The sequence below is a fragment of the Kallipyga massiliensis ph2 genome (genome assembly GCF_000311985.1).
GTDB classification, from domain to species: domain Bacteria; phylum Bacillota; class Clostridia; order Tissierellales; family Peptoniphilaceae; genus Kallipyga; species Kallipyga massiliensis.
Genome location: NZ_HE978586.1, coordinates 22,913 through 138,255 on the forward strand (window position 1 = coordinate 22,913; position 115,343 = coordinate 138,255).

Annotated in this window: 103 protein-coding genes, 10 pseudogenes, 1 riboswitch and 1 other annotated feature (1 of these 115 cut by a window edge); of the genes and pseudogenes, 27 read left to right on the plus strand and 86 right to left on the minus strand. The window is 47.3% G+C overall.

Annotated features, from left to right (window positions below; translation table 11 throughout):
• Positions 1 to 86: 86 nt before the first annotated feature.
• Genes HGKM_RS08340 through HGKM_RS06775 form a run of 7 tightly spaced genes read right to left on the minus strand, consistent with a single transcriptional unit; the run spans position 87 to position 8,138 of the window.
• Complete coding sequence (locus tag HGKM_RS08340; protein WP_019134575.1) at positions 87 to 950, minus strand: metallophosphoesterase; 864 nt, start codon at positions 948 to 950, stop codon at positions 87 to 89.
• A 47-nt stretch (positions 951 to 997) separates the two neighbouring features.
• Entirely contained in the window at positions 998 to 2,380 is a 1,383-nt protein-coding gene (locus HGKM_RS08345) for an ABC transporter permease (protein ID WP_019134576.1), read from the minus strand.
• Complete coding sequence (locus tag HGKM_RS06755; protein ID WP_019134577.1) at positions 2,370 to 4,001, minus strand: COG1361 family protein; 1,632 nt, start codon at positions 3,999 to 4,001, stop codon at positions 2,370 to 2,372. The genes HGKM_RS08345 and HGKM_RS06755 overlap by 11 nt, the downstream gene beginning before the upstream one ends.
• A complete protein-coding gene (locus HGKM_RS06760; protein WP_019134578.1) occupies positions 3,994 to 4,746 on the minus strand; it encodes an ABC transporter ATP-binding protein in 753 nt (250 codons plus the stop codon). Before HGKM_RS06760 ends, HGKM_RS06755 begins: the two co-directional genes overlap by 8 nt.
• Positions 4,725 to 5,030, minus strand: a complete 306-nt coding sequence (locus tag HGKM_RS08350; RefSeq protein ID WP_019134579.1) for a chorismate mutase — start codon at positions 5,028 to 5,030, stop codon at positions 4,725 to 4,727. Before HGKM_RS08350 ends, HGKM_RS06760 begins: the two co-directional genes overlap by 22 nt.
• A gap of 15 nt (positions 5,031 to 5,045) precedes the next feature.
• Positions 5,046 to 6,731, minus strand: coding sequence for a nucleoside kinase (locus HGKM_RS06770; protein WP_019134580.1), 1,686 nt, complete (start codon positions 6,729 to 6,731; stop codon positions 5,046 to 5,048).
• Between the two features lie 57 nt (positions 6,732 to 6,788).
• Positions 6,789 to 8,138, minus strand: a complete 1,350-nt coding sequence (locus tag HGKM_RS06775) for an MATE family efflux transporter (RefSeq protein ID WP_019134581.1) — start codon at positions 8,136 to 8,138, stop codon at positions 6,789 to 6,791.
• A gap of 97 nt (positions 8,139 to 8,235) precedes the next feature.
• Between HGKM_RS06775 and HGKM_RS08355 the strand changes: the two genes are divergently transcribed.
• The gene (locus tag HGKM_RS08355) at positions 8,236 to 8,886 is read left to right on the plus strand and encodes a TIGR01906 family membrane protein (protein ID WP_019134582.1); all 651 of its coding nucleotides are present in this window, start codon (positions 8,236 to 8,238) and stop codon (positions 8,884 to 8,886) included.
• Between the two features lie 53 nt (positions 8,887 to 8,939).
• Here HGKM_RS08355 and HGKM_RS08360 read toward each other — a convergent pair whose 3' ends face one another.
• The 4 genes from HGKM_RS08360 to HGKM_RS06800 form a co-directional block, all read right to left on the minus strand.
• The gene (locus HGKM_RS08360; protein WP_019134583.1) at positions 8,940 to 9,572 is read right to left on the minus strand and encodes a helix-turn-helix domain-containing protein; all 633 of its coding nucleotides are present in this window, start codon (positions 9,570 to 9,572) and stop codon (positions 8,940 to 8,942) included.
• Positions 9,573 to 9,822: 250 nt separating this feature from the next.
• Positions 9,823 to 10,323: a ferritin gene (locus tag HGKM_RS06790; RefSeq protein ID WP_019134584.1), complete on the minus strand. Its 501-nt coding sequence runs from the start codon at positions 10,321 to 10,323 to the stop codon at positions 9,823 to 9,825.
• A 30-nt stretch (positions 10,324 to 10,353) separates the two neighbouring features.
• The gene (locus tag HGKM_RS06795; RefSeq protein WP_019134585.1) at positions 10,354 to 11,241 is read right to left on the minus strand and encodes a fructose bisphosphate aldolase; all 888 of its coding nucleotides are present in this window, start codon (positions 11,239 to 11,241) and stop codon (positions 10,354 to 10,356) included.
• 162 nt (positions 11,242 to 11,403) lie between these two features.
• The gene (locus tag HGKM_RS06800) at positions 11,404 to 12,471 is read right to left on the minus strand and encodes a hypothetical protein (RefSeq protein ID WP_019134586.1); all 1,068 of its coding nucleotides are present in this window, start codon (positions 12,469 to 12,471) and stop codon (positions 11,404 to 11,406) included.
• 253 nt (positions 12,472 to 12,724) lie between these two features.
• Here HGKM_RS06800 and HGKM_RS06805 point away from each other — a divergent pair, with 253 nt between their 5' ends.
• Positions 12,725 to 13,228: a DUF4342 domain-containing protein gene (locus HGKM_RS06805; protein ID WP_019134587.1), complete on the plus strand. Its 504-nt coding sequence runs from the start codon at positions 12,725 to 12,727 to the stop codon at positions 13,226 to 13,228.
• Positions 13,229 to 13,427: 199 nt separating this feature from the next.
• Here HGKM_RS06805 and HGKM_RS06810 read toward each other — a convergent pair whose 3' ends face one another.
• From HGKM_RS06810 to HGKM_RS06825, 4 genes are all read right to left on the minus strand, one after another.
• The gene (locus HGKM_RS06810; protein ID WP_034579857.1) at positions 13,428 to 14,333 is read right to left on the minus strand and encodes a PPK2 family polyphosphate kinase; all 906 of its coding nucleotides are present in this window, start codon (positions 14,331 to 14,333) and stop codon (positions 13,428 to 13,430) included.
• Between the two features lie 121 nt (positions 14,334 to 14,454).
• Positions 14,455 to 15,636 (minus strand): ABC transporter permease, encoded by a 1,182-nt coding sequence (locus tag HGKM_RS06815; RefSeq protein WP_019134589.1) that lies wholly within the window; start codon positions 15,634 to 15,636, stop codon positions 14,455 to 14,457.
• A complete protein-coding gene (locus HGKM_RS06820; RefSeq protein WP_019134590.1) occupies positions 15,623 to 16,786 on the minus strand; it encodes an ABC transporter permease in 1,164 nt (387 codons plus the stop codon). The genes HGKM_RS06815 and HGKM_RS06820 overlap by 14 nt, the downstream gene beginning before the upstream one ends.
• On the minus strand, positions 16,779 to 17,753 hold the full coding sequence (locus tag HGKM_RS06825; protein WP_019134591.1) for an ABC transporter ATP-binding protein: 975 nt from the start codon (positions 17,751 to 17,753) through the stop codon (positions 16,779 to 16,781). The genes HGKM_RS06820 and HGKM_RS06825 overlap by 8 nt, the downstream gene beginning before the upstream one ends.
• A 166-nt stretch (positions 17,754 to 17,919) precedes the next feature.
• On the opposite strand from HGKM_RS06825, the gene HGKM_RS08365 reads away from it, so the two are divergent.
• Together HGKM_RS08365 and HGKM_RS06835 are read left to right on the plus strand one after the other, a co-directional pair.
• Positions 17,920 to 19,014, plus strand: coding sequence for a sensor histidine kinase (locus tag HGKM_RS08365; protein ID WP_019134592.1), 1,095 nt, complete (start codon positions 17,920 to 17,922; stop codon positions 19,012 to 19,014).
• Entirely contained in the window at positions 19,011 to 19,658 is a 648-nt protein-coding gene (locus tag HGKM_RS06835) for a response regulator (protein ID WP_019134593.1), read from the plus strand. Before HGKM_RS08365 ends, HGKM_RS06835 begins: the two co-directional genes overlap by 4 nt.
• 49 nt (positions 19,659 to 19,707) lie before the next feature.
• Here HGKM_RS06835 and HGKM_RS06840 read toward each other — a convergent pair whose 3' ends face one another.
• From HGKM_RS06840 to ribD, 7 genes are all read right to left on the minus strand, one after another.
• Positions 19,708 to 19,956, minus strand: coding sequence for a GlsB/YeaQ/YmgE family stress response membrane protein (locus HGKM_RS06840; RefSeq protein WP_019134594.1), 249 nt, complete (start codon positions 19,954 to 19,956; stop codon positions 19,708 to 19,710).
• Between the two features lie 188 nt (positions 19,957 to 20,144).
• A complete protein-coding gene (locus HGKM_RS06845; protein WP_019134595.1) occupies positions 20,145 to 21,386 on the minus strand; it encodes a YkvI family membrane protein in 1,242 nt (413 codons plus the stop codon).
• 27 nt (positions 21,387 to 21,413) lie between these two features.
• Positions 21,414 to 22,487, minus strand: coding sequence for a tRNA 2-thiouridine(34) synthase MnmA (gene mnmA / locus HGKM_RS06850; protein ID WP_034579859.1), 1,074 nt, complete (start codon positions 22,485 to 22,487; stop codon positions 21,414 to 21,416).
• Between the two features lie 49 nt (positions 22,488 to 22,536).
• A complete protein-coding gene (ribH, locus tag HGKM_RS06855; protein WP_019134597.1) occupies positions 22,537 to 23,004 on the minus strand; it encodes a 6,7-dimethyl-8-ribityllumazine synthase in 468 nt (155 codons plus the stop codon).
• 92 nt (positions 23,005 to 23,096) lie between these two features.
• Positions 23,097 to 24,332 (minus strand): bifunctional 3,4-dihydroxy-2-butanone-4-phosphate synthase/GTP cyclohydrolase II, encoded by a 1,236-nt coding sequence (locus tag HGKM_RS06860; protein ID WP_051010911.1) that lies wholly within the window; start codon positions 24,330 to 24,332, stop codon positions 23,097 to 23,099.
• 85 nt (positions 24,333 to 24,417) lie between these two features.
• The gene (locus HGKM_RS06865; RefSeq protein WP_019134599.1) at positions 24,418 to 25,074 is read right to left on the minus strand and encodes a riboflavin synthase; all 657 of its coding nucleotides are present in this window, start codon (positions 25,072 to 25,074) and stop codon (positions 24,418 to 24,420) included.
• The gene (gene ribD / locus HGKM_RS06870; protein ID WP_034579942.1) at positions 25,059 to 26,153 is read right to left on the minus strand and encodes a bifunctional diaminohydroxyphosphoribosylaminopyrimidine deaminase/5-amino-6-(5-phosphoribosylamino)uracil reductase RibD; all 1,095 of its coding nucleotides are present in this window, start codon (positions 26,151 to 26,153) and stop codon (positions 25,059 to 25,061) included. Before ribD ends, HGKM_RS06865 begins: the two co-directional genes overlap by 16 nt.
• Before the next feature lie 161 nt (positions 26,154 to 26,314).
• Positions 26,315 to 26,428: riboswitch (FMN riboswitch) on the minus strand.
• A 583-nt stretch (positions 26,429 to 27,011) separates the two neighbouring features.
• Here ribD and HGKM_RS06875 point away from each other — a divergent pair.
• Complete coding sequence (locus HGKM_RS06875) at positions 27,012 to 27,593, plus strand: PepSY domain-containing protein (protein ID WP_154645942.1); 582 nt, start codon at positions 27,012 to 27,014, stop codon at positions 27,591 to 27,593.
• 87 nt (positions 27,594 to 27,680) lie between these two features.
• On the opposite strand, the gene mcrC is transcribed toward HGKM_RS06875, so the two are convergent.
• From mcrC to HGKM_RS06915, 8 genes and pseudogenes are all read right to left on the minus strand, one after another.
• Complete coding sequence (mcrC, locus tag HGKM_RS06880; RefSeq protein ID WP_019134602.1) at positions 27,681 to 28,742, minus strand: 5-methylcytosine-specific restriction endonuclease system specificity protein McrC; 1,062 nt, start codon at positions 28,740 to 28,742, stop codon at positions 27,681 to 27,683.
• Positions 28,735 to 29,589 (minus strand): annotated as a pseudogene (locus HGKM_RS06885) (AAA family ATPase); the annotation flags it as partial. The gene mcrC and the pseudogene HGKM_RS06885, both read right to left, overlap by 8 nt.
• Before the next feature lie 497 nt (positions 29,590 to 30,086).
• Positions 30,087 to 31,535 (minus strand): ABC transporter ATP-binding protein, encoded by a 1,449-nt coding sequence (locus tag HGKM_RS06890; RefSeq protein ID WP_019134604.1) that lies wholly within the window; start codon positions 31,533 to 31,535, stop codon positions 30,087 to 30,089.
• Positions 31,523 to 32,221, minus strand: a complete 699-nt coding sequence (locus HGKM_RS06895; protein WP_019134605.1) for an energy-coupling factor transporter transmembrane component T family protein — start codon at positions 32,219 to 32,221, stop codon at positions 31,523 to 31,525. The genes HGKM_RS06890 and HGKM_RS06895 overlap by 13 nt, the downstream gene beginning before the upstream one ends.
• The gene (locus HGKM_RS06900; protein WP_019134606.1) at positions 32,221 to 32,802 is read right to left on the minus strand and encodes an MptD family putative ECF transporter S component; all 582 of its coding nucleotides are present in this window, start codon (positions 32,800 to 32,802) and stop codon (positions 32,221 to 32,223) included. The genes HGKM_RS06895 and HGKM_RS06900 overlap by 1 nt, the downstream gene beginning before the upstream one ends.
• 21 nt (positions 32,803 to 32,823) lie before the next feature.
• A complete protein-coding gene (locus tag HGKM_RS06905) occupies positions 32,824 to 34,554 on the minus strand; it encodes an ABC transporter ATP-binding protein (protein ID WP_019134607.1) in 1,731 nt (576 codons plus the stop codon).
• Position 34,555: 1 nt separating this feature from the next.
• Entirely contained in the window at positions 34,556 to 36,301 is a 1,746-nt protein-coding gene (locus tag HGKM_RS06910; protein WP_019134608.1) for an ABC transporter ATP-binding protein, read from the minus strand.
• Between the two features lie 73 nt (positions 36,302 to 36,374).
• A complete protein-coding gene (locus tag HGKM_RS06915) occupies positions 36,375 to 37,013 on the minus strand; it encodes a TetR/AcrR family transcriptional regulator (protein WP_019134609.1) in 639 nt (212 codons plus the stop codon).
• Between the two features lie 331 nt (positions 37,014 to 37,344).
• On the opposite strand from HGKM_RS06915, the gene HGKM_RS09095 reads away from it, so the two are divergent.
• The 7 genes from HGKM_RS09095 to HGKM_RS06955 all read left to right on the plus strand — a co-directional run bounded on the left by HGKM_RS09095 (position 37,345) and on the right by HGKM_RS06955 (position 45,071).
• Complete coding sequence (locus tag HGKM_RS09095) at positions 37,345 to 37,584, plus strand: hypothetical protein (RefSeq protein ID WP_019134611.1); 240 nt, start codon at positions 37,345 to 37,347, stop codon at positions 37,582 to 37,584.
• 82 nt (positions 37,585 to 37,666) lie between these two features.
• Positions 37,667 to 38,257 carry an MptD family putative ECF transporter S component gene (locus tag HGKM_RS06930; RefSeq protein ID WP_019134612.1) on the plus strand — a complete coding sequence of 197 codons (591 nt, stop codon included), beginning with the start codon at positions 37,667 to 37,669 and terminating at the stop codon, positions 38,255 to 38,257.
• 6 nt (positions 38,258 to 38,263) lie between these two features.
• Positions 38,264 to 38,992 (plus strand): energy-coupling factor transporter transmembrane component T, encoded by a 729-nt coding sequence (locus HGKM_RS06935; RefSeq protein WP_019134613.1) that lies wholly within the window; start codon positions 38,264 to 38,266, stop codon positions 38,990 to 38,992.
• Entirely contained in the window at positions 38,989 to 40,458 is a 1,470-nt protein-coding gene (locus tag HGKM_RS06940; protein WP_019134614.1) for an ABC transporter ATP-binding protein, read from the plus strand. The genes HGKM_RS06935 and HGKM_RS06940 overlap by 4 nt, the downstream gene beginning before the upstream one ends.
• Positions 40,455 to 41,417, plus strand: coding sequence for a helix-turn-helix domain-containing protein (locus HGKM_RS06945; protein ID WP_019134615.1), 963 nt, complete (start codon positions 40,455 to 40,457; stop codon positions 41,415 to 41,417). Before HGKM_RS06940 ends, HGKM_RS06945 begins: the two co-directional genes overlap by 4 nt.
• Before the next feature lie 117 nt (positions 41,418 to 41,534).
• Entirely contained in the window at positions 41,535 to 43,322 is a 1,788-nt protein-coding gene (locus HGKM_RS06950) for an ABC transporter ATP-binding protein (protein WP_019134616.1), read from the plus strand.
• On the plus strand, positions 43,323 to 45,071 hold the full coding sequence (locus HGKM_RS06955) for an ABC transporter ATP-binding protein (protein WP_019134617.1): 1,749 nt from the start codon (positions 43,323 to 43,325) through the stop codon (positions 45,069 to 45,071).
• Positions 45,072 to 45,269: 198 nt separating this feature from the next.
• On the opposite strand, the pseudogene HGKM_RS06960 reads toward HGKM_RS06955, so the two are convergent.
• The 4 genes and pseudogenes from HGKM_RS06960 to HGKM_RS06975 form a co-directional block, all read right to left on the minus strand.
• Positions 45,270 to 45,956 (minus strand): annotated as a pseudogene (locus HGKM_RS06960) (type I restriction-modification system subunit M); the annotation flags it as partial.
• A gap of 789 nt (positions 45,957 to 46,745) precedes the next feature.
• On the minus strand, positions 46,746 to 47,648 hold the full coding sequence (locus HGKM_RS06965) for a 3'-5' exonuclease (protein WP_019134619.1): 903 nt from the start codon (positions 47,646 to 47,648) through the stop codon (positions 46,746 to 46,748).
• A gap of 401 nt (positions 47,649 to 48,049) precedes the next feature.
• Positions 48,050 to 48,430 carry an acetamidase/formamidase family protein gene (locus HGKM_RS06970; RefSeq protein WP_019134620.1) on the minus strand — a complete coding sequence of 127 codons (381 nt, stop codon included), beginning with the start codon at positions 48,428 to 48,430 and terminating at the stop codon, positions 48,050 to 48,052.
• A 26-nt stretch (positions 48,431 to 48,456) separates the two neighbouring features.
• Positions 48,457 to 48,774 (minus strand): hypothetical protein, encoded by a 318-nt coding sequence (locus HGKM_RS06975; protein ID WP_034579948.1) that lies wholly within the window; start codon positions 48,772 to 48,774, stop codon positions 48,457 to 48,459.
• A gap of 184 nt (positions 48,775 to 48,958) precedes the next feature.
• Between HGKM_RS06975 and HGKM_RS06980 the strand changes: the two genes are divergently transcribed.
• Entirely contained in the window at positions 48,959 to 49,870 is a 912-nt protein-coding gene (locus HGKM_RS06980) for a Fic family protein (protein WP_019134622.1), read from the plus strand.
• Here HGKM_RS06980 and HGKM_RS06985 read toward each other — a convergent pair.
• The 9 genes from HGKM_RS06985 to HGKM_RS07025 all read right to left on the minus strand — a co-directional run bounded on the left by HGKM_RS06985 (position 49,867) and on the right by HGKM_RS07025 (position 60,548).
• Positions 49,867 to 50,832, minus strand: coding sequence for a hypothetical protein (locus HGKM_RS06985; RefSeq protein WP_019134623.1), 966 nt, complete (start codon positions 50,830 to 50,832; stop codon positions 49,867 to 49,869). The genes HGKM_RS06980 and HGKM_RS06985 overlap by 4 nt on opposite strands.
• Positions 50,833 to 50,908: 76 nt before the next feature.
• Entirely contained in the window at positions 50,909 to 52,273 is a 1,365-nt protein-coding gene (locus HGKM_RS06990; protein ID WP_019134624.1) for an alanine/glycine:cation symporter family protein, read from the minus strand.
• 59 nt (positions 52,274 to 52,332) lie between these two features.
• On the minus strand, positions 52,333 to 52,641 hold the full coding sequence (locus HGKM_RS06995) for a DUF4298 domain-containing protein (protein ID WP_019134625.1): 309 nt from the start codon (positions 52,639 to 52,641) through the stop codon (positions 52,333 to 52,335).
• An 87-nt stretch (positions 52,642 to 52,728) separates the two neighbouring features.
• Complete coding sequence (locus tag HGKM_RS07000; protein WP_019134626.1) at positions 52,729 to 54,378, minus strand: hypothetical protein; 1,650 nt, start codon at positions 54,376 to 54,378, stop codon at positions 52,729 to 52,731.
• Positions 54,365 to 55,093, minus strand: coding sequence for an ABC transporter ATP-binding protein (locus tag HGKM_RS07005; protein ID WP_019134627.1), 729 nt, complete (start codon positions 55,091 to 55,093; stop codon positions 54,365 to 54,367). Before HGKM_RS07005 ends, HGKM_RS07000 begins: the two co-directional genes overlap by 14 nt.
• 8 nt (positions 55,094 to 55,101) lie before the next feature.
• Entirely contained in the window at positions 55,102 to 56,937 is a 1,836-nt protein-coding gene (glmS, locus tag HGKM_RS07010) for a glutamine--fructose-6-phosphate transaminase (isomerizing) (protein ID WP_019134628.1), read from the minus strand.
• A 15-nt stretch (positions 56,938 to 56,952) separates the two neighbouring features.
• Positions 56,953 to 57,432, minus strand: a complete 480-nt coding sequence (locus HGKM_RS07015; protein WP_019134629.1) for a YcxB family protein — start codon at positions 57,430 to 57,432, stop codon at positions 56,953 to 56,955.
• On the minus strand, positions 57,432 to 57,932 hold the full coding sequence (locus HGKM_RS07020; protein ID WP_019134630.1) for a nitroreductase family protein: 501 nt from the start codon (positions 57,930 to 57,932) through the stop codon (positions 57,432 to 57,434). Before HGKM_RS07020 ends, HGKM_RS07015 begins: the two co-directional genes overlap by 1 nt.
• Positions 57,933 to 58,607: 675 nt before the next feature.
• The gene (locus tag HGKM_RS07025) at positions 58,608 to 60,548 is read right to left on the minus strand and encodes a heavy metal translocating P-type ATPase (RefSeq protein WP_019134631.1); all 1,941 of its coding nucleotides are present in this window, start codon (positions 60,546 to 60,548) and stop codon (positions 58,608 to 58,610) included.
• Positions 60,549 to 60,802: 254 nt separating this feature from the next.
• Here HGKM_RS07025 and HGKM_RS07030 point away from each other — a divergent pair, with 254 nt between their 5' ends.
• The 6 genes from HGKM_RS07030 (at position 60,803) to HGKM_RS07055 (ending at position 67,446) form a co-directional block, all read left to right on the plus strand.
• Positions 60,803 to 61,465 (plus strand): YitT family protein, encoded by a 663-nt coding sequence (locus HGKM_RS07030; protein WP_019134632.1) that lies wholly within the window; start codon positions 60,803 to 60,805, stop codon positions 61,463 to 61,465.
• A 157-nt stretch (positions 61,466 to 61,622) separates the two neighbouring features.
• Entirely contained in the window at positions 61,623 to 62,837 is a 1,215-nt protein-coding gene (locus tag HGKM_RS07035) for a hypothetical protein (protein ID WP_154645943.1), read from the plus strand.
• Between the two features lie 24 nt (positions 62,838 to 62,861).
• A complete protein-coding gene (locus HGKM_RS07040; protein ID WP_019134634.1) occupies positions 62,862 to 64,037 on the plus strand; it encodes a M20 metallopeptidase family protein in 1,176 nt (391 codons plus the stop codon).
• Positions 64,038 to 64,175: 138 nt separating this feature from the next.
• Positions 64,176 to 66,158 (plus strand): dipeptidase, encoded by a 1,983-nt coding sequence (locus tag HGKM_RS07045; RefSeq protein ID WP_019134635.1) that lies wholly within the window; start codon positions 64,176 to 64,178, stop codon positions 66,156 to 66,158.
• A 289-nt stretch (positions 66,159 to 66,447) separates the two neighbouring features.
• Positions 66,448 to 66,996, plus strand: a complete 549-nt coding sequence (locus tag HGKM_RS07050; protein ID WP_019134636.1) for a DUF3793 family protein — start codon at positions 66,448 to 66,450, stop codon at positions 66,994 to 66,996.
• 15 nt (positions 66,997 to 67,011) lie between these two features.
• Entirely contained in the window at positions 67,012 to 67,446 is a 435-nt protein-coding gene (locus HGKM_RS07055) for a flavodoxin (RefSeq protein WP_019134637.1), read from the plus strand.
• An 87-nt stretch (positions 67,447 to 67,533) separates the two neighbouring features.
• Here HGKM_RS07055 and HGKM_RS07060 read toward each other — a convergent pair whose 3' ends face one another.
• Positions 67,534 to 68,646, minus strand: coding sequence for an alanyl-tRNA editing protein (locus HGKM_RS07060; protein ID WP_019134638.1), 1,113 nt, complete (start codon positions 68,644 to 68,646; stop codon positions 67,534 to 67,536).
• A gap of 12 nt (positions 68,647 to 68,658) precedes the next feature.
• Positions 68,659 to 69,393, minus strand: a complete 735-nt coding sequence (locus tag HGKM_RS07065) for a hypothetical protein (protein ID WP_154645944.1) — start codon at positions 69,391 to 69,393, stop codon at positions 68,659 to 68,661.
• Between the two features lie 296 nt (positions 69,394 to 69,689).
• Here HGKM_RS07065 and HGKM_RS07070 point away from each other — a divergent pair, with 296 nt between their 5' ends.
• A complete protein-coding gene (locus HGKM_RS07070; protein WP_019134641.1) occupies positions 69,690 to 70,613 on the plus strand; it encodes a putative ABC transporter permease in 924 nt (307 codons plus the stop codon).
• Between the two features lie 92 nt (positions 70,614 to 70,705).
• On the opposite strand, the gene HGKM_RS07075 is transcribed toward HGKM_RS07070, so the two are convergent.
• The 22 genes and pseudogenes from HGKM_RS07075 to HGKM_RS07170 form a co-directional block, all read right to left on the minus strand.
• Positions 70,706 to 71,536: a glycosyltransferase family 8 protein gene (locus HGKM_RS07075; RefSeq protein WP_019134642.1), complete on the minus strand. Its 831-nt coding sequence runs from the start codon at positions 71,534 to 71,536 to the stop codon at positions 70,706 to 70,708.
• A 2-nt stretch (positions 71,537 to 71,538) separates the two neighbouring features.
• Positions 71,539 to 72,237 carry a TVP38/TMEM64 family protein gene (locus HGKM_RS07080; RefSeq protein WP_019134643.1) on the minus strand — a complete coding sequence of 233 codons (699 nt, stop codon included), beginning with the start codon at positions 72,235 to 72,237 and terminating at the stop codon, positions 71,539 to 71,541.
• On the minus strand, positions 72,228 to 73,355 hold the full coding sequence (gene metK, locus HGKM_RS07085; protein WP_019134644.1) for a methionine adenosyltransferase: 1,128 nt from the start codon (positions 73,353 to 73,355) through the stop codon (positions 72,228 to 72,230). Before metK ends, HGKM_RS07080 begins: the two co-directional genes overlap by 10 nt.
• A 20-nt stretch (positions 73,356 to 73,375) precedes the next feature.
• Positions 73,376 to 74,752: a radical SAM/SPASM domain-containing protein gene (locus HGKM_RS07090; RefSeq protein WP_034579869.1), complete on the minus strand. Its 1,377-nt coding sequence runs from the start codon at positions 74,750 to 74,752 to the stop codon at positions 73,376 to 73,378.
• Positions 74,740 to 75,297, minus strand: a complete 558-nt coding sequence (locus HGKM_RS07095; protein WP_019134646.1) for an HdeD family acid-resistance protein — start codon at positions 75,295 to 75,297, stop codon at positions 74,740 to 74,742. The genes HGKM_RS07090 and HGKM_RS07095 overlap by 13 nt, the downstream gene beginning before the upstream one ends.
• 18 nt (positions 75,298 to 75,315) lie before the next feature.
• The gene (locus HGKM_RS07100; protein WP_019134647.1) at positions 75,316 to 76,194 is read right to left on the minus strand and encodes a patatin-like phospholipase family protein; all 879 of its coding nucleotides are present in this window, start codon (positions 76,192 to 76,194) and stop codon (positions 75,316 to 75,318) included.
• A gap of 130 nt (positions 76,195 to 76,324) precedes the next feature.
• Positions 76,325 to 76,915: a TetR/AcrR family transcriptional regulator gene (locus HGKM_RS07105; protein WP_154645945.1), complete on the minus strand. Its 591-nt coding sequence runs from the start codon at positions 76,913 to 76,915 to the stop codon at positions 76,325 to 76,327.
• Between the two features lie 45 nt (positions 76,916 to 76,960).
• On the minus strand, positions 76,961 to 77,311 hold the full coding sequence (locus HGKM_RS07110) for a hypothetical protein (protein ID WP_154645946.1): 351 nt from the start codon (positions 77,309 to 77,311) through the stop codon (positions 76,961 to 76,963).
• Positions 77,312 to 77,349: 38 nt separating this feature from the next.
• Positions 77,350 to 78,087 carry a carbon-nitrogen hydrolase family protein gene (locus HGKM_RS07115; RefSeq protein ID WP_019134650.1) on the minus strand — a complete coding sequence of 246 codons (738 nt, stop codon included), beginning with the start codon at positions 78,085 to 78,087 and terminating at the stop codon, positions 77,350 to 77,352.
• 130 nt (positions 78,088 to 78,217) lie between these two features.
• Complete coding sequence (locus tag HGKM_RS07120; protein ID WP_019134651.1) at positions 78,218 to 78,598, minus strand: hypothetical protein; 381 nt, start codon at positions 78,596 to 78,598, stop codon at positions 78,218 to 78,220.
• Between the two features lie 10 nt (positions 78,599 to 78,608).
• Positions 78,609 to 78,848 (minus strand): hypothetical protein, encoded by a 240-nt coding sequence (locus HGKM_RS07125; RefSeq protein WP_019134652.1) that lies wholly within the window; start codon positions 78,846 to 78,848, stop codon positions 78,609 to 78,611.
• Between the two features lie 68 nt (positions 78,849 to 78,916).
• A pseudogene (locus HGKM_RS07130) lies at positions 78,917 to 80,024 on the minus strand (threonine synthase).
• Positions 80,025 to 80,183: 159 nt separating this feature from the next.
• Positions 80,184 to 80,393: pseudogene (locus HGKM_RS08625) on the minus strand (DUF4143 domain-containing protein); the annotation flags it as partial.
• Between the two features lie 154 nt (positions 80,394 to 80,547).
• Positions 80,548 to 81,093: a hypothetical protein gene (locus HGKM_RS08370; RefSeq protein ID WP_154645947.1), complete on the minus strand. Its 546-nt coding sequence runs from the start codon at positions 81,091 to 81,093 to the stop codon at positions 80,548 to 80,550.
• A gap of 51 nt (positions 81,094 to 81,144) precedes the next feature.
• Positions 81,145 to 82,266 (minus strand): AAA family ATPase, encoded by a 1,122-nt coding sequence (locus HGKM_RS07140; protein ID WP_019134655.1) that lies wholly within the window; start codon positions 82,264 to 82,266, stop codon positions 81,145 to 81,147.
• Positions 82,259 to 83,098: a DUF6414 family protein gene (locus tag HGKM_RS07145; protein ID WP_019134656.1), complete on the minus strand. Its 840-nt coding sequence runs from the start codon at positions 83,096 to 83,098 to the stop codon at positions 82,259 to 82,261. The genes HGKM_RS07140 and HGKM_RS07145 overlap by 8 nt, the downstream gene beginning before the upstream one ends.
• A gap of 10 nt (positions 83,099 to 83,108) precedes the next feature.
• Positions 83,109 to 85,720 (minus strand): annotated as a pseudogene (locus tag HGKM_RS07150) (DEAD/DEAH box helicase family protein).
• Between the two features lie 11 nt (positions 85,721 to 85,731).
• Positions 85,732 to 87,705: a DNA methyltransferase gene (locus tag HGKM_RS07155; RefSeq protein ID WP_019134657.1), complete on the minus strand. Its 1,974-nt coding sequence runs from the start codon at positions 87,703 to 87,705 to the stop codon at positions 85,732 to 85,734.
• Positions 87,705 to 87,911 carry a helix-turn-helix domain-containing protein gene (locus HGKM_RS07160; RefSeq protein WP_019134658.1) on the minus strand — a complete coding sequence of 69 codons (207 nt, stop codon included), beginning with the start codon at positions 87,909 to 87,911 and terminating at the stop codon, positions 87,705 to 87,707. The genes HGKM_RS07155 and HGKM_RS07160 overlap by 1 nt, the downstream gene beginning before the upstream one ends.
• 42 nt (positions 87,912 to 87,953) lie before the next feature.
• Complete coding sequence (locus HGKM_RS09100) at positions 87,954 to 88,517, minus strand: HEPN domain-containing protein (RefSeq protein ID WP_425357653.1); 564 nt, start codon at positions 88,515 to 88,517, stop codon at positions 87,954 to 87,956.
• Positions 88,518 to 88,607: 90 nt separating this feature from the next.
• Positions 88,608 to 89,395: pseudogene (locus HGKM_RS09105) on the minus strand (ApeA N-terminal domain 1-containing protein); the annotation flags it as partial.
• Between the two features lie 51 nt (positions 89,396 to 89,446).
• The gene (locus HGKM_RS07170) at positions 89,447 to 89,809 is read right to left on the minus strand and encodes a DUF4275 family protein (RefSeq protein ID WP_280986170.1); all 363 of its coding nucleotides are present in this window, start codon (positions 89,807 to 89,809) and stop codon (positions 89,447 to 89,449) included.
• Positions 89,810 to 90,215: 406 nt separating this feature from the next.
• Between HGKM_RS07170 and HGKM_RS08770 the strand changes: the two are divergent.
• Positions 90,216 to 90,764 (plus strand): annotated as a pseudogene (locus HGKM_RS08770) (hypothetical protein).
• Positions 90,765 to 90,802: 38 nt separating this feature from the next.
• On the opposite strand, the gene HGKM_RS07180 reads toward HGKM_RS08770, so the two are convergent.
• The 6 genes and pseudogenes from HGKM_RS07180 to HGKM_RS07195 form a co-directional block, all read right to left on the minus strand.
• Positions 90,803 to 91,669, minus strand: coding sequence for a nucleotidyl transferase AbiEii/AbiGii toxin family protein (locus HGKM_RS07180; protein ID WP_019134663.1), 867 nt, complete (start codon positions 91,667 to 91,669; stop codon positions 90,803 to 90,805).
• Positions 91,666 to 92,265, minus strand: a complete 600-nt coding sequence (locus HGKM_RS07185; RefSeq protein ID WP_019134664.1) for a type IV toxin-antitoxin system AbiEi family antitoxin domain-containing protein — start codon at positions 92,263 to 92,265, stop codon at positions 91,666 to 91,668. Before HGKM_RS07185 ends, HGKM_RS07180 begins: the two co-directional genes overlap by 4 nt.
• Positions 92,266 to 92,336: 71 nt before the next feature.
• A pseudogene (locus HGKM_RS09110) lies at positions 92,337 to 92,624 on the minus strand (IS481 family transposase); the annotation flags it as partial.
• Positions 92,625 to 92,807: 183 nt separating this feature from the next.
• Positions 92,808 to 92,993 (minus strand): hypothetical protein, encoded by a 186-nt coding sequence (locus HGKM_RS08775; RefSeq protein WP_154645948.1) that lies wholly within the window; start codon positions 92,991 to 92,993, stop codon positions 92,808 to 92,810.
• A gap of 375 nt (positions 92,994 to 93,368) precedes the next feature.
• On the minus strand, positions 93,369 to 95,036 hold the full coding sequence (locus tag HGKM_RS07190) for an ATP-binding protein (RefSeq protein ID WP_019134665.1): 1,668 nt from the start codon (positions 95,034 to 95,036) through the stop codon (positions 93,369 to 93,371).
• A 9-nt stretch (positions 95,037 to 95,045) separates the two neighbouring features.
• Positions 95,046 to 96,080, minus strand: coding sequence for a DNA cytosine methyltransferase (locus HGKM_RS07195; RefSeq protein ID WP_019134666.1), 1,035 nt, complete (start codon positions 96,078 to 96,080; stop codon positions 95,046 to 95,048).
• Positions 96,081 to 96,246: 166 nt separating this feature from the next.
• Here HGKM_RS07195 and HGKM_RS07200 point away from each other — a divergent pair, with 166 nt between their 5' ends.
• Both HGKM_RS07200 and HGKM_RS07205 read left to right on the plus strand, forming a co-directional pair.
• The gene (locus HGKM_RS07200; RefSeq protein WP_019134667.1) at positions 96,247 to 96,525 is read left to right on the plus strand and encodes a helix-turn-helix domain-containing protein; all 279 of its coding nucleotides are present in this window, start codon (positions 96,247 to 96,249) and stop codon (positions 96,523 to 96,525) included.
• 17 nt (positions 96,526 to 96,542) lie between these two features.
• Entirely contained in the window at positions 96,543 to 97,409 is an 867-nt protein-coding gene (locus HGKM_RS07205; protein WP_019134668.1) for a DUF6414 family protein, read from the plus strand.
• A gap of 395 nt (positions 97,410 to 97,804) precedes the next feature.
• Here HGKM_RS07205 and guaA read toward each other — a convergent pair whose 3' ends face one another.
• From guaA to HGKM_RS07230, 5 genes and pseudogenes are all read right to left on the minus strand, one after another.
• The gene (gene guaA, locus HGKM_RS07210) at positions 97,805 to 99,337 is read right to left on the minus strand and encodes a glutamine-hydrolyzing GMP synthase (protein ID WP_280986182.1); all 1,533 of its coding nucleotides are present in this window, start codon (positions 99,335 to 99,337) and stop codon (positions 97,805 to 97,807) included.
• Between the two features lie 155 nt (positions 99,338 to 99,492).
• Positions 99,493 to 100,347: a MetQ/NlpA family ABC transporter substrate-binding protein gene (locus HGKM_RS07215; RefSeq protein ID WP_019134670.1), complete on the minus strand. Its 855-nt coding sequence runs from the start codon at positions 100,345 to 100,347 to the stop codon at positions 99,493 to 99,495.
• Positions 100,348 to 100,369: 22 nt separating this feature from the next.
• Positions 100,370 to 101,017: a methionine ABC transporter permease gene (locus HGKM_RS07220; RefSeq protein WP_019134671.1), complete on the minus strand. Its 648-nt coding sequence runs from the start codon at positions 101,015 to 101,017 to the stop codon at positions 100,370 to 100,372.
• Positions 101,018 to 101,021: 4 nt separating this feature from the next.
• Positions 101,022 to 101,777 (minus strand): annotated as a pseudogene (locus HGKM_RS07225) (methionine ABC transporter ATP-binding protein); the annotation flags it as partial.
• Positions 101,778 to 101,831: 54 nt separating this feature from the next.
• Positions 101,832 to 102,063: a binding site (T-box leader), on the minus strand.
• Positions 102,064 to 102,186: 123 nt separating this feature from the next.
• Positions 102,187 to 102,582, minus strand: a complete 396-nt coding sequence (locus tag HGKM_RS07230) for a metal-dependent transcriptional regulator (protein ID WP_019134674.1) — start codon at positions 102,580 to 102,582, stop codon at positions 102,187 to 102,189.
• 293 nt (positions 102,583 to 102,875) lie between these two features.
• On the opposite strand from HGKM_RS07230, the gene HGKM_RS07235 reads away from it, so the two are divergent.
• On the plus strand, positions 102,876 to 103,310 hold the full coding sequence (locus HGKM_RS07235) for an Hsp20/alpha crystallin family protein (protein WP_019134675.1): 435 nt from the start codon (positions 102,876 to 102,878) through the stop codon (positions 103,308 to 103,310).
• A gap of 146 nt (positions 103,311 to 103,456) precedes the next feature.
• Here the strand turns inward: HGKM_RS07235 and HGKM_RS07240 are convergent, their stop codons facing one another.
• The 5 genes from HGKM_RS07240 to HGKM_RS09170 form a co-directional block, all read right to left on the minus strand.
• Entirely contained in the window at positions 103,457 to 103,735 is a 279-nt protein-coding gene (locus HGKM_RS07240; RefSeq protein ID WP_019134676.1) for an HU family DNA-binding protein, read from the minus strand.
• Between the two features lie 127 nt (positions 103,736 to 103,862).
• Complete coding sequence (locus tag HGKM_RS07245; protein WP_019134677.1) at positions 103,863 to 104,792, minus strand: SurA N-terminal domain-containing protein; 930 nt, start codon at positions 104,790 to 104,792, stop codon at positions 103,863 to 103,865.
• A gap of 99 nt (positions 104,793 to 104,891) precedes the next feature.
• Positions 104,892 to 105,095: a cold-shock protein gene (locus HGKM_RS07250; protein ID WP_019134678.1), complete on the minus strand. Its 204-nt coding sequence runs from the start codon at positions 105,093 to 105,095 to the stop codon at positions 104,892 to 104,894.
• Between the two features lie 135 nt (positions 105,096 to 105,230).
• Positions 105,231 to 107,891, minus strand: a complete 2,661-nt coding sequence (locus tag HGKM_RS07255) for a valine--tRNA ligase (RefSeq protein ID WP_019134679.1) — start codon at positions 107,889 to 107,891, stop codon at positions 105,231 to 105,233.
• Positions 107,892 to 107,911: 20 nt separating this feature from the next.
• Positions 107,912 to 108,034 carry a hypothetical protein gene (locus HGKM_RS09170; RefSeq protein ID WP_280986171.1) on the minus strand — a complete coding sequence of 41 codons (123 nt, stop codon included), beginning with the start codon at positions 108,032 to 108,034 and terminating at the stop codon, positions 107,912 to 107,914.
• Positions 108,035 to 108,219: 185 nt separating this feature from the next.
• On the opposite strand from HGKM_RS09170, the pseudogene HGKM_RS08635 reads away from it, so the two are divergent.
• From HGKM_RS08635 to ppdK, 3 genes and pseudogenes are all read left to right on the plus strand, one after another.
• Positions 108,220 to 109,059 (plus strand): annotated as a pseudogene (locus HGKM_RS08635) (transposase family protein).
• Between the two features lie 196 nt (positions 109,060 to 109,255).
• Positions 109,256 to 110,074 carry a kinase/pyrophosphorylase gene (locus tag HGKM_RS07265; protein ID WP_019134682.1) on the plus strand — a complete coding sequence of 273 codons (819 nt, stop codon included), beginning with the start codon at positions 109,256 to 109,258 and terminating at the stop codon, positions 110,072 to 110,074.
• 136 nt (positions 110,075 to 110,210) lie between these two features.
• Positions 110,211 to 112,838 carry a pyruvate, phosphate dikinase gene (ppdK, locus tag HGKM_RS07270; protein WP_019134683.1) on the plus strand — a complete coding sequence of 876 codons (2,628 nt, stop codon included), beginning with the start codon at positions 110,211 to 110,213 and terminating at the stop codon, positions 112,836 to 112,838.
• A 57-nt stretch (positions 112,839 to 112,895) separates the two neighbouring features.
• On the opposite strand, the gene HGKM_RS07275 is transcribed toward ppdK, so the two are convergent.
• The 3 genes from HGKM_RS07275 to trpS all read right to left on the minus strand — a co-directional run.
• Positions 112,896 to 113,975 carry a hypothetical protein gene (locus HGKM_RS07275; protein ID WP_019134684.1) on the minus strand — a complete coding sequence of 360 codons (1,080 nt, stop codon included), beginning with the start codon at positions 113,973 to 113,975 and terminating at the stop codon, positions 112,896 to 112,898.
• Positions 113,976 to 114,063: 88 nt separating this feature from the next.
• Positions 114,064 to 115,110 carry a Fic family protein gene (locus HGKM_RS07280; protein WP_019134685.1) on the minus strand — a complete coding sequence of 349 codons (1,047 nt, stop codon included), beginning with the start codon at positions 115,108 to 115,110 and terminating at the stop codon, positions 114,064 to 114,066.
• Positions 115,111 to 115,306: 196 nt separating this feature from the next.
• A protein-coding gene (gene trpS, locus HGKM_RS07285; RefSeq protein ID WP_019134686.1) for a tryptophan--tRNA ligase crosses the window boundary here: on the minus strand, positions 115,307 to 115,343 show its 3' end. It continues 992 nt past the right edge of the window; the window shows 37 of its 1,029 coding nt (coding positions 993–1,029); its start codon lies off the right edge, out of view; its stop codon occupies positions 115,307 to 115,309.

Sequence of the window (115,343 nt, forward strand, 5' to 3'; positions counted from 1 at the left end):
AATTTCTAAAAACCCTTGAAGAAACAAGGGAGCAATAAAAAACCGACCTCACAAAAGAGGCCGGCCTGGTTCAACTCCGAATAACATCACCTTGATGATTCGCTAACGAATTCAATATAGACCACTTCCGTAGGATTCCCCAAGCGGGGGATCCCACCCGCCGTATTGGCCAGTCCCCGGCTGACGACCAGGGCGCCATGGGGGCCATGGTGGACCCCCTCCGTGTAGCGGGGGAAAAAGCCCTGGCCGGGAGCGAAGAGACCCCGCATCCGCCCTTTCCAGGGGAAGCGAAACTGGCCCCCATGGGCATGGCCGGACAGGGTGAGGTCGATGGGGCGGTCGGCAAGCTCCTCCGCCCAATATTCAGGATGGTGGGAGAGGAGAATTTTTGGGCCCTCCTCCTTTTCAAAAGCCTCCAGCCAGGAGAGGTCCGGCCGGGGCTCATCTTCCGGCCGGATCAGAAATCGTTTGAAAAAATAAAATCTGCCATACATGGCGGATTTTTCCTTCTCTTCTACGGCCTCCCGATCCGACCGGAAGGCCAGGGTTCGACCGGAAGTCAGTCCACCGATGACCAGGCCTCCGGTCCGAACATAGGCATTGTCCAGAACCCGGACGCCTTGGTCCTCCAACTTTTCCAGATCTTTCGCCTCCAGGTAGCGGTCATGGTTTCCCAATGAGCAGAAGGAGGGGGCGATGGCTGAAGCCCGGGATAAAAAAGGGAGGACAGAATGATCCAGCTGTCTTTGAACATCCGACCGGGTTAGTCGGCGACCAAGAAGGAAGTCCCCCGCCATGAGGATGAGGTCGGGGGTTTGGTCCCGGAGGGAGGCCAAGGCCGGAGCCGGGTCGACTAAGTGGAAGTCGGCCAAGAGGGCAAGACGGAGACTTTCCTTCCCTGTAAATTTTTCCAGTTGGGGCAGGGAAATTCGGTAAAAAGTTTGGTCCATGCCTCCTCCTTTCCTGATCTTGATGATGGGGAGAATGAAATTAATCCTTATTCGGTCCGAATGGCTTCAATGGCCGAAATGTTGGTGGCCCGGCGGGCAGGAAGGTAGCCGGCAAGGAGGCCAACGATGCCGGAAAAGAAAACGGCCATGAAGGGGAGCCAGACCGGGATATAGGAGATGCCCAGGAATTGACCGCTGTCCAGGTCCAAATTCGCCCCCTGGGAAAGGGCAAAGTTGATAAATAGGTGGTTGGCCATACGGGAGACCAGGAGGGTGATCAGAATGCCGACAATTCCGCCGATGATTCCGATGAGGGCGGCTTCAAGGAGGAAGAGCTTACGGACGTCCCCCACTTGGGCGCCAATGACCTTCATGACCCCGATTTCCTTGGTTCGCTCCTGGATGGACATGAGCATGGTGTTGGTGATGCCGATGGCCGCAACAAAGAGGGCGACCCCGCCGATGGCCCCCAGGACAACCTGGAGAACCAGCATCCCCTGTTGGGCCTGGTCCAGCCCCTCCTTCATGGAAAAGGCCGTGAGATTATACCTGGCCTTCAGGTCCTCCGTCAAAGACTCCACATCATCCATGCTCTTTGCGATGACGGTGGCCTCGGAGTAATTGTCCCCGGAAGGCCCCTCTCCTCCGCTCAAGCCACTTAATCCGGCAATCTTCTCCAAAGGAGAGCCGGATGAAGAGGACTTGTCCCACTTCTTCTGGACGGTCTCCGCCAGCTCAAGATCGACGTAAATGGAGGGGATGCCTGCACTTGACCCCAACTTTGAGGAAGAATCCAGGCGGCCTCCATAGGAGACGGTCACTTTTTCGGACCCGCCCCCTGTAAATTCATCCAAGGGGTTTTCATTCATGGACGTCGGAATAGAGAAGCGAGCCCTCTCCCAGGGAAAGTCCTTAAGCTCCGCTCCGGAAATGGACCTCTGACTGATCTTGCTGATATCCATGGCCCGGATATTGGAATCGATGACGAAGGCATTCTTTTTCAGGGAAGAGAGGGGCCGACCATTGTCCAGTTTGACCCCCTGCCTGCCCAGGGCCTGGAAGTCCACGCCGTAAAGACCGCCGAGGATCTCCACCCCCTTCTTATTGGTCTTCAAACGGCTGGACAGGGCGATTTTTCCTAGAACCACGTCCACACGAGGGTCCTTGTTGATGGCGTCCAGGACCTTTTTGTTGATCTTCCCCCTGCCTTGCCTGCCGGATGAATCCCTGGAAGGATAGAGGGTGATGGAATTGAAGGAGACCATTTCATTCAGAAAGTTCTCCTGGGAAATCTGAATCCCATAGCCAAAGGAAAGCATGAGGATAATGGAAAAGATCCCGATGACCACGGAGAAAATCGTGAGGAAGGCCCGGGACTTCCTCCGAAGGAGGTTTCTCCAGGCCATGGTCATCAAGTCCCTAGTCTTCATCGATCTTCAGCTCCTCGGCCGAGGCCTTCTTTCCCTTTGACCGGCGACGGATGAGGAGAACGGCCAGGCCCACAAGGGCAAGAAGGATGACCAAGCCAATCGCAGAAAATCCGCCAGTATGAGGCTCTTCTTCCTTGGGGGTGATAATTTCCCCGGTAGCCGCATCCACGCTCTCCCCTTCTTTCAGGCGTTCAACCTCATTTTCAAAGGGGACCTTTTCCTCATGCACTTGGCCCGCTGAATCCTCGTAGGTCAGGACAATTTGGCCGGAAAGACGGTCGGCCTCCTCCGGGATGATTTCCATAGAATAATGGTCGCTCTGTCCGGAGGGGAAGTTCCCCACAAAATACCGAGTGCTTTCCTTGCTGGTAAAGCCACTGCCTTCCAAATTAACCATGAAATTCGTCAGGTTATCCTTGCCCGTGTTGTAAAAATCCAGGTCCACCGTCATCGGTTGACCGGAATAAGCTTGCCCAAGAACGGGATCGCCCAAAAGGATTTCCGCCTTTTGCACAACGGGGATGCCGACGACTTCCTGGGCCGTATATTGGTTGCCCTCCATATCCTCATATTCAAAAGCCAGGTTGACGGAATAGGTTTGTGCCGGGGCTGTCGGTATGGCTTTTAGAGTAATGGACTGAGAAGAGTGCTTGCCTGCCGCCATCTTTTCAATATAGAAGGTGTTGGAGGAATTGACCGGGATAAAGATGGACCCGGCCTGGGGACTGGCTCCGCCGGCAGAACTGCCCAACATATCGGAGAGTGCCCCGGATGTGGGACCGGCCCCCTCCGCATTCATGGTGATTTTGATATTCCGGATGGCCTTGGATTGGTTGGTGTTGAAAAAATCCAGGTTCAGGGTAAAGTCCTCTCCTGCCCTTGGCATTTCCGGATCAATTTCATAATTGGAAATAATGAGCTTGGGCTTATTCTTTTCCGTCATGGATCCTCCATTCATCCCCCCCATAGAAGGAAGGTCATTGATGTTGAGGCCCGGCATAGCCGCTTGTCCGCCTATCTGGGACAAGTCGCCTTTTGACCATCCATTGGATGCAAGTAGACCCTCCAGATCACTCATACTTCCCCTCTTCTTTAATGAACTCTGACCTGTGGCAAGCATTCCCTGAAGAGTCTTTATCAGTTCATCTGTGGAGGGAGCTTGTTCCTTCGGGTTGCCTTCGTTTTCTTCGCCTTTTTTCTCTCCTGGTTCATCTTTTTCCTGAGGCTTAGCTATTTTCTCAAAACAAGATTTTATCAATGCGGAAAGCTGATCTTTATCCAAAGTGACAGAGTTTTTGCAAAGGAAAGTCAGGGGAATAAGGCTGACCTCCCCTGCCTCCAGCTTCTCTCCAAAAGGAACCAGGCTCTTGATGACCCGGGAAACTTCCTTCTCTGGGTCGATAAAAGTCTTCCCATCGGTCGGCACTAAACCGACTTGATCCCAGGCCTGAAAATCTAAACCCTCCAAAATCAAACCGGTCTGTCCGGTATTTTTGACCTGGAAAATAGCCAGGTATTCTTGACCTTTGTCGAGAGTGTCTTGAATCTCCCGGAGATTTCCGGCCTGATCTCGGCAGAAGAATAATATCTTTACAACTTGGATGGGCGTTTTCTCATTCATGGCTGTCCTCCTTGTGACCGGGTTCTTCCTTATTGTACTCATCAGGACTGTGCCGGTGAACCACTTTTTCAATCTTCCCGTCCCTCATGTGGAGGGTTCGGTCGGCAAAAACCGTCATTTCTTCATCGTGGGTGACCATGACCATGGTCTGGTGATTTTCCTCCATCATGGTCTTCATCAGACCCATGACTTCAAAGGAGGTCTTTGTGTCCAAATTTCCTGTCGGCTCATCGGCAAAGACCAGGACCGGCTTGCCCACAAAAGCGCGAGCGATGGCCACCCGCTGTTGCTGACCGCCGGAGAGTTCCTTGGGCCGGTGGTGGAGACGTTCGCCCAAGCCCACACGAATCAAAATTTCTTCCGCAGCCTCTTCCCTGGTTTTTTTATCCACTCCCTTTAGAATTAAACCCAGACTGACATTCTCCAGAGCGGTCAGGGTGGGAATGAGGTTGTAGGACTGGAAGACAAAACCGACATTCAGGCTCCGAAAAAGGGTGATTTCCTCCTCGTCCAGCTTTTCCAGGTGTATTCCTCCGATGATGATCTCTCCCTTATTGGGACGTTCCAACCCGGCCAGGGCGTTGAGGAGGGTGGACTTACCGGAACCCGATGGACCCAATAAACAGACCATCTCTCCTTTACCAATATCCAGGTCCACGCCGTCGAGGGCATGAACCTCTTCTTTTCCCATGGTGAAACTTTTATGCAGGTCCTTGACCTGGATCAGGCTTTCTTTTCGGTCCATGCGCCCTCCTGTATTTCCTCCTGGCAAGACCGGGACAGGGCCAAGACTTCCTGAAAAAAAGCCCGGTAAGCCTCCCGGTCCTCCTCCGGAACTTCCTTCTCATTGTCGGCTAGAAGAGCCTCTTCCCGGTGGCGGTCACGGACAGGGAGGCCCCGGTCCTTTTTATAGCGGCCGATGGTCCGGGAAACTTCCATCCGGCGGCGGAAGAGATGGGCCATGGCCCGGTCGATCTCTTCGATCTCCTTCCGACCGGCTTCCAGGACATTTTCCTTCTTTTCTTTCATGGTCTCCCCCTTCCATCAGACAATTTTCGACCCGCCAATAAATTCCCGGAGGATGGAGGTGTTGACCACATCGGAAATATCCTCCATGGGGAGGAAGTACTTGAGGAGGGCCAGGACGCGGCCGGCCTCCAAATAGGCCGGATCCTCGGGCGGGATGGCCCTGAGGTCCTCCTCGATGATGAATTTCAGGGCAGCAATCTCATAAATGAAGGAGGAGTTGAAGAGAATATCCGCTTCCTCCTGGTAGGGGAAGATGTTTCGCTTCTCCCCGGCCCGAACAGAAGGCCAATCCATAATGGTATCCCGGACGGACCTCCCTCGGGAGGCCTTATCCCGGGCCATCCGCCGCATGAGGCGGAGGTCGGTGGTGTGGATCCGGTTATGGTCATCCAGGTTGATCTGGGTGGTGACGGAGAGGTAGATTCGGAACTTCAACCGGTCGTCCAGGTTTTTCAAGAGGAGGGGGTTGAGGCCGTGGATCCCTTCGATGATGATGGGATCCCCTTCGCTGAGGGAGAGGGTCTCCTCCAGGGTGATGGACTTTCCGGAGAGAAAATCGAAAATCACCTTGGGAACCGACTGGCCATGGAGTAGGCGGTCCATGTCTTTTTCAAACCGGTCCAAATCAATGGCATAAATGGATTCAAAGTCGGGTTGTCCATCAGCATCCAAGGGGGTCTTGTCCCGGTCAACATAGTAATCGTCCATGGAGATTTTGAGGGGGCGGAGGCCCAGGACCCGGAGGTCGTTCATGAGCTTATAGGCGAATGAGGTTTTTCCGGAGGAGGAAGGGGCGGCAATAAGGATGATCCGCTTGTTCTGCCGAATAATCTCCTGGCCGATCTCCATAATCTTGTGTTGCTGGAGGCCCTCAGTCATCCGGACCACTTCTCCGATTTTTCCCTGGTCAAGGAGTTGGTTAAGGTCGTAGACGTCTTCGATCTTCTGGAGCTCGGACCAACGCTCGGCCTCCCGGTAGGTCTCGGACAGCTTGTATTGGGGGGTGAAATTTCGATGGACTCCCCTTTGGTCCCTTTCCGGCCCAAGGAGGACCAGGCCATGTTCAAAGAGTTCCAGACGGAAGGTGGAGATATAGCCCGTAGAAGGGGCCATATAGCCGTAGAAGGAGTCATAGTAGTCCCCCAGGCGGTAGATGGCGACATGGTCGGCATTCAGGTAGTGGAGGAGGTCAGCCTTGTCCTGACGGCCGATTTCCTTGAAAAATTCAATAGCCTCCGGAACCGAGTAGAGCTGGCGTTCGATGGCCATGTCGGCCTCGACAATCCTGGCCATCTCCTCCTGGATCCGGTCCCGGGTATGGGAGTCCAGGTCCATCCGACGACTCCCCTGGCGGATGGTGCAGTAGGCTCCTCCGGAGATGGAGTGCTCCACCACCGCCCGAGCCTTGGGAAAGGTCCGGTTGATGGCCAGGATGAAGATGAAGGAGAGGGACCTCATATAAACCCGGTGTCCGTCCGTATCTGCCGTATCCAGAAGGGTGAAGGCCTCCAGGTCCGGGTCGACCGCTTCAGAGAGCTCATGGAGGACTTGGCCGGTTTTGGCCAGGATGACCTGGCCGTCAAATTCATGGGCAAGGTCCCGGGCATAGTCGGCGTAGGAGGCATGGGGTCTCCGAGGGACCTCCAGGGTCGAGGTTCGGGAGGGGGTCTTTAGGCAAAGGGTCAAGCTGTTCTTGTCCATAGGTCGTCCTTTCGTTGTCGGGCAAGTTGTGGAAGGAAGGATCTGATGAAATGGAAACTAAATTTTAAGGTAAATCCATTTTCCCTGGCGGAAGCGGAAGAAGGAAAAGAGAAAGCGGCAGGTCTGGTCGATGAGGATGGCCCACCAGATCCCGTCCAGGCCCAGGTGGAAGATCCTAACCAGGAGGATGGTCATGAGGGTCCGGACCAGGGTCACGGAAACCAGGGAGGCCACCAGGGTGAATTTGACATCCCCGGCCGACCGGAGGATCCCGTTGTAGATGAGCTGCTGGATCTGAAAGAAGACGATGGCAATGACATAGAGGGAGATGTGGACCCCTACCTCGGCGATGGCGTCATCGGCGAATTGGAAGTGATAGAAGGCTGGTCCCAGGGCCAGGATGGCCAGGGCGAGGAAGACCGCCAGTCCATAGCCCATATCCCGACAGGCCTTGCCAAAAATGATGGCTTCCTTTTCCTTGCCGGCCCCCATGGACTTCCCGGCCAGGGTCATGGCGGCAGTCTGCATGCCCAAGCCCAGGGAGAAACCCATGCTGAGAAGGTTCATGTTGACCTGGTGGACGGCAAAAGCCTCGGTCCCCAGGCCTGCTGCCATGAGGGCAGTGGCCAGGAAGCCCACTCGCATGAGGAGGTTTTCCGCCATGATCGGGCCGCCCAGGAAAGAGAGAGACCGGAAGGCCTCCCACTTGGGCCGGATCTTCCGGCGGAGGCAGTAGCCCAGGTGGATGTAGGAGTCCCTGTGGGTGACGGAGAGGGTGGCCATGAGGAAGGAGACAGCCTGGCCGATGATGGTGGCCAGGGCAGCCCCCATGACCCCCAATCGGGGGAAACCCAAGTGGCCATAGATCAAAAGGTAATTAAAGATGATGTTAACCAGGGAGGAGACCAGGTTGGTGGTAAAGGCGATCCGGGTGTTGCCCGACCCCCTCTGGGCCGCATTGATCACTGTGGTGAAATTGACGAAGAAGGAGCCTCCGGCGTAGATGTGGAAGTAGGTCACGGCCATATCGTGGGTCTCCCGGTTGGACCCCGCCATTTCCAGGATCCGGTCGGCAAAGCCTAGGGTGATCAGGGTGATGGCCAGGGAGATACCGGCACAAAGGACTAGGGCGGAGAGGAAGTTGGTGTTGGCCTCCCTCCTATGGCCCTCCCCCATCCTCCGGGCGACCAGGGCCGATAGGGCGGTAGCGACCGCGATCAGGGGGGTCAGGAGGATGAAATAGGGCTGGTTGGTCAGCCCCGTCGCCGCCACAGCGGCCGGGCCCAGGCCGGCCACCATCATGGTATCAATCAGGCCGGCCAGGTTGATGAAGAAGGATTCCAGAACCGCCGGCCAGGCCATGGTGTAGACCTGCTTATAAAATTTTTTTTCTTGCAAAAACTTCATTCCTCGTCCTTTCTTTTTCCTTCATTATCATACCACCTTTCCCCTTCCTTGGGGTCCTGGTACAATAAAGCAGGTGAACTGAAAAAAAGGAGTCACAATGAAAAAAACATCTTTTTCCAAACAGGCTCTCCTGACCCTAGCCTTGACCTGGGGCCTATTTGCCTTTGCTTTGATCTTGTCCATGGCCCAGACCTGGACCTACCCTCTTTTTTCCGACCAAAAAATCAATTCCCATGCCCTGACCGAAACTACCATCCAGAAGAACTACGAGGGCCTCATCCGCTACTGTCTGGACCCCGGCCATAATAGGCTGACCTTCCGGGGCCTGACCCAATCCCGGCCTGCCCTCACCCACTTTGCCGAGGTCAAGGTCATCTTCCAGGTCATCCTTTGGACCGGCCTGGCCTGCCTCCTCCTCTCTCTAATTATTGGAATCCGGGCCTACAAAAAAAGAGACCTCCGCTTCCTTCCCTGGACCTTCCGCCTCTCTCTGAGCCTTCCCTTCCTCTTGAGCCTCCCCCTGGTCTTTTTCTTTGACCGGGCTTTTGTCCTCTTCCATCAGCTGGCCTTTTCCAACAACTATTGGATCTTTGACCCCGCCACCGACCCCATCATCAACTATCTGCCGGAGACCTTCTTTCAGAACATGGTCTTCCTGATTGTAGGGATCTGGGTCTTCCTTCTCCTCATTCTCCGCTTTGGGATTCAGCCCTATTTGCGGAAAAAACTGGAAAGAAATTATTCATAAAAACTGTTTTTAGAATAATAAAATGCCCCCGACAACCGTCGGGGGCATGATTTTTAATTCTTTTTACCGCTGCCTTTCTCCACCAGTGCGGAAAGTCCGGCTGCTATAATGAAATAGAGAAAGAGGATTATCCCTTCTAAAACAAAGGTATTGATGGGCCGGGGATAGAAATTGATCAGATTCATCACCAGAAGCCGGACCGGGAAATAGCTGCCTAACCAGGCGGATATTTTATAGAAGCGCTTCCGAAACAAGATCAGTCGCTCATTATTCTCATGGACTCTTTTTCCCCAACCATATTCAAACCCTCCGATGATTGCAATAAATGGGATGAGGCTGATTAGGCTTAACCCGGCACTTTGCAGAATCATGATCGACGTAAATTGAAGAATCAAACTCATGATTTCTAATGCAATGAAAAGGACCATCATCTGATGAACCCGGTCACTTTCTTTGTCCTGAAGGATCGGCAAGTCATCATCACTTTGATAATCGTCATTGAGGAGATAATCACTAGTAACGTGAAATAACTTGCTTAGTTGAAGGATATTGCCGGCATCAGGCATGGCTGTTCCGACTTCCCACCGAGATATAGCCTGTCTCGATACCTTCATTTTTTCAGCCAGTTCTTCTTGTGACATTCCATGAGACTTTCTCAGTCTCACGATCTTATCCGATAATTTCATAGGAAATCCTCCTTTTTCGTTTTTATTCTAGTGAGGATTCCTTTCGAACACCAGCACCTAGACTTTACAATTCCGCAACATGTCTTTCCATTGGGTCCTTTAGCCGATTATAGCAGAGAATGACATCACTCTTTCAATTCATGAAGCATTAATTGATCACAATAAGTGACTTCCCCAATAAAAAGAGCGGGTATCCCTTTTACCGGATCCCCGCTTTTTCTATGACTAATTCTTTCTGCAGAATCTCTACCTAGCTTCTCTTTCCGAGAATGCCGTCCACCTTAAAGAGGGCAGCCTTATCATCGCCGGCCATCTTGAAGAGGTCGATGATCCCGCGGAAGTGGTCTTCTTCCTCATTCTGCTCATCCACATACTTTCTCAGGAAATTCTCCACCCGGTAATTCTTTTCTTCAATGGCCATCTGGAGCATTTCAAGGATGGAGGCGGTGATTTCCTTCTCATGGGCCAGGCCGGCTTCCCAAACAGCCAGCGGAGAATCATACTGGGCCTTGACTTTTTCCATGGGGAAAAGCTCAACGTGTTCATCCAGTTCCTGGACCACATCAATGAAGTCTTCCGCATGATGAATTTCTTCGTGGGTCTGGAGGGTCATCCAATGGGTGGCTCCGGGAAGGCCCAGGTCCTTCAGGTAAATCCGCATCCCGTTGTAGATATAGGCGGACTGGAGTTCCATCTGAATCTGCTTATTGAAAGCAGCAAGCAACTGATCTGACATTTTAAGTTCTAACATTTGTATTCCTTTCTAAGAAATCCCTACATCCTACTGAATAGAGGCCTGATAAATATTCTCGATCGCCTCATCCAATTTTGCATCAAATTCGTCATCACTCTGCTGAGCGGACAGGTCGTTTAAGAGGGCACGAGAGAAAGAAGCAATCATGCCGGAGTTCTTGGACAGCAATTCATTGGCTTCATCAATCGGATAGCCACCGGAAAGAGCAACCACCCGGACAACCTGGGGATGCTTGGCCAATTCATCATAGAAGCCCTCTTTGGTCGGCAGGGAGAACTTGAACATAATCTGGTATTTTTCAGGCAGGGCCTCCAGGTTCTTCTGGATCTCCTCCAGCATCATCTCTTCGGCTTCCGCCTTATCGGGGATGGTGATGGTCACTTCAGGCTCAAGAATGGGAACCAGGCCGCCATCAAAAATCTTCTTCCCCACTTCAAACTGTTGGCGAATGATTTCAGCAATCCCTTCCCGATTGGCCGCACCAATGACGGAACGCATCTTGGTTCCAAAAACCTTGTGTTCATTGGCTTCTTTGATCTCCTCATCCAGGCTCTTAATCGGCTTCATAAGCTGGCAGCCATTTTTTTCGGCTTCCATTCCCTCATCCACCTTCAAGAAGGGGACAATGCCTTTTTCTTCCCAAAGATATTCCGCAGCATACTTGCCTTCAATTTTGGAATTCATGGTCTTGCGGAAAAGGATGGCCCCTAAAATACGTTCATTGGTAAAGACCTTGCTGGTGATAATCCGTGACCGCATCTCATGGATCAGGTTGAACATTTCCTCTTCAGAGGAATACTGGTCTTCATTAATTCCGTAGTGTTTTAAGGCTTTCGGTGTGGATCCGCCGGATTGGTCCAAAGCGGCAATAAAGCCCTTCCCATTTTTCATCTGGTCCAACATTTTTTCATTCATCAGTCGTTCTCCTCTCCGATCAATATGAGTAATTCAGTGCCCTCATCAAATTCTTTTTTATTATACCCAAGGCGGCCCAGGCCTACCAATTAGATTGATAAACAAAGAAACCCGCCCCGAATGGATTCGTCGGGACGGATTTCATCATGTCTCAATTAACTATTAAGAGAGAACTCGTTCAGATCCTCGAGTTGTTTTCACACCGACCACAGAACCGAAAACCGAGACGACCAGGGCAAGAAGAAGACCAATGAATGCCCAAACAGCAGCAGATGAAGCGGCATTGGTGGCCTCATTGGTGGTTTCTGCCACCTCCTGACTGGCTTGTTCGACCTTGGCAGGAACTTCATCAAGCGCCTTCTGAAGATCGCCAAGGCGTGCTTCAGCCTGGCCCTGTGCATCTTTCAGATCCTTCTCGATCTTGTCAACCTGAGATTCTACTTCTTCCTGAGACATTTCCGTATTGGCCGCCACAGCTTTCGTCAAGTCTTCACGGTCAACGGAAGTGGTAATGGTCTCAATCCGCTTCTGAATGGATGTAGAAAGATCTTTCAAGGCGGGCTTGAGTTGGTCCGGATCCTTCTTTACCGTATCAATAGCGGCTTGGACTTCTTCCTTCACTTCATCCATCTGCCCCTGGAGATAACCCGGCTGAAGTTCTTTCACGTCGGTGTCCTTGAGGAACTTTTCCGCATTCCCCTGAACCTTATCCGTATCTACGGAAAGGTCAAGGTCAAGTTCACCAAGTGCCTTATTTGCCGCTTCTCCACCCAGCTCAACAGCACTTCCTACACCGGAAGCTACGCCACCGGCAACATCACCGGCAACGCCGAGAGCGGAGCCGACCACACGACCGGCCATACCTAAAGCACTGGCAGCACCGGTAATAATGAGGACCAGGCTAATAACGACCGCAAGAGCCCAGGTCAGAAAGCCGTGGATTCCACCGGCATAACGACTGGCAAGGCCCGAGATAAAACCACCAACAAACATGGAAATCACTAAGGAGAGGACAAAGAAAATCATTGTTCCGGTCCCCACACCTTCCATGGGATTTGCTGAAGTCGGATCGAACATTCCCAGGCCGAAAGCCGTTGTTAAAAGATTAAGCAATAAAAAGCTGGCAAAAAAAGCAATGGTTCCCGCAAATACTGAACCCCAAGAAAGATTCTTCCCGGCTTCATCCGCCATGAAATGGCGCTGCCAAAAATTTTGATTTTGTTGAGTCATAATTCCTCCAAACGTAATTTAATTATTTACTGATCCTTACATTAGGTGAAAGGACAGCGTGCAACAAAAATAAGGAAATAAGTTTCCTCATTCGATAGATTTATCTATACCCAAGTAAATTGCTCTCTATTCAGAAAAACATGGTTAATACAAAAAAATATGATCAACTGGTAAAGATGATTGAGGCGATGGGGTAAGAATGAATGCGGTAATATGCCCGCTAATGAAGGAATGGAAAAGAAAGGAAGGCAAAATGATTACTTTAGATCAAGTTGAACGACTGATGGAAGAAACAGGTGCCGGATACGAACTCTCTGCCTGGGCTCTAAAAGAAGCCGGCGGTGACATGAGCCTGGCGAAAGAATATGTGGAAAAGGCCAGAAAGATCCCTGTCCCCAACAAAGAACAAGAGAGGAACGAAAAAAGAAGCGAGGGGGAGAAAGAAGACAAAATCACCCTTGATGCCATCATTTCTACGATTCGTGATGCTTTCCATACCTTAAATGCAACCAACCTCATCGTTCGCAAGGGAGAAAAAGAAATCCTCAATATTGCCTCCAGTTTAGGTGCCATTGGAGCCATCGTCCTCCCCCAGCTGGCCTTATTGGGTATCGGCGCGGCCATTCTGACTGACTACGAAATCATCGTTCGGCTCAAAGACGGCCGGGAAGTAAACATCAACCGGAAGGTGAAAGATGAGGCCCACAATATCAAGCGGTCCTGGGATTACTATATCGACATCCACAAGGAAGATTGAACCTGATCAATCAGCAAATCACAAAAATAGCAGGGCCAAAAATTGCCCTGCTATTTTTTAGAATAATAAAATTGTCAGGGTTGGAAACCCTGATATTTTAGCGAATGAAAAGTTTATCAGGGTCGGAAGCCCTGCTTATTTAGCAAAACGACAGAGTGTCAGGGGCGAAAGACCTCTCGGCTCTTCCACCCAGCCAACCCTATTCCCGATACTTATCCAGGTCATCCTCGGTCAGTCCCAGGTCGTCCATGAGGCTTTCCTTGGCACCAGCGAGAAGAGCTTCCTCTTCCTTGGCCAGTTTGGGATAGGTCATATCCAGCTTTTGGAAGAATTCCTTGAGGATTTCCGAGACGACGTAGCGGGTGTACCACTTCCGGTCGGCCGGGATGATGAACCAGGGAGCCCCATCGGTTGACGTCTCTTCCATGAGCTCCTCATAAATCTTTTGGTATTCCTTCCAGTACTTCCTCTCCCGGATGTCCGAAGAGGAGAACTTCCAGTTTTTGTTGGGCTGGACCACCCGCTCCAGGAGGCGCTCGGCCTGCTCATCCTTGGAGACGTGGAGGAAGAACTTCAAGATATGGAAGCCGTTTTCTTCGAGATATTCTTCCCAGTTCCGGATCTGCTTGTAGCGACGGGACCAGATTTTTTTATCCACCAGGTCTTCCGGAAGTTGGGACCCCTCCAAAAGGTTGTGGACCCGGGTGACCAGGACATCCTCATAGTGGGACCGGTTAAAAACCGCTACCTCCCCCCGCCGGGGCAGGGCCTGGTTGCACCGCCAGAGGTAGTCGTGGTCCTGCTCATCGGCTGTGGGCTCATCGAAGGGGATAACCTTGAGTCCCTGGGGATTGATATAGGTCAAGACCTTTTTAATTAATCCATCTTTCCCCGCGGCATCCATGGCCTGGATGACGATGATGAGGCCATGCTGGTTGTCGGCATACATGACTTCCTGGGCCTCCCGGAAAGCCTCCCCGTTGGCCGGAAGAAGATGGTCATAGACTTCTTCTTTTGTCAGATCTCCTTTATAGGAGGTGTCCCATTTTTTCAGGTCGACCTTGTCGCCCTCTTTCACGCGAAATTGATCCCACATTGTAGACATAAGACCTTCCTTTCCGATTGCAGAAAAGGACCCCTCCTTCCGGGATGGGGTCCCCTTTTTTGACGTCCACTCTTTTTCTCAGTATACCAAATTGAAAGGTCTTTGGAAATCCATTTCTTCCCTATTTTTGGGGGCGGAGGCGGTAGCGGCGGAGGATCAGGGTGAGGACAAAATAAGCCGCCATCATGAGGACCATGACCAGGATCGATCGCTCAAAGGAAGCAACCTGGTCCGGGCCGAAGCGGGTAGACTGGACCGAATCAGAAATGGCTTCAATGTTCCAATAGGTTGGAAAAATGGAGGACATGGCGTGGAGCCTGGTATCCACAAAGGACCGGTCGATGAAGACTCCGGAAGCGAAGGCAACCAGGAGGGTGAAGATGGTCTGAAAGAACTTGAAGGACCTCTTTTGGAAGAGGAGGTAGATACAGAAGAGGGAGAGGCTGGTGGCGGACAGCATATGGACAAAGGAGGATAGGAGGGCCCAGCGAATCTGGGGACGTCCATAGAGGTCGACGGATCCCTCGATTACGGTCAGGGAAACCAGGAGGATTAGCCAGAGAATCGACATGAGGAGGAAAGAAGCCAGGAGGAGCTCGCCTAAGGTCCGGACTTCCGAATATCCCGACATTTGTATCCTTCTTCGGACCGTGTCCTTTTCAATCTCCATGATGGCAATGCCCAAAAAGGACAGGGCCATGGACAGGATCCCATAGTCCATGAAGCCCAGGGGGCCCATAAAGGCCACCGCCTTGGCATCGTTGCGACCCTCTTCGTCAAGGATCTTGCCCAGGGGTTTGGAATCGGCAATTTTCAAGGTCTGACGGATGGCATAGTCTTCCCCATCGGCATCCAGAGGGTCCTTTTGAGTGGCTTGAAACACCCTAATTAAAGAAAGGTATTGTTCCGCCTGGGCCTGGACCAGGACCTGGTTTTTCTCATAAAGGTTGCCCACCACTTCAAGGGAAGGCTGGTCCCCTTTGTAGAAGCGGTCTGAAAATCCCTTGGGGATGATGAGGCCCAGGTCAAATTCATAGTTATAAGCCCCGTCGACCATCTCCTGACGGGTCAGGGTCTTATCGATGACGGTGTCCTTCATCCGGTAAAGGTCGACCAGTCCTTTGGAAAGCGGGGTTTGGTCCTGGTCGTCAATGACAATTTTCGCCTGGGTATATTCCACCACCTTGTCCTGCTTGGTCACCTTGGTGGTCAAAAATACCAGGGAAAGGAAGAGGACAAAATAGAGGAAAAAGACCCCTTTATTGCGGGAGACGATTTTGAAAAAGAGCTTAAAGATTTTCATATTTTTTCCTCCTCACAAAGACCAGGGTTAAGAGAAAGAGGACCAGGCAGACCAGGGAAAGGCGGCTGATGGTGGCCAGATAGCGGTCGGTCGGCCCTTCCAACTTGAGAATATAGAGCCCTCGGGAGACGATGCCGATGGGGTTGACCGACTGGATCACGGAGAGAATGGGATTTTTTTGCACGATAGGGATGATCCCCTCCCCCATCATGCCGGAGAGAAAGCCGAAGAAAAGGGGGAGGCCGATGCCCAGGGCGTTGCTCAGCTTCTGATTTTTCCCCAGAAGACTTCCGGCTACCGTCCCAAAGAGGATGGCGGCCGCCGTTCCCAGCCATAGGAGGATGAGGTTTTCGATATGGTGGCCTCCATAATCAAGACCCAAAAATTGCGAGTAATAATAAGCGACGGTGGTGATGATCATTTGAAAAAAGATCAAGGGAACCAGGTCCGTGAGAAAAAGGATCCATTTGGACTTAGGACCGGCCAAGCGGCGGAGGGCCAGCTGGGTCTGGTTGGCCTCAACCTGGGAAGCTACCTGCAATCCCACATGGATGGGGAAAAAGGAGAGATAGGCCAGGGCGGCGAAGAAGTATTGGTAGAAGGCTTCCACTCCCTTTTGTTGGGAAATGACCTTAACCCCTTGGAATGCCTGATCCTCTTTCATCCCTTGGGCCATGGACCTATCCGGCATGGCCAAGTGACCATCCCGAATGCCTTCAGATATAGCTTCTTCCAAAGCGGGGATGGCGTTCATCTGTTGGACCACCTCCCTAACCACGGTTGCGGGATAGGGATTGGAGTAACCCAGGAGAAAGTCCCACTTCCGCATTCCCTTTTCTTCCACGGGGTAGACCAGGGCCTTAATCTCATCCTCCCGCAAGGCATCCTTTAGGACCTTTAAGTCCTTATCTGTTTTCTTAACCTCAACAAAGTCAATGCTTTCAAAGACGTCGGCGACTTTTTGGTCCGCCTCTTCCTGGACCACGATGCCCAGTTCAATGGTGGGAAAACGGGTGGAATCCTTACTGGCCAGGTTGCCCAAGGCAAAATAAAAGATGGTGAAGTAGGCCAGGGGGAAGATGATTGACCAGATAATATAGTCCTTACTTCGCAGGAAAGTTTTCACACTGTAGGACATCATTCTAAGCATGGTTACGAAGCTCCTTTCCGGTGATTTCCAGGAAGACATCGTTGAGGGAAGGACGGCGGGAAGTGACGGAAAGCGGGTTGATCCCTTCCTCCTCCATCCGGTGGATCAGGCTCATGAGCCGGTCGGATCCGGCCTTCATCTTTAGGCTGAGTTTGCCTTCATGGAAAGATGACGTGAGGACCTCGGGATCCTGGCTAACCTCATCAACAAAGCCTTGGGGCAAATCGAAAGAGACGACTTCGATGGTCTCCCCGATCGAGGACATGGCTAAAACGTCATCGATGGTTCCCTGGGCAATGACCTGGCCGTGGTCCAGTATGGCCAGGCGATCGCAGAGGAATTCCACCTCCTCCATGTAGTGGGTGGTATAGACCACGGTCACCCCCCGGCGGTTGAGCTCCTTAATCCCTTCCAGGATCTGGTTTCTGGACTGAGGGTCAACGGCCACGGTCGGCTCATCCAAAAAGATGAGCTTGGGCTGGTGGGCGATCCCGCAGGCCAGGTTGAGCCGACGCTTGAGCCCGCCGGAAAGCTGGGCCGGACGGAATTTCCGGAAATCCTCCAGGTGGACAAAGGCGATGGCGGCATCCACCAATTCCCGCCTCTTCTTGGCATCGGAAATATAGAGGCCACAGAAAAGGTCGATGTTTTCAAAAACCGTCAGCTCCTCATAGAGGGCGATCTCCTGGGGGACCAGGCCGATGTCCTTTTTGATCGCTAAGGCATCCGGATGCATGGGCTGGCCAAAAATCCGGATCTTCCCGTGGTCGTAGGAGAGAAGCGACAAGACGGAATGGATGAGGGTGGACTTGCCGGACCCGTTGGGTCCCAGGAGTCCAAAGATCTCCCCCTCTTGGATGGTTAAAGACAGGTGGTTGATGGCCACCAGCTCCTTGTAGCGTTTGACCAAATCCTCAATTTCAATGGCCTTAGTTGATTCTTCGGGATGGTTAACGGCTTCCTTCATCCTTGCCCCCTTTATGCTCATAATTTGTTGACGGTGGATTCATGGTCATTATATCGAGGCTCCACACCCCCTGCCCAGTTCAAAAGGTCACAAAAGGGTGTGACAAATGTCAGGTCTTTTCGTAAAATACTGGTGTAGGGTCTTGAGAAGAAAGAGAGAAGAAGCCATGAAGAAAAGCTTATTTGCCTGGTTAATCGTTATGTTTTTATCCCTTAGCTCTTCTTTTCTCCTCTCTTCCACACCCCCTTCCATGGCCTTTCTTTATGGTCTGACCCTGGCCTCCGGCCTCCTTTTTTATGCCGGTCAATGGCTTTCTCTCCCCTCCCCGGCCCCCCACCTGGCCTATCTTGCCCTTCTTGGCCTGGCCGTCCCCTTTCCTTCCTGCCTGGCCCTCCTCCCCTCCCTCCCCTTCCTGGTCCCCCTAGGAAAACTTCCCCTGATCTTCTTTGCCCTGGGCTTCTTCTTCCACCTGGCCCACCCCCTTGCCTACCTCTATTGGTTCCTCCTCACCCTCACCGCCCACTATCTTCACCGGGAGGCCGTGGAAAGTCAGGAAAGGAAGGATCGGCTCCTGGCCATGGTGGATGACTACGAAGGCCGGATCCGCCGACTCCAGACTGCCTACCTGGAAAGCCAAACCCGGTCCCTGGTCAACAAGCGTAATGCCGTCCTTGAGGAGCGGAACCGGATCGCCCGAGAAATCCATGATTCGGTGGGGCACCAGCTTACCGGGACCATCCTCCAATTGGCGGCTCTGGAGGCAACAATGGATGACCCCTCCTCCCTCGCCGGAGTCCGCAAGCAGGTGGAAGGGGCCCTGGACCAGGTCCGGCGGTCGGTCCATGCCATGCGGGACCAATCTCTCTCCATCGAAAGCCAACTCCAGAAACTGGCGGAAAACTACACCTTCTGTCCCGTCCACCTGGATATAAAAATCCAGGACCAGCCCGGCCCCTCCCTCCACTATTTCATCCTTCTTTCGGCCAGCGAAGCCCTTCAAAACACGGCCAAGCACTCCCGGGCCAGTCGATTTGACCTGAATCTCAAGCAATACAACGACCAATACCTCCTCCTTCTCTGGGATAACGGAAGGCGGGAGGGTGAAAAAGAAAAAGAGCCCGGCAATTCCGGTATGGGCCTTTTGTCCATGAAGGAAGGGGTTCTTTCTCTTGGTGGCAGCATGAAAATCAACCAGGAGAACGGCTTCCACATCTTCATCCAGGTCCCCCGGGAAGAGTCCCCGGGAAAGGAGATCCTATGATTCGTATTGTGATTGTTGATGACGACCCCATCGTCTGCCAAAGCCTATCCCTCATTGCAGAATCCCAATCAAAGAAGGAAGGTCTCCCTATCCGGGTTGTGGCCCAGGGAAGGGACGGGAAGGAGGCAATCGGCCTCTATGAGGCCCACCGACCGGACCTCCTCCTCATGGACATCCGGATGAAGGATATGGACGGGCTGGAAGCCTGCCGGCTCATCCGAGAAAAAGACCCCGAGGCCAAGGTCCTCTTCCTGACCACCTTCCTGGATGATGATTACATCATCCAAGCCCTCCGCTTGGGTGCCAGGGGCTACCTGGTTAAGTCGGATGTCCGGGGCCTCCTTCCTGCCATTTATGCGATTCAAGAGGGCTCCCGGGTTTTCGGGGATGCCATTGCCGAAAAAATCCCCGACCTGATCAACCATGTTCCTAACCGCCTTGAGCAAAGGCCTTTTTTTCACGACCTGACTGAAAAAGAGTGGGAATTGGTGGAAATGGTTGCCCAGGGAAAAAATAACAAAGAAATGGCTCAAGCCCTTTTTCTTTCGGAGGGAACCATAAGAAATTACCTCTCCATTATCTTGGAGAAATTAGACCTTCGTGACCGAACCCAGTTGGCTGTTGCTTATTATAAAGAACAATAAAAAAAGCCGGCAACCCAAAGAGGGATGCCGGCTTTTCTACCGGTTCGATTTACTTGCGGATGGCCTTGTAGATGAAAAGGCAAACACAAGAACCGACGAGGGCAACGAGGAAGGACCAGATGGAGAATCCCTGAACTCCGGTCTTACCGATAGCAGACATAATCCAACCACCGACTACACCACCGAGGATACCGACGAGAATGTTGGCCATCCCGCCCATTTCAGCATCCATGCCCATAATCTTTGAGCCGATCCAACCGGCTAAAGCACCAATAATAATCCAAGATAAAAGTCCCATACTTACCTCCAAATCTTTTTTCACCCTTGAGGAAAAATCCTCAAATTCCAAATCGATTCAACAATCAATAAATAATAACCCTTACAAAAGTTCCTTCTCTTTTGTAAGCTTTATTATTATACCCAAGCAATTCACTCTTAATAGATTTTTTTCAAAATGCCCGGGTAAAAAAAAAGAGGACCGGGAGATTATTCCTCCCGGTCCTCTTCTTTTTCTTCTTCAACCAAATCCCGGACTGTCTCTCGGACTTCCCGGTCATCCAGGTTGGATTTTCGGATAAGAAAGTTGAGAATTCGATATTCTCGACGGTTTAAGGATTGGTTGTCATCGAAGTGCTTTTTACTCAGGTCCATGATGAGGGACCGTCGTCCCGTCTCCACCCGGATGGTCCCCCGATGGGACATCCAGGCCCAAACCACTACGCCGATGAGGAGCAGGCCGATATAGCCCAGCATGGGATACATGTAGGCGATGAGGGTCTTGAAGCCCACAAAGGAGAGGGCAAAGCCGACAAGGACCAGGCCGATCAGGACCAGGGAAAACCTCCGGGGCCGGTCACCGGAGAAACGGCGGGCAAGGGCGTAGTAGAGGCCCATGGCGGTGTTGAAGATCATGGCATAGATGACCAGGGACATCAGAAAGCCCAGGATGGGTGAGATTTCTTCCACCAGTTTCAACATGGGGATATCGGATCCCATGACCTGATCCAGGCGTACATACAAAACCATGGCAATGACAATCCCGATCAGGCCGACAATCAGACCACCAACCAGACCTCCCCGGCCGGCTTCCTTGAGATGGAAGGCATTTCCGCCCAGGACAATGGCCATAGAAGCTCCGGTAATGAAGCACATGGAAAAGTAGTTGATGACCGAAACCCAGATGTTGGGCAGGGTGGTGGGTAGGCTCCTGGCCAGGGCCTCATTGGCAAAAAAATCCCCTTCTAAATGGAGGAAAGTATGGATGGCCGCCAGGCCGATAAAGCCGATAACGAGGATGGTGAAAGAGCCGATGATGGCTTGGACCTTGTCGAAGTCCAGGTGGCCCACCAGGATGACCAGGCCCGCACATAGGGCCGAGCCCAGCCAAACCGGTAGGCCGAATTGCTGGTTGAGATTGGCTCCTGCCCCGGCAATCATGACGAAGCCGATGACAAAGCAGGTGAGGACCAGGGCCAGGTCAAGGAAGCGGTTGATCCAGGGATGGGTGATCTCCTGGAGAACCTCATCGTGCTCCGAAGCCTGAAAGTAGGACCCCAGCTGGAGGATCATGGCTCCGAGAAAGGTGTGCAAGAAGCCGACCACGATGATGCCGACGAGGCCGGCCTTTCCGAAGGCCGTAAAATATTGGAGGAGTTCCTGGCCGGAAGCCAGGCCCGCTCCGGTTAAAACGCCCACATAGGCGAAAGCAATAGATAAACTCCTAGTCATGAAAACTCCTGACGTTCGAGGGACAATTTACTGAATGATGGTTCCCCCACCGAGGACGTAGTCCCCGTCATAAAAGACGGCGGCCTGGCCGGGGGTGACGGCCCGCTGGGGCCGGTCAAAATCCAGGGTCACGGCTCCGTCTTCCAGGGGGATAACCCGGCAGGCCTCCTCCTGCTGGCGGTAGCGGAGTTTGGCCTTGCAGGTGAAGGGAATTGAGGGGGCCTTTCCGCTGATCCAGTGGACCCCTTCCACCAGAACCCGGCTGGAAAAGAGGTCCTCCCGGTGACCCAGGATGACCCGGTTGTTCAGGGGGTCAATGGAGAGGACATAGAGGGGTTTGGCCGAAGCGATGCCTAGACCCCGCCTTTGGCCGATGGTGTAGTGGATGATCCCCTTGTGGCGGCCCAGGACCTCTCCTTCCTTGGTCACGAAATCCCCTTCGGGATAGGTCCGTCCGGTCCGCTCTTCGATGACCCGGGCGTAATCCCCATCGGGGACGAAGCAGATATCCATGGAATCCGGCTTATCCGCATTGATAAAGCCGGCTCGATCGGCGATGACCCGGGTTTGGCTTTTGGACATCCCGCCCAAGGGAAAGAGGGTGTGGGCCAGCTGGTCCTGGGTCAGGTTATAAAGGACGTAGGACTGGTCCTTAGAGGGATCCGCTGCCTTCTTAAGGAAGAAGGCCCCTTCCCTTTCCTCCACCTGGGCATAGTGGCCCGTGACCAGGTAGTAGAGGCCCAGGTCCCGGGCCTTTTGGTGGAGGCGGTCGAACTTCATGAACTTGTTGCATCGGACACAGGGGTTGGGGGTCCGACCCGCCTCATAGGCTTCGATAAAGGGGTCAATGATCTTTTCTTCAAAATCATCCATGAAGTTAAAGACATGATAAGGGATGCCCAGCTTGTCGGCGATGGCCTCCGCATCCTCAATATCCTTAGGCGAGGAGCAGAGATGGACCTTGGAAAAGGTCAGCTCCCCCTGGTTGTGGAGGCGCATGGTCCCCCCCACGCAGTCATAGCCTTGTTCTTTCATTAAATAGGCCGCGACCGAGGAGTCCACCCCCCCGGACATGGCGATCAGTGCTGATTGTTGATTCATGACATTCTCTTTTCCAACAGAAGCGGGCTTGGTCTGGGTGGAAATCTTTTTATCCTTCCAGGTTACCCAGGAGGGAGACCATCTCCATGGCGGACATGGCAGCGTCGTAGCCCTTGTTCCCGGCCTTGGTCCCGGCTCTTTCAATAGCTTGCTCAATGTTCTCTGTGGTCACGACACCAAAAGCGACAGGGATCTCCGTTTGGAGTCCCACCTGGGCCACACCCTTGGCGACTTCGTTGCAGACGTAGTCATAGTGGGAGGTGGCTCCCCGGATCACGGCGCCCAGACAGATGACCGCATCATACTTACCCGATTTAGCCATCTTCTTGGCAGCCAGAGGAATTTCAAAAGCTCCGGGCACCCAGGCCATATCAATATCTTCTTCGTTCACGTCATGGCGTTGGAGGGCATCAACTGCCCCCGACAGTAGCTTGGAGGTGATAAATTCATTAAAACGGGCAACCACAATACCAAACTTTTTTCCTTTGACAACATAGGATCCTTCATACACTCTCATCTTTTTTCTCCTTGGCCCTCGGCCGGTTCATGATCTGACTCCATGGATCCCGGCCTGTCCGGCCGGAGTCCTATTCTCTCCCATTACTATCTTTATAAGTCCAGGATATGTCCCATCCTGTCTCTTTTTGTCTCCAAATAGAACTTATCCGTCTCATTGGCATGGATTTGGATGGGGACCCGCTCCTCAATTTCCAGGCCATATTCCTCCAGCTGGTAGACCTTGTCGGGGTTGTTGGTCATGAGGCGGAGGGTCTTGCAACCCAGGTCATGAAGGATCTGGGCCCCGATGTAGTACTCACGGGCATCGGCCGGGAAGCCCAGGGCCAGGTTGGCATCGTAGGTGTCCATCCCTTCATCCTGGAGGGCATAGGCCTTGAGCTTGTTGAGCAGGCCGATCCCCCGCCCTTCCTGGCGCATGTAAAGGACAACCCCCCGACCTTCCTTGCTGACCATTTCCATGGCGTGGGCCAGCTGGTCCCCGCAGTCGCACCGCATGGACCCGAAAGCATCCCCGGTCAGGCATTCGGAGTGGACCCGGCAGAGGACATCCTTGCCGTCCCCGATCTCCCCCTTGACCAGGGCCACGTGGTGTTCCCCGTTCAGGAGGTTCCGGTAGCCCAGGGCCCGGAAGTCCCCGTGCTTGGTAGGGAGGGTGGCGTCGGCGATGCATTCAACAAAGGATTCATTCCGCTTCCGGTATTCCTGGATCTCCTTGATGGAAATGACCGTCAAGCCATGATCCTCAGCGAAATCCACCAACTCCCGGGTCCGCATCATGGTCCCGTCTTCCCGCATGATTTCGCAGCAAAGACCCACTTCCTTGAGACCGGCCATCCGGAGGAGGTCAACCGTGGCTTCGGTGTGGCCATCCCGCTCCATGACTCCGTGAGGCTTGGAGAGGAGGGGGAACATATGGCCCGGCCGACGGAAGTCCTGGGGCTTGGACTCGGGATCGGCTACCTTCCTGGCCGTATAGGCCCGCTCTTCCGCCGAGATCCCGGTCGTCGTATCCACATGGTCAATGGAAACGGTGAAAGCCGTCTCATGGTTATCCGTGTTATCGGTGACCATCTGGGGAAGGAGGAGGCGGTTGACGTATTCCTTGGACATGGGCATACAGATCAGACCCTTGGCATAGGAAGCCATGAAGTTCATATTCTCCGTGGTGCAGGATTCTGCTGCGCAGACCAAATCTCCCTCATTCTCCCGGTCGGGATCATCGATGACCAGGATGATCTTTCCTTCCCGCAAATCCTTCAAGGCCTCATCCACCTTGGTCAGGCTCTTCTTCACATCTTTAATCGGCTCCTCATCGAAGCGGTTCATATCAACATCGACATGGTGATCAACCATTTCATTCCCTCTCTTTCACTCTTCTTTCAGCCTTGGTCCGGGGACCGGCCGCCTTTTCCTAAAATCCGTTCCGCAAAAGGAATTCCCGGGTCAGGTTTGATCCCCCCTCCCCGCCTCCTTCTCCTGCGGCTTTTGATAAAAATTTTTCCACATACTTGGCTACCATATCGCACTCCAGGTTGACCGGGTCCCCCTTCTTCTTGTATTGGAGGTTGGTTTCCTTGAGGCTGTGGGGGATCAGGGAGACCTGGAAGCGGTCCGCCCCTACCGTGGCCACCGTCAAGGATACCCCGTCAATGGCGATCGATCCCTTTTCTACAATATAGCGGAGGATGTCCGGCCCGGTTCCGATGGTGACCCAAAGGGCATTGTCGTCTTCCTCCAAGGCCATAATTTCCCCCGTCCCGTCGATGTGTCCGGAGACCATGTGGCCTCCAAAGCGTCCATTGGCTACCATGGCCCGCTCCAAGTTAACCGGAGATCCCACCTTGAGGCTTTGGAAGGCCGTTCGGTTGAGGGTCTCATGCATGACATCGGCCCGGAATGAACTGGATGAAAAGCCGGTAACGGTCAGGCAGATCCCGTTGGTAGCAATGGAATCCCCCACCTGAACGTCCTCCAGGACCTTCTTGGCCGCGATCTCCAGCTCCGCCGAGGCCCGGCCCCGGCGGATGGCCTTGATCCGGCCGATTTCTTCGATTATTCCGGTGAACATGACAACCTGCTTTCTATAACCAGGTCCGGTCCCATTTGTTGGACCTCATGGAATTCCAGGGGAAGGGCTTGGGCGATTTTCTCCAGGCCCAATCCCCCGACCGGGGTCTTGGCCTCCCTCCCTCCCAGGAGCTTGGGAGCAACAATGGTGTAGACCTTTTGGACAAGGGCGGGTTTATCCAGGAAGGAGGCGTGGACCTCCGACCCTCCTTCCACCAGGAGGGAGTCGATTCCCTCTTTTCCTAACCGGTCCAGGAGGTCCCCCAGAGGGATCCGGCCTTCCTCTTCGGGGAAAGCCAGGACCCGGACCCCTGCCTTTTCCAAAGCTTCCTTCTTGTCCGGAGGAGCTCCTTCCAGGCAGGCCAGGATGGTGGGAACCTCTTTGGCCGTCTTGATCAATTGGGATTCCATGGAGATCCGGAGGTCCGAATCCAGGATGACCCGTACCGGGCTCCTCCCCCCTTCCAGGCGGCAGGTCAGAAGGGGATCATCGACCAGGACCGTCCCAATGCCTACCAAAATCCCCCGGTAACGGTGGCGGAGGCCATGAACCCAGCGGTTGGCCTCTATGGAGGAAATCCCCCGGGAGTCCCCCGTCCGGCTGGCAATCTTCCCGTCCAGGGTCATGGCGTATTTCAGGGCGACGTAGGGACGCCCGGATTGGATGTAGTGGAAGAAGATCTCGTTGAGGCCGTCACACTCTTCCTTGAGGAAGCCCCGATGGACCTCCACCCCCGCCTCTTCCAGGATCCGGAAGCCCTTGCCGGCCACCTTGGGGTTGGGGTCATCCGACCCGCAGACCAGGCGAGCGATCCCGGCTTCCATGAGGGCTTCCGTGCAAGGGGGCTGGCTTCCCGTATGGCAGCAGGGCTCCAGGGTGACGTAGATGGTCGCCCCCCGGGGGTCCTCCCCCCTCTCCCGGCAGTCCTTGAGGGCCTCCCTTTCCGCATGGAGGTCCCTATGGCGGTGGTGGTAGCCCTCGCCAATCACCCGGCCCTCCTTGACCAGGACGGCCCCCACCAGGGGGTTGGGCGAGACCCAGCCCACTCCCTTTTGGGCCAATTCGATGGCCCGCTTCATATACTTTTCTTCCAAGGGTCCTCCTTTCAATAAAAAACGCCCGAGAATCCTCTCGGGCGTCATCGTTGCTTTTTGCATGGCGACTTTTGCATGGCGAGGCTTATGCCTCTCATGGGGCCCCATAAAAAAACGGAATCCGAAGATTCCAGAGCAGGGGGCATCCCCATCTTCTTCCATCCAGACTGTACTGTCGGCTTCGGAATTTCACCGAATCGGCCTCTCGGCTCGCGGGCTCTACCGCCGGTGGGGACTTCCACCCCGCCCTGAAGAATATTGGATTTGTATCATGTATAGTCTAGTCTTTTCCTCAGAGATTGTCAATGTTTGTTGGGATGGTGGTCGTCGTGTTGGTTGGGCATATTTGGACCAACCAACACGATGTTTTGCGGGAGATTTATGGGAAGAATAGTGGTGGTTGGGCGTTTTTGGACAAATCAACACTATGTTTTGGGGGTGATTTGGGGGGAAGAATAGTGGTGGTTGGCCGTTTCTGAGCAAATCAACACTATGTTTTTGGAGAGATATGGGAGAAGAATAGTGGTGGTTGGCCGTTTTTGGGCAAATCAACACTATCTTTTGTGGAAGATTTGGGAGAAGAATAGTGGTGGTTGGCCGTTTTTTGACCAATCAACACTATGTTTTTGAGGGAAGAATAGTGTTGATTGGCCATTTTTAGGCATATCAACACTATTGCCTATAAAAAGATCTAGTGGTGGTTTGTCCATTTTGGGGGAACCAACACGAACAACAAGACAAAATAATCGTATTGACTCATAAAATCGTATAATCCATAATCGTGTACTAATATCTAAACTTGGGTAGGTATAGCAAGAATCATAAATAAGAAAGGATGATTGAATGAAGAAATTAATTGTATTGTTCGCCCTGGCCCTAGGATTGGTAGGCTGCCAGAAGCCAGCTGATACTCCCAACCCAGCGGAGGCGAGTACCCAGGCAGAAAGTCAGACAGAAAGCCAGATGGAAAGCCAGGCAGAAAGCCAGACAGACGATGATATGATCAGCTTAGCTGATGCCGTAAAGGTATTTACAGACAAGTACCCCGGCGCAAGCATCGAGGATATCAGCTTTGAAAAGGAAATGAAAAGCGCCCAATATAAAATTGAAGGCTTTGATGAGACCCATGAGTATGATTTAAGCATTTCCGCTAAGGATGGATCGATTGTCAAGGAAGAGGACGAAAAAGACCGCACTTCAGAAAATAAGGCGATCGATTTATCTTTACTATCAAAAGTTGACGAGCTCATTGAAAATGCCATTCAAGACGCAGGCCAAGAGTATTCCTTGGATTCCTATTCGGTTGATTTTGAGGAAAGCGGATCCTACAATCAACTGGATATCGAGGTGAAAACCAAGGACGGTAAAGACATCGAATATGAATACAATTTGGAAACCAGTGAATTGGTAAAAAAAGATAGCTAGCAATCTTCCCCCAGAAATGGGGGACGTTTTTTTTGCAAATATTGAAATACGGATTCAATAATAGATCCCTTATTTCAACTTATTAACTTAACTTGAAATAAGGAAGTCCTCCACGATTTGATCCAATTGTCCGGCAATCTCCCGAAAATCCACATTCAGGTCCAGGGTTTTGGCTCCGATCCGGTTGCCACCGATGTCAAAAAGGCAGTCCGGTGTGAGGGCCTCATTTGTCTTGGCATAGAGAATGAGGCCCGCCACATTCCCGGTCCTCTCCTTGTCCTGGTTCTTTACATAGGTATAAATTTGATAGAGATTGGTTGAATGAAGGCTCCGCTTATCGTACCGGATCTGCATGGTCTTACTGTAGTATTTGGCATCAATAATGAGGATTTTCTCCCCCATCCGGAGGAAGACGTCTGTCTGCATACGAGGCAAGAAGCGGACCATGGAGGGTTCCTCTTCGCCGGATAGGTCCCACTTGACTTGTCCCGCTTTGACCTCGGTCAAGTAGGCATGGTGGCAGTGGTAGTATTCCAGGATAAAGCGCTCATAGAGTTGGGCCATATGGTCATCGGAGAAGGTCATGAGGCGGTAGTCCCCCTTGTCCGTGGTCTGAACCATCCCGTCCAGGACAAAGTAGCAAATATTGATGAGGAGCTCATAGCTTCCATTGTTCCGAAGGTATTGGAGCCTTGACCAGGCGATTTCCGACGGGTCCACCAAATCAACCCGGTCAAAGAAAACGAGGATTTTCATGAGTGCCCGCTTCCTCTCTACATCAACCCCCTCATCCCGGACCAGGTAATGGAGGGTGGTCTTCAGGATCCGGTTGTAGAGGTTGTTTTCCGACAGTTCATCAAATTCGCAGGCCAGGTCCTGCTTCCGCTGGATCCTATTCCGGATGGTTCCGGCGACATCCAGCTTCCCTCGCATGACCGTAAGGTCCTCCTCCTTGCCGGTGTACTCCAGGTAGAGCCCCTGCTTGACCTGCCTTCCCAGACCCTTGGCAAGGATGGCGGCAAAGAGGTCCTGGGCATGGTCAAAAGGCTCGGAGGCCAGGCTATCATAGTTGGAATTCCTAAGGACCTGGAAGGCATAGGACAGCATATAGTAAATATTCTTGATGAAGATGGTCTTATCCTTAGTCATCAAAGACCCCACGCAAGTTCATTTCCCACCGCTCCCGCTTGGCCGGCTCATCAAACCAGTATTCGCTGAGCATGGGGATCAGGTCAAAATCCACAAGCGACCGGATCCACTCCTCATCAGCGCCCACTTCTTCCCGTCCACAGAAGTAGCTGTGACCAATCCGGAAGCCGGGCCCCAGGGACCGGTCTTCCGCAATCTCTTCATTCAAGATTTTGACCTGGTTAATCAGCCGATCAAAGGTCCTGTTTGCCAATGCCCTCTGATACTTGGTGAAGCCCTCGGAATCAAATCCCGGTCCCAGGTCAAAGAAGCTGAACCGCCGGCGGAGGGCATAGTCGATCATGGCCAGGCTCCGGTCGGCCGTATTCATCATGCCGATGAGATAGAGGTTGTCCGGGACGGAAAAAGGCGAGCCGCTATAAGCCAGGGTGATTGCCTTCCCCCTGTAGTCCCTTTCGATGAGCATGAGTAGTTCGCCAAAAATCTTACTCATGTTCCCCCGGTTGATTTCATCAATAATGAAAAAATATTCCTGATCCGGGTGACTGGCCGCCATCTGACAGAAGCGGTAGAAGATCCCATCGGTCAGCTTGAAGCCCGCCCCATCCGGCCGGTAACCCATGACAAAGTCCTCATAGGAATAATTCTGGTGGAACTGGACCATCTCGATCCGGGACTCATCCACCTGGCCCATCATGGCATAGGCCAGCTTTTTGGCCGTGAAGGTCTTCCCCACCCCCGGTGGCCCCTGGAGGATCACATTCATTTTATTTCGAACCAGGGCTTCCAGAGAATCATAGCGGTCCGCTGTCATATAGACCTCATCCAGGAAATCTTCTTTTGTATATACCTTCCCACTGAAAACCTTCTCATTGAGAACTGTCTCTTGAAGGGAATTCTCTTCCCGGTAGAAATTGGCCAGATAATAGCCGAAATCAATTGTCGCTGTCCTCATGGCCGGATCCGGATAGCAAGAGGGAGTTAAAGCTTGGCGGATCATAGCTTTCAGGTCCTCATCCGCAGACAGGGCTTGGCAGATCTCATCATACATCTCAAAAGTCTGGCATTCCAACGACAAACACAAGCAGGCCATCTGGCAATGCAACAGGCACGGCAAGAAAAACTCTCCCTGCAAAAACGGAATGCATCTTACTGATGAAGAGCTAAAAGCTGCCGTCCTTTATGCGACCAACAAGCTCATAGAGAATAAAGATGAGATTCTTAATAGCTTTCAAGAGATTGGAACAGAGCTTCTGTGCTCTTGTAGATCACATCACGGTATTCAGCAAAGAAGATATCCGCATAACCTTCAGAAACGGCAGCGAGATTTGCGCTTAGCCGCCGTTATTTCATCATCTGCTCAAAATAAGAAATGAGCTTATGATATTCTGCCGTCTGTAAATCAAGTTTCTCATATCCATCTTGTTTGATCAGAAGGACCGTCCGGCAGACTTTCAGTAATAGTTCGATGTCATGCGTAATAATAAGTGTCGGGCGACCTTTGGCAAGTTCAAAGATAAGCTCGGCGATTTTATCCATGTGCATGTAATCCAAACCGCTGGTCGGCTCATCCAAAATAAGAATTTGCTTTTCACTCAAAAAAGCATTGGCGAGAGCCAGCCTTTGCTTTTGCCCGCCGGATAAGTTTTGCGGATGCTCGCTGCGTTTATTCCAAAGATCAATATGCTTAATGATCCAAGAGACCTCTGCCAAATAAGCATCGCTTATTTTTTTGCCGTTCGCGAGCGCCTCGTTTTCTACGGTATCAAAAAACAGCTGGTAGTCTACATCCTGCATCATGTAGTAGGCATTTTTCAGTCGTTCTCGCTGAGTTTTTCCCCATGAAATATTTTGCTTCTTGCCGGCAAGTCCGCAGAGAACACGACCTAAACTGCTTTTTCCGATACCATTTGTGCCGACAATCCCCATGATTTCATCGGAATGTAAGTCAAAGGATAAATTCGAGATGAGTTCTTTTTTGCCTACAGAGACATGAACATCCTTCGCAGAAAAAACACGCTCACCTGTCTTTGTCGTGTTGTGCGGAACAAGTGCGGAAAAATCTATCGTTCGAAGTCCCAAGTCTTTGCAATCGGATGATTTCAGTTCGCCCGCATCAAATTCTTTGATAAAAGTTCCGTCTTTCATGACATAGAGCTTATCGTAGAGATCCTCCAAAAAATATAGTCGGTGTTCGGCGATGATGATGGTTCTACCCGATGCTTTGAGCAATTTCAGGATGCCTTGCAAATCTCGGATACCTTCTTGATCAAGGGAAGCTGAAGGCTCATCAAAGAAAATAATCTTTGTGTCATAAACTAAGGTAGAGGCAATAGCTACCCGCTGTTTTTCTCCGCCGGAAAGTTCATTCAAATTTTTATCCATTAAGTGAGCAATGCTCATGTACTCAAAAGCTTTCTTCACCCGTTTTCTCAGTTCCGCCTGCGGCATGCCGAGGTTCTCTCCGACAAGGGCGACCTCATCTTCTGCCTTGCGGGTAAAGAATTGATCGGATGGATTTTGAAATACGTTGCCGATGACCTTAGCCAAGGTACCCGTCTTAAAATCATGCAGATTTTGATCCAATAATGTGACTTTGCCATCCAGTGTGCCTTCATACTGATCCGGTATGAGTCCGTTCATCACTCTGGTAAGCGTTGTTTTTCCGCAGCCGGAATTACCGGTGAGTACGACCAGTTTTCCCGGTGCGATCGCAAAATGAATAGCATGCAAAGATGACTTTTCTGCTCCTTGATAGGTGAAGCGCTCAATATTGACTTTCATGATGTCCATAGTGCAACTCCCAAAAGCGCCACGCCGGCAAACAGGCTGATGCCATCTGCGAATTTAAAGCGCATATCATAATAACTGGTTTTTTCTCCTTCATACTCGATACCTTTGGCAATAATTGAAGAGACAAGCGTTTCGCTGACATGCAGACACTTATATACCAAAGGAACAAAGTACAGCTCAAAAGTGCGGACGGGATGCAAAAGGGAAGCATGAAAGCCGCGGATTTTCATACCGTTTCGAATCTCATGCAAGCGCAGGCCAATTTCATCCATAAAACGCAAAGCTGCAATCATGGCTACACTAACGGTGTTGGGCATATGAAGCTTGCGAAAACAGGCTAAGATTTTCGATGGGCTGGTAAGAATCAATACAATGCCAATATTAAAGATCGGTATGAAGCGGGTAATGAGTGCAAAAAGTCCTATAAAAATGCCTGTGACATATCCCAAATCAGCGAAGGCCAAAAAATACATCATGCCATAGGAAACAGAAAAAACAATAATCTGTCTAAGGAAGAGACCTGTCGAGGCATTTAAAGCAATCAACAACGTCAGAACAAGCACAGCCCAATAGACCGTTTGATTGCCAAAAAAGACTTGGAAGGACACCAGAATCGTAAGCGCGAAGAGCGTATACGGATGCAGCTGTCCTTCCTCCTTTTTCTTTAGAGCTGATTTCTTTATCATCAGCTAAGCCTGCTTTGTTTACTATTCTTTTCAAAAAACTTGTTATTGATGAAAAGCCCGAAGCGGCCGGCGATAAGCTCCAAAACAATGTTTACCAAAACGCAAATCACTATTACATTTCCGGTATAGCTGGCCACCATCATTTGCGCTTGCTCTAAACTCATGCTGCTGACAAAGCGTGCAATGTTTTCGGCACCCAACAACACAACAAATAGAATCGGATGCATGGCGTAAATAAACATTGATGCGCTGAAAGCCATGGCAATACGGTTTTTATTGCTGTAATCACCTACAATCAGTTCAGCTATGATACCGGCAACAACACAAATCGGTGTTGCAATCCAATAGCCCATTGCAATGTATAAGAGACCGATAATCAGCCAAAAGAGAAACGATGCACCTCGTTTTTGCACCTTGCGTGCCATGATGACATAGACCGGTGCAACAAAGAAAGCACCAAATCCTGCGGATACATAAAGTGAAACCACGCCTAAAAGTCCCGTCAGCATACCGATGCCCATAGCCAGAACAAAGCCAATGACTCCAAGCACTGCAATTTGTACCACATTTTTAAGTTTCATAAAATCCTCCTTAAATGTTTTTTATATCTTCCAAGACTCAGCCGTTTTCCGAGCCTGAAGGAACCTGGAATAAATACCGTCTTTGGCGGCAAGTTCGTTATGTGTGCCACTCGCCACTACTTTGCCTTCATCAATCACTAAAATTTGATCGGCGTTTTCAACTGTTTTCAAGCGATGAGCAATCATAATGATGGTTTTATCTTTCATTAAGCTGTTCATAGCCTGCTGAAGCTTATCTTCGTTTTCCGGATCGACATTGGCTGTTGCTTCATCGAATATGATGATGGGCGCATCTTTGAGGATGGCTCTTGCAATAGAGATACGCTGTTTTTCACCACCAGAAAGAGATGCACCGCCTTCTCCGATTACCGTTTTATAGCCTTCCGGCAAACTCATGATAAAATCATGGCAAGCTGCTTTTTGAGCAGCTTGAACGACTTCTTCATGCGTGGCATTCATGTTTCCAAATTTGATATTGTTTTCAATGGTGTCTTGGAACAAATAGACGCTTTGGAACACCATAGAGATCTGATCCATCAAAGAAGTCAACGTATAGTCCCGAATATCATGTCCTCCAATTTTGATGCTTCCTGCATTGACATCCCAGAAACGGGCAATTAAATTACAAACCGTTGTTTTCCCGGATCCAGAAGGGCCTACGATGGCCGTGGTTGTTTTTGCCGGAACGGTAAAGCTTACATCATGCAAAATTTCTTTGCTTCCATACGAAAAGTCAATATTTGCTACCTTTATGGAGGCTTTTTTCGGACGGATGTCTTCACCATGAATATCCATAACCGGCATCTGTTTTAGGTTTTCTACCTGATCAATAGAACTGGATACCACACGCAAAACAGCCATAGATGAACCGGCGGAATCAATCTGGGCAAAAATCATAAAGGAAATGATAACGGACATCAGAGCATTTTCCGGAATCATAGCTCCTTGCACGTAAAGGTAAATAGCTACAACGATAATCAAAATGCTAAAGAGCTTAAGCACAAAATCCTGGGCCATATTGTAAGGCGTAAACATTTTTTCAATAGCAAGGTTGGTCTTCTTGTTACGACGAATTGCCGCATGAACCTTTTTATCACCTTTCCCTGTCAGATTAAAGGATTTAATAATGGACATTCCCTTAATCTGTTCAAGGACGGCTTCCACCAGTTCTGCTTGCGCTTCTTGGCGTTTCGGTGCAAGATGCGCCGTCTTTTTCTCCATCGCCGAGGTAACCCACAAATAAATCAGTGTACCGACAATAACGATGAGACCGATACGCCAATCCCAGATCAAGGTTATTAAAGTAAACACAAAAGCATTGAGAAAGCCTCCCATGATATTGATCAGCACAACCGGAGCTGTGTTTTCTACATCACCGAGAACCGTAGTAAGCGTTCCTACAATATTGCCGGTGTTTGCTTCATCAAAATAACCCATAGGCACGGTCTTCATTTTGTTTGCGACCGCAAGTCTCTGCCGAGCCACCATGAAGTAGCCGGCATGTGTTTGCTCGAGCTGAGCAAAGTAGTTGGTAAGAGCACGTCCGAAGATGCTGATAAGGAGAAAAAGGAGTGCCAAAAGAGCAGGGTTTATGCCGATATCTTTTCCCAGCATCCCTACGATGACAAAGTAAACAGCACCAATTTGAAACATATAGAAAATAGCAAAAAGAAAGGAAACGGCGATGGACTTTCTAATATTGCCCTGTTCCTCTCCGGCAAAATGTCCTATTTTTTTCAGTGCGTTCAACATGTTATTTACCTCCTTTCGCGCCTACATGAGCAAGCCACATACTTTGATAGAGCTTTGACTCTTCAAGCAGCTCTTGATGTGTGCCATGATTTTCGATTTTTCCTTCTTCTATGACGAAGATTTGATCGGCTCCCGTGATGGTGGAAAGTCTATGAGCGATTGCGATAACGGTCTTCCCCGCAACAAGTTGTCCCAGTGCTTGCTGCATCAGCACTTCATTCTCGGGATCAATGTATGCTGTTGCTTCGTCGAAAATGACAATCGGGGCATCTTTAAGCATGGCGCGCGCAATAGAAATCCGCTGACGCTCACCTCCAGAAAGATGAGTGCCTCCTTCTCCTGCAATCGTGTCATAACCGTTTTCCAGATTCTCAATAAAGTCATGACAGCCCGAAAGCTTCGCAATGTGCTCCACGTCTTCATCCGTAGCACTCAAGCAACCCATGCGAATGTTGTTGCGAATGCTTTCGTTAAAGAGAAAATTATCCTGAGATACAAAGGAAACGCTGTTATAGAGTTGTTCTAAGGGAACCTTTTTCGCATTGATGCCACCGATAGCGATGCTTCCTTTTTCCACATCCCAATAGCCGGCTATCAGTTTTGCTAAGGTCGATTTGCCGCCGCCGGATGGACCTACAAATGCATTAAAGCTCCCGTCTTTTATGCTTAAAGAAACATCATGAATAATTTCTTTGGCATCTTCACCGGATTCATAGGAAAAAGAAACATGATCGAGAACAATGTCGTGTTTGTTGAACGATATCGGGTGTTTTTCATGCTGCTGTTCTTCGGCAGCTAAGAGCGCATCAATCTGACCAACAACCGTTCCCACCCGAGCCAAACTGTCCACAAAATTCATGGCAGCCATCAAAAGGCCCGAAAGGGAGAAAGAGAGGATCACCGTCGTCAGAAATGTGCCTCCGTCCAAACTTCCACTTTGATAAAAAAGATATCCTGCCGGCAAAACAGCAAGCAGAGTTGTAGGAATTATCGATTTAGACAGCGACATTAAGAACTGAACGCTTTTCATCCAGTCGTAGTAGTATTGGGCATTTGCGAGAATTTTCTCGGAAAACTTGTGATAGCTGCTCTCTCCTTGATTGAAAGCTTTAATAACTTCAATGCCTCCGGCATATTCCGCAATAGCGGCATTCATCTGAGCGCCAACCTGGACCGAGCCGGCATATTGCTTGCCGTAGCTTTTCATAATGATACTCATAAAAAACATTCCGATCGGGATGGATACCAAAGATAACAGTGCCATGCGCCAGTCCAGTACAATGAGATAAATCAAAATACAGAGCGGCCCCACCATATTTGCCGTCATTTCCGGAATAAGATGAGCAACCGGACGCTCCAAACTTTCCACCTGATCTACAATGAGCTGCTTCCATTCACCGCTGGGTGTCGCTGTTACTTTCCCCAGCGAGAGTTTTGGAAGCTTGTGCAGCATTTTTTCGCGCAGTTCCTGTAAAAGTTCAAAAGTGACTTTATGGGAAACGGAAAGCGACAGTGAATATAGAACGGATTTCACGGCATAGCCTAAAAACCCGACAACGCAGGCTTTCATATAAGCACTGAAGTCTGTCACACCATTAAATAAGTTTGTCAGAACCTGTCCCGCAGCCACGTAGGGAACGATACCACCTAAAACTCCAAGTACCGCAAGACTCACAGAGAGTTTTAGTCCGGCGTGCTGACTGGCAGCCAGTTCCCACAGACGCTTTATGGGACTTTGTTTTTTCATGTTTTCACCTCCTCACGATCACATATAAAGCAAATTAGATAACTAAGTTATCTCTTGGATAAAAAATATAGAGCTACGGGCTGCGATACTTTTCCCAACCCGCATTGAAAAAAGTAGACATCGTCTTTGCCATACTGAGAAGCTGTTCTTTATCGGATGCGTGTACAACGAGTTCAGAGATGGCGTTGAAAAATGCATGATTGATGATATGAACACTTTGCTTGGTCATAATGGAATCCGCGTTTTCTTTCCCATGGATCATCTCTAAAATCGACCAGTCATTACGATCCTCAATTTCGATGATCTTATCTAAGAAATACTCATACTTTGTGCCATAGGATTTAAAAATAAGAAGCTCAAAGATATCTTTATGTGCATAGAAAAACTCAACACTTTTAAGCGTCCCTTCTTGTTTGAGTTCAAGAACTTTTAAGATTTTTTCTTTGGGAACGGGAAATTCCGTGCCGTAGGTGGAAAAACTTTCTTTTTCGTAGTAGTTATAAATTTCATTGATCTTATCTGCTAAAGGCTCTACCAACTTTGCAAACAAATCTTCCTTATCTGTAAAATGCTTATAGAAAGCTCCTGTTGTCACGCCAGCTGATTTACAAATTCTTCTCATATTTGCTTTTTCATAGCCTTCCTCCAAGAAGGCATCCAGACCACTTTTTAGTATGTTGGCATGAGTTTCTTCAAAATTACCTGTAGTCATAGATCCTCCCATCAAAAATAGTTCTTGTTTAGATAACTAAGTTATCTAAACATTACACCCAGCTGTTGCTATCTGTCAAGAGAAATATTTTTACGTCAATAATTATGACCAGAAGAAGACCTGGTTTTATATGATCGTGATGCTATTTGTCCTCTCGAATTGTTTTCGTGCCCCCATGCCTATTTTTCGTACCCCTGAGTATGAGTTTCGTACCCTAAGCGGCTGTGCCGTTAAAATGTATCAAATATGGCGTTTTGTTCTCAAAGATGCCCTTGACGGAAAAATAGAGCTTATCGTCACCAAATCGGTCTAGCGTTTTGCCAGAAATACCGTGGACAGCTTAACCACCATCCGAAAGCTCAAAAAGATGCAGGCAACCAAAGCCGATATCAAGTTCTGCCTGAAGCAGCTACAAAAACAAGACAGGCTTCTGCAAACATTCGACGAACAGAGCTTCTGTGCTCTTGTAGATCATATCACGGTATTCAGCAAAGAAGATATCCGCATAACCTTCAGAAACGGCTCAGAAATCAAGGCCTATAAAATGTCCGAATGGAGCTTTTTATTTTAATCGGAGTTGAATGAAATGCCCTTAAAGAAGTTTAATCAAATGTGCTAAGTTAGCTTATCCTAACTCAATGGAGGTTAATCGTATGAAAAAATCATCTGGAATTAAAGCAAAAGATTTGATCACCACAGGTATTTTTACTGCCATTATGTTTGCTCTTTGCATGGCAGTAGCAATGCTGGGTTACATGCCAATATTTATTCCGCTTTTAGGCATCATCGTGCCACTTATTGACGGTATTCCCTATGTGTTGTTTGTGAGCAAAACGAAAAAGTTTGGGCTTATAACCATTATGGGATTTTTGCTTGGACTACTAATCGGGGTCATGGGAATGGGCGTATATGCACCCTTCACCGGACTTATCGCGGGCCTTTTAGCGGATTCGTTATTAAAATCCTCGGATTATTCCAGTGCAAAAAAAGTAATTCTCAGCAAAGGTATTTTTTCAATATGGCTGATCGGCAACTATATTCCTATTGTTATTAGCCGTGATGCTTATTATCAAGATTTAGCACAAGGCGGTTATGGAAAGGCCTATGCGGATGCACTTATGAAGCTTATTCCGGACTGGAGTTTGATCCCATTACTTGTAGGCATATTTATCGCGGGCATCCTTGGTGCTTTGATTGGACGTTCCCTTCTAAAAAAGCAGTTCGAACGCGCCGGGATTGTCTAATCCATCATGCAGCCTATTCAAACGCGATCAAAAAAAGAATTTCTTGATCCTCGAACAAAAATACTTCTTGTCTTTACCATCGCTGCTGTCGTTGTGGGAGGAGGACATGGATATTGGCTGGCTCCGATTCGAATACTCCTTATATCCGTTCCCTTTATACTGTTTCTTATTGAAAGCAAGTGGAAATATGCCGCCATATATGCCATTTTATTCATAGCGGCCTATGTAGGGCAGATATATTTTTTACCGCTCGTTACCGGATTTTTAGGTTTTCTGTTGGTGGCTTTTTGCGGTATTTTTGTTCGCATGATGCCGGGGCTTGCCATGGGTGCCTATTTGCTCAGCTCAACGAAAATCAGCGAGTTTATGGCAGCAATGGAACGCATGCGTGTTCCTGCCCAGATTACGATTCCACTTTCCGTTGTTTTTCGCTTTTTTCCTACCATCCTGGAAGAGTATCACGCCATAGCCGATGCAATGAAAATGAGAGGCATCTCTTTAAGTGGTTCAAAACCGTGGAAAACTGTGGAATATCGTCTGGTCCCGCTGATGGTGTCCTGCGTGAAAATCGGTGACGAACTTTCCGCATCTGCTTTAACACGTGGCTTAGGCGCGCCGATTAGGCGCACCAATGTCTGTAAAATTGGATTCCATTTGCAGGATATACTCTTTCTGATGCTTTGCCTGGTTAGCTTGTGTGTACTTATCTTTTATAAGATCGGAGGTTCGTCATGATAGAAATAAGAAATTTTTCTTTTTCCTATACATCCTCTGACCAAAGTACACTTAAAAATATCAATCTGAGAATCCCTGACGGTCAATGCGTTCTTTTAACGGGAATGTCCGGATGCGGTAAGACGACCATAATACGAGCTTTAAATGGACTTATTCCTCATTACTATGAAGGAAAAAGTTTGGGAAGTGTATCTGTTTTTGGTAAAAGTCCACAAACGCTTGCTCTATATGAACTCGCGCCGATTGTTGGCTGCGTATTTCAAAATCCCCGCAGCCAGTTTTTTAATGTAGATACGGATAGTGAACTGGTTTTTGCCTGTGAAAATTTAGGTATGTCAAAAGAAGATATTCGATTGCGCTTTAACAAAATCGTATCCTCTTTGCATATTGAGAGATTGATGGGAAAGAGTTTGTTTCATCTTTCTTCCGGAGAAAAACAAAAAATTGCTTGCGCCTCTGTGGCTGTGCTTTCTCCCAATCTTGTTCTTATGGATGAGCCAAGTGCTAATCTTGATTTTTCCGCTATCGCAAATTTGCAAGGGATGATACAATTTTGGAAAGATGAGGGAAAAACAATCATTATTGCCGAGCATCGCATCCATTATTTAAAAAATTTAGTGGATCGTGTGATATTGCTTGATGACGGCGAGATGATCGGAGACTATCAAGGCGTTAACTTTTTCGAGTTACCGAGTTCGTTTTATGAAACGCATGGGATACGTATTCCGGACATAAAACAACTTTCATTTGGAGCTTTCGATCCATTATCGCCGACGAAAGATTTTTTAGAGCTTTACGATGTGAATTTTTCCTACCACAATACGCAAAGCGTATTGAATATTCCGAAATTTCAACTTCCTCTGGGAAGGGCAACAGCTCTCATAGGTTCAAACGGTGCTGGCAAGTCCACTTTTGCCAAACTTCTTTGCGGACTGGTGAAAAAAGATAAAAGCAAACTAATCTATAAAAACAAGACTTTTCCACCTAAAAAAAGACGTGATCTGACCTATCTTGTGCAACAGGAAGTGAATCATCAGTTGTTTACAGAAACGGTTATGGAAGAGCTTTTGATTTCTCAGGAAGAAGAAAATCATACTGTAGCCGAGGCAATACTCCAAGAACTCCATCTGGATGGCTTTAAAGATGAACATCCCATGTCTCTTTCAGGAGGGCAAAAGCAGCGTGTTGCAGTAGCCTCCGCTCTGATGAGCAATCGAGATGTTTTAATCTTTGATGAGCCGACCAGTGGTCTTGATTTGGAAAACATGCAGCGTTTTGCACAAATTATAAAGAGAATAATTCTTTTAGGAAAAACATGCTTAATTATTACTCATGATCCGGAGTTTATCGCTCTTGCCTGTCAGCATATTGTTGAAATGAAAGATGGGCAGATTAAGGAGCAATATGATTTGAACCAGACGACAGTACAGAAATTGCAGAATTTTTTTAGAGAGGAGGTTTCATGACAATGAACGCCTTAGGCAATATGGGAGATAATATCAAAATGCAGAAACGAGAAGATGGCAGTTCTATCTTTTTTTTGCATGATGAAACCGGCTCGGGGACGATGACTTGCTACTCCCTTTTCGAAGGCGTCTTTGTACTTTTTAATGACTTTCATCTCAAAACTTGTTACTCAGCTTTCAAGCCACATCAATCGATGTTTACCATTGATTACTGTAAAGAAGGAAGAATAGAAAATAGCATTCATCCGGAAAAGTACACTTATATCAGTGCTGGTGATTTGCAGATGGAAGTACGCACCCAGCATTACGGAGAGTTTTACTTTCCACTTAAACACTATCATGGAATCACAATCAGCATTCTCTTTCCACAGGGTTCTGAAACGATAAGGACATTATTAAACGGATTTCCGGTTGATGTGGAAAATTTGAAAAACAAATTCTGTAGAAAATCAAAAGCCTATGAAACATTTATTATGCGTTCCAATCCACAAACGAACCATATCTTAGCCGAAATTTATCAAATTCCTGAAAAAGATAGAGTTCCTTATCTGAAAATTAAGGTATTAGAACTTCTTCTTTATTTGGATGGTATGGATATTTCTTTGGCAAAACAACAAAACGACTTTTTAAATTTCGCCCAAGTTACTAAGATCAAATCTTTGGAAAAAAGGTTAACTTCACATCTTGACCGATTTTATACGTTAACCGAATTTTCGAGTTTCATTGATATGCCACTCACATCTATGAAAAAAGCGTTCAAAATTATTTATGGAAAATCGATTTATGCCTATATGAAAGAGTATCGCGTTAATGCAGCGGCTTTGCTCTTACAAGATTCATCGAAGAGCATACTTGAAATTGCGAATGATTTAGGCTACCAAAACCCATCCAAATTTTCAGCTGCCTTCAAGTCCCTTCGTGGTTTAACGCCACGAGACTATAGAAAAACTCTTGTCTGAACGGGGCTGTTTTCCCATTAGAGGGTGGAATGGACCACACCTTATTTCATAAACTGCTTTAGAGAATACGTTGAATTCTCTTCGACCAAAACAGTTTAGAAATGAGGTGTTTTTATTTTGAAAATCAAAAAAAGAATATTGCCGATTGTTCTGTCTTTTGCAGACAGTGCAAAACCACAGTTTATACTATCTATTCTATTTGCCGTGCTAAGCGTTTTCTGTGGTTTTTTGCCTTATTTTGGGATCTATCAAGTCCTTCTTGTGTTTTTTTCAAAAGTACAAGATAGCAGTCAAATTTCTGTGCATTCACTTGTCCCTTGGTTCCTTTTGTGCGTCGCAGGATATGGCCTTAAAGTCTTGTTTCACACAATCTCAACGAATCGGTCTCATCATGCCGCCTATCATATTCTTAAAAATATACGAAGCCGACTGACCGATAAATTAATGCGATTGCCGCTTGGAACTGTAACAGGAAAAACCGCCGGTGAACTCAAGAGCATTATTGTTGACCGTGTAGAAACGATTGAATTACCTTTGGCACACTTGATACCGGAAGGCTTATCGAATCTGATTTTTCCTGTTATCGTATTTATTTTCATGCTGGCATGGAATTGGAAAGTCGCATTGGCATCTGTTGCCTGCATTCCTTTTGGTGTGCTCGCTTATGCGATCGTCATGAAGACATTTAACAGCAAATATGACAGCTATATGAAAGCTGCTAAAAAAGTGGACAGTGTGATTGTGGAATATGTGGAAGGCATTGAGGTTGTCAAGGCTTTTAATCAATCCAGTAAATCCTATAAAAAATATACGAATGCAATCACGTCCTTTAAAGATTTTACTTTAGATTGGTTTCGCTCCACTTGGCCGCTGATGAATTTTGCAGCGGCGATACTGCCGAGCACACTGTTAGGCATTCTTCCGGCAGGTATCTTGCTTTATGCTACAGGAAATCTAACACCTGCTGAACTAACGCTTACCATCATCCTTTCCTTAAGTCTGGTAGGCCCCGTTTCATACTTTACGACAGCTGTCAACAGCTATAAATCCATTGAATACGCTCTGCTGGATGTTCAGAAAATCTTAGACTTGCAAGAGCTTCCGGAAGAAAAAGAGTCGAAAAAACTGTCCGGTTATGACATCTCATATAAGGATGTCACATTTTCTTATGAAGAGGCTCAAGCACCTGTCGTCAAAGATTTTTCTTTAGAAATACCCGAGGAATCTTTCGTAGCTTTGGTAGGTCCTTCCGGCGGAGGAAAATCTACCTTATCTCGATTGCTTTTACGTTTTTGGGATGTGAATCAAGGATGTATTTGTATCGGAGGAAAGGATATACGCTCTTTGCCACTTGGACAACTCTCAGGACTCATCAGCTATGTTTCTCAGGATAATTTTCTTTTCAATATGTCCCTTTTTGAAAATATCCGCGTAGGCAATCCGGCCGCAACAAAAGAAGAGGTGTTTCAGGCTGCTCATATGGCACAATGCGAAGAGTTTATTTCACGTTTAGAAGAAGGTTGGGACACGCCGGCTGGAGAAGCGGGGGATAAACTGTCAGGCGGTGAAAAACAGCGTATAGCGATTGCCAGGGCAATACTAAAAGATGCCCCTATCGTTGTTTTGGATGAAGCAACCGCATTTACTGATCCGGAAAATGAACTTCAACTCCAAAAATCGATTAATGAACTAACGCGTGGCAAGACGCTGTTAGTGATTGCCCATAGGCTTTCTACGATAAAAAATGCCGACAAAATCGTTGTTTTGCAGGAAGGCACAAAAGTGACGGAAGGAACGCAGAATGAACTTCTGAAGGCTTGCCCCCTTTACCGCTCCATGTGGGAAGCACATGTTGGTGCCAAAGCATGGGCGGCATCCAATCAAGAGAAAGGAGCGGATAAATAAATGTTTACCATGATCAAACGTATCGTTGATTGGACAGGTTCTTATAAAAAAAGATTTTACTGGGGCATCGTCTGGTCGTTATTAGAGAATTTCTTTATTGCTTTTCCCTTGATGGGAGCGGCTTATGTTCTGAACCTTATGCTGCAGGATACGGCAGGGCTCAGGAGTTTGCACACAAAGGAAGCTTTATGGGCGCTTTTGTTTATGGTTTTCTGTGTTTTAGGTCGTTTCTTCTTCTCCTATCTGCGGGCTGTTTTTCAAGAAAGCATTGCTTATGAAAAAACAGCCGAGGAGCGCATCGAGATAGGCGATATATTAAAGCGAGTTTCCCTTGGCTTTTTTGATCGTCACAAGACCGGTGAAATTGCGGGAGCAGTTACAACCGACTTATCTACTTTGGAATTGTATGCCATGAAGATGACGGATACGGTTATCGGAGCTTATTTGCAGACTCTTGCCATGATTCTATGCATCCTTTTTTTCTCATGGAAAGTGGCAACTGTTGCTTTAGTGGGTGTATTATGCTCTGCATTTTTCCAGCGCCGACTGGTGAAAGATAGCCGGGCAAACACAGCGGTGCGCCAGAAAGCCAATGATAGCATGATTAATGCAACACTCCAATTTATCCGTGGAATAACGGTTATTAAATCGTATGGGAGAACAGGAAGCGCCGTTGCGGAACTACAAAAATCTTTTTCCGATCAACGTGACATCAACATCAAAATAGAAAATGCTTACATGTGGACGAACGGTCTTTATCAGTTAAGCCTAAAATTGACCTCCGTAGCAATCGCTTTTATGGTATGCCTTCAAACCATTCACGGTGAAATTTCTCTGCCTATCATGCTCATGATAGTGATCTTTTCATTTGTTATGTTTGCTCGTTTGGAAACGGTAACCGATGCTTCTCACACCTTGGAAATGATGCGAGCAGCGCTGGACAAACTTCAAACAATTAAGACGGCAAACTATATCGACGAAGATTCAAAAGACATTGTTTTAAACAATTTTGACATTTCTTATCAGAACGTATCTTTCGCTTACGATCACAAAAATGTTATCGAGAATGTGAGCTTTTCTCTTCCCGAAAATTCAACTTTAGCCATCGTGGGACCCTCCGGTTCCGGTAAAACAACGCTCTGTAATTTGCTTGCCAGATTCTATGATGTCAATCATGGGTCTATTTCTATCGATGGACATGATATCAGAGAAATGACTTGTGATACTCTGCTGCAATATATTTCGATCGTTTTTCAGCACGTCTATCTGTTTCATGACACGATATTGAACAACATTCGTTTCGGCAGACCGGAAGCCAGCATCGAGGAGATTAAAGAAGCTGCCAAAAAGGCGGCTTGTCATGAATTTATTGAGAATTTACCAAACGGCTATAACACGATGCTTGGCGAAGGCGGATCGACACTTTCAGGAGGAGAAAAACAACGCTTATCCATTGCTCGTGCCATACTAAAAGATGCACCTATCGTTATATTAGATGAAGCAACTGCCAGTGTTGATCCTGAAAACGAGCATTTCATTCAACAAGCCATATCCGCCTTGGTCAAAGGAAAAACATTGATCGTTATTGCCCACAGGCTAAACACAATACAGTTTGCTGACAATATATTAGTTATAGACCAAGGAAAGCTGGTACAGCAGGGAACGCATGAACAGTTAATAGAAGAAGAAGGAATATATAAAGATTTCCAGAAAATACTCAATAAGACAAGTAACTGGCAACTCAGTTGAAGAAATTTATTTTAATTTAGCAACTTCAATTATTATGAAAAGGGGGACTCCTGCATGCTCATGTTTGCAGTCAGTCCCTTTTGTTTTAGGGTTAGCGCATTAGTTTTCGTACCCCTTGCTCATTTTCGTACCCCTGAGTATGAGTTTCGTACCCTAAGCGGCTGTGCCGTTAAAATGTATCAAATATGTTGTTTTGTTCTCATAGACCTTGTTGATTTCCGTCTTCCCCACTGTCCCAATCCGGGTGAGGAGCTCGGATACGTCCGCTGGGGTGAAGAATTCCCCACCTGACTTCCCCGCATTGGAAGCATACATGGTCATGAGGTATTCGTAGGCATCACCGAAGGCATCGGTGACATGGCTCTTCACCTGACCAAGATTCATATCTGCCACCCCATCCAGGAGCTTGCAGAGCTTCTCATTCCTCTTGGCCACAGTGGAGCCCAGCTTATTGTTATTCACATCAAAGTCATCGAAGAGGCCAGAAAAGTTGCTTTCCGACTCATTCCCTTGGGCCGACTCTTCAATGGAGTGGAAGATTTTTTCCAAGGTCTCGTTGAGGTTGTCATCCCCTTTGGCTCGGACCCGGACATTGCAGAATATCTGGGAGGGATAGATAAAGAAGCCCTTCTCCTCTACCAGGCCTTGCCTGGCCTCCTCCGCCTCTTCATCTGACATCTGGGCATAGTCAAAGTCAGGTTTGCCGGCAGCGACCTCCCCTTCATTAATGTAGTTGGTGATGTTTTCCGAAATATAGCGATAGAACATGGTTCCAAGGACATAATTCTTTAAGTCCCAACCATCCACGTCACCCCTGAGCTCATCAGCAATGGCCCAGATAGCCCGGTGGAGTTTCCCCCCCCCCCCGCTCCTCTTGTCTTCGATTCTCGATGGCCACTTGTCTTTTCCTTTCCAAAATTCGTATTTTGCAAAGGATTCCTATGATCATATGGGTTGATCACAGTATCCTTGTTTTATGAGACTTATCCTGATTTTCGATAATACAATCGACACCAGAAGTATCTAAAAAACCAAAGAAATTGTCAAAGAAAAGGCCCACTAGGAAGTGGGCGTTTTGGGGGAGTAGTGTTGGTTGAGGTTTTTTAGCAAACCACCACTATAGCAATTAGGGGTGAAATAGTGTTGGTTTGCTATTTTTCGACAATCAACACTATATTTTTGAGGGCTTCATAGTGTTGATTTGGCATTTTATCAAAGCCAACACTATTCTTTTCATCCGAAACGCTATTCTTTATTCGGAAAAGTAATGTCTATTCTCAATTTTCAGCAAACTAACACTATAGATCATTCAAAATGTGTAGTGGTAGTTTGCCTTTTTTTTTGAAAACAACCACTATTGACTAGGCAAAAGCCATAGAGTTGATTCTACGTTTTTGACGAATCAACTCTATATTGAAGTGAATAAGTTTCCTATTAGCTTAAAGAAGTATCAATATAGAACTTTTTATCTTAGTTTTATAAAAATTAAACCTATTATAAAACTTTCTGTTACGAAAAGGATGCCATTAGTCAAATCATTGATAAGAGTAGTCGCCTTTAGCATAATTCACTTTAAGGTTATTTCCCTTTTCCCTATCTGTATTTATACCTATTCTGAAACCGAAATTCTTCTTATAAAATTAGATCAAGGCAATTAATCTTGTTAATCAAATCTTATTCATCTAATAAATCATAAAAAGTCTTCTCGTCAATGATTTCAATGTCTTGACCGTCAAGCTTTAGCTTTTCAGCCTTTTTATGTTTATTGGATTTCTTGCCTTTTAGAATAGCATGATAGTCGTTATCACCCAAGATTAAATAATTCGTCTGCTTGTTTACTCCTGCATCTAAAATGCCACCAAGGTCTACTACAATTTGCATAGCATCCTTACGCCGCATTTCCTCAAGTTTCCCAGTAAAAACAACATGTTTATTAAAGAAAAAACCATCTTCGTTAATATCTACTTCAGTGGGCTTAATCGCCTTGATATTAATTCCTCTACCCCCATTTTTGCTATATGCCCATAAATCTTCAATACTTAGATTTCTGGTTGCCATACTTGCTTTAATAGCATCATATAATTCTTTAGTTGAAATGCAGTCTGATAAGGCACGATGTTCATTGTTATGCAGGTCTAAATATTGGGTTAAATCGCATAGACGATGTCGCTTAAGCTCGGGATATAACTTTCGTGCGAATTGCATCGTGTCCATATATTGGTTAGGAAGTTCTGCGTTAAATCCTTTCTTTATAAATCGCATATCAAAAGGGGTGTTGTGACCAAGAATAATATCATTGCCTATAAACGTAAGTACCTCTTCTTTTACTTTAATTATAGGAGGCATCCCTTCTAACATTTCGTTTGTAATTCCAGTAAATTGTGTAATAAAATCATCTATTTCGAAGCTGGGTTTAATCAATTGACTATAACGATTAGTTATCTCATTATTCCTAACTTTTAAGATCCCAATTTCTATGATTTCGTCATAGTAAGCAGATAATCCCGTTGTTTCCGTATCTAACACACAATAATCATTAATGATCTGCTTAGTGTAGTTTTTATTAGCACTGGACATAAAAGCCACCCCCTTATTATTAAGAATTATCCCCTAGATCACTAACTACAATTATATTAAATAAGTTTATCTTCAACAGCAAAAAGCACATCAATAGATTGCTGAGAACCTTCATTTTATCCAGTCATGTTTATAGTCTATTAAGCAATGCTTAAACACCCTGCTTCTCCCACTCGACTTCCGAACATAACAAATCAAACCTTAGGCAAGCTGCCAACTTCTATTAGTGTGCTGGAATAAATTCCCTCTCTTCTCAAGGAGAGCTTTCTATTCAGACCCTTTTCGACGATTATATCGTAATACTCATAACTGGGTCCCACTTTCCGGATGTAAGACTTTAAAAGAAAACCGTAGTAGAAACTACGGTTTGATTTCTGTATTCAATTGACCAAATTCCTAAATTATAGAGACTGAAGCAACTTTTCCAAACTCAACACTTCTTGTAAAATGCTGGCTCGATAGGTCTTCATTGGATTGACCAGTTGAGAAACTTCTAAATCCACCGCCAATGAGCCGATGATATACGCCTCTTCAAAAGAGATATTCAGCGCCTTGGCAATGTGATGAATGTCGACTTCCGCCGCCTTGAAAGATGCTTCGTCACCGGTCTCTCCGGAGGCAAGGAAAGAAATTCTCCCATCATGAGCAAGGAAAGGCCATTCCACACCTTTCCCTTTTTTTATTAGTTCAAAGCCTACCCTTACATCCCCTTTTGTTTCCAAGGCCGCAAAGGACATCTCCCCATCACCCATGCAAGCGTGGCAGTCCCCAGGGGCAAACATGGCCCCATCTTGGCCGTCGTTTTTTATTATTTTCTTCGTGAAATCAAACTCCCCAAAAAGCTTCCCACCAGAGCAAGAAAGCCATAGGCCGGACCATATATGATGGCGGTTTCATTAAAGAAGGTAAATACAGCGGGAAGGAAGACTACCAGGACCAGTAAGGGATAGAGCCAGTCCCAAGAGTGTTTCATCCCATAAAACTCGGATGAAACAAGGATGATGGCGGGGATGGCCACCAGGAGGATGGCCATCCCACTTCCGGTATCGATGATAAAAAGGGGCAGGACATAAAAGGCCAGGATAGCAACCAGTAGATAGGGGACCATGGGTCGGAGTCTATTCATGAGCAATACCTCAACTTTCTTTCAGTTCGTCGTATATCTTTCACTGTTTCTTTATTTTATCATTCTTCGTCCTGGAGACTCCTTTTTTAGAGAAGAATACAGAAATCATCTTTACTTAGATATGCAAAAATCTTTACTTACATAGGGTGTTCTGAGAAAAAAAGTAAAGATCAGGAGGCATAGCATGTATAACTACGATGGTTTATATGAATTATTAAAGCAGAGGAACTTGAACAAGTCCGACCTTGTCGACCTGCTTCATATCTCCTCAAGGACCATTGCCAAGATTTCAAAAGATGAACCGCTTTCCCCCTTTGTCATTAAGAAATTAACCAACTTTTTCTCCTGCGAAGAAAGTGATATTTATATCATAGTTACCGATAACCCCCTCCTTCAGCAACTTAAGGACGAAAAAAACCATAGAATTTCCGGCGGATTCTACCACGAACTTCAAATACGCATGACCTACAATTCGAACCATATCGAAGGAAGCACGTTGAGCGAAGAACAAACGAGACGGATCTTTGAGACGAGCACCCTTGACGGTAGCGATGGCCTTCCTGTGGATGATATCATCGAAACGGTGAATCACTTTCGAGCTATTGATTACTGTATTGATATCGCCGAAGAGCCCTTGACGGAAGAAATCATCAAAAAACTCCACTATCTTGTAAAGCGAGGAACAAAAGATGAGACTCTGTCCTGGTTTCAGGTTGGGGAATATAAAAGCCGCCCAAATGTTGTTGGAGGAATGGAAACCTCCTCTCCTGAGGATGTCGCATCCGATATGAAAGCCCTACTGGCGGCATACCATAAAAAGAAAAAAATCTCCCTGGAAGAGATCATTGATTTCCATTTTCGATTCGAAGGCATCCATCCCTTTCAGGAAGGGAATGGCCGTGTTGGTCGGTTGATTGCCTTTAAGGAATGCCTCCACCATAAGCTGGTCCCCTTTATCATCGAGGACCGAAAAAAATACTTCTATTATCGTGGTTTGCGAGAATACCTGACCGATCCCGGATACCTAATTGGCACCTGTTATGATGGACAAGATACCGTAAGAGGCATGCTTGAACTTTTTGACATGAAAAATTAAATCTGCCCCATAAAATCTTCTTTCACTTGGATCAAGCTCAGGGCCATGGTAAAGGCCCAGAGGCAGAGGGCAAAAAGTCCATAGAGGGGCCGGGCAGCAAAAATACCCAGGGAGGTCAGGGCCAGGAAGCAGTAGCCATAGAGGGCCATCCAAAAGAGGATGAGGACCTTGTCCTTTTTCCCCTGCCAGGAGATCCTGTGAGCTTGGTCTTTTAGGATGACCAGGATCTTCCCCAGGATGGCCAGCCAAAGGGCCACAAAGGCGAGAAAGCTGGTCCATTCATCGGAAATCCCGTCCAAATAGAGGGCGATACCTGAGGCCAGGGCAACAAAAATGACCGCTCCCCATCCGATGAGGACCACCCGGAGGGCCATCATGAGGATACTCTGCCATCTTGACCGACCGGTCTCCCCTCCTCCATGACCCCCTAAGGCCTTTTTCTTTAAGCGGTCCTCATGGCGGAGGGTCAGGTAGATGAGGGCCGGCGTTTCGAAGAGATAGCCCAGGAAGTTGACCCAGATGATGCTCATCCACATATGGTGGTTGATGTCCAGGTTGATGGGCCGACCGTCCCAGACCCAGAAGCCGCCACTTAAGCGGATGGCGGCAACATCCAGGAGGAGGTCCATGGAGACGACCAGCCAGCCGGAGATGAGGGCGGTCGTCAGATGGCTGCCATTGAATTTTCCGGCAATCCGGAGGGCGCATACCGCTACCCCGCCCCACATGAGGCCTCCGAAGAAGGGGAATTGGTAGGGCGGGATGCCGATGGAGAGGTAGTAGAGGTCGCTGTAGTGGTAGATGTCCGTCAGGCGGACGGCGCCCAGCTCCAGGGTAAAGCCGGCCAGGGCGCCGGACAAAAAGACCTGGAGTTCCTTCCAATCCCTTGCTTTGATGATGTCCACAAGAAGGATGGCGGTCAGGGCGTAACAAAGAAGTTCAAAAGCGTTAATCCAGTTCATCAGTCAGCTCCCGGGGGTTCAATAGGGTTCGCGATAAAAAAGGAGAGGGGTGTCCCCCTCTCCGCTTGATGAAATATTAAAGGTCGATGGATTTCCCGGCTCCGGCCTTGACGACGATGCCGGATAGGGCGAGGAGGGCCAGGAGGTTGGGAACGACCATGAGGCCGTTGAAGAGGTCGGCCAGGTTCCAAACCAGGTCCACCTTAAGGGTGGAACCGATGATAATGCAGATGACGACCAGGAGGGCGAAGGGCTTGCGGGCACCCAGGCCGAAGAGGTACTTGATGTTCTGCTCGGCAAAGAAGTACCAGGAGATGATGGTGGAGAAGGCGAAGAAGAGGAGGGTGATGGCAATAAAGGCAGGGCCGGCCTTCTCTCCGATGGCGCCGGAAAAGGCATGCTGGGCCACGGTCACGCCGGTGGTTCCCTGGGCGATCATGTCGGGAAGGATCCCGGAGGAAAGGATGACCAAGGCGGTCATAGTCAGGACGATGAAGGTGTCGAAGAAGACACCGATGATGGCCACTTCGCCCTGGTCCGTCGGACGGTCCACCTTGGCGATAGCGTGGGCGTGGGGGGTGGACCCCATACCGGCCTCATTGGAGAAGAGGCCACGGGCGACGCCGTAACGCATGGCTTGGGTGATAGCGATCCCGATCACACCTCCGGTGACTGCATAGGGGGTGAAGGCGTAGGTGAAGATGGACCCGATGGCGGGAAGGAGGTTGTCTCTGAAGAGGATGAGGCAGAGGGTTCCGCCCACCAGGTAGAGAACGGCCATGATGGGGACCACCTTCTCCGTAAAGGCGGCAATCCGGGAGATTCCGCCGATGAAGATAAAGGCGGCAATAAGGGCAACAATGACGCCTATGGCCAGTTTGGGTATGCCGAAGGCATGGTAGAAGGCATCGGAGATAGAGTTGGACTGGACGATATTCCCCATGAGGCCCAGGGCCAGGATAATGAGGATGGAAAAGGCGACAGAAAGAATCTTGCCCAACTTTCCTCGGAAGGCTTTGGTGATGTAGTAGACCGGTCCGCCGATGACAGCCCCTGATTCGTCCTTGGTCTTGGTGATCTGGGCCAGAGTGGCCTCGGAATAGATGGTAGCCATGCCGAAGAAGGCGGCAACCCACATCCAAAAGATGGCACCGGGGCCTCCGGAGACCAGGGCGGTCACGCAGCCCACGATATTTCCCGTCCCTACCTGGGCGGAGATGGCGGTGGCCAGGGCCTGGAAGGAAGACATCCCCTCTTCCCCGGCTTGGTCGCCGAAGAACTTCAGTCCACCGAAGACATGGCGCCAACCGGCCCCGAAGCGGCGGATTTGGACGAAGCCGGTCCGGATGGAGAAGAAGACTCCGGATCCGACCAGGAGGAACATGAGTACGAGCCAAACATAGTCATCAACCAAAACGACAATATCATTGAGCTTATCCATAAATTACTCCACTTCGGTTTTCGTAGAAATTTCTACACAAGAAAGGGCCAACACTTGCTTTAATAGCGACGGACCAGCTTACAGGAAAGTTCCAGAAACTCGGCCAGGATTTCCTGGTTGTCTCCAAAGAGGTCCCAGAGTCCATCTTCCGAAAGGACGCCACAGAAGACATCTTCAGGAACCTTGCCCTGGTCATAGGCGGCCAGGTCATCCTGGTATTCCTTTGACCCATAGTAGTGGTCCAAGTCCTTGTAATTTTCCTCAAAGGAATCCCTGAACTTTTCCAAAAGTCCTAAAAGCTGGTTGGTCACCTCCTGGTGACGGTTCATCTTTTCTTCCATCATCTTGATGCGTTCGACTGAATCCATATCCGAGCTCCTTTCAAGGCCAAATAAAAATAAGATACTTCCCATTCTACCTTATTCCGTCAGAAAATGCCCGAAATTTGACGAAAATTAGTCTTTAAGGAGCTTGGGTGCCAGGAAATAGATGGAAAAGCCGGCCAAAAGGAGGAAGGCGGTCAGGATGGCAATGGAGACCAGGCCGAATGTCCGGGCGGAAATAACCTGGGGCAGGTTGGGAAAGACAAAGAAGACCAGGACATAGAGAAGGAGGGAGAAGATGGGCTTAAGGAAGCCCAAACGGGATCCCTTGCGGTCGGGTTGGAAGAGGTAGTAGGTGAAGTAGGGATAGATGGTGAAAAAGGCTCCCCAAAGGAGGGTGATCATGAGGACGGAGGTCAGAGGGAAAGCGGGGCCTAGCTTCAAGGACAGGCCCACTTCCAAGGAAGCCATAACCAGGACCGGGGGGAGGTTCATCAGGGCGGTGGACCGGAGGCGGTAGAAAAAGACACGGAGAAGGACATCCCCCTCCTTGTAAAAGCCATAGTGATTGAGGGGCCAGTCCCACTCCTTGTAGATCAGGTTGGTAAGTTGGGAGTGGTTAAAAACCATGTAGGAGACGAAGGGGAGGAAGAAAGGGATAATATCCGCAAATTCTCCCAAGACCCCTAGATCCATCCGAAAGACCAGGAAGCTGCCAAGAAGGGCTAAAACCCCTGATTTAATGAGGATCGGGCGGAGGAGCTTTTTCCGGAAGCGGTGGAAGAAAACCCGGTTGATGTAGGCATAGCCGGTGACCCCGGATCCCACCGGAAGGGCCATCTCCCCCTCTTGGGCACTCAGGCTGACCCGGACCTTTTTTTCCGTGATCTCTTCCACCTGTTTATCCAAGTCGGAAGAAGCCTGACGGATTGTCTCCACCAGGTCCTCATGGGACCCATGGCCGAAGGCCCGACGAAAGGAAAGAAGGCAGGCCGGGAGAGAAAGGATGAGGGTCCAGGGAAGGAGGCCCGCCCAGTCGATGGCGAAAAGAGAGGTCGATACCAGGATAACCAGTAAAAAGAGGAGGTAGGCGGCCCAGAAGCGCTTGAAGGACATGAAGGATTTGCCCCTTCTTGCAAAAAAATCCACCATGGGCTCTTCCAAGGCAAGTTGGAAAAGGGAGAAGGTGAGTCCGATCATGACCCCTTTTCCAAAAGTGAATCCCGGAAAGAAGTGACCCAGGAGGCCAAAGAAAAGGCTCCGGTAGACCAGGTTCATGAGGGGACGGATCCGGGTGTATTCCGGATAGAGGACCTCCATCCGGTCTCGGTAGATGTCCAGATAATTGGGAAAAACACGAAAGTTATTCACCAGGACCGAGTCGAGGATGGCAATAAGGCCATAGGCCAAAAGAACCAGGCCGGCCTTATTCGAAGCGGGAATCTTTTCCCCGGTCAGGGCCAGGGGCAGGTCGGTCTTGCCCAAAAGGCGAAAAAGAGGGTCTCCGAACTGGGAGACCAGCATGCTGACAATGAAGAGGGCGATCAGGGTCCCGACCATAAATTTCAGGCCGGCAAATAGGGGATTGAGAACAATGAAGGCTTTTTTCAAGCCATAGAATTCATAGGAGGAGCCCAGGCGGGGACCGATGAGGGGGATCTTCCTCATGAGGTGGACAAAAAGATTGACATTCTCATGGGTGGAAATCTTTTTGTGGGTCTTGTAGGAGGTCCAAGCCGGCCCCAGGGAAGGGAGCGTTTGGACTTGGCTATTCTCCATCATGGCCATCCTCCTGACTCTTCTCTTCTTGGAGAAGGGCGATGATCTTGTCTTCAAAGCCTTCCTCCCGGGCCATTTTTTCCTCCACGTCGTGGAGGGTTTTGCCGTGAAGGAGGATGATCCGGTCACAGAGGTCTTGGGCCAGCTGGAGGATGTGGGTGGAAAAGATCATGATGTGGTCCTCTTTGATGGACCGGATGATCTTCTTCATTTCCAGCTGAACGACGACATCCAGGGAGGTCAGGGGTTCATCCATGAGGATGATCTTGGGGCGGAGGATGAGGAACATGAGCATCTGGAGCTTATTCTTCATCCCGGTTGAATAGTCCTGGATCAGGCGGAGGGCATCCGCCCGGTCCAGGCTGACTTGGGCAAGGTAGTCTTCGATGGAAGCCGGCTCTTGAATCCGGTCGGCATTGGCTTCGATGAAGAATTTGAGGAATTCGTAGCCCGTCAGAAATTCCGGAAGTTCGGGCTCCGCCACCATCATAAAGACGTCGGAAGAGGTCAGGGGCCTTCTCTCCCCACCTTCTTCCAAAAGAATCTCTCCCCCATCCCGGCGGATCTGGCCGGAGATAACGTTAAAAAGGGTGGTCTTCCCCGACCCGTTCCGGCCCAGGAGGGCGTACAGGCAGTTTTGTTCGAAAATGTAGTTGATCCCCTCCAGGACTTCCTTGCCCGGAAAGGACTTGCTGACTTCTTGCAAAATTAACTTCATGAATCTTCCTATTCTACAGTGACGGACTTAGCCAGGTTTCTGGGCTTGTCCACATCCAGTCCACGGTTAACAGAAATATAGTAGGCCAGGAGCTGGAAGGGGATGATGGCCAAAGAGGTAACGATATGGGGGTCGGTCTCGGGGATGGTGATTCGATAGTCGGCATCCACCCCCTTGTCCTCTCCTTCCATGGTCAGGCCCAGGAGGAGGGCTCCCCGGGACCGGGTTTCCACCAGGTTGGACCAGGTCTTTTCCATGACCCGGGGTTGGGTCAGGGATCCCACAACCAGGGTGTCTTCCTCAACCAAAGAAATGGTCCCATGCTTGAGCTCACCGGCCGCATAGGCCTCGGAGTGGATATAGGAAATTTCCTTCATCTTGAGAGAGGCTTCCATGGCAATGGCATAGTCGATCCCCCGGCCGATGTAGAAGATGTGCTTATCGCCCACCAGCTGGGTGGCCAGGTACTGGATATCCTCATGTTCCGCCAGGATCCGGTCCATCTGGCCCGGGAGAGCTTCCAGGGCATCCAGGATGGGCCGGACATCTTCCATCTGTCCCCTAGCCTGGGCCAGGGCTAAGCCCAGGAGGTAGCAGACGACCAGCTGGGCGGAATAGGCCTTGGTGGTGGCGACGGCGATCTCCGGGCCCGCTTTGGTATAGAGGACCCCATCGGCTTCCCGGGCGATGGAGGAACCAATCACGTTGATGATCCCCAGAGTGGGCACGCCCTGAGCCTTGGCTTCTCGGAGGGCCGCCAGGGAGTCGGCCGTCTCCCCGGATTGGGAGATGACCACAACCAGGGTCTTGTCCGTCAAAATAGGCCGGCGGTAGCGGAATTCCGAGGCCATCTCCACCCGGACGGGAACCCGGACCCAATCCTCGATCAGGTATTGGGCCGCCATCCCCACGTGGTAGGAGGATCCGCAGGCCACGATCTGGACCTGGTCCAGGGAGGCCAGGAAGTCTGAAGTCAAGTTGGATGCAGCTTCGGTCAGGTCAACCTTTCCTCCCCGAACATAGGCATGGAGGGTGTCCCGGACAGCCCGGGGTTGCTCGAAGATTTCCTTGAGCATGAAGTGGGGAAAGCCTCCCTTTTCCGCCGCCTGGGCATCCCAGTCAATGTGGACCGGGTCCTTATGGATTTCCTCTTCATAGACGTTGTAGAAGCGAATCTCCCCCTTTCTTAAGAGGCAGATTTCCATATCGTCAATATAGTAGACTTCCCGAGAATGGCTGAGGATGGCCGGAACGTCGGAGCCCAGGTAGGCCCCGTCTTCCGCCTGGGCCACCACCATGGGGGAATCCTTCCGGGCAGCATAGATCTCCCCCGGCCGGTCGGAGAAGAGGAGGGCCAGAGCATAGCTTCCCTGCATGAGGAGCATGGCCTTGGCGAGGACATGGAGTGGTCCCTCTTTTTCCTCATGGAGGAGGGAGTGGACCAATTTGATGGCCACCTCGGTATCGGTCTGGGACTCAAAGGTGTAGCCCTTCCCCTCCAGCATGGTCTTGAGTTCCTGGTAGTTCTCGATGATCCCGTTGTGGACTCCAACTACCTGGCCGTCCCCGGAGCTGTGGGGGTGGGCATTGACCTCATCCGGGCTCCCATGAGTCGCCCACCGGGTGTGACCGATCCCTGTATAGCCCGGCAGGAGGTCTCCGCCTTGGGTCTGGTCAACGAGGGCCTGGACCCGGCCAACGGTCTTGGCCGTTTGGATCTTTCCATCCTCCCCTTCGACCGCTATGCCTACGGAATCATATCCGCGGTATTCCAATTTTTTCAGTCCATCCAGAAGGATGGGGCCGACTTGATTCTTTCCGGTGTACGCAACAATCCCACACATAGGCGATGGGCCTCCTCAATCTTCTTTTTTCTGTATTTTTTCTTCAATAAAGGCCGGGAAGTCCTCCTCCCGTCCTTGGATAAAGTGATTTTTCTTCACCAAAAGGCTGCCCTTGGATCTAAGCTGGAGGCAGTAGAGGGAGGAAGTCTCCTTCAGTCCTTTGAACTGTTGGTAATCCAAGTCAATGTGGGAAGCCCGGCTTTCCACCCGGATCTTCTCCCCAAAGAAAATGGTGGTCTCCGAGGGATCCAGGTCCATGCTGGTTGAAAATTCTTTTAAGGTCAGTAATGGAGTCAGGAAGGCGGTAATAAGGGCGAGCAAACCGGCCGTCCCCACGACATAGCGGACCGGGCCTTCCATGAGGAAGTAGCTGGCGATCCCCACCAAACCCACCACGGGCCCCCAGGTGATGACCGGCTTGGCCAGGACCCTCATGACATACTCCTTCTTATCCGTGGGGGTCAGGGTGAAGCGGTTGACAAAGCGGGTTTCCATCAAATCCACCGGGTTCTTTCCCGATAATCCCTTGGCTCCTTGGGCCCCTTATCCTCCTCGGGATGGCCGATGGCGATGACCGATTCCACATTCCACCGGTCATCCAGGCCCAGAATCTCATGGACCCTCTCCTGGCCTCCCTCGGCCGAATTGACATTGATCCAGCAGGCGCCCAGACCTGAATCAGCCACCTTCAAGAGGGCGTAAGTCGTGGCAATGCAGGCATCCTGGCGGTGGGTCTTGGGGGCCAATTCCCTGTCTGAGAGAACGCATAGAGCGAGCTTGGCCTCCTTCAATGGAGCTGCCCCGGTGGGCTTGAAGGTGGATAATTTCCGGATGGTCTCCGGATCCTCCACCGCGATCAAACGAATATCGTCCTCATTCCGACCGGTGGGGGCATAAAAAACAGCTTTACAAATATCTTCAACCATATCCCTTGAAACAGGCTGGTCGGTAAATTTCCGGATGGACCGGCGTTTTTCTATCAAATCCTGAAACACATCTTATCCTTTCTATCCACAAAAGACGGGGATGACCACCCCCTTCTTCATTTCCAGTACTTATTATAACAGGGAAGATGGACCTTTCATGAAGGAGAAAGAAAAAAATGAGCTTGGCGGGGTGGCTACCCTGGCTAACCGCATAAATAAGCCACAGCCAGGGTGAGGTTTCCCTGGCAGATGGCAAAAATGAGGCTCAGCCAGGGTTGGGCTACGAGGCTAGGCCACCCTGATCATCTTGTGATTCAGCGAATTGTCAGGGTCGTTGACCCTGACAAATTTTTCTCCTGAGGAATTAACAGGGTTCCCAACCCTGATAATCTCACCTTTTTCTCCAATAGCAGGGTGATTTTTTACCCTGTCATTCTTTCAATTCCTGCAATAATCAGGGTTTTTATCCTGCTATTCTGACGATCCGGCAAATTATCAGGGTGATTTTCGACCCTGCCATTCTCATCACTCGGTAAATTATCAGGGTTTCAGGCCCTGATAATGATGAGCTTTTCGATATTATCAGGGTCGGGACGCTTCCGTAGGGTAAACCACCCTAGATCGGATAGTAGCAAACAAGGCAAAATAAAATGGAGCTATGGCAGAAGAGCTAGCTCTTTTGCCATAACCCCATTTCATATTGATTTGACCACCTTAAAAACGGTAGGACCGGGCTCAACCACCCTAGAGCCGGTAGGCCCGGACGGCGTTGAGGACGGCCAAGAGGGCTACGCCCACATCGGCGAAGACGGCTCCCCACATGGTGGTCAGGCCGAAGACGGCCAGAACCAGGAAGAGGGCCTTGACCCCCAGGGAGAGGATGATGTTTTCCATGACAATCCGCCGGGTCTTCTGGGCCAGTTGGAGGAGGGTGACCAGCTTCATGGGCTGGTCGGTCATGATGACGACGTCGGCGGCTTCTATGGCCGCATCCGAGCCCAGTCCCCCCATGGCAATGCCCACATCAGCCCGGGCTAGGACCGGGGCATCGTTGATTCCATCGCCCACGAAGGCAATCTTGCCTTGTCGGTCGGCCTTCTGGAGCTTCTCGAAATGGCGGACCTTTTCTTCAGGAAGGAGGTCACCGTATACCCGGTCTATGCCCAGGTCCTTTCCAATGGCTTGGCCCACCTTCTCCCCATCCCCGGTCAGGAGGACGGTCTTTTCCACCCCGGCCTGCTTGATGCCTTGAATCGCTTGGCCGGCCCCTTCCTTCACTTGGTCGGAAATGAGGATGTGGCCCAAGTACTTTCCATCTTGGGCCAGGTAAACCAGACTGCCCACATCCTCAACCGGTTGGAAGGAAATTCCCTTTTCCTCCATGAGCTTGGCATTGCCGGCCAAGACCTCCCGGCCATCGACCATGGCCACCATCCCCCGACCGGTCAGCTCCCGTACCTGGTCCGGATGGTCTTCCGGCCCTTGGCCCCCCATTGCCTCATAAGCCTGGAGAATGGATTGGGCAATGGGATGGTTGGAAGCGACCTCCACTCGGGAAGCCAGGCCAAGAAGGTCCTTTTCCGTAAGGCCTTCGACCGGGCGGACCTCACGAACCTCAAAGCTCCCTTGGGTCAGGGTCCCCGTCTTATCGAAGACCATGGTCTTGACCTGGTAGAGGGTCTCTAGGAAGTTTCCTCCCTTGATCAGGATCCCCTCGCGGGCAGCCCCGCCCAAACCGGCAAAATAGCCCAAGGGAACCGAGAGAACCAGGGCACAGGGGCAGGAGATAACCAGGAAGATCAGGGCCCGGTAGATGGAGTCCCGGAAGGAGAAGGACGGAAAGAGGAGGGGAAGAAGGAGGGCCAGGGCAAGGGCACTCAAGACCACAACAGGGGTATAGTAACGGGCAAATTTGCTGATGAAGCGCTCCGTGGGCGCCTTCCTGGCTGAGGCATCTTCCACCATATTCAGGACTCGGGCCAAGGCTGAGTCCTCAAAAGGACGAAGGGTTTCCACTGTGACCACCCCCTCCTTATTGATATAGCCGGAGAGGAGGTCATCCCCCTCCTTCAGGTGGATGGGGGTGGGTTCCCCCGTCAAGGCTGCCGTATCCATATAAGTAGATCCTTCGAGGATCCGCCCGTCAACCGGGACCCTTTCCCCTGATTTGACCAGGATGATGTCCCCGGGAACCAGATCCTTGGGGTCCAGGTCCTCCACTCCATCGTCGGTCTTTCGGTGGGCCACATCCGCCCGGAGGTCCAGGGCTTCCTTGATCGACCGTCTGGAGGAGTCCACCGCCTTATCCTGGAGGACCTCCCCCACCGTATAAAAGAGCATGACCGCTACGGCTTCAGGATATTGTCCAATGGCGAAGGCTCCGATGGAGGCCAGGGCCATGAGGAAGTGTTCCGAAAAAACCTGGCCATGAAGGATGGACTCCAGGGCCATCTTGAGGATGGGGGCCGCCAGTATGACGTAGGAGACCAGGAAGAGGACCAGGGCCGGAGTCTTGGCCTCCATTCGGTTGGCTACCAGGGCGCATACAAAAACCAGGGCTCCTATGACCAGCATTTTGGGATCCATTTCTTCCTCATGGTCATGGCCATGGCCATGACCATGGTCTTCTTCAATCGTGCAGGATCCGCAAGATACCGGATCCTTCCTCTTTTTTTCCTTATCCATATCAATCCTCCTATCTCAAAGAATTTAAAATTGATTTTATCATTTGCTCAAATGTTCATATGTATATCATAATCATTCTATTTGGAAATTTCAATAGGAAAAATTCATTTTCTTCAAAAAATACAGGAAAATTTTCGGATATCCATCCCCCATTCGCCTTTCGAAATATCCTGTGATAAGATAAAAAGGTGGTTTTAAAGCTTCGTATGTAATATTTCGTAATAATTTTTAGAAAGCAAATCTTTGAGGTAAAAATGATTGTCCGTTTCAAGCGTCACCTGCGCCTAAATAACCTGGATCTTTTTCTCATGACCCTGGGTGCCTTTATCATGGCCTTCACCCTAGTCAACATCCACATCCCCTCCAAAATCACCGAAGGCGGGGTCATTGGCATCGCCATCCTGGCCAAGTCGATCTTCGGGATCAATCCTGCTATCGTCTCCTTTGTCATTGATGCCCTCCTCTATGGGCTGGGTTTTCTTCTTTTAAAGAAAGGCTTCCTGGGTCGTTCCCTCTTAGCCTCCTTTACCATGGCTGTCTTCTATGCCCTCTTCCTGGAAATCGGCCCCATCCTTCCCTCCTTCGAGAACCAGCCTGCCCTGGCCGCCATCTTCGGAGGAATCGGGATCGGTTTGGGCTGCGGATTGGTTATCACCCGGGGATCCGCCGCCGGTGGAGATGACTCCTATGCCCTCATCATGAAAAAATACACCCACCTTTCCATCGCCCAGGCCTACTTCCTGTCGGACTTTATCGTCCTCCTGGTTTCGGTCTTTATCTACCTCCCCTGGCCCAATTTTTTCTGGTCCATCTTCTCCACTTTGATTTCCTCCAACCTCATCTCGGTGGTAGAGACTCGTTTTCCCAAGCCGGCCCACCTCCAGCAGGCCGATTCCACGGTTTCTGCCGTCAACTAGGCCGATTGTCTTCTTTCAAAACCCGAAAAACGGCCTCCCAACGGAGATGGAAAACGCTTAATTATCAATTTTCTTTATTTTTTCCGAATAAATATTGAGATTTTTCTCCTAATAAATGGTAAAATAGGCGTATTCTTTATTTAAGGAGGGAGATTTTATGTTACCTTTATACGCCATGCTTTTTGTCCTCATCGTCTACTTCATTGGCGACCTGGTGGCCAGCTTAACCAAGTCACTGGTCCCGTCGCTCTTTACCTGTTCCGTCCTCTTCTTGCTTTCCTTCTGGTCGGGATTGGTCCCCAACACCCTGTTTGTTGACTCCACCATGGCCGTCTTTGGTCCGACCATAATGACCATGCTCCTGGTCCACATGGGGTCCATGCTCAACCTCAACCAGCTCATCCAACAATGGAAGACCGTCCTGATCGGGGCCGCCGGCATCGTCGGCGTCGCTATCCTTCTCTTCCTGGTCGGCAAGCCCATTGTTGGCGAGGAAACGGTCCTTGTGGCTGCTCCCCCCATCTCGGGCGGGGTCATTGCCGGCCTCCAGATGTCCAAGGCTGCCGAAGCCATCAACCGGCCCGACCTCCAGCTCATGGCCTCCCTCCTCGTTGTTATCCAAGGCTTTGTCGGCTATCCTCTGGCTTCCTTCTTCCTCCGCCAGGAGGGACGGAAGGTGGTTGAAGCCCACCGCCATGGCCACGTCTTTGAGGAAATCGAAGACGTGGAGATCGTCGAGAAGCCTTCCATCTTTAAACTTCCGGACCGCTTCCGGACGGCCAACTACTACCTGGCAAAAACGGCAGCTATTGCCGCCCTGGCTGTTTTTCTTTCCAGCTCTTCCAAGTCCATTGCGACCGGGATCGGATGGTTGGATGTCCTCCTTCACCTGGACGCCAACGTTCTGGGCCTGATCTTCGGTATCTTAGCCGCCCATTTCAACATCCTGGAGCGCCAACCCCTGGTCAAGGGAAATTCCTTCGGCCTGGGCATGGCCACCCTGACCATCCTCATCTTCATGGGCCTGGCCAATGCCCAACCCCAGGACATCCTTTCCCTGGCCGGCCCCCTGGTCATCTGCCTGATTCTGGGTGCCATCGGGATCATCATTCTGGCCGGGATCATGGGCAAGATCCTCAAGGTCTCCCCCTGGATGTCCTTCGCCATCGGGATCACCGCCCTCTTCGGCTTCCCGGGAACTTACGTTGTCTCCAATGAAGTGGCCTCTGCCCTGGCCGCCAATGAGGAAGAAAAGAAGGTCATCCTGGGCCAGATCCTTCCCAAGATGCTGGTGGCCGGTTTCGTCACCGTATCCATCGGCTCCGTTGTTTTAGCCGGCTTCCTCTCCAACCTCCTGGTTCCCGGTATGTAACAAGAGTAAATGAAAGGAATTTCTATGACCATCAAAGACCGCTTGCCGGAAATTAAAGACTATGTCGTGGCCATGCGTCGCTACTTCCACCAACATCCCGAACTTTCCTTTGAGGAAGTGGAAACGACCAAAACCATCGCCAAGGAATTGGACAAGATGGGGATCCCCTATGAGTTCTCCCAGGAAGATCCCGGGGTCGGTCTGGTCGCCCTCATCGATTCCGGTCGGCCGGGGAAGGCTCTGGCCCTCCGGGCCGACATCGATGCCCTGACGGTCTTTGAAAAGAATGAGGTTCCCTATAAATCCCGGGTAGAAGGGAAGATGCACGCCTGCGGCCACGATGGACATACCGCCATCCTTCTGGGTGCGGCCAAGCTTCTAAACGAATGCCGAGATGAATTTGACGGAAAAATTTACCTCATCTTCCAGCCGGCGGAGGAACTGGGCCTGGGGTCCAAGTACATGATGCGCCAGGGTCATTGGCTGGAGGAAGTGGACAATATCTTCGGGGCCCACGTCTGGGTCCACCTCCCGGTCGGCACCGTCTCCGTGGAAGCCGGCGAACGGATGGCCGCCGGGGATATGTTCGAGATCAAAATCCACGGGAAGTCAGCCCATGGGTCTGAGCCCCAGTCCTCGGTGGATGCCGTCCTTGTGGGCTCTGCCGTCGTCCAGGCCCTCCAGGCCATGGTCTCCCGGACCTACTCCCCCCTGGACTCCGTCGTGGTCAGTGTGGGGACCTTCGAGGCGGGAACTCGGTTTAACATTATCGCCGGCGAGGCCCGGCTCACCGGAACCTGCCGCTACTTCACCCAGGAAATCGCCGACCGGATCGACATCGACATGGACCGGATCATCAAGGGGGTCTGCGAGGCCTATGGGGCAAGCTATGAGCTTGAATATAATAAGGTCATGGGCCCTCTGGCCAATGACCCCGCTTCATCGGAAATCGCAGAAGGGGCTGTCCGCAAGGTCCTGGGACCGGATGCCCTAGTCAAGATGAAGAAGGTGACGGGTGGGGAGGATTTCTCCTGGTATCTCAAGGAAAAGCCCGGCTGCTTCGCTTTCATCGGGGTTGGAAACCCGGACAAGGGAGCCTCTTACTCCCACCACTCCGACCACTTTGATATGGATGAGGATGCTTTAGCCGGGGGTGCCGGGGTCTATGCCCAATATGCCCTTGACTACCTCAATCAATAAGACCGCCAGCCTGGAGAGGAGGACTGAATTCCTCCCAAGCTGAGGCCTGGTTGGCTGATGATGAGAAAGATTTCGCTCGATAATAATTTTTTTGCTTCCTCCTGGATTTCCTTTATACTGTATCCAGGAGGTTTTTTTATGGAAAAAATTGCAAAGGTTTTACTTGTACTTATGCTCACCGTTGCTCTGGTCCTAGGGACTGTAACCACGGCCAGGGCTTGCACAGGTCTATTAATCGGTTCCGACCTGACGGAAGATGGGTCCACCATCATCACCCGTACCGAGGACTTGGAAGTCAACCACAACAAGATCTACTTGATCCATGAAGCCGGAAAGTATAAGAAGGGCGATGTCATCAAGGATGTGTCCTATGATGAAGAAAAGGGCTATGAGTTTGTCATACCCCACGATTCCTTCCGCTATACCTCTGTTTCAGATACCACCCCGGAATATGGCATCTTCGATGAAGCGGGTTTCAACGACCAAGGCCTGATCGCCGATATGACCGTTTCCGCATCCTGCCATGAAAAGGTCCAGGAAGTGGATCCCTACCTGGACGGCAGCGATGAGTCAAAGCCCATCGGTTTTAGCGAGGGTGTCATTACAACCGTCGTTCTTTCCACCGCATCCACTTCCCGCGAAGGCATCCAGCTCGTGGCCAATGAAGTGGCCACCAAAGGAACCGCTGAAGGGAACGCCTTTGTTCTCGCGGACAAGGATGAGGTCTGGTACATGGAAATTTATTCCGGCCACCAATTCCTCGCCATGAAGTATCCCAAGGACAAGTTCTCCGTCTTCCCCAACTCCTTCTGGATCAATGAAGTCACCCTGGAAAAGGGCGAAGAAAGCGACAACTACATCACCAGCAAGGATGATAACTACATCTACTCCAAGGGACTTTTCGAAACCGCGAAAAAAGCCGGTACCTTAGTCGGCGATGAGGAAAAGGGCGTCATCGACCTCTTTGCTTCCTACTCCGAAGAGACCCTGTCTGATTCCAACAAATCCAGAGCCTGCTCCGGTATCTTGTCCATTAACCCCGATGCCAAGGTCTCCATGGACAGCCAAACCTACGATTTCCTCCAGGACGCTCCCCAGCGGAAGCTCACCGTCAAGGACGCCATGAACTTCACCCGGAACCGCCTGGAAAACATCACGGAGGAAGAAGCCAACGACCGTGGTCGTGACAGCCTCTATCCCATTGGAAACCGGAACACCATGGAATCCCATATCTTCCAGATTCCCGCCAATGCGTCCAAGGATGAACCCGGAGTCATGTGGTTGACCTTGGGATCCCCCCTGGTCCAGCCCTATGTCCCCTACTATCCCAACCAGACGGCAGCTATTCCTGAGGTCCAGAATCCGACCAATGATCCTGAACCCGGAAAGTCTCACTATTGGACAGTCATGGACACCCTCCATATGGTGGAAGCCAACCGGAAGGATATGATGGAAATCATCCGTCCTGAGGTGGAAAAGCTGGAGAATGAACTCATTGCCAAGACCGACATTGCTGCTAATGGTGACCGGACAGAAGAGAACAAGAAGGATGCCCGGCAGGCCTTCGACCTTCTGAATGATCTCCACGGCAAGGTCCAGGGGAAATATGACGAATTCCTCAAGGACCAGGACTACACTTCCGTATTCTATGGCCGGAGAAAGACCGCTGACTTCACCAACATGTCCATCGCCGTTCCTAAGGGAACCGCTGACACCTACCTCAACCTTTCCGTCAGTCCGGAAGATGAAAAGTCCGGCAAGATCGAGATCGTTGATAACTACGGCAACCCGGTTGAAAAACTGGCCAACGAAGTCCTCTTCTCCCTGCCCAAGTCCGCTTTTGCCAACAAGCCTGAAATCAAGGCCGGCGACCAGGCGGTCGAGCTCAAAGAAGATGGCGATAAGTACACCTTCTCCACCGACCAAACCGCCTTCACCTATGCAGTAGCCGGCGAAGATGCTCCTGCTGAAACCAGCGAAGCCCCTGCAGAGGCTTCTTCTGCTGCTCCGGCTGATAGCTCCTCTTCATCCGGTGTCCCAACCTGGCTCATCGGACTCATCGTCCTCGGTGCTGTTGTCGGTGGCTATGCGGCTTACAAGAATTCTAAGAAGAAAAAATAAATAGGGAGGTAAACATGACCTTACGTATGGACAGGTCATCGTTTCCGATAGCGGGTTAACCAACATCTAATCTCCCTTGTTAGAACCACAAGCACAAGCTCCTTCGACCAAGGAGCTTGTGTTTTTTTGACCTAAAAAATCACTAAATAGGTTCAAAATATGCCTCATGGGAGTTGACAGTAAAAGAGACCCTTGGCTATAATCTACTTAGTTAGTCATAACTAACGCTCTTTGTATAGCTAAGTTAGCTATAGCTAACTCTAACCAAGAAGGGAGGTTTTGAAGACCTATGCCCATTGAAGAGAAGGTCGTCTATTACGCGGCACCTACTCTAGCCGGTTGTAAGGTAGCCAACCTCATTAACCTGACTAAAACTATTTGCTGTCAGGAGGATCTGGACGAATGCAGGCGAAGGCTTTGTGGGGCCGGGATTGACCTAAAAATACTCCGGGAGAATGCTTCCTCCTGCCTCCTCTATATCTATCGGCGGAGCGCCCTGGAAGAACTCTTACATACGAAACAAAGCCGTCAATTCCTTTCCAGCTACGGCTATCAAGATTTCACTATTCCCGGTGCCCTGGACCAGCTGGCAGACCATTTTAAGAACCCTGCCCTCTTCCCCCATGAGGTGGGCCTCTTTCTGGGCTATCCTTTTAACGATGTGGTGGGCTACATCACCCACCAAGGCAAAAATGCAAAACTCATTGGCTATTGGAAGGTATATGACAATGAGGAAGCGGCAAAGGAAACCTTCTGTCTCTACAACCATTGCCGGAAGGAACTCTGTGCCCGCTTCCACCAAGGAGAAGCCCTGGCGGACCTATCCGCACTCGGCTAAAGGAAAGGAAAGATCATGAAAAAAGTTGCAATTGTCTACTACTCGATGACTGGGAACACGGAGGCCATGGCGGAAGCCGTCCTGGCCGGTCTTGAGGAAGGCGGCACCGAGGCCACTCTCTTCCCCTCATCCGCCTTTACCGCTGATATGGTGGATTCGTTCGATGGAATCGCCTTTGGCTGTCCTGCCATGGGGGATGAGGAGCTGGAAGAAGAGGAGTTTGAACCCCTCTTCACGGCCTGTGAAGACAAACTGGGTCAAAAGCCCATCGTCCTCTTTGGCTCTTATTCTTGGGCGGACGGGGAGTGGATGATCCTTTGGAAGGAACGCTGCGCCAACGCTAATCTCAATGTGGTGGACACGACCATCGCCTATGATCATCCTGACGAAGAGGCGGAAAAGGCCTGCCAAGACCTGGGCAAAGCCCTGTCCCAGGCCCTGGGCGCATAAAAAGCCCAGTAAAAACCAAGGTCCCTACTGGACCTATCTTCCTAATAATCCCGGCTGAGGTAAACTCCTCGGCCGGGATTTTTCTTGTTACTTCAGATTTTGTAGCACAGCCAGGATGGTCTCCTGACTCTCCTGGGTCTGGCCGTTGACCAGCTGGGGGGACCCTCCTCCTTTAATCCCCAGGGGCTCCCGGACCTGGTCTAACCAGTCTCGAGCCTTGCCCTCAGCCGAGGCAAAGACCAGGTTCCACTTTCCCTTGTCTTCAGAAAGGAGGACCTTGGATAACTTCTTTTCAAAAACCAGCTTTTGCCCCAGCTGACGGAGACCTCCCCCATCGTAGCTGGACAAGCAGGCCACCAGGTCATCTTGACCCGCTAAGCGGTCAGCTTCAAGATCAACCAGTCTTTCCTCCAGGGCCTTCTTCTCTTCTTTTAACTGAAGTTCACCGGCCACCAGGGCTTCCACTCGTTCCTGGATTTGGGCCTCATTCGCTTGCAGTATCCCCTCCAGCTTCTTGAGTAGGGCCTCTTTTTTTGCCAGAAGGCGGCCCACCGTCGGGCCCATGGCCAGGTGGACCCGGGAGCCCCGGGAGGTTTTTTCCGCGCTAAAGATCACGCAGGCCCCGATCTCCCCCGTCGAATGGACATGGGGAGTAGAGCAGGGTTGTTCATCCAGGTCCCCATATTTCACCATCCGGACTTCATCATAAGCCTGGTAGGCGGGGTCCGGGTAGTCCTTTCCGGGAATATACGTTAGTTCTAAAGGAATATCCCGGAGGATGGCCTCATCGATATAGGCCTGGAGGTCGTCCAGGTCCTTGTCCGTCACTTCCTTCTGGTCCACCTCAAACCACTGGTTTCCTTCCCTGGCCCCAATAGCGATGATGACATGGCCCCTTTTCTCATAGTAGCCGTCCAAAAGGTGGAGGCAGCTTTGAGCCGAGGTATTGGTCAGCCGGGTATCCGGATCCACTTCCATATGGATGGGGTCGGAAAGGGTTCCCTCCACCCGGTGCCAGACCCGGTCACCTTCCCAAAAGATCTCAGTGACGGGGAGGTCGTTGATGGCCCCTTTATCGGAAGGCATGCCTCCTTTTTCTCCCCAAAAAACAGTTTGTTCAAAAGTGTAGGCGCCGTCCTTTACCTCGTTTATTGTTGTATCTAAAGTCAATGCCCAAAAATCATCATAGATCTTGTTCATCTTCCTTCCTTTCTATTTCTTGAGCTCCTTAACCAAACAGTTTGCATTATCCAAGATCATCTTGACTTCTTCCTGGTCAAACTGACCCTGGCAGGTCTTCCGAATATCCTCATAATCGTAGGCTGCCGATTCGACAACCGCTTGGAAATATTCAGCCAACATATCCTTATGAATTCCATGGATCGTGGAAAAATTGAGCTCAAAAGAAATTCCACTAGAATACTCATCATATTTGTACGATCCGTAGTGCAGATGAAAGTTTTTCTCTGCTAAAAGGGCGCAAAGAGGATACTCATAAGCCGGGTCCACAAAAATGGGAAGGTCAGCCACGATGCCGCAAGCCCTAGGGTTGACCTGGCAGTAGACATCAATGTCCAGCTTAAGGCCCTCAACATCTAAGCCCAGCTCAAATATGGTCATAGCCCCTCGGATGTCCTTACGCTCATAATACCACTCATTTTCTTTCAAAAAACGTTCAACCACAGAAGAGTCCCGGTCCAGGTCAATTTTCTCTTTTTTGGTGATTTCAACCGGTTCTTCCTCCCCCATATCATCATCCTCAAAAAAATCGACCATAAAGTCCTCGAGCGCTTCCTTGACCATTTCCTCAGGAGGATCCTCTCCCAGAACTTCCTTCAAGGCCCGGAGACCGGAAAGAAATTCCTCTTCCAGGGCCGCATCTTCCTCATCCAGACCCCCCTTTTGTTTAGTGACTTCAGCGATCATTTGGTCGAGTACATTTGCCATCTTGTCTCCTCCTTTCGGTCCTTCCTACTCCCGATTTTTTTCATCTCCCATTTATTACACCCTATATTCACAAAGATTTCAATAACCTGACTTTCAATCACCGGCTCCCTCTTTTCTCAATAAAGAATTGTCATGGATAAGGTCTCTTTGTTAAACTGTTCAATGGGCTGACTTTTTTATAAAATATATCCATCTTCTTGCACAATAAAAAACATCCCCTATAATTAATAAAAAAGAAATTTCTTTACACGAAATGCATTAATCAAACATGGCTATTTTGTGAAATGGAGGAAATGATGGTTGCCGGGATGTCCTATTATCAAATCTGCTGGTACTTCCTCATTTATTCTTTTGGAGGTTGGATTGTTGAAGTGATCTTCCACGCAGTTACTCTGGGAAAGGTAGTTAACCGTGGTTTTTTGAATGGCCCGGTTTGTCCGGTCTATGGGTTTGGTGTATTATCTGTCTTTACCGCCATCAACCTCATGCAGAGTAACGGACAAAGGCTGAATAGTCTGGAGATTTTTCTATTTGGGGTAATTCTAGCCACCCTGGTGGAACTCCTGGCCGGATGGCTCCTGGACCGGTGTTTTCATGCCCGGTGGTGGGATTACTCCACAAAGCCATTCAACTTTCGAGGATATATCTGCCTTGAATTTTCCTTAATCTGGGGATTGGCCATTCTTTTTGTTGTCCATATTTTTCAGACTTTTGTCGATCACCATACAGTGGAATCTTTGGCTCCCCGTGAGGGCTGGATTCTCTTGGCTCTTCTCTATGCCTTTTATCTTGCAGATTTTGTGGTCACCCTAGCCATCATCCGGGGCTTCAACAAAACCCTGACAAAACTGGATCAGATTCAATCGGATATGCGGATCGTCAGTGACCGGATCAGCGAGCGGGTAGGGACTAGGACATTAGAAACTACCCAGATCGTCGATGAGGGTAAGCTACAGGCAAAACTCGCCAAGGCAGAGTTAAAAGACGTGATCCGCGAGAAAAAAGCTGATTTAGAAGTTGTTCAGTCAATAAAACAGAAGGAAACCCTAATCGACTTAAAAGATAAATTCGATGCCCTTCAAGGGGAATTTGATCGTATTTCCTCCTCCCTCACTTCATCATCTTATTTTGGCCAGGGACGCCTCCTTAAGGCATTTCCCGGAATGAAACATCAAAAGTATCCGGAACTCGTCAAGGCACTAAAAGAAAAACTCCACTAAAAGGTTCTATCTTCCGGCATATCAAGTCCTTCTCCATGTGAAAAACCGATCACCTTGTTCAGGACATCCTGATCAAAGTGACCGGTTTTTTATTAGACGTCGTTTTGAAGATATCTTTCCGTTAGGCTCATATAATGGCGGTATAGGCTTCCAAAACGACGTCGATAATTCTTTTTCCAGGGCTTATCTTTTCCGCAAAAATGAAGGATGGAGGTGTTTTCCATCACCCACTCCAGATTTTCCTTCCCTCCGCTTCGTAAGAGGTAGTTGCTGTAATTTCTGGCATCATAATTCCAACGTGCATCATCAAGACTCAGGATTCTTGATCCATAAAGCGCATTTAACACGTCTTGATCAGGCAGTAGAAGGGCCATGGGATTGTCTTCAACAAAGTGGAAAAGCTCATCCGGGACGATCTCTTTTCTCGCCTCTTCCAGGTTGATCAAAAGAACGCCTGAATTAAAGTAATCCGTGTTTGTCTTCAGGCGGATTTTATTCACGCTGTTGGCCATTTCCGTCTTCCCGGTATGAGCCGCTGCAGCAAAGAGGTAACCCCTCAGGTCCATCTCCCACAGAGCATTGAGCGAATTGATCACGAGAATATCCGGATCTAAATAGAGAATTTTATCAAGGTCATGGGGAAGCCATTCTCCTGCAAGGAGCCGATAATACATCTCCCTGGGGTAACGATCGGTGACCTTGGCCGAACGGAAGGTCTCCCCATCCGCCCGGATAGGAATCAGGCGGAAGTCGAGGCGAGCACAATCTTCAGAAAGCTTTTTCAAGCTTTCCCCGGGGATTTGACGGTGGATCAGATAGACGTCAAAGACCTGAACCGGATGGTTGAGATAAATTGAAGTGAGGAGGACCCTCAGCTGGGGAAGATAATGTTGGTCGAGTGTCACCAGAAGCGGAATTCGCATAGTCATTTCCCCCGGTTAAAATAGTAGGCAATGGCGACGGCCCCTGCCGAGGTCAAAACCTTGACCACCATCAAAACAAAAAAGGCGGTGGAGAAGGGGTCCATCAGAACGTCCCCCAACAGGGTGTTGGTGATGACGCTGACGGCGCTGCCCAGGAGGCCGGAGAACAAATAAAGGGGGTAGCTTGTTCGGGAGGCTCCAAAGTAGAAGCTGGTGATATCGCAAGAAAACCAGCCAATCAGGCGGACAATGAAGCTGGCAAAAAACTCGTTTCTTTTCTGAATATCCACCAACTTGTCGATTTTTGGGTATTTTGCTTTGATGTAGTCCAGCTCTTCCGCCCCGGACCAGCGGCCAAGAAGGTAAGGGAGGGTCATGGTAATGGCCAAGCCCAGAAAGCTGACGCAGACTGCCCAGACCGGAGGAAAGAGGATACCGCTGGCCACATATAAGGAGAGGAGCGGTATAACAATCGTCAGACTTTTTATGGCAAAGAGGAGCATGAGCCAAAGAACCGACCGAAGCGGATTGCCCGAGGCCTGGGCGACCAAAGATTCCACGCTAAACTTCCCATCAATGGTGAAATGGATGCCCACCAGGACAAAGAGAAAGCAAACCAGGCCAACAACCTGGATTCTTCGGAATTTTCCCGCTACTTTCTGATTCTCCGCCTCAAGACCGGATTTCCCTCTTATTTCCAAGACACTTTCTCCCAGGGAAGGCTGGCTGTATTCTCTCCAAAGTGGCCATAGCAAGCGGTCTGCAGGTAAATGGGCCGTTTCAGGTCAAACTTTTTAATGATTCCGGTCGGTGTCAGATCTTCCCTTTTTTTAATTTCGCCGATAATTTCTTCCTCCGTCAATTTCCCGCTGCCAAAAGTTTCGACATGGATGGAAACCGGCTCCGCTACCCCGATCGCATAGGTCAGCTGGACCTCGCAGGCATCCGTATACCCACAGGCCACGATGTTTTTGGCCAGGTAACGAGCCATGTAGGCCGCGCTCCGGTCAACTTTCGAGGGGTCTTTCCCGGAGAAGGAACCGCCGCCATGACGGGCATAGCCGCCATAGGTGTCCACGATAATCTTCCGTCCGGTCAAGCCGGTGTCACCGGCAGGTCCGCCAATGACAAAGCGTCCGGTCGGGTTAATAAAGATTTTTGTCTTCTCATCGAAGAGGTCGGAAGGCAGGACGTCTTTTAGGACCTTATTGACTAATTCCAGCTTCAGCTGGTTGAGATTGACCTCTTCCTTATGCTGGGTGGAGAGAACCACGGTGTCAATGTGGACCGGGCGACCATCCTCATATTCCACGGTAATCTGGCCCTTGCTGTCGGGTAAGAGTCCCTTGATTTCTCCCTTTTTTCTTGCCTGAGCCAGCCGCTTCAGCATCTTATGGGAAAGGGCGATGGCCAGGGGCATATAGCTCTCGGTTTCCGTGCAGGCGTAGCCGAACATCATCCCTTGGTCGCCGGCCCCGTTTTCCTCCTCGCTGGCCTTGGTCACCCCCATAGCAATATCCGGGGACTGGTCATGGACGTCCACAGTGATTTGACAGGAGTCGGCATCAAAGCCGATTCCGGGGATGGTATAACCGATGCGGCGGATTTGTTCTCTGGCTATCGCATCGTAATCCACAGTTGCTCTTGAAGTGACCTCGCCCATGATGTGAAGGCGGTCAACCGTAGCGGTCACTTCGCAAGCCACATGGGCATTGGGGTCCTGAGAAAGATGAGCATCCAGGATAGCATCCGCAATTTGGTCGCAGACCTTATCCGGATGGCCTTCGGATACACTTTCAGAAGTAAAAAAAGTACGCATGACAAAACTCCTTAATCTCTTTATTCCTGGTGGTGGCCGGCCTCTGCCCAGAGCTTATCTGCACAGGGTTTCCAGGCTTCCGCATAGGACTTGCATTTCCCGCACAGGTGTTCCGCACTCTCCGGTGACTGGAGGTCGGTGGACTTTGCCCCGGTTTCTTTGACGATTTGCTGGAGAATCTCCGGATTTTCCAACATGGGGCAGGGCCGGAGGTGGTTCTCATTGAAGGGCTGGTTGTCGTGGTAGGCCATAAAGAGGGGCTGTTTCAGAATTTCCAGTAGGGTGTGGGTCCGAATATTGGCCCCGGAATAGTGGATGAAGACGCAGGGTTCCGCATCGCCATTGGCATTGATATGGAAGTAGTTTCTTCCGCCGGCAATGCACCCGCCCACAAATTCTCCGTCATTCTGGAAGTCCATGGTAAAAAGGCCTTCGCCCGTGGTGAGTTTTCTGATTTCACGGATTCGATTCTTGGTCGCAACCCTCTGTTCCGGTGTGGGAAGGAGGTCCAGGGAGGCGTCATTGCCGACCGGCATATAGTGGAAGTACATGGCATAGCGGCATCCTTTATCCACCATGAGCTTGACGAATTCTTTGGAGGTGACGGATTCGCAGTTTTTCGAGGTGTAGCAGATGGAGGTTCCAAAGACCAGGCCGTTCTTCTTCAAGAGGTCCATAGCGTGCATGACCTTGCCGTAGACTCCTTCGCCCCGACGGAGGTCGTTGACTTCCGGCGATCCCTCCAAGCTGATGGCCAACATAAGGTTGCCCACCCGCTTTAACTCCTGGCAGAAGGCCTCATCAACCAGAGTTCCATTGGTGAAGGCCAGGAACTGACATTCCTTGTGCTCCTCGCAGAGTTTGATCAGGTCGTCCTTGCGCACCAGGGGCTCTCCCCCGGTAAACATATAGAAGTAAACGCCGAGTTCCTTCCCCTGTTTGACCACGCTGGACATTTCGTCATAGGTAAGATTGAGCTTGTTGCCATACTCCGCCGCCCAGCATCCGGTGCAGTGGAGGTTGCAGGCGGAGGTGGGGTCCATGAGGATCAACCAGGGGATGTTGCACTGGTGGATCTCACGCATTTCCCGGATGGTTTTGGTCCCATGCAACATGGCTTCCAGGCCGAAGTTCAGGACCGTCGTCTTAATGACGTTAGGATCCAGCTCGTCCAACATCCGGTTGACGTACCGGTTTAAGGCGCCATCCTTATCCGCAATCATGGCCCGCATGTTATCATAATCGACACCAAGATCCACCCCATCCATATATTTTTCCATGAGGTCGATCAGCTTGATCATTTCCGGTTCCCGCTCATCCTTGTCCACTTTCTTCAAGATCATATTTAATCCAAGGCTTGCTGCTGCTCTTGTTGCAGAATGACTTAAGCTTCCCATTCTTTTATCCTCCTTATTGTAGTTACTGTGCTGCGCACGACAAGTAAATTCAGTATCCCATCAATGATCAGGTTCAACCCGATCAACATAACGACAGCTTTTGTTCCCTGGTAGGGCCGAAAGAAAAGCAGGGCACCGATGACTGAGGTGACCAGGGCGATCATTAGGATAACCCACCAGTTGTCCACCCCGATTTTCCGGGCGTCCAGGGCGGTCTGGATCCTAAGCAGGGCATCGACGATGATGAAAAAGGCGATCCCAATAATCAGGGTTTCCATAAACTGCTTGGACCAAAAGCACATGGTCAAACCGATTAAGATGGAGATGATCCCCATAGCAAAATCGAATTGAAAGGCCAGCTGAAGCAGGTCCTTTGAAAAATAGCCGAATAATTTGACAATCCCAAAAAGGACAAGGACTGCCCCACACAAGCGGCAAAAGACATCCGCTGCAATATTGGGTTGAAAGAGTAAAAAGATGCCTAAAACGATGAGGCAAAGGGAAAATCCGCTATAAATATCTTTTACTTTCTTTAATTTCTCCATTTTCTCACCTCCCCTATCCTAAATTTTGCCAATCCTGCCTGGTCCGAATTCCGGACCCAGCCGGTTTTCTCCATCCCTTTTCCCCATTTCATAGAGACGGAGCAACTCATCATGGTCCTGGGTTAAGGTCCGCAAATTACCGGTGTCGGAAGGCGCAATGATGATCGCCTTTCCCTCTTTTTCCAGCTTCAGGAGTTCTCTCAGACTCCGGTTGTAGACTTTCCCCCTCTGCTGGAGGGCTTGTGCCGCTTTGGGGTATTTCCGCTTCAGGAGCAAAACCAGCCGCCTATCGGCATCCTCTTCTCGAAAAAAGTCCCTGGGCTTGGTTAGGATCACAATGACTTTTGTACAGCCTGCCTGGAAGGCTCTTCGAAAGGGGATGGGATCAGAGATTCCCCCATCGAAATAGGGAATCCCATCAACCGGATATGGCTTGCATAAAACCGGAACACAGCAAGAGGCTTTTATGGGGTCATAGAAGTTTTGACCCAGGTCCTTCTTGTTGAAATAGACGGCCCGGCCGGTATCCGCATTGGTCGCCACGATCTCCAATTCCATGGGGCTGGCTTGGAGGGATTGGTAGTCCAGGGGGTTCTCCCCACCGGCATCACTCAGTGTCGAATAAATATAGTCCAGGTTAATGTAGGACCCCTTCTTCAGGAAGTTTCCCACGCCCATATAATCTTTGCGGAAGGCATAATCGTTATAAAAAACCAGATTTCGTCCTCTTTGACCGGCTGCATAGGAGGCCCCGTTGGCCGCTCCAGCCGATACGCCGATGAAGTAGTCCGCCCGGATCCCTTGGTCCATACAATAATCCAGGACCCCGGCGCCATAAATTCCTCGTGTTCCTCCACCGACATCAACGATTCCAAGTTTTTGAATCTCTTTGTTCATCCCATCTCTTTCCTAAACGCATACAAAAGCAAAAACATGATTGTAGGGGCATTGTATCCTTTATCTCTGAAGATGGGTACAGACAAAAGAAGGCCGAATGTTCGATTTCGAACACTCGGCCTTTGATCGTCTAGCAAAATTCACTATTTTTCCCAATTTGGGAATGTCCTTCGATATACATCCGGATCATGGGATCGATGGTTGCTCCAAAAGATCCGGCGATGGTCCGGTTCAAATCATCCCGATAGTCCGGCATCCTGTCCTCCACCCAGCGGAGGGTGGCCCCGATAAAAGCATAGGTATAAAAATAAGTAATATAGTCAATACCCGCCCGGGAAAGTGCAGTCCCCTCCGCAGCCTTGGCCACAAAGCGGCCGACAAAGTGACTGATCGCCGACTCCAGATATTGGCTGAGAACATCCCGGCTTTTGGAGTCATAAACGTGGAGGATGGCTTCCTTATGGGATTGAAGGTATTCAGCCGTCCGCATATACTCCTCGTAAAAAGTTCGGTCCGGATTGCTTTCTTCCCGAAAGGTATCTGAAGCATCCCGGAAGGTCTTTTCCAGCAAGTCGTCAATGTTTTGGAAGTGATAATAAAAGGTATTTCTATTGATCTCGGCGGTCTCTATGATTTCCTTTACCGTAATTTTATCCAGAGATTTTTCCCGCAAAAGCTCCAAAAAAGCGTCAAAAATTGCTCTCCGAGTAAACTTGGCCATATCATTCCTTTTATAGTAAATGGTGGGCAGGCTCCTGTCCACACCCTATCTCTCTTCGTCTTTGTAGTCGGAAGGCTCCCCAAAGGGATAAAAGACCTCCTCTTCCACTTTCTTTCCCCCTTCTCCCAGGATCACCTTCATTTTCGCCCAAGATCCATCCGCATAACCCCGGTCAACAGCTAGGGTAAAAACATTCTTATTCCATTTTACCCAATATTCCCCTTGGGAAATCGGAAGATAACCATCATCCGGGAGAATGGTCATATTGTTGAACTTTTGCATAATAAGAAGAATGAGGCAAAAGACCAACCAGACCAGGGAGGCTGTTATCAAGGAGAGTCGTAATTTATTAACCCTCTTCCGTTCTCCTGGCCCATGATTATTTATTTCTGACATCCTAAGTCCTTCTTCCGATTTAAGAGGAGCTGAATCCCCTAGACCTCAACAAACAAAACCCCTTCCTCACCCGCCGGAAGATCTTTTCCGATCTTTCCTTGAAGGAAAAAGGCCGCTCCGCCTTTGGCAATCTCTTCCTCATCCCTTTTATCCAGGCAAAAGGAATTGACCAACAGAGTCCTGGAGCAAGCCCGGTTTGCTTGGGCCGCATAGTCATATTTTATCGAAGAGTTCCATTCCTTAAAAGGAAAGTCCGTATAAACCGGCCATAACAGAAGCTCAAGCTGGAGATCCTTGATTTGTCGGATGTTCTCGTCAAACCATAGGTCACCGCAAAGACCCACAGCCATTTTTCGACCCTCTAAGAGAAAGGAATGGAAGCCCTCCCCTTCCTGATAGGATTCACCGGCCCCCTCAATCTTCCAGCCGGGCGAAACTCGGCGAAAGACATCCGCGATTTTTCCCTGAGAATCAATGGTGACCTGGGAGGAGTATATGGTCTCCCCCTCCCGCTCGATGAAGCCAAAAGAAACTGCGGTGGAGCTTTCCCTTGCTTTCCTTGCGATCTCGTCAAAGACCGGATGGTCAAGGGTTAAGGCCATCCTCAGGTCATGATCAAGGTCAAAGGTTGGTCCATAAAAACCCTGGAGAAAGGCCTCCCCAAAAAGGACCATATCCGCCCTACCCCGGTAGTCTTCCAGGGTCTTCAGAATGACCCCTTTATTAAAATCCAGATCCTCATCGAAGAATCCTTTGGCGGCTAGTGCAAATTTCATTTGTTTTTCTCCTTATTGGTGAGCATCCGCCCTAGACTTGTTTGTTATTATAGGTGATAAGAATCACATCATAAAAGAACAAAGCCTTTCTACTAAAGCAAATCTGCTGAATAGAAGAAAGGCAAAGTAGTTATTCCAAGGGAGGCAGCTTTGATAAGGGAATCCTATCATAAGCACCCTTTTTCCTGTCCTCCGGATGTGGTTCCAAGCTAATAATCGTTATTGTCTGTTTTTCTGGTCCATAAACCCAAAACATTCTCATCGCTCCGCTTGTCTTGTTTTCCAAATAAGATTGCCAAACGCGTATACCATATCGGTTTGACAATGCTTCAATATCATGCGTATGAAGGCTAGGATGTTTTGGGTTTTGGGATAATAGCTTAAGGGCTTTACCCCATTTTTTATACAATGAAGAATCTTGTTTATTAATAGTGTTCTTATGAAATTCGCTCTGCAGTCTTTTCCATAGATCATCCATTTCAGGGATGCCCATCTTTATAGTAAACTTCATTCAAATCACCTTAAAAATCAGAAAGATCTATAGATTCAGACACATTGCTCAACTTGAAGTTTTTAATGGATTGATCCATTACTTCTAATGTTCGAGCAGACAGATCTTCCGGGACAATTAACTCACGAGGCTCAAGCATGATGCAGCCATTTTCAAATTCTCTAACATTATAGTATTCATACTTGGCACCCCGGAGAGTAACACGCTTTTTGCTATCGATATGAACATCATAAATCTTCGTTGCTTCCATTTAACCACCTCCTAAATGTGTGGGATATCCCACATATTTAGTATAAACAGAATCAATGAGCTCGTCAATCACAAGGAATGAGAATAGTCCGATTTTAAACCGGAACCACAAACAGGAATCAGGCAATCATGAGTCCTTCCATAAAGACGGCAATACTCCCGATAACCGGCATAATTGGCAGCCGCAGTTGGCTCGCAGTAGATGCCCTGCTTGGCGAATTGAGCCATAGAACCTGCAATCTCTTTTTCCGTAGCATGGACAAAACGAACGCCGTATTTCCTGGCATAGCCCAGAATCTCATGCCCACGCATGGGTTTCCCAATAGCGATCCCTTCCGCCAAAGACGGACCCGGTTTCACTTCTTCCACTTTCTCAGCCTGGGCTTTTACAGCCTTATAGACGGGATCACAGTGCTCGCTTTGGACCCCAATAATTTGGGGCATATAGTCTATGCAGCCACTCTCCAATAAATGCTCCAGTCCCTGCATGACCCCAAGAAAGAGGGTCCCATTTCCCACAGGGAGTAGGATGTATTTCGGAATTCTATGTAGCTGTTCAAAGGCCTCATAAATATAGGTTTTTGTTCCTTCAAAAAAGAAGGGGTTACACACATGACTGGCATAATAAGAGCCTTCTTCCTTGACCCGCTTCCGACAAAGGTCGGCGCAGCGGTCGCGGTTGCCCGGAACGATATGGACTTTTGCCCCATGGGACCGGATCATCTGAATCTTTTTCGCTGAAGTCCCCTCAGGAACAAAAATCTCACAGGTCATGCCGGCTCGACTGCAATAGGCTGCGATCGCATTCCCCGCATTCCCACTGGAGTCTTCGACTACATGGTCCACCCCAATCGATTTACAGTGGGCAATCAAGGTCGCCGCCCCCCGATCCTTAAAGGATAGAGTCGGCATGCAATAATCCAGTTTCAATAAGACATCGTCATCAAAAGGGACAATCGGCGTCATTCCTTCGCCCAGGCTCACTTCTTTCCAAGAGTCGTTTTCAATGGCCATAAACTGCCGATAGCGGTATTGGCTCCATTCTCCCTCGCCAATCTGGGCAAGGTCAAATTTCGGCGGCTGGTCGTCCAATTGCCAGAGCCCCCCCACATTCACATTGATAGGCCCTGGTTGTGGTTGACACCTTCTTGCCACACTTGGTACAAATAAATTTCATCCTAGAACCTCCAAAAACGACGGACCAGAGGGTCACCTTTTGTGAATAACAATGTGATTTTGCTCCATAGTATTCACTGTTTTAAGAGAATAATTACATATTCATATCATTTCTAAACTTAACATCAACTAATCTCTCAAGCAGGAAACTAGAACAACAAAAACACCATCTTCTAAGCTGAACAACAGCATCACATTCTAAGTTGGAGCTATCTCTATAGTGATAAACATCCCCCATATGGCGATCAGCGTAAACCCTTAAATCTATTATGGCAAGATTTTCAAATAAAAAACCCATCGTATTTAAATCGCTAATTAGGTCCTTTGGCCCAACACCTAAAGACGCTGCTACAATTGAAGAATCTACAAATCCTTGATATAAGTTCAAGTAGCTACTTATAGAGCTTTCTCGAAGTCACTTTTGCGACTAAAGGATTGGTTTTACTCTCTTTTATTCACTATTTTTTGAAGAATAGTATCGTTTTACTATTAGAGACCCTTTACTCATTCAGTTTCTGTCGTAACTACTTTAAAGTCTTTGATATAGATTGGGCCCCTAGTTTAATTGCTGTCGCCACCTTATCATCAGAAGATAATGTGTGCTGTTCCCACAATAAGTCAGAAGACATATCTGTTTTAATGTCAAATACTTCTGAATAGACAACTTTATCAGGTCCCTCATAACATATCTCTATATGTATTAGGTCCTTAAATTCGCTGTCGATTGATGAGGTAAATTTCTGCCCAGGTATGATTGTGCCACCTACCAGAGATTGCATATTGTTTTTGATAAAATCGAGCTTCGATGTATCACTTATAAATTCAAGGGACTTCAATTTTGCTGATGAGTTACCATAGTTCTTAAATACAATGAACTTCTCGAAATACACGGTATCAATGCTCTCAATATTGATTCCAATGTATGGTCGATTGGCATCTCTAATGGATTGTTCTGTTAATTTTATTGATTTGCGTGATTGCCAGATGGCGACAAAACTAACAATAAGTCCAACCAATGCAAAACCTACTTCAATAATCTCTTTTGTACTCATCATTTCTAAGTTATTCATCTCCTGCTAAGCCTCTGCAATATTTATAAGTCATTCTTAAAATAGACCTGATTAAAATATATACCGCTCTGTTAACTTACGGAATATTGCATTTTCCAATTTTGTCTTCATTATCCTAATATTATTATATCTTTCAACATTTTCACGAAACCACTCTAAAATAGTGCTTGTTTTAATTATTTGTTTCTCTTCATTATCTAGCTTTTCTAAAATTTCTTTATACCACTTATTTAGCACCGCTAATTTCTGCATTTTTTCTAGCTCTTCAAATTTTATTAACTCTGAAAATCTTGAAAACATTGCTGGACCTAGTGTCTTTTTAATAATATCTTCATCCATAAAATTTGCTGTGCAAATAAAAATACTCTGTCTTAAATCGACTTCATAGTTAGTATCCTTATATTTCCCTTCATCAAACAATTCATAAAAGGCATTATAAAAACGTGGATCTACTTTATCGAATTCGTCAATTAATATAACATTGGATTCTCTTGAAAGTATATCTTTCGCCAAACTGCTATTTGAATGTTCTGAACCAAAAACATAATTAAAAGCTTCATTTGACTGCATCATTGAGAACTGTATTCTTAATAAATCTCCACCTAAAGCCCTGCTGATACTTTTTGCACTTTCAGTTTTTCCAACTCCCGATGGTCCATAAAACATCAAAACGACTGGTTTATCATTTTGCTCTTTATAAAGCTTATATAATCCAGATATCATAGATTTCTTACACTGAACCTGACCTAACACATCCTGATTAAGTTCTTCATAAATTTCTTTAAGCTTATTCTTAGAAAGATCCTCGTATTGTGAGTATTGATATTCTATTATGCTAGTATCATAAGTTCTTAAAGAATCCTCAACACGTCTTGGAGGATTGTGAACTATGAGACAATTAATATTACTGTTAAGTGTTACAATATTAGAGAAATTAGATAATACATGAGGTAACACCGAAGCATAATCATCGGCTTTTACAACACAAAATTCTATGTTAATTTTTCTTCCTAACTCAGTTTCTTTTACGCCTGATTCATTTGGTCTCAATCTTGCATTATAGGTTTGAATAAGCTCCATAAAAGGAGTGTATGAATTGTTTCTTACTAGTTGTTTTAATAAAAAGTCAAAATCCCTTTTACTACCCTTAAAAATAATTATTCTATTAACCATCAGACTCCACTCCTGCTAATAAAACATCAAATACTGGAAGCTTTTTTTGTGGATTTTTCTTTTCATCAGATTCATTATTATTTTCTTGATAAGTAGGATTATCTACTGTTAACTTCGGTAAATCTAAATTTAATTCATTATTGATGTCAAGCATTTCTAATGTTGTATCACCAACTTTGATAGCAAAAATACTAAGATTCATTTTTAATAAATCACTAATCATATAATTGTTCTTAAAAGAATTAATGTTAAATCTTAAGACTACTTGGCTATTACCTTTACTTCCAATAAATTCATAATATCCTTTTGCATTTCTTAAAGCATTATCTAACTTATCTAGTGATATGTTTAGTTCACCTGAAGCTATTACACTTCCAGATTGTAACATGTTTAAATAAGGAGAAACCATCACAAAATATGAAAGAGTATCTTTCTCTACAGCTATTTTGTAATCTTTGAATTTCTTGACTGTTCCTTTTGGAAGTTTTGAGACATAGACTGTACTTTCATTTTCATCTAGAGAATTAACAAAATCCGTTAGAATGGTGTTTTTAATAATGTTTCTAACCATTTTTTCTCCACTAAAAGAACCTTTTGCAGAGGTAGATACATTAGCATCCACGTTCCATCCTAAGAAAGCTTTTAAAACGCCACCTATTCCGATACTTGCTGTTCCCTCGACTTTTCCTTCTCCTGATTTACTAGTTGAGTTTAATAATTCTGTAGTTAGTTCAAGACTTCCTCCGGATATCAATTGCAGATAATCGGTAACAGAATCATCATCAAAATAAATTATTTTACAAAGTCTTGTCTGAGGCTTTCCTTCCGACATACTATCTCTCCTATTTATTGTTTAATTTCATACTAAATACTTGTGCAAATTCTTCCATCCTTAAATCTTTATTAAAGAAAGGCAATCCAAAAATTCTATATTCATTATCATCAACATATTTCTTTACTGGAATACCTTGCTCTTCAATCTTTAATAGAAAATCTTCTTTCCATTTATCTTTTTCTAACAAATGACTTCCCTTAGGTTCAATATAAATTTGCTCTTGAAGGTATCCATCTGTACCTCGTTTTTGTAAGAATAACAAGAAGTCAGGTTCAAATCTTTCACCTGTATCGAATTCATAGATTGCTAACTCTGGTATTCTTTCATTTCGTACAAGATATACTTCATCATATTCTTTTCTTAACTCTGGTACTAAGCCTTGGAAGTACTTCACAAAAGCTTTTTCTTCACTTGTTCCAAAGTTGTCTTCATAGGCATACCAAGACTCATAAGCCAGATCAGCACGGCTATCGCTAACAATTAATGCTTGTGAAATACCTTCCCCATCCCCTTGTGGATTACTGTAATAAGCCTTCTTGTCTCTAAGAACATTATGGATTCGGTCAATGAAAAATTCCTTCGTTCCTTCATACTCAGTTTCAATCTTTTGAATATGCACAGATACATTTTGAAGAACTTTCATAACACCTTCGTAAATATCTTTAGCTCTTAAGTCTTCATAAGAACTTTCAAATTGAATAGTAATATTTCCAAGATAATTGCCGGATGTTAAGAATTCCCTCTTGGATTTTAATTGAGGGAAATATGATTTCAGCACATTAAACTTCATCACTTCAAAATTCGCCAATGCACCTTCTGTAATATTTAGTGGGATGTCTTTAAGCTTTAATTGTGTTGTATGAGTAAATCCTACAGGCTTCTGAGTATTGTCATCGAAAAGTCCATATAAAGTAGAAGAACCAGTTGAGACCTTATAAATATAAAAACCGGTCTGGATTTTCTTATCAATCTCAGAAACACTATTTCTCGACTTTTCTACTCTTCTGTTTGAAAATACATAAGCAGTTTTATAGAAGTCTGATTGCTTAAAGGTATCCTTTAAGCGATACTCAATTTCAATAGGAGCTTCAGCTAAAAGACCTGTTTGTTTTAATGCATTTCTCAGTTCACCAATATATCTCGAATCTTGCATTGAATGATACAGGAGTGTCTCCAATATTCTGTTCTCATTCGTTATATCAAAGTCATATTTACGCTTATTTCTTGGCTGACTTTCTTCAATCTGGAAAGGATAATACCTAGCACCACGACCTATTAATTGAGCTTCACTAATTGTGGTCTTTCCAGGTTTACCATTTTTACCATCTCTTGTTTCGTAAAGTCTTACAATATCGAAGAGATTAAGAACATCCCATCCCTCATTAAGCATATCAACCGTAAATATAATTCGAAATGGGTTATCCTTAGCTTCTAAAGAGTTTACGTGAATTTGTTTCTCTTTTTCTTCACTATCACTCTTGTTATTAATGATTATCGACTTGTCCTGAGAAAAGCCAAGCTTTAAATCAGAAATTAAGCCATTTAGTGTTGGATCTTTAAATTTAAAGTAGTCTAGTGATTCTCTTAAATAAACATTATCTGTGTTTTCAAAACGAAGTATTTCATCTCTTGATAAATTATTTAAGCGATTGAAAAACTCATCATAAAAAGACTGAGATTCTTTAATAGTCTTTGATTTTAATAAGACTACAGGTTTTATATTTTGACCTGCATCTCCAAATAAGTGCCTTCTATATTCACTTAAAATAAGAGCTGCTAAAGTTCTTGGCCAAGCACTATAATCTCCCTGCATATTCTGGAAGTCCTTTGTGTAGCCACTTTCTCTAAATTTAGCAAGTGTGTAGTCATAGACTATTTTATCAAGATACTTGCTTTTAACATTTGGATCTTCTAAATCTGCAGTAGCTGTGAATTCAAGCATAGCATTATCTTTATTTGCTCTAAAAATTCTATTAACGGAGTATTCCCAGCTATTGATGTCTTCATCAATCTCTTTCTTTTCTGTTTTACCAAGTCCCTTAGTCACTCTGTTTATATGGTGAGATTCATCAGAAATCAGCACAATCTTATCATCTTCAAAATCATCAATTGTAGGACTATTTCTCTAGGAGAATTCAGATCAAGATGAAGTTTTTGGGTTGAAGTAAAAAGAATGTTTATTGCATTATCGTCACAGTATGAAAAGTTTTCTACTTCCTTAACTTCTACTTGTTCACCCATTAATTCGATATTTTCTGAAAAGAGATACTTAATTGAGGAGGTATTCAAAAAGTTTTCCTTTGTTTTTTCGATAATACTCGTTTGATTTACAAAGAATAAAAACTTTCGATAGCCTTGCATATATAAGTACAAGATTAATCCAGCCATCATAACCGTCTTGCCTGATCCTGTAGCCATATGAAAAAGTGTATGAACTTGTTTATTCTTAACTAAGTCAGGGTTTTCATAGTAAGTGATGAAATACTTAAAAGCTTCTTCTTGATAATCACGAAGAACTATATTGTCATTTAGATTACTTACGATGTATTCTGGTAAATTCTTTAATAGACTTATCTGCTTAAGAACATCTAATTTTTCACATAAATATTGATTGCTCATTAGATGCCTCCTTAATCTAATCCATAGAAACTCTTAGTAAATGCCTTATCTGCCTCGCTCACATTAGCATCTTCATCGTCTACATCTGAAAGATTAATATATAGCTTATTTTTATCTAGGAGTTCAAGAACAAGTTTCTTTTGCTCGTCTAAAGTCAGATTATCAAATTCTTCCTCGGTTCTTTTTAGATCTCTAGGTAATACAGAAGGGATGAGTTTTCCGTTTTTGGTACCTTTAGCTAAAACAGACTTAACTGAGTCTGGGTTTGTTGCTTTTTCAAGTTCATATACTAGGGATTGGTTATCTTCTAATAATTCACAATAAACAAATGCCCCTCCACCTTTCCAGTTTACATCAATATCCTGAGACACTCCTGTTTGGTCTCCATTGATAGTATTAATCAGTCTAGTAACTGCTTTATCCTCAATATAATCCATTTGTTCAATCCCAATAAATTGTCTTCTTAACTTCATTGAGGTTGCTTGGGTTGTTGCTGACCCCATAAAGAAATCAAGGACAATTTCATTTTCTTCTGTGAACATTTGAATAATTCTTTTTAGTAATTTTTCAGGTTTTTTTGCAGTAGGAAAATTTATTCCGCCCTCTTCTGAAAAACCACCAGCTGTTGAAATATCAGACCAGAAGTCGCCTACGTGCTCATTTAGGTTATTATCAGCAAAAACAATCTCTACCCTTGTATCTGATCCAAAATCTTTATCTGTCCTAAATAATGCATATGAACCTCTAACAGTTTTCGCTAATGATACATCCCCAGTCCAAAACTTTTCTGAATTACTTAACAAATTATCTAAACCTGTATTTTGTTTGTCTGCAACAATTCTCCAAGCATTATCACGTAACCAATCTTCATCTTGTTTTTTGTCAGGAAATTCTCTCGAAAGAGTTGAAAGTCTGGCTTTTTCGATAATTTCTTTAGCTTTATCGTACTGAATACTTTTAATTGCAGTCTCAAATTCAGCCCTATCTTTTTTAGAAAAATCCATGAGTATTTTTGAGTATTCTGTGTCCCATTTGTCTTTTGGTTTATAAGGCTGTGTTATTATCTCAATCTCTCCTTTGGAGTATATTAGAATTGAATCTTTTAATTTAGGGATGCTCTTTTGAATATGAGCCATCTTCGGACCGCTAGCTGAACTCATTTTCACTGCAATCTCAGAAATATAATTTTCAGCACCAAATACTTCATCCATTAAAACTCGTAAATAAGAATTTTGATGATAATCACATTGAACCGCAATCACTCCATTATTCTTTAACAACTTATAAGATATCTCGAGTCTATTCTTCAAAAAGGTTAGCCAGGTAGATTTATTAAAATTATCGTTATACAAAAACGAGTCACTGCCTGTATTATAAGGTGGATCAATATATATTAACTTTATGTCATTCTCATATCTTTTTAAAATAGATGATAATCCCATTAGATTATTACCTTTAATAATTAGATTATCATTCTTTCTAAACAAAACACTTTCCTCAATATCATTCAATGTATATCTTTTTGCATTTCCTAATACTTTAGGAGCTAATAATCTATTTACTTCATCAGGAGCAAGTGTTTCATTATAGAAAATCTCTTCTCTTTTCTGATCTTCTTTTTCTTGTCCACCTTCAAGAACACATTCTTTATATGGCCAAACTAGAGAAACATCTTGTTTTTGGCTAATTAGGTTGTTCTGGTTATCTACTAGGCCAATCTTGTTTTTATATAGCGTATATGAATCTGGTAAAAACTCTTTAGAGTCTAGCAACCAAATGAATTTAACCTTGTCAAATACATAGACATCATCAACTTTAGTAAAAAAACTCTCACGCATTAATTCATTTTTCAAAAGAGACTTAATCAACAATCCGTCTATACCCCTTGCAGCGTCTGAAACCTTCGTTTTTATAACCTGCTTACCTTCACCAATGAAACGCTCATCTGCCTTTAACACTTTTTCTAACTCATCTAAAAACTTCATTACTTTTCCTCCACGTAACTAACAATATCTCCAACATCACATTTAAGACTCTCACAAATTCTTGCTAAAACATCCATGCTAACAATCTCATTCTTACCTAACTTAGCAAGAGTTGCTGAGGACATCCCTGTATCTAGTCTTAAGTCTTCTTTATACATTTTCTTCTTGTCAAGCAACTTCCAAAGTTTGCTGTAATCAAATGCCATATTTTCTCTTTCATTGCTATATTATTATTCACGCTTTTTAACTCACGGTCTCCCTTTTATCTCATGAGTTCCTTCTTGTAAAAATTTAATATCATTAAGCCTGTTCATCTTTTCTACTGTTTTCTTCCTTAATTCGTCAGTAGAAAAACCTAGAATCTTTAGAATATGGAACTGTAGTAATATCCTTAGTTCAGCATTTACTAAAGGCAATTCTTCTCTTGAAAGTGCCTTCTCTTCTTTTTCTATATTATAATGAGTATAGTAATTTCTCGTATCTACTACCTTACTAATATATTCTACTTTATTGTAAGAACTAGGCCTGAAGGGTAATATTCCTTCAGCAAAAATTAAATCAGCCAAGCGACTTCTTAGATGTATCTTTTTACTATTTTGCTGATGATCATCAAGTAAAAAATCGTGCCATTGATTCTGATTCTCATTACCCCCACAAAAATTATAAGTAATTTTTTCAACTCTAGTAATGTAATCTTTTACATCATCAGTGATAAATCTTGCATGAAAAGTCTCTAAAGCTTGAACCAAGTTTAAAAACAAAACTTCTGGTGCTGGTATATTTTTAGAAAAAATAGTAAAGTAAAGATCCAAAACTGGTTTCAGTTTAGAATAGCTATTATTCCAATTTGAAAAAATATTTTGATTATTGATATCTCTTAAAGTAAAGATATATTCAAACGGTCTAACACTAGCCGTAGATTTTTTCTCTCCCTTTCCAAACAACAAATCAGCTTTCAAAAAATATTTAGTAACAGATCCATCTTTGTTTGCAAATTCAGAGTATATTGTTGGGTGTTGATATTTGATATTCTCAATAACTACCTCATTATCAATACCAAGGCCTATCAGATACTGAATAGATAAAATATCATCTAATATTTCTCAATCTCTTTAGGTTGATTATAAACAAAGTCTACAAGAATACTTTGACGAGCGACAATTTCCTTACTATATGATTTGCTTTCTATGCTTCCCTGCACAGGATAAAATTTAATATGTAAACTATCTCTAAATTCAAAATTAATAGGTTCTTCATGTTCCCAAATTAAATTAACGCCTTGATTTGAGGAATAATCCCAGTTATATTTACATAAGCCAGACCAATTTATTATCTCTCCAAAGTCAACAGTGATGTTTGAAAACATCACCTCATCTTCAGACTTTATTTCTAGTCCCCAAAAAGCAAAATCAGAGTAAATGATTTGTTGTGTATATGATAAGAAACGTGTATGCTCATTGCCCGATTCGCACTTATATAACAATACCTTTGCTCCAGAAAATAAAGTACCACATATATATGGAATCTTTCCTTTATAGGGTGGTCTAGGCATTGGATTACTCTCACTAGCTGGAATAATTAATTCAAGAGCAATAAAATTCTTATCCGAATCTATATGTAGTTCCCCTTGAAAAGTTTTATCACTCTCAAAAACTTTCCATGTTCCGCCATATTTTTGTATGTTTCCCATCTAAACCTCCATATTATGATTTCCTCTAATAGAGTAAAAATAAGGACCAAATCATTCTTCATACGTTTTTATATTTGTCCATGACCAATCGGAAGCGACAAGATATAACTCGTCATATCTATCGAGCATGTCTGCATTTATTTCTTCAATGTTATTTTCAAAAGCTTTATTTTCATCCCAAGGGAAAAAATAAATTGCACCTACTTTATTTACCTTGTCAAAAGCTTTTTTCGCTTCATTTCCGACCAAGTAACTTCCTTTATCAATTAGCTCCCAAGAAAAAGTATGCCAAGTAAAATTTCCCGACCCTCTAATTCTAAGATCTAAATCATTTTTAGAGATATCTTTTGCAAAGTGTTTTATCCATTCTTTTTCAAAATCCATTGCAATATTCCGTAGTATTTTTATCTTCAACTTACTAAAGATTATTATATCAGATTAAATCAAATTTCTCATTTAAAAAGGTGCCGTATTTCTACGACACCTTGGTTGATGCTATTCAATTTTACCAATCAAAGCCTCGTAATTTTTAACAAAGCTCTGATTAAACTTTATTAATTCCCCTAACATGTTTTTCATATCTGAGTGATACACCTTCTCATAATTTTCATATCTATCTTGCGCTTCCTGGAAGGTGTCTCTCATGGCATCTAGTTCTTTAATAAGATCCTCAATGCCACCTAAACCTAAACACAGTTCTCATTCTTTTTCTAACAATACTTATGTACATTTGTAAATGATGTGAGACCAAGAAGAAAAAAATATAGAGAGAAATCCTGTACAATGAAAGTGCTAAACAAACAAAGAAAGGATTCTCTCTATGTCTACCAGTATAACAAAAACTCAGCGCTATCTTCCACATACTTTAGAAACAAGATTTCATGCGATTAAAACGTATCGTTTAGGATATTCTGTCAACTTCGTTATTCGCCGCTACAAGATTTCAAAAGCCTCTCTTATGTGTGGGAATCGCCGCTTTGACGGCAGCCGAGAGTCACTAATGGACCGTTCCCACCGAACGAAAAATCCACATCCTACTGCCCATACGGAAGAAAAAACCTGGATTCAAAATTTCATTCGATGAAATCCCACCATCTCTCTCATTGAACTCTACGCCAAGCTCAAATTTCAAAAGGGCTACCGCCGCCATCCGTCATTTCGGCTACCAACCCCAAACCATTCAAACCGATAACGGCTTTGAAGTCACCGCAATGACAATGAGCGTTTTTATGCTCATCTCTCCTTCTACAGTGATGAAGACTTGATTCTACAAATGAAACGCTATCTCTACAAATCCAACCGACTACCTATGCAGACGCTACAATGGCTAACGCCTATGGAAAAAAGAGCCCAATTACTGGCGGGCTAGCCCGCCAGTAATTAGGATAGCACACAGGGGATCTCAACTTACTTTTTTGGTCTCACATTATTTACAAATATACATACTTTTTGAAATATTTCTGTTAATACATCTAAGGTATCTTCTAATTTAATCTCTCCGACATAAGGGTTATTTTGAAGGTAATTTTGCCAATACTGTTTAAGATAATCATCACTTGCTATATCTTCTAAAATTTCCTTGTAATCTGCTAAATCATCTAAAGACTCTCTTTTTCTAGACGTATTTTCAATGGCTTGTTCTAAGGTTTTGAAGTTAATTTTATCCTTGTAAAGTTTGTACAGAAGATAAACATCATAAAAATCTCTCATTCTTGTTGTGGCAATGTTTCTTCTAATAATGGTTTCAATCTTTTCTGCCAGAATGGTTTCCAAAGGATAGGCCATGACTTCAACGTGTCCTTCATCAAATATCAAAGGATATTCATAAATCATTTCCCTTGGGGTAATAGCATCGCCTGTTGTGATATCCATCTTCATGGGATTATTAATTCTTCCATAACGGGCTGAAAGGCGAATACGATAATTTTCATACTCATCACTTTCTCTAATTTCTCTTATCCCTTCAAAGACAAAGTCAATCCCATCTTGAACGTCAATGGCTAAAATTTCTTTCACAATTTTAGTAATGTTTTCTTCTGTTAAAGCAATGCCTTTGACCGTTGCATCCATATCCATAGTAGTACGATTATCAATGCCAATAAGAGAAGAAATCAAAAGACCGCCCTTGATAATAAAAGAGTGTCGATAAGAAGATTTTTCTAATCTTTCTAGGACTCTTTCAAAAAAATACATTTGAAAGACTTCCTGTGGTTTTAAGTCTTTTATCTTTGCTAAATGTTTGATTTTCCCTTTTATTTGCTCGCTAGATCTCATACCATCACCTCTAAATAACGTCGTATTTCTTCCTCAATTTTTAAAGCTCTAGCATGTTTAATAAGTTTTCTGGCGTTTATATTTCCTCCACCAAAATATTCTTTAATCGCTCCTGTAAAAATTTGAGAATCCATATTTTTTTGGTCTTTTACAATATCACAAATGGTTCGCTCGACATCATAAAGAATAATCTCTCCGCCAAGAGGGCTTATGCCTATTTCCCTGCCCAACTCAAAAAGTTCTCTCTTTACATAATGAACGACTAGGTCAGAAAATCTATCTTTTAGTCTGGAAGCATTATAACCTTGAGGAACGGAAATATGAATCTGGGAAGGCACTCTATCAGCTAAATCATGAAAATAAAGGGCGGTATGGTAAGAATAAATCACTCGTTTGCTATTACTCTGGAGCAAGACATATTCATCAATTATCTCATCTTTTAGGGCATAAACTCCATGGCTAACTCGGTCTATTTTATCTTCCTTAGCCAAATAAGATAGTCTATATCGCTCAATGCCTTTGGCTTCAGCCTCTCTTACAAAGATTAAGCCATTTTCATCGGATAATTTTTCTAGAAGTTCTTTTTCTTCATTCATTATTGTCTCCCTACTTTCCTCTTTCGCGCTTTAATTATACATTATTAACGCACGTTTGTAAAGATGAGCCTTTCAATGAGGGAGATATTTGGATTTCGCCGAATGAAATTTTGAATCCAGGTTTTTTCTTCCGTATGGGCAGTAGGATGCGGACTTTTCGGTCGGTGGGAACGGTCCATTAGTGACTCTCGGCTGCCGTCAAAGCGGCGATTCCCACGCATAAGAGAGGCTTTTGAGATCTTGTAACGGCGAATAACGAAGTTGACAGAATATCCTAAACGATACGTTTTAACCGCATGAAATCTTGTTTCTAAAGGATGTGGAAGATAGCACTGAGTTTTTATTATACTGGTAGACATAGAGAGAATCCTTTCTTTGTTTGTGCACTTTCATTGTACAGGATTTCTCTCTATATATTTTTCTTCTTGGTCTCACATCAATTGTATCTCTACAGTCAACTAAAGTCTTTCATCAAAATTCGGCCTTTATTGCCATAATAATAAACAAATAGGGGCGTATTACTTCGGTTTACGTTTGAAGAGTTAGATTGGTCCAGCTCTTTTTAATTTAACAATAATCCCATAAACAAATAAGACTAGTTCTGAACTCTCCCCTGCCACAATACTCAGGGGTTTGTTTTTTTGAACTAGTCTTTTATTTTCTAATATTATTCTTGCTTCCCAGTGGTTAGCCACATTTTTTAGTATCAAAACAGCATCATAAACCACTCGCACCCTTAAAATAGTCAGTAAAATCAAGGGTTACAAAATTTCAGAACCTAACCCATTCAGCGACAAAATAAAAAGAATGCTCCCTATTCAGTCGCATTCTTTTTATTTTTCTGCAGAAGGGTTTCCATCCATTTATACTGCGGTGCTTCGCACCTTGATAAATGATGGAAAACGTAAAAAATATTGCTCGCAATATTTTTTACTCCCATTCTTCTTTTCCAAATGTACGATATATACCAAACCGTTCAAAATACTAGATTCTGTTTTTTAGAGTATTACTAAATCCACCTAATTATAGGACGTTTTAAGATTTTTAGTCCCGTCCCAGTCCCAGTACCGGATAAATGAATAAACTTTATATACCAAGTTTGTTTATTTGACCTTAGCTATTAAATCCATTACTCTAGCCTTTATATTTTCTAATTCAATTGATAATTGCTGTTTAGCTGTTGGTGTTATAATTGAAGTATGACCAACTGCATCTCTAACAGGTTTATATATGTCGGATGAGCGACTCAACGCAGGATCTTTATTTTTATCTGATGCCTTATCGATAAAATTTGACAAATATTTCATATCAAGATAGTAAATATCTTCCATTGATTCCCTTATATCATAACTAATATTTGCTCTTCCTTTATTCTCTTTTTCTCTTTTCTTCCATTTACTAGCTTCTTTGGTTGCTTCATCGGATAACTCCATTTTATTATGAATTATATATTTTCTTAAGAGATTCTCAGCTATAAAACATTCTACATACGATGGAATATTATATTCCGATTCAGTAGATAAAGATTTAACCCACTCGTCAACAAGTTGATTTTTCTTAATATTTTTATAATCACTATTTTGTTTGTGAGTTTCTTTCATTTCCTTGATAGTTGTATTAAATAATTCCTGAGCTTTTCTCTTTTTCGGTGTAATCTTCATATTATCGGGATCACCATCATCTCCTTTTTCACGCCTTAAATCATCCCAATCATCAATTATAATTTTAAATAATCTTTCAACTTCATTAAGAAGTAATTTATAATTATGATTATCAGAAATAATTCCTTCTCTACTGCTTGTGAATATATCTTGTGTATCACCTGAATCCAAATCATCAAAATGAATTTGACCATATACATAATTTTCAACGATTCTAGAAGTTGGGGTGTGTCTCAGTATATCTTTCTCCCTTAGTCTTCCGTTTACAAAAAGATCAATCGTTAACTTTTCTTGTGTGCCTCGAATTTTAAGTTTTGATGGTTTGTTAACTGATGCTATATAACCTTTAATATTAATATCTGATTTTAATATTTTTTTCTCAATATCTGAAGATAATTGATTAATAAATGGATCTTCTATATTATTTATTATCCAAATAAATTGGGTATCTTCTGCTAAGCTCTTCAACATTTCTTCATCAATTTTTTCGCCATTAACATATATATTAAAATTTTCATCTAATAACGAAAATCTAAAATATAACGCTACTGACTTTTTAATATAATCAACAGTATTAGTTATCACTTCGTTAACACTTTCGAAGAAAATATAAGTTCCTTTTTCTAATTTATTTAGTGATGTTAGATCATCAGATGTAAGGTTCTCAAGTACATACTCCTGCGAGTTTAAATCATCGTTAATTGCTTCATCTAAGCTAGAATTATCAATAACACCTCCTACATAATCAGTTTCTTTTGTTTTAGATGCTACATGGATTCTCTGAGCACAAGATAATAAAGCCAATTTTCCTATGCCTTTTCTTCCTATAAAAGGTCTCCCACTTTCCGTCTTATAATCACCATTTTTTCTTTTTGAATAACCAATTTTCAAAAATTTATTTTGAAAATCCTCGTATGTCATGCCAGTGCCATCATCTATAATTTCCATAGAATTATTATTTTTATTGATATTTATCCACACATTTTTAGCATCTGCATCCCATGAATTTGATATAGCCTCACCTAATATTGTTATAATGTTTCTATATAAATTTCTACCTAAGTGATTTAACACGCTTAATGAAATATTAAAAGTAAAATTATTTTTCATTTTATTTTCTCACTTTCTTTTTTCATAACTTGATATTATACTCAAGCCTATAATTTCTCCTAATCTGGGTGGAACAGCGTTCCCTATGTGTCTAGCTATATTTTTTAATATAACCTTACTATCTTTGGGGACAAATGAATATGAATTAGGGAAAGTTTGTAATAGTGACCCTTCTCTAAGTGTTAATGCTCTGTCTTGCTCTGGATGACCAAATCTTCCGGTGCCATATCCTATAAATTGTGTTGTAATAGTCGGTGATACTTCATCCCATTTCATCCTACCATAAACAGAAGAATAAGAACGACCAGTTTCTTTTTTATGGCAATTCAATATTAAATTTTGAGGCCAATCTCTCCATGTTCCACCAGGAACAGAATGTCGAATTCTTTGTAGATTTTTTGGGGATAGGGCCGATGTTACGTGTAAATTATCATAATTGTTAATTTCACCCGCTCCAATTTTAGGTAAATTATATATTGCATCTCTAACTGTAACAGGAATTTTATGAGTAGGTTCAATAAAATTAATCTTCATACCTCTTGAAGCTATAAGCAATAATCTTTTCCTTCGTTGAGGTACACCATAATCTGCAGCATTAACAATTTTATAATCAATATTATAATTACAATTTTTCAATGTATCTATAAAGTCATTAAAGACTTCTTCTTTTAGTAACTCTGGCACATTTTCCATAGAAACTATATCAGGTTTAACTTCATTAATTAAACGACCAAATTGATAAAGTAAGCTCCAATCCTTATGTTTTTTTCTATTACTTTTATCTTTTTGATGCATAGAAAAAGGCTGACACGGAGCACATCCAGTTAATATTTTTATATCATATCCAAAAAATAATTCTTCTATCTCTTTTGCAGTTATATCTTCTATGTTCTTATTAATAAATTTTGCGTTATTATTATGTGTATATGAATATTCGCATGTTTTATCTAAATCAAATCCGGCAATTACATTAATACCAGATTTTTCAAGACCGCATGTTAATCCTCCTATACCGCAAAATAAATCAATAGCTCCATATCTCATAAATACCTCCTTATTCTTAAAAACACACTTATATTTATAGTATTTAATAAGGAATTTCTATTGGTTGATTGTAAAATCAAGTTGAACATGTAATATGAAAAGTCTATAAAGAATCCCTTTGGTAGAATGTAAGTGATTAAAGCTTCATTCACAAGAAGGACTCCCTATGGGCCACTTACATTCTACTACAACTGAACACAGGAAGGGACATCATCTTACCTTTGAGAACCGAGTTTTGATCCAAATACGCCTCAAAGATGGCTGGAGTCCTAACAGAATCGCCCAGGAGATCGGCTGTGCGCCTAACACCGTCCGCAACGAGATCAAGCGTGGAACAGTGGCACTTTATAAAGGAAATCTCCTCCGCTACAAAACCACCGCAGGAGAAGCCGCCTACAAAGAGAACCTCAAAGCGTGCTGCCGACACTATGATTTTCTTTTTTAGAAAGGTGACTTAAAGTAATGAATAAAATAGAGAAGAATAAGCTTACAATACCAATCTATCTTAATACTAAAATAGTTTTTGATATGTTAGCTACAATTGAAGATGGCTTTGCAGATGTTAAAAATATCCAAACTTCAAAAAATAAAAATCAAGTAAATGATATAGAAACAAATATAGGCACTAACAATCTATTTGCGTTTTTGAATATAGGAGTTCGTGGAAATCATAAAGGTACATCAAATGATGGAGAAACTATTATTCAAGAAAGAACGCACACTCCAGTTTCTTTGTTCCAGCAACTAAAAGAACAATTGGAGTATGCAAAGTTTATTAATCGTGATATTAATAACTTAAATATTGGAGATTTTGTTGAAGTTCAAGGAACTCTGAAAAACAATCCAGTTATTGATATGTTATCTGGATTCAAAGAAATTATAACTTTAGCAAACTTATTTACTGATAACAAGCCTAAAAATAATAAAAACAGAAAAGAAGATGTGTTGACAGATAAAAGGCTAAACGCCCAAATAGATGGTTTAATTAAAGGTCTCCAAGCAGATGGAAAAAAAGATATAATTTGTGAAGCGGACAAAATTAATATTATTCTTCCAACAGATGAAAATTATTTTTTAAATAATAATATGAGCGAAGTTACTGATGGAAACTATAAAATATTAGGTAAAGTTATACAGATTTGCATGGAATACGGTGAAATAAGCCTACTTAGGAATACTGTTTTTTCCAAGCTTCAATTAGATAAAATGAATGAATTTAAAAACTTATTTTCTGATCCATCTTTAACTCAATTTGTTGGTGAAGGTGGAATTAAAACTGTAATAAGTGCACCAGTTATTATGGTAATACCTATTGCAATATATATTTAACTCCAATATTTTTGATTAAATGAAATTAAGTTAATTTGACTATTCTTTAGAGAAAAGAATCATTAAATTTAACGCAAAAAGACCGTAGCTTTAAACTACGGTCTAGTTTTTTGTCCTCATGTAAACCACTTGGAACTATTATTCAGTTTATTCTTTTTTACAAATGTTCCCATTTTAATCTCAGTTACAGTTTTTCATCTTCTGTAACCTTTGAATTTACATTAGTTTTAATTTTTTTGCTACTACTCCCATTCAGCGACAAAATAAAAAGAATCATCCCTATTCGGTCGCATTCTTTTTATTTTGCTGCAGAAGGGTTTCCATCCATTTATACTGCGGTGCTTCGCACCTGGATAAATGGTGGAAAACATAAAAAATATTGCTCGCAATATTTTTCACTCCCATTCAATCGTTGCCGGCGGTTTCCCGGTAATGTCATAGACCACACGAGAAATGCCCGGCACTTCATTGACGATCTTCTCCGAGGCAGCGGCTAGAACCTCATGGGGGATCCGGGACCACTCGGCCGTCATGAAGTCCACGGTGGTGACCGCCCGGAGGGCAAGGACATAGTGGTAGGTCCTGGCATCCCCCATGACCCCGACGGTCTGGAGGTTGGTCAGGACGGCGAAGTACTGGCCGATCTGGCGGGCCAGGCCGGCCTTTTTGATTTCCTCCCGCCAAATGGCGTCGGCTTCCTGGAGGAGGGAGACCTTGTCACGGGTGATGTCGCCCAGGATCCGGACAGCCAAGCCGGGTCCGGGGAAAGGCTGGCGCCAGACTTGGTCTTCGGGAATGCCCAGCTCCAGGCCCAGCTCCCGGACCTCATCCTTAAAGAGGTCGCGGAGGGGCTCCACCAGGCCCTTGAAGTCGACGTGTTCAGGGAGGCCGCCAACGTTATGGTGGGATTTGATGACGGCTCCGCCAACGCCGGATTCGATGACATCGGGATAGATGGTCCCCTGAACCAGGTAGTCCACCTGGCCGATCTTCTTGGCCTCTTCCTCGAAGACCCGGATGAACTCTTCCCCGATAATTTTTCTTTTCTCCTCAGGATCGACAACCCCGGCAAGCTTGCCCAGGAAGCGGTCGGAGGCATCCACGGTGATGAGCTTCATCCCCATCTCCCGGTGGAAGATCTCCTCCACCATCTCCGCCTCATCCTTGCGGAGGAGGCCGTGGTTAACGAAGACACAGGTCAGGTTTTGTCCGATAGCCTTATGGACCAATACGGCAGCAACGGCGGAGTCCACCCCACCGGAAAGGGCGCATAGGGCCTTTCCATCCCCGATCTTCTCCTTGAGCTTTCGGATGGCGACCTGAGCAAATTCGTCCATCTTCCACCGACCCTCCAGGCCGCAAACTCGGTAGAGGAAGTTGTGGATCATGTCCCTCCCCTGGAGGGTATCGTTGACTTCCAGGTGGAATTGGACCCCATAAACCCTGGCCTCATCATTGCCAAAGGCCGCGATGGGGCAGTTATCCGATTGAGCCAGGGCCCGGAACCCCGAGCCCAAGTCCTGGACCCGGTCTCTGTGGGACATGAGGACCGGAGTCTGGGCCTCCAGGCCCTGGAAAAGGGGGGAGTCGGTCACCAGGCTGGCGGGATGGACCCCGAACTCCGCCTTATCCGCAGAAACCACCTTTCCACCGGTGTGGTAGGCCAACCACTGGGCCCCATAGCATATGCCCAGGATGGGGAGGCCCAGGTCGAGAACGGCCGGATCCAGCTGAGGAGCCCCTTCCTCATAAACAGAAGATGGCCCCCCGGTCAGAATGAGTCCTGCATAGCCCCCTTTTTCAATCTCCCCTACCGGGGTGGTGCAGGGCTTAATTTCGCAAAAAATGTTTTGCTCACGAACCCGTCGTCCGATCAGCTGCTTATATTGTCCACCAAAATCAAGAATCAGTATTTTTTCTTCTTTCAGATCCATCTTCATGAAGTCGTCCTCCTTCACCGATTGTCCCTAACTATTCTTCTCATTTTACCACGAAACCGGTCCGGAAAAGCAGACCCTCTTTCTCCCTAATAAAAAGACATGGACGCCCGAGGGCGCCCATGAGCATGAGAAATCAATATGTCTTAGAAGGCCGGAACGACTGCTCCTTTGTACTTGTCTTCAATAAAGGTCTTGACCTTGTCCGACTGGAAGGCCTTCTTCAGGACCTGGGCCTTCTCGGAATTTTCATCCCCCGACCGGACAGCGATGATGTTGGCATAGGGGCTGTCCTTATCCTCGATGGCGATGGCATCCTCTACCGGCTGGAGTCCGGCACCCAGAGCGTAGTTGGCATTGATGGCCGCCGCATCCGCCGACTTGTACTGGTTGGGGATGGAGGGAGCCTCCATGGCCACGAACTTGAAGTTCTTGGGGTTTTCGGTGATGTTGGCTTCCGTAGCATTGACATTGGTGGGGTCATCCAGCTTGATCAGGCCGTTTTTCTCCAGAAGGAGGAGGCCACGGGCCCCGTTGGTCACGTCATTGGGGATAATGATCTCCGCCCCGTCCGGCAGGTCGGAAAGGCTCTTGTACTTATCGGAATAGATGCCCAGGGGCTCAATATGGACCGTGGCAATCGAGACATTGTTGAGCTTATTCTCCTCATTGAACTGGTCCAGATAGGGCTTGTGCTGGAAGTAGTTGGCATCCAATTCCCCCGAATCCAGGGCCTTGTTGGGCTGGACATAGTCATCGAAGGTGACAATGTCCAAGCTGTAGCCCAGGGCAGCGACTTCTTCCTTCACTGCTTCTGCAATCTCTCCATGAGGGACGGGGCTGACGCCGATTTTAATGACCTTATCGCCACTTTCTACCTGACTGTCGGAGGCCGGTGCCTGAGATTGACCGGCTTGGGAAGATTCCTGGTGGGAATTTGACCCACAAGCCGTAAGGGTGACAAGAAAGGCGAGAGCGATGGATACGAGTTTCTTTTTCATGAGAATACCTCCAATAAATGCTTTACTTCTTTTTATTGACCTTCCGAGCCAGGCGGTTGCCCGAAACTTGGACGATCTGTACCAAAATAATAATTATTACAACCGAAAGATAGAGGATGGTCTCTTCCCTCCGGTAATAACCGTAGCGGACAGCGATGGCCCCCAGTCCACCGGCGCCCAAGGTGCCGGCCATGGCGGTGAAGCCGATGAGGTTGATGACCAGCATGGTGATGGCGTTGATGGTCCCCGGCATGGCCTCAGGGATGAGGACCCGGGTGATGATCTCGGTCTTGGTCGACCCCATAGCCTTGGCCGCCTCGATGACTCCCCCATCCACTTCCTGGAGGGAAGTTTCCAGCATTCGGGCAAAGAAGGGGGCAGCGGAGAGGGCCAAAGAGACCAGGGTGGCCGTTGGGCCGATGGTCCGTCCCAGGACCAGCTGGGTCAAGGGGATGCAAAGGATCATGAAGATCACATAGGGAATGGACCGGACGACATTGACCACCAGGTCCAGAAACCGGTAGAGGGGGCCGTTCTGGGCCAGGCCTCCATGGTCAGAAATGAAGAGGAGGAGCCCCAGAGGAGTTCCCAAAAGGATAGCCAGAAGGGAGGCCAGGGCCACCATATAGAGGGTTTCCAGGGTCGCCTCAAGAAGCAGCTGGGATAACATCGTCCACCTCCACTTCTACAATTTCCTCTTCCCGGGAAAGGAAGGACCTGGTTACCGGGTGGCGGGGGTGGAAGAAGACCTCCCGGGTCCTCCCCTCCTCCACGATCTTCCCCCGGTCCATGACGGCCACCCGCTGGCAGATGGCCTTGGCTACCTCCATCTGGTGGGTAATCATGATGATGGTGGTGCCGAACTCCCGACGGGCCTTGTCCAAAAGCTCCAGGACCTGCTTGGTGTTCCTGGGGTCTAAAGCCGAAGTCCCTTCATCTGAAAGGAGGATTTTGGGCCCCGTGGCCAGGGCCCGAGCGATGGCCACCCTCTGCTGCTGGCCTCCGGAGAGTTCAGCCGGATAGGACCCAGCCCGGTCTTCCAGGCCGATGAAGGTGATGAGCCGGTCCACCCGGTCTCGGATTTCCGCCTTGGACCAACCGGAGATCCGGAGGGGGTAGGCGATGTTGTCCCAGATGGTCTTCTGGGCAAAGAGGTTGAAGTGCTGGAAGATCATCCCGATGGACTTTCTCTCTTCCAGGAGTGCCTTCTCTGAAAGAGAAAGAATATCCACTCCATCAACGAAAATTTTCCCTCCGGAAGGCTCTTCCAGCCGGTTGACCAGGCGGACTAGGGTGGACTTGCCTGCTCCGGATAGGCCGATGATCCCGTAGATCTCCCCCTTCTCCACATGAAAGGAAACATCATCCACCGCCCGGATAATCCCCGCCTCTGTTATAAATTCTTTTGAAATATGTTCTGCTCGAATCATATTATTCTCCCTTTCTCCTTCATAAAAAAAGTCCCTTTACCGGTCCATGACCGATAAAGGGACGAATCAACGTGATACCACCCTTATTCGCAGTTTACTCACATAAACTGCCTCGACAGGCTCCAACAAGCCCTCCTGCTGTAACGGGCAGACCCGTTTGGGAAGCTTTCACAACCGCCCAAAGACTCCGAGCTCATCTTCATCCATCCTCAAGCTGCATCCTCTCACCAAACGGACACTCTCTGGGAGCCATCTTATGGACTACTCTTCTCATCAACGTCAATCTTCACTATTATCGCTTTGTTTTTCATAGAAAGTATTCCTTAACGGAATGGATACATAATAAACAATGGCCATGGAAATGTCAAGCCCCATGGCCATTTTTTTGAAGAATATTCTCTACTCCTGATTATTCCAGGTTTTCCAGGACTTCCGGAACGTGCTTATCCAGGTAATCCTTGAGGATTTTGAAGGTTTCCTTGGAGATGGCGTGCTCCATCCGGCAGGCATCATATTCTGCCAGGTCCTCCCCTACCCCCACGTACATAAGGAGGTCCTTGAGGGTCTTATGGCGCTCATCGATCATCTGGCCAATGTAGGCCCCTTTTTCGGTCAAACGGAGCTCCCCATCTTTCTCCATGACCACATAGCCCTCTTCCTCCATCTTCTTCACCGCATTGGAAACCGAAGCCCGGGATAGGTTCAGGTGTCGGGCTAAATCGATGGACCGGACGTGGCCCGTTTCCTGCTGGAGGACAAAAATGCCTTCCAAATAGTTCTCTTTCGAATCATGAATCTGATGCAAATCAAACCTCCCATTTCTATCTCCGAGGCGGGATGGTTGACATCCCGCCCAAATTTGCTTTGATGGTTGCTTTTAATTATACCCATCCACCCGGCCTTCCCTCAAAAAAACCTCGATCCCTTGATCATCATGGGCTATTCTTGGTTTTTGTTATCACTCTATGTTGATTAGTGCTAAAATTCCTTGACATATAGGTCAAAGATGGTATAATTTATCTTGTAAGACAGAGTAAAAGAAGTCCAAGGACTTTGGACTTCCGAAAAAATAGATGAGATAGCGAAAGGAGAAAAGATATGTTACGCTTATTGCCCTATTATGGAACACCTGCCCGAAAAGCCAATAACGACTTGGATGCCATGTTTGATTCCTTCTTCCGGACCGGGATGGAGAGAATGGCGGAGGCCTCCTTCAAGATCGATGTAGAGAAGACCGCGGATGCTTACATTGTCACCGCTGAAGTTCCCGGTTTGACCAAGGAAGACATCGACATTGATGTGGAAAATGACCTCCTGACCATCTCCGTCCACAAGGAAGAAGAGTCAACAGAGGAGGATGAGAAGAAGACTTACGTCCATAAGGAAAGACGCACTTTCAACTCCACCCGTCAGATTTCCCTGGAAGGGGTGGATGAGGAAGCTATCCAGGCCAATCTGGAGGACGGCATCCTGACCATCACCATGCCTTTTGAAGAAGAAGTTTCCAAGAAAAAGTCCATCTCCATCGACTAGTCTTTCCACAAAACGAAAAAGTCGGCCCGATCAGGGTCGACTTTTTTTATGGCCTTCCGACTTTCCGTTTTTCAGGCAAAAAAAAGATAGGTCAAGGGAAACCATTGACCTATCTAAAGAATTGCAACAATTGAAAGCCCGATGGCTTACTTATTGACAGCATCCTTCAGGTTCTTACCGGCCTTGAAAACAGGAGCGGTAGAAGCGGGGATTTTGATGGTTTCTTCAGGGTTGCGGGGGTTACGACCCTCACGAGCCTTCCGCTGACGGGTTTCAAAGGTGCCGAAGCCAACGAGTTGGACTTTTTCGCCCTTAACTAAGCTCTCACGAACGGTCTCCAAGAAGGCATCCAAAGCGCGGGTAGCGTCGGCCTTGCTTAAATTGGACTTCTCAGCAATGTTTGCGATTAATTCAGATTTGTTCATTATTTCCTCCCTAAATGATTGCTAGTATCTTGCGAATACTTCTCATAGATTATCTCATAAGAGTCCCATAATCAAGCAGTTTAGCCCATTTTTCGGAAAAGTTTCAGAAAAAAATGCCATTTTGTCCCTATTTTGATGACTCCTGACCGGCTTCTTTTTCCGGAACGGAAAGATCCGGCAGGGAATCATAAAAGATCCGAACATTCAAGTCCTTGGCCAGATTTTCCATATAAGCCCGGTAGTTATCCTCCTCATACAGACTGAGGATATAGGGTTTGACCAGGTCATAGTCTTCCTGCTTCCCCCGCACATAGACAACATGGTAGATTCCCTTTTTCGGGTAGACTTCCGCTGTCTCCGGATCTTGGTTGAAGACCTTGGGGCTAACCAGACGACCGTCACGAATCCCTATGTTCTTGTATTCCCCGTAACCGGTCTTGTCAAAAGGATCCTCGTTAAAGGAGAGATAAGAGTTCAGATCCTTCCCCTCATTCCAGGATTGGGCAATGGACTCCGCCTCCTTCCGGGTGGGGACCCAGACCTCCTGAAGGTCCAAAAGAACCCGGTCCTTGGGGTGCTTGTCATAGTAGGCCCGGAGGTCCTCCTCCGACGGAGTTCCTTCCTTGGCCACCCTTTCCCTGTGGGCCCGGGTCAGGGCCTGTTTCCGCAAGGAGTTTTCAAATTCCTCCGGGCTGATTTTCAGGCTCTTGAGCTGACTTTGAAGCCCCTCTTCATTCCCGAATTTCTGAACCGCCTCCCTCTTCATTTCCTCATAGGCCCCGATCTCATCAATGCCCAGACGCCGGCTGTCCTCCCGGACCATGGCCTCCCAAACCAGGGTGTCCAGGAGGTCCCGGGCCAGGTCCTCCGGGTCCTCTTCTGCATCCTTCCCCTGGCTTCCGGGGATTAGCCGATAGAGGGATAAGATCTGGTCAAAGTCGGCCCTGGTGATGGTCCCCTCTCCTACCTGGGCCAGGTCCCGGTCGCCGGACTTTCCGCAGGCGACAAGAACCAGGACTAGGCTCAAGGCCAGAATTTTTATGCCTATTTTCTTCATTCCCTCCCCCTTCTGTCTGTAAAAGAAAAGACCGGATGATGCCATCCGGTCTACCGTCTAAACTTTTGTATTTCAAAGTGACTCGAAAGCACTTGAAGACTAGAGTTTAACTACGTTTGCTGCCTGAGGTCCTTTTTCGCCTTCGACAATTTCGAATTCGACTTCTTGACCATCTTCGAGGGTACGGAATTCGCCATTATCGGGCAGGGCCGAGAAATGAACGAAGACATCATTGCCATCTTCAGTGGAAATGAATCCATAACCTTTTGTTGCGCTGAACCATTTAACTGTTCCTTTTACCATGAAATTTCTCCTTAACTTTAATTACTCTTGCGAGCTACTTTACAATAGTAGTACGTAATCCACCATCTGTCAATCCTAGGCCACTGAATTTACCCAAATCTTACAAAGAATGGATGAAAAGAGACAGGCCCGGTACTAGAGCTTGGATTTGGCATCGTCCAGGGCCTTTTCCAATTCCGGAATCATGGCCCGGTAGCGGTCGGCCTTGTCCCTTTCCTTCTGGACAACAGCCTCGGGAGCCTTGCCGGTGAACTTGTCATTGGCCAGCTTCTTCTCCGCCTTGCTTAGTTCAGATTGGGCATTCTCCAAATCCTTGGTCAGCTTTTCCACCTCTTCCCGGTAGTCGATCAAACCGGCCAGGGGAATGTAGATTTTTACCTTATCGCGAACGATGACCACGGCATCTTCCATGTTGGGATCCCGGTCCAAAACGCTCACCCCTTCGGCAGAGGCCAGGTTCCGGAATTCATAGGCCAGGCCTTCCAGAAGTTCTCGAACCTCCAGGTCCTGGGCATAGAAGACCAGGTCAGCCTTCTTCTTGGGGGGAACATTTCGACTTTGACGCTCATTCCGGATAGCCACAATGGCGTCAATGGTCAGCTTGACCGCCTCTTCCTCCTTGGGGAAGGAGGGATAGTCAGCCGCCTCGGGATAGGGGGCATGAATGATCTTTCCCTGACTGGAGGGAAGGTAAGCCCAAATTTCCTCTGTGATAAAGGGCATGAAGGGGTGGAGGAGGCGGACGATGGCGGACAGGACGGTCTGGAGGACGGTCTGGACCACTTCCTTCCGGGCCGGGTCCTCCCCGTAGAGACGGGGCTTGGACATCTCAATGTACCAGTCGCAGAAGGTGAACCAGATGAAGTCATAAAGGGCGCCGGCAGCCAGACCGATCTCGAATTTGGACAGGTTCCGGTCAACCTCTTCCAGAAGGTCGTGGAGGGTGGAGAGAATCCACCGGTCCTCCACCTCTAATCGGTCGGGGTCCAGGTCAGACAAGTGGAGGTTTCCCTCCCCTTCGTCCAGGCTCATGAGGACAAAGCGGGTGGCATTCCAGAGCTTGTTGGCAAAGTTTCTCGAGGCTTCCACCTTGGCTTCCGAATACCGGGTGTCGTTGCCCGGGGTGTTCCCGGTGACCAGGGTAAAGCGGAGGGCATCGGCCCCATACTGGCTAATGACATCAAGGGGGTCAATCCCGTTGCCCAGGGACTTGGACATCTTCCGTCCCTGTTCGTCCCGGACCAGGCCGTTGAAATAAACATGGGAGAAGGGGGATTTCCCGGTAAAATGCTTGGCCGAGAAGACCATCCGGATGACCCAGAAAAAGAGGATGTCATAGCCGGTGATCAGGGTGTCGGTGGGATAGAACTTGTCCAAGTCTTCCGTTTCCTCCGGCCAACCCAGGGTGGAGAAGGGCCAAAGAGCTGAGGAGAACCAGGTGTCCAGGGTGTCGGGATCCTGGTCAAGCTTATCGGACCCGCAGGCCGGACAGGCATCCGGAGCACCCTCTGTAGAGACGATGATCTCCCCACAGTCCTGGCAGTACCAGACCGGGATCCGGTGGCCCCACCAGAGCTGGCGGGAAATGGTCCAGTCGCGAATGGAGTCCACCCAATTCATATAAATTTTATTAAAGCGGTCAGGGACCAACTTGACCTCGCCCTTTTCCAGGGCCTCCCTGGCTCCTTGGATATACTCATCCATGGCCACAAACCACTGCTTGGAAAGGAGGGGTTCGATCACCGTCCCACACCGCTCACAATGGCCCACAGCATGTTCAATCTCTTCCACATGGTCCAGGTAGCCTTGGGCTTCCAGGTCCGCTACCATGGCCTTCCGGGCCTCCTGACGATCCATGCCAGAATACTTTCCGTAGCCCTCGGCAATGGTAGCCTTTTCAGTGATGACCTTGCACTGGCCCAAGTCATGGCGGCGACCGACTTCAAAGTCGTTGGGGTCATGGCTGGGGGTAATCTTCAATGCCCCGGTCCCGAACTCCCGGTCGACATAGTCATCGGCAATGACGGGGATCTCCCGGTTGACCAGGGGGACGAGGACGATCTTCCCCACAAAGTCTTTAAAGCGGTCGTCCTCCGGGTGGACGGCCAGGGCCAGGTCGCCCAGGATGGTCTCCGGCCGGGTGGTCGCAATCATGAGGAACTGATCCGACTGGTCCTTGAGGGGGTATTTGACATACCAAAGATGGCCATGGTCATCCTCATGGTCAACCTCGGCATCTGAAATGGCCGTCCCGCAGGAGGGACACCAGTTGACGATCCGGTTACCTCGGTAGATTTTTCCTTCTTTATAGAGGTCCCCAAACACCTTGTAGACGGCCTTGGATAGGCCTTCGTCCAGGGTGAACCGTTCCCGGGTCCAGTCACAGGAGACTCCCATCTTCCGGAGCTGGGACCGGATGTTCCCGCCGTATTCCTCGGTCCAGTCCCAACAGGCTTCAAGGAACTTCTCTCGGCCCAGGTCCTTTTTCGACAGTCCCTGTTCCGCGAGATGGGCCACCACCTTAGCCTCGGTGGAGATGGAGGCATGGTCGGTTCCCGGGATCCAAAGGGCTTCAAAGCCCTTCATCCGCTTCCAACGGATCATGATGTCCTGGAGGGTGGACACCATGGCATGGCCCATGTGGAGCTTGCCTGTAACATTGGGTGGGGGCATGGCGATGGTGTAGGGCGTCTTGTCTGAATGGACATCAGCCACAAAGTCCCCATCCTTTTCCCAAGCTTGGTAGATCCGTTCTTCAAAAGAGGAGGGATCGTAATGTTTGTCCAAATTTTTCATTTCCTACCTGCCCTTCCTCATTAACGCATGGATAAAACGACACTGGCGATAATACTTCCTACCATAGTAAGGGCCAGGATGATGGCAATAACCTGCCCTACTAATCGTCTCGATTTTTTCTTCTGGTTCTCCGGGTTTTTCATGAAAAACTCCTTCCTCAAATAATCCTTCTTATTTTAACATATATAATGACTCATTCTGCAGTGACTACCCGACCCCTTTCATGAGAATTGTAGAGATACAATTGATGTGAGACCAAGAAGAAAAAAATATAGAGAGAAATCCTGTACAATGAAAGTGCAAAGCAAACAAAGAAAGGATTCTCTCTATGTCTACTAGTATAACAAAAACTCAGCGTTATCTCCCACATACTTTATAAACAAGATTTCATGCGGTTAAAACGTATCGTTTAGGATATTCTGTCATCTTCGTTATTCGCCGCTACAAGATCTCAAAAGCCTCACTCATGCGTTGGAATCGCCGCTTTGACGGCAGACGGGAGTCACTAATGGACCGTTCCCACCGGCCGAAAAGTCCGCATCCAACTGCCCATACAGAAGAAGAAATAACTTGGATTCAAAATTTCATTCGGCGAAATCCAACCATCTCCCTCATTGAGCTCTACGCCAAACTGAAATTTCAAAAGGGCTACCGCCGCCATTCCTGCTCACTTTTTCGTTTTCTTCGGAAACAGGGCTTCTACCAACAAAAAGCCTCAAAGAAGAAGCCCTATATACCGAAGCCTTACGATACCCCGAAAGCACTCGGCGTGAAGTGGCAACTCGATGTCAAATATGTTCCAAACGCTTGTTACGTGGGGAAAATGCCGGATCGATTCTTTCAATACACCGTCATCGATGAAGCCAGCCGAGAACGCTTCATTTACCCCTTCCGTGAGACCGATCGGGTACATCCTTTCGATCTTTACTGTCAAGAAAAGGGGATTGCCCACAAACTGATTCGGCCCAGGACACCAAGGCATAACGGTAAGGTCGAACGGAGTCAACGAAATGACAATGAGCGTTTTTATGCTCATCTCTCCTTCTACAGTTACGAAGACTTGATTCTACAAATGAAACGCTATCTCTACAAATCCAACCGACTACCTATGCAGACGCTACAATGGCTAACGCCTATGGAAAAAAGAGCCCAATTACTGGCGGGCTAGCCCGCCAGTAATGAGGATAGTATACAGGAGATCTCAACTTACTTTTTTGGTCTCACATCATTTACAAATGTACAACTACCCGACCCCCTTCATGAGAATAAAGAGACTTTCCTTCTTTCGCCCTCCCGCTATCCTGGGGGAATATGATAAAATATAGAGTGGACCGGTTCTTGGTATGGAGAAAGGAGGGCCTGAAATGGACCAAGTGATTTACCTTCTGACAGATGGGCGGAAGGAAGACGTCCTTCCCTTTGTGGAGAAGGCCTGTCGGCTTGCCGGACTCGCTTGTCCTATACATAGCTATGGCCCGATTATCCAACCCGACTCCATCGATCGTGTCCTTGGCCGGATCCGGAAGGAGGAAAAGGTCGTTATCCTCTTCCACGCTCTTGAGGAAAGCGGTCTGCGCGAAGAGGTCCATGCCTTCGCGATTAAAGAGAGGATCCCCACCTACGACCTCCTCTCCCCCATCCTCACCCTCCTCATGACCGCCGGCAAGAGGGAATTGATCGGTTCCGGTTCCGGGCTCCAAGGGGACATGGACCCCTCCTCCCTGGACCATCTTCTAGCCTATGATTTTGCCCGCCGCTTTGATGACGGACAGGATCCCCGGGGAATCCATTATGCGGACCTGGTCCTGATCGGGATCTCCCGGACCATGAAGACCCCCCTCACCCTCTACCTGGCCAGCCGGAAATTTCGGGTGGTCAATGTTCCCCTTCTTCCTGAGGTGACGCCTCCGGCGGAACTCTTCCGGATCAGTCCCAAGAAGGTGGTGGGCCTGACCGTCAGCCCAGACCAACTTCTGGCCCTCCGCCGGGAAAGGTTGAAGAGCCTGGGTCTTCCCCCCGACTCCGCCTATGCCTCCCTGGAACGGATTGAGGAAGAGCTGGAATATGCGGACGGGATTATGAGGCAGATTGACTGTCCCAGGGTCGATGTGACCGGAAGAGCGGTCGAAGAAATTGCAGAAATTATTTTGGCCCTGAGGGAAGATGAGGACAATTTGGGGTAAAAGTAAATATTGAGTGTTTGTTTTGGAAGGAACTGTGATGAAATCGATCGGAAGCTGAAAAACCGGCCGAACCGGCTGGGGCGGACGGGCGCTTTCAAACAGTGAAGAAATTTTATTGTATGAAAGGGGTTACTGAATGACAAAGTACGTCTACAACTTCGATGAAGGAAACAAAGACCAACGTCTCCTTCTCGGCGGCAAGGGCGCAAACCTTGCTGAAATGACCAACATGGGAATCAACGTTCCCTATGGCTTTATCCTGACCACTGAAGCCTGCACACGCTACCAAGAGGAGCAGAAGATTTGGCCCGAGCTCATGGATGAAGTCCAAGCCCACCTGAGTCAGGTCGAGGATCATATTGGCAAAAAATTCGGTGATAAGGAAGATCCTCTTCTCTTCTCCGTCCGTTCCGGTGCTCCTATTTCCATGCCCGGTATGATGGACACCATCCTCAACCTGGGTCTCAACGATGAGTCCGTTGTTGCAGTTGCTGAAAAATCCGGCAACCCCCACTGGGCTTATGACTCCTACCGCCGCTTCATCCAGATGTTCTCCAACGTGGCCATGGGCCTCGATTCTGAACATTTTGAGGAACTCCTGGCCAAGAAAAGAGAAAAAGCCGGCGTCCAGAACGACTTCGAACTCTCTGCCGAGGACCTCAAGGACTTGGCCGAAGAATACAAGGTGAAGTATAAGGAACTCCAGGGCGAAGACTTCCCCCAGGACCCCCAAGACCAGCTCATCATGGCGGTCGAGGCCGTCTTCAAGTCCTGGAACAATGACCGTGCCATCCTCTATCGTAAGATGAACGAAATCTCGGACTCCCTGGGAACCGCCGTTAACGTCCAGCAGATGGTCTTCGGTAACATGGATGAAACTTCCGGCACCGGCGTTGCCTTCTCCCGTAACCCCGCCACCGGTGAAAACAAACTCTTCGGTGAATACCTGATGAACGCTCAGGGCGAAGACGTCGTTGCCGGTATCCGGACCCCCTTCCCCATCAGCCATCTTGAAGAAGACAACCCCAAGGTTTACAAGCAGTTCCTGGAAACTTCCGAACGCTTGGAAAAGCACTATAAAGACATGCAGGATATGGAATTCACCATCCAAGAGGGTGAACTCTTCCTCCTCCAGACCCGAAACGGAAAGCGGACCACCTCTGCTGCCGTGAAGATTGCTGTCGACCTGGTCCATGAGGGCATGATTACTAAAGAAGAAGCCATCCTCATGGTCGAGCCCAAATCCCTGGACCAACTCCTCCACCCCGCCTTCAAGGCTGAATCCCTCAAGACCGCTGAAGCCGTAGCCACCGGTCTGGCCGCCTCTCCTGGCGCTGCCACCGGACGAATCGTCTTCACTGCTGATGAGGCGACCAAAGCCAAGGAAAACGGCGAAACCGTCATCCTTGTCCGGAATGAGACTTCTCCGGAAGACTTAGCCGGCATGGTTTCCGCCGCCGGTATCCTGACCGCTCGTGGCGGCATGACCTCCCACGCTGCCGTTGTGGCCCGTGGTATGGGGAAGTGCTGCGTCACCGGTGCTCATGAGCTCCGAATCAATGGCCAGGAAAAGACCGTTGCCATTGGCGATAAGACCCTGACCGGGAAAGACATCATCTCCATTGATGGCGGAACCGGTAAGATCTACGTCGGTGAGCTTGAAACCGAAGCTCCCAAACTGGCCGGCGACTTCGGCGAATTCATGGGTTGGGTCAAGGAAATCAAGGACATGAAGGTCCGGACCAACGCGGATACCCCGGCTGAAGCCCAGCAGGCTATTGATTTCGGTTGCGAGGGAATCGGCCTTTGCCGTACTGAGCACATGTTCTTCTCCGAAGACCGGATCCAAACCGTCCGCCAGATGATCCTGGCCCAGAATGATGACCAGAGACAAGATGCTCTGGATAAGATTGAACCCCTCCTGGAGCAGGATTTCTATGAGATGTACAAGATCATGGAAGAACGTCCCATGACCATCCGTCTCCTGGATCCCCCTCTGCACGAGTTCGTCCCCAGAGAAGAAAAAGACATCGAGATTGCCGCCAAGAACCTGGGCATCTCCGTTGAGGATGTCAAGAAGGACATCGAAGATCTGGCTGAAGTCAACCCCATGCTGGGACACCGCGGTCTGCGCTTAGGCATTTCCAACCCCTCCATCTACCGGATGCTGGGTCGTGCCATTATGCAGGGCGCCCTCCGTGCCAAGGAAGAAATGGACTGTGACTTCATGCCTGAAATCATGATTCCTCTGTCCACCGACCAGAAGGAACTCAAGTACGTTATGGATGAGGTCCGTGAAGAAATCGAAATGGTCTTTGAAGAAAAGGGCAAGAAGATGGACTACCTCCTGGGTACCATGATCGAGACCCCAAGAGCCGCCCTCCTCTCCGATGAGATTGCGGAAGTTTCCGACTTCTTCTCCTTCGGCACCAACGACCTGACCCAGATGACCTTCGGCTTCTCCCGTGATGACGCCGGCAAGTTCCTCCAGGTCTACCTGGACAAGAAGCTCTTCGAGCGTGACCCCTTCATCTCCCTGGATCAAAAGGGTGTTGGCAAACTGGTCGAACTCTCCGTTGAAAATGCCCGCAAGGTCAAGGGCGAAAAGATCCACCTGGGCATCTGCGGCGAGCACGGCGGAGACCCTGCCACCGTCAAGTACCTCTACAATGTCGGACTTGACTATGTCTCCTGCTCCCCCTACCGGGTCCCCATCGCTCTCCTGGCAGCGGCCCAGGCCACTGTGGAAGCCAAGAACAAGTAACAAGCTCCAATTGAACCAACAAAAAGGCCATCCCGAAAATTCGGGATGGCTTTTTTCTTATCTATCCAATTCATTGACCGGCAGGATATTCGTTAAGTAAAAACCGTCTTCTAATTGCAAGGGATAGCTATTCAGCAATTGAAAAGATGGTAATTCGTACTGATAGACTCCCTTGCTATTCGCAACAATGAAGCGGTCTCCCATCATAGCGGTTGCTTCCAAAGGAACTTTTAAATCGATCATCTTTTCCTTCCCATCGGGATCAATGACAGAAACTTCTGATCCTTTTACAACGACAGGATCGAAATGGGTCACAATAAGCTTGTCGTCATATCGGTAAATCGCATGCGGCCAAATATAGGAGCTTCCTATCTCCTCAATCGCATAGGTCTCTTCATTGATTTTAATGATTTTCCCTGTCGGGTGACCCTTCTCATCAAGGTTAACCGTAGCATATAGGTTTCTCCCATCATCCATAGCCATTCCTGAAAGAGAACCAAAGGAAGAGATATCCTTTTTGTGGAGCAATCGGAGATCCTCAGAATAAACGCGCATAGTATAAACATTTTCCTCCGAGTCATCTCCATCCATGTTTTTATCAAAGGCAAAGAGCTTGTTTCCACCGGGAAAAATGCAGGTTAAGTAAGAACCCGGTAACTCGACTGTCTTACTGGTGCCTTCTTTCTTGTCCCATGCCTCCAAATAGGAAATCCCATTTAAGTTGCTGACCGAATACACCTTTTCGCCAATGGAGGCCATATGAATTAAGTTAATATGCTGAGAAGGATATTCAGTGATTTGGAGCGTCTTCTTATTGACACTGATGACTTTTTTTGTATCTTTCTGATTGCCCAACCCCACAGGAATAACATACAACTCATCCCGATTCTCTGCTGGCGAATAAAAAGAGGAACCCAGAGCAGCATAGGACAGCTTTTGCTCTTGCATAGTCTGAAGTTTTGAATCAAACCACCATATCCTTGAATCATACTTATGTTCATTTGTAATGACAAGGCCAAAATCGATTGACTCTCTTTTTAGAGAGGAGGGGGGCGTGTCCCATAGATATCCGCAGGCAGTAAAGAAAAAAAGCACTAGAAAGCTAAAACTTGCAAAAAATACTTTTGATCTGCTCATTTTCTTATCGCTCTTTCCTTTTTGAGAAGATTAGCTCTCTCCACGATCCCCACAGTTATAGTCATTTGTTTATTCATGGCACTCAACCTCATACCCCGATATACCTTGTTGCCCGGCCCGAACCAATTCGTTTTATCGAGCCGGCCTTGACCATGGCTCCGAGAACGGCTTCCACGGTCGTGGGGCTGACATCAGGGAGGATCTTGCAGATCTCGGCTTTGGAAATCGGGGTCAGGCTGTTCAGCACGGTCGCCTCCACACGGGCTTTTTTTGTGATCTTCTTGCCATGCACCACCGCGAACCGCTTGTCCAGCTCCTTGTAGCACATATAGAGGGTGGACAGGAAATTTTCGATAAAGGGGAAATAGGAGTTTTCGTTTGTGCCCCACCCGGCAGAGGACTGCCGCAATGCCTCATAATAGTACGCCTTATAGTTGTTGATCTGCTCCTCAAAGGACACATATTTTCCGGCGTCAAAGCCGTTTTTGTACAGCAGCAGTAGCGACAGCAGCCGAGACATTCTGCCGTTGCCGTCTTGGAATGGGTGGATGCAGAGAAAGTCCAGTATCACACAGGGGATCAGAAGAAGCTGATTGATATTGGCATCGCTTCGGGCCTCAAGATAGGCAAGCTCCAACTGCTCCATGGCTTTGGGCGTCTTACTTGCAGACGTGGGGCGAAAACGCACGTGCCGATTTCCGTCAGTATCAATCTCCAAAATTACATTATCATCCGTCTTATACTTTCCGCCGTATTCATAGCCCGCAAAGCTCATCATCATTTCGTGCAGCCGCAGAATATCGCTCTGCCGAAAGTCGATATGCCCATATCCGAGATGAATTTCGTTCAGCGCATCTCTGTATCCTGCGATCTCTGCCTCGTTGTGGTTCAGCGGAGCGCTGTTTTGATTGACAATAGCGGCAATGCGCTCGTCGCTGGTCACAATGCCCTCGATGGCATTGGAGCTTTTGATGGACTGTACCTTTGCCACGGCTTCCAGCTCTGTAAATATCTGTATGTATTTGTCTTTGCGCACACCTGCCATGGTTTTCAGTGCGGCAATATTTGAAGTTAGATTGATAAGCTTTGCCGGTAGCAAACCGTTATTCAAAAAGGAGTAATCGAATTGTCTCATACAGCACCAGCCTTTCTGCACATAATTATAGCATTTTATGTGCAGAAAGGCTGGTGCCAATCAATTTATCTGCATATAATCTTTTAGATTATATGCAGATAACCGCTTTGCATAGGCAGTATAATGAGAAAACGGCATGGGGTTTCCGTGCCGTTTGCGTCAGATTGACACAGTCCTTTTTTGCTCATTCTTCCCTTTAATGTTCAATGAATCCCACCTTCCGGTAGACCTTG

Bases quoted from the DNA above. Each gene is read 5' to 3' on its own strand.
- HGKM_RS08340 (WP_019134575.1), bottom strand. From the start codon at position 950: ATGGACCAAACTTTTTACCGAATTTCCCTGCCCCAACTGGAAAAATTT.
- HGKM_RS08345 (WP_019134576.1), bottom strand. From the start codon at position 2,380: ATGAAGACTAGGGACTTGATGACCATGGCCTGGAGAAACCTCCTTCGG.
- HGKM_RS06755 (WP_019134577.1), bottom strand. From the start codon at position 4,001: ATGAATGAGAAAACGCCCATCCAAGTTGTAAAGATATTATTCTTCTGC.
- HGKM_RS06760 (WP_019134578.1), bottom strand. From the start codon at position 4,746: ATGGACCGAAAAGAAAGCCTGATCCAGGTCAAGGACCTGCATAAAAGT.
- HGKM_RS08350 (WP_019134579.1), bottom strand. From the start codon at position 5,030: ATGAAAGAAAAGAAGGAAAATGTCCTGGAAGCCGGTCGGAAGGAGATC.
- HGKM_RS06770 (WP_019134580.1), bottom strand. From the start codon at position 6,731: ATGGACAAGAACAGCTTGACCCTTTGCCTAAAGACCCCCTCCCGAACC.
- HGKM_RS06775 (WP_019134581.1), bottom strand. From the start codon at position 8,138: ATGAAGTTTTTGCAAGAAAAAAAATTTTATAAGCAGGTCTACACCATG.
- HGKM_RS08355 (WP_019134582.1), top strand. From the start codon at position 8,236: ATGAAAAAAACATCTTTTTCCAAACAGGCTCTCCTGACCCTAGCCTTG.
- HGKM_RS08360 (WP_019134583.1), bottom strand. From the start codon at position 9,572: ATGAAATTATCGGATAAGATCGTGAGACTGAGAAAGTCTCATGGAATG.
- HGKM_RS06790 (WP_019134584.1), bottom strand. From the start codon at position 10,323: ATGTTAGAACTTAAAATGTCAGATCAGTTGCTTGCTGCTTTCAATAAG.
- HGKM_RS06795 (WP_019134585.1), bottom strand. From the start codon at position 11,241: ATGAATGAAAAAATGTTGGACCAGATGAAAAATGGGAAGGGCTTTATT.
- HGKM_RS06800 (WP_019134586.1), bottom strand. From the start codon at position 12,471: ATGACTCAACAAAATCAAAATTTTTGGCAGCGCCATTTCATGGCGGAT.
- HGKM_RS06805 (WP_019134587.1), top strand. From the start codon at position 12,725: ATGATTACTTTAGATCAAGTTGAACGACTGATGGAAGAAACAGGTGCC.
- HGKM_RS06810 (WP_034579857.1), bottom strand. From the start codon at position 14,333: ATGTCTACAATGTGGGATCAATTTCGCGTGAAAGAGGGCGACAAGGTC.
- HGKM_RS06815 (WP_019134589.1), bottom strand. From the start codon at position 15,636: ATGAAAATCTTTAAGCTCTTTTTCAAAATCGTCTCCCGCAATAAAGGG.
- HGKM_RS06820 (WP_019134590.1), bottom strand. From the start codon at position 16,786: ATGCTTAGAATGATGTCCTACAGTGTGAAAACTTTCCTGCGAAGTAAG.
- HGKM_RS06825 (WP_019134591.1), bottom strand. From the start codon at position 17,753: ATGAAGGAAGCCGTTAACCATCCCGAAGAATCAACTAAGGCCATTGAA.
- HGKM_RS08365 (WP_019134592.1), top strand. From the start codon at position 17,920: ATGAAGAAAAGCTTATTTGCCTGGTTAATCGTTATGTTTTTATCCCTT.
- HGKM_RS06835 (WP_019134593.1), top strand. From the start codon at position 19,011: ATGATTCGTATTGTGATTGTTGATGACGACCCCATCGTCTGCCAAAGC.
- HGKM_RS06840 (WP_019134594.1), bottom strand. From the start codon at position 19,956: ATGGGACTTTTATCTTGGATTATTATTGGTGCTTTAGCCGGTTGGATC.
- HGKM_RS06845 (WP_019134595.1), bottom strand. From the start codon at position 21,386: ATGACTAGGAGTTTATCTATTGCTTTCGCCTATGTGGGCGTTTTAACC.
- mnmA (WP_034579859.1), bottom strand. From the start codon at position 22,487: ATGAATCAACAATCAGCACTGATCGCCATGTCCGGGGGGGTGGACTCC.
- ribH (WP_019134597.1), bottom strand. From the start codon at position 23,004: ATGAGAGTGTATGAAGGATCCTATGTTGTCAAAGGAAAAAAGTTTGGT.
- HGKM_RS06860 (WP_051010911.1), bottom strand. From the start codon at position 24,332: ATGAACCGCTTCGATGAGGAGCCGATTAAAGATGTGAAGAAGAGCCTG.
- HGKM_RS06865 (WP_019134599.1), bottom strand. From the start codon at position 25,074: ATGTTCACCGGAATAATCGAAGAAATCGGCCGGATCAAGGCCATCCGC.
- ribD (WP_034579942.1), bottom strand. From the start codon at position 26,153: ATGAAGCGGGCCATCGAATTGGCCCAAAAGGGAGTGGGCTGGGTCTCG.
- HGKM_RS06875 (WP_154645942.1), top strand. From the start codon at position 27,012: ATGAAGAAATTAATTGTATTGTTCGCCCTGGCCCTAGGATTGGTAGGC.
- mcrC (WP_019134602.1), bottom strand. From the start codon at position 28,742: ATGACTAAGGATAAGACCATCTTCATCAAGAATATTTACTATATGCTG.
- HGKM_RS06890 (WP_019134604.1), bottom strand. From the start codon at position 31,535: ATGGACATCATGAAAGTCAATATTGAGCGCTTCACCTATCAAGGAGCA.
- HGKM_RS06895 (WP_019134605.1), bottom strand. From the start codon at position 32,221: ATGATAAAGAAATCAGCTCTAAAGAAAAAGGAGGAAGGACAGCTGCAT.
- HGKM_RS06900 (WP_019134606.1), bottom strand. From the start codon at position 32,802: ATGAAACTTAAAAATGTGGTACAAATTGCAGTGCTTGGAGTCATTGGC.
- HGKM_RS06905 (WP_019134607.1), bottom strand. From the start codon at position 34,554: ATGTTGAACGCACTGAAAAAAATAGGACATTTTGCCGGAGAGGAACAG.
- HGKM_RS06910 (WP_019134608.1), bottom strand. From the start codon at position 36,301: ATGAAAAAACAAAGTCCCATAAAGCGTCTGTGGGAACTGGCTGCCAGT.
- HGKM_RS06915 (WP_019134609.1), bottom strand. From the start codon at position 37,013: ATGACTACAGGTAATTTTGAAGAAACTCATGCCAACATACTAAAAAGT.
- HGKM_RS06930 (WP_019134612.1), top strand. From the start codon at position 37,667: ATGAAAAAATCATCTGGAATTAAAGCAAAAGATTTGATCACCACAGGT.
- HGKM_RS06935 (WP_019134613.1), top strand. From the start codon at position 38,264: ATGCAGCCTATTCAAACGCGATCAAAAAAAGAATTTCTTGATCCTCGA.
- HGKM_RS06940 (WP_019134614.1), top strand. From the start codon at position 38,989: ATGATAGAAATAAGAAATTTTTCTTTTTCCTATACATCCTCTGACCAA.
- HGKM_RS06945 (WP_019134615.1), top strand. From the start codon at position 40,455: ATGACAATGAACGCCTTAGGCAATATGGGAGATAATATCAAAATGCAG.
- HGKM_RS06955 (WP_019134617.1), top strand. From the start codon at position 43,323: ATGTTTACCATGATCAAACGTATCGTTGATTGGACAGGTTCTTATAAA.
- HGKM_RS06965 (WP_019134619.1), bottom strand. From the start codon at position 47,648: ATGTCCAGTGCTAATAAAAACTACACTAAGCAGATCATTAATGATTAT.
- HGKM_RS06970 (WP_019134620.1), bottom strand. From the start codon at position 48,430: ATGTTTGCCCCTGGGGACTGCCACGCTTGCATGGGTGATGGGGAGATG.
- HGKM_RS06975 (WP_034579948.1), bottom strand. From the start codon at position 48,774: ATGAATAGACTCCGACCCATGGTCCCCTATCTACTGGTTGCTATCCTG.
- HGKM_RS06980 (WP_019134622.1), top strand. From the start codon at position 48,959: ATGTATAACTACGATGGTTTATATGAATTATTAAAGCAGAGGAACTTG.
- HGKM_RS06985 (WP_019134623.1), bottom strand. From the start codon at position 50,832: ATGAACTGGATTAACGCTTTTGAACTTCTTTGTTACGCCCTGACCGCC.
- HGKM_RS06990 (WP_019134624.1), bottom strand. From the start codon at position 52,273: ATGGATAAGCTCAATGATATTGTCGTTTTGGTTGATGACTATGTTTGG.
- HGKM_RS06995 (WP_019134625.1), bottom strand. From the start codon at position 52,641: ATGGATTCAGTCGAACGCATCAAGATGATGGAAGAAAAGATGAACCGT.
- HGKM_RS07000 (WP_019134626.1), bottom strand. From the start codon at position 54,378: ATGATGGAGAATAGCCAAGTCCAAACGCTCCCTTCCCTGGGGCCGGCT.
- HGKM_RS07005 (WP_019134627.1), bottom strand. From the start codon at position 55,093: ATGAAGTTAATTTTGCAAGAAGTCAGCAAGTCCTTTCCGGGCAAGGAA.
- glmS (WP_019134628.1), bottom strand. From the start codon at position 56,937: ATGTGTGGGATTGTTGCGTACACCGGAAAGAATCAAGTCGGCCCCATC.
- HGKM_RS07015 (WP_019134629.1), bottom strand. From the start codon at position 57,432: ATGGAAACCCGCTTTGTCAACCGCTTCACCCTGACCCCCACGGATAAG.
- HGKM_RS07025 (WP_019134631.1), bottom strand. From the start codon at position 60,548: ATGGATAAGGAAAAAAAGAGGAAGGATCCGGTATCTTGCGGATCCTGC.
- HGKM_RS07030 (WP_019134632.1), top strand. From the start codon at position 60,803: ATGATTGTCCGTTTCAAGCGTCACCTGCGCCTAAATAACCTGGATCTT.
- HGKM_RS07035 (WP_154645943.1), top strand. From the start codon at position 61,623: ATGTTACCTTTATACGCCATGCTTTTTGTCCTCATCGTCTACTTCATT.
- HGKM_RS07040 (WP_019134634.1), top strand. From the start codon at position 62,862: ATGACCATCAAAGACCGCTTGCCGGAAATTAAAGACTATGTCGTGGCC.
- HGKM_RS07045 (WP_019134635.1), top strand. From the start codon at position 64,176: ATGGAAAAAATTGCAAAGGTTTTACTTGTACTTATGCTCACCGTTGCT.
- HGKM_RS07050 (WP_019134636.1), top strand. From the start codon at position 66,448: ATGCCCATTGAAGAGAAGGTCGTCTATTACGCGGCACCTACTCTAGCC.
- HGKM_RS07055 (WP_019134637.1), top strand. From the start codon at position 67,012: ATGAAAAAAGTTGCAATTGTCTACTACTCGATGACTGGGAACACGGAG.
- HGKM_RS07060 (WP_019134638.1), bottom strand. From the start codon at position 68,646: ATGAACAAGATCTATGATGATTTTTGGGCATTGACTTTAGATACAACA.
- HGKM_RS07065 (WP_154645944.1), bottom strand. From the start codon at position 69,393: ATGGCAAATGTACTCGACCAAATGATCGCTGAAGTCACTAAACAAAAG.
- HGKM_RS07070 (WP_019134641.1), top strand. From the start codon at position 69,690: ATGGTTGCCGGGATGTCCTATTATCAAATCTGCTGGTACTTCCTCATT.
- HGKM_RS07075 (WP_019134642.1), bottom strand. From the start codon at position 71,536: ATGCGAATTCCGCTTCTGGTGACACTCGACCAACATTATCTTCCCCAG.
- metK (WP_019134644.1), bottom strand. From the start codon at position 73,355: ATGCGTACTTTTTTTACTTCTGAAAGTGTATCCGAAGGCCATCCGGAT.
- HGKM_RS07090 (WP_034579869.1), bottom strand. From the start codon at position 74,752: ATGGGAAGCTTAAGTCATTCTGCAACAAGAGCAGCAGCAAGCCTTGGA.
- HGKM_RS07095 (WP_019134646.1), bottom strand. From the start codon at position 75,297: ATGGAGAAATTAAAGAAAGTAAAAGATATTTATAGCGGATTTTCCCTT.
- HGKM_RS07100 (WP_019134647.1), bottom strand. From the start codon at position 76,194: ATGAACAAAGAGATTCAAAAACTTGGAATCGTTGATGTCGGTGGAGGA.
- HGKM_RS07105 (WP_154645945.1), bottom strand. From the start codon at position 76,915: ATGGCCAAGTTTACTCGGAGAGCAATTTTTGACGCTTTTTTGGAGCTT.
- HGKM_RS07110 (WP_154645946.1), bottom strand. From the start codon at position 77,311: ATGTCAGAAATAAATAATCATGGGCCAGGAGAACGGAAGAGGGTTAAT.
- HGKM_RS07115 (WP_019134650.1), bottom strand. From the start codon at position 78,087: ATGAAATTTGCACTAGCCGCCAAAGGATTCTTCGATGAGGATCTGGAT.
- HGKM_RS07120 (WP_019134651.1), bottom strand. From the start codon at position 78,598: ATGAAGTTTACTATAAAGATGGGCATCCCTGAAATGGATGATCTATGG.
- HGKM_RS07125 (WP_019134652.1), bottom strand. From the start codon at position 78,848: ATGGAAGCAACGAAGATTTATGATGTTCATATCGATAGCAAAAAGCGT.
- HGKM_RS08370 (WP_154645947.1), bottom strand. From the start codon at position 81,093: ATGAATAACTTAGAAATGATGAGTACAAAAGAGATTATTGAAGTAGGT.
- HGKM_RS07140 (WP_019134655.1), bottom strand. From the start codon at position 82,266: ATGGTTAATAGAATAATTATTTTTAAGGGTAGTAAAAGGGATTTTGAC.
- HGKM_RS07145 (WP_019134656.1), bottom strand. From the start codon at position 83,098: ATGTCGGAAGGAAAGCCTCAGACAAGACTTTGTAAAATAATTTATTTT.
- HGKM_RS07155 (WP_019134657.1), bottom strand. From the start codon at position 87,705: ATGAAGTTTTTAGATGAGTTAGAAAAAGTGTTAAAGGCAGATGAGCGT.
- HGKM_RS07160 (WP_019134658.1), bottom strand. From the start codon at position 87,911: ATGGCATTTGATTACAGCAAACTTTGGAAGTTGCTTGACAAGAAGAAA.
- HGKM_RS07180 (WP_019134663.1), bottom strand. From the start codon at position 91,669: ATGAGATCTAGCGAGCAAATAAAAGGGAAAATCAAACATTTAGCAAAG.
- HGKM_RS07185 (WP_019134664.1), bottom strand. From the start codon at position 92,265: ATGAATGAAGAAAAAGAACTTCTAGAAAAATTATCCGATGAAAATGGC.
- HGKM_RS07190 (WP_019134665.1), bottom strand. From the start codon at position 95,036: ATGAAAAATAATTTTACTTTTAATATTTCATTAAGCGTGTTAAATCAC.
- HGKM_RS07195 (WP_019134666.1), bottom strand. From the start codon at position 96,080: ATGAGATATGGAGCTATTGATTTATTTTGCGGTATAGGAGGATTAACA.
- HGKM_RS07200 (WP_019134667.1), top strand. From the start codon at position 96,247: ATGGGCCACTTACATTCTACTACAACTGAACACAGGAAGGGACATCAT.
- HGKM_RS07205 (WP_019134668.1), top strand. From the start codon at position 96,543: ATGAATAAAATAGAGAAGAATAAGCTTACAATACCAATCTATCTTAAT.
- HGKM_RS07215 (WP_019134670.1), bottom strand. From the start codon at position 100,347: ATGAAAAAGAAACTCGTATCCATCGCTCTCGCCTTTCTTGTCACCCTT.
- HGKM_RS07220 (WP_019134671.1), bottom strand. From the start codon at position 101,017: ATGTTATCCCAGCTGCTTCTTGAGGCGACCCTGGAAACCCTCTATATG.
- HGKM_RS07235 (WP_019134675.1), top strand. From the start codon at position 102,876: ATGTTACGCTTATTGCCCTATTATGGAACACCTGCCCGAAAAGCCAAT.
- HGKM_RS07240 (WP_019134676.1), bottom strand. From the start codon at position 103,735: ATGAACAAATCTGAATTAATCGCAAACATTGCTGAGAAGTCCAATTTA.
- HGKM_RS07245 (WP_019134677.1), bottom strand. From the start codon at position 104,792: ATGAAGAAAATAGGCATAAAAATTCTGGCCTTGAGCCTAGTCCTGGTT.
- HGKM_RS07250 (WP_019134678.1), bottom strand. From the start codon at position 105,095: ATGGTAAAAGGAACAGTTAAATGGTTCAGCGCAACAAAAGGTTATGGA.
- HGKM_RS07255 (WP_019134679.1), bottom strand. From the start codon at position 107,891: ATGAAAAATTTGGACAAACATTACGATCCCTCCTCTTTTGAAGAACGG.
- HGKM_RS09170 (WP_280986171.1), bottom strand. From the start codon at position 108,034: ATGAAAAACCCGGAGAACCAGAAGAAAAAATCGAGACGATTAGTAGGG.
- HGKM_RS07265 (WP_019134682.1), top strand. From the start codon at position 109,256: ATGGACCAAGTGATTTACCTTCTGACAGATGGGCGGAAGGAAGACGTC.
- ppdK (WP_019134683.1), top strand. From the start codon at position 110,211: ATGACAAAGTACGTCTACAACTTCGATGAAGGAAACAAAGACCAACGT.
- HGKM_RS07275 (WP_019134684.1), bottom strand. From the start codon at position 113,975: ATGAGCAGATCAAAAGTATTTTTTGCAAGTTTTAGCTTTCTAGTGCTT.
- HGKM_RS07280 (WP_019134685.1), bottom strand. From the start codon at position 115,110: ATGAGACAATTCGATTACTCCTTTTTGAATAACGGTTTGCTACCGGCA.